The sequence below is a fragment of the Paraglaciecola sp. 25GB23A genome (assembly GCF_040012495.1).
In the GTDB taxonomy this organism is placed as follows: Bacteria; Pseudomonadota; Gammaproteobacteria; order Enterobacterales; family Alteromonadaceae; genus Paraglaciecola.
In genome coordinates this window covers 1-115,343 of record NZ_JBDYKM010000006.1, presented here as the reverse complement: position 1 = coordinate 115,343, position 115,343 = coordinate 1, and the positions used below count along the sequence as shown (strand labels likewise).

At 42.0% G+C, this 115,343-nt stretch carries 89 protein-coding genes, 5 tRNA genes and 1 pseudogene (1 of these 95 running past the window's edge); 46 read left to right on the top strand and 49 right to left on the bottom strand.

Annotated features, from left to right (window positions below):
- Window positions 1–307, bottom strand: partial view of a DUF3718 domain-containing protein gene (locus tag ABKW31_RS11850; RefSeq protein ID WP_348616575.1) — the 5' portion only. The gene continues 89 nt to the left of window position 1, outside the view; only the first 307 of its 396 coding nucleotides appear in the window; its start codon is at window positions 305–307; its stop codon lies off the left edge, out of view.
- Window positions 308–868: 561 nt separating this feature from the next.
- Here ABKW31_RS11850 and ABKW31_RS11845 point away from each other — a divergent pair.
- Window positions 869–1,567, top strand: coding sequence for a hypothetical protein (locus ABKW31_RS11845; protein WP_348616574.1), 699 nt, complete (start codon window positions 869–871; stop codon window positions 1,565–1,567).
- A 225-nt stretch (window positions 1,568–1,792) separates the two neighbouring features.
- Window positions 1,793–2,986, top strand: a complete 1,194-nt coding sequence (gene uxuA / locus ABKW31_RS11840) for a mannonate dehydratase (RefSeq protein ID WP_348616573.1) — start codon at window positions 1,793–1,795, stop codon at window positions 2,984–2,986.
- 32 nt (window positions 2,987–3,018) lie between these two features.
- Here uxuA and ABKW31_RS11835 read toward each other — a convergent pair whose 3' ends face one another.
- On the bottom strand, window positions 3,019–3,741 hold the full coding sequence (locus ABKW31_RS11835) for a FadR/GntR family transcriptional regulator (protein ID WP_348616571.1): 723 nt from the start codon (window positions 3,739–3,741) through the stop codon (window positions 3,019–3,021).
- 444 nt (window positions 3,742–4,185) lie between these two features.
- Between ABKW31_RS11835 and ABKW31_RS11830 the strand changes: the two genes are divergently transcribed.
- Window positions 4,186–5,523, top strand: coding sequence for a sorbosone dehydrogenase family protein (locus tag ABKW31_RS11830; protein ID WP_348616570.1), 1,338 nt, complete (start codon window positions 4,186–4,188; stop codon window positions 5,521–5,523).
- Between the two features lie 461 nt (window positions 5,524–5,984).
- Complete coding sequence (locus tag ABKW31_RS11825) at window positions 5,985–7,004, top strand: LacI family DNA-binding transcriptional regulator (protein WP_348616569.1); 1,020 nt, start codon at window positions 5,985–5,987, stop codon at window positions 7,002–7,004.
- 71 nt (window positions 7,005–7,075) lie between these two features.
- On the opposite strand, the gene ABKW31_RS11820 is transcribed toward ABKW31_RS11825, so the two are convergent.
- From ABKW31_RS11820 to ABKW31_RS11780, 9 genes are all read right to left on the bottom strand, one after another.
- Entirely contained in the window at window positions 7,076–8,161 is a 1,086-nt protein-coding gene (locus tag ABKW31_RS11820; protein ID WP_348616568.1) for a cellulase family glycosylhydrolase, read from the bottom strand.
- 9 nt (window positions 8,162–8,170) lie between these two features.
- On the bottom strand, window positions 8,171–10,636 hold the full coding sequence (locus ABKW31_RS11815; protein WP_348616567.1) for a glycosyl transferase: 2,466 nt from the start codon (window positions 10,634–10,636) through the stop codon (window positions 8,171–8,173).
- Entirely contained in the window at window positions 10,629–12,497 is a 1,869-nt protein-coding gene (locus ABKW31_RS11810; RefSeq protein ID WP_348616565.1) for a sodium:solute symporter family protein, read from the bottom strand. The genes ABKW31_RS11815 and ABKW31_RS11810 overlap by 8 nt, the downstream gene beginning before the upstream one ends.
- A 551-nt stretch (window positions 12,498–13,048) precedes the next feature.
- The gene (locus ABKW31_RS11805; RefSeq protein ID WP_348616564.1) at window positions 13,049–13,747 is read right to left on the bottom strand and encodes a DUF6445 family protein; all 699 of its coding nucleotides are present in this window, start codon (window positions 13,745–13,747) and stop codon (window positions 13,049–13,051) included.
- 24 nt (window positions 13,748–13,771) lie between these two features.
- Complete coding sequence (locus ABKW31_RS11800; protein WP_348616642.1) at window positions 13,772–15,262, bottom strand: tryptophan halogenase family protein; 1,491 nt, start codon at window positions 15,260–15,262, stop codon at window positions 13,772–13,774.
- 49 nt (window positions 15,263–15,311) lie between these two features.
- Window positions 15,312–16,346: a cupin-like domain-containing protein gene (locus ABKW31_RS11795; protein ID WP_348616563.1), complete on the bottom strand. Its 1,035-nt coding sequence runs from the start codon at window positions 16,344–16,346 to the stop codon at window positions 15,312–15,314.
- On the bottom strand, window positions 16,343–17,116 hold the full coding sequence (locus ABKW31_RS11790) for a SapC family protein (RefSeq protein ID WP_348616562.1): 774 nt from the start codon (window positions 17,114–17,116) through the stop codon (window positions 16,343–16,345). Before ABKW31_RS11790 ends, ABKW31_RS11795 begins: the two co-directional genes overlap by 4 nt.
- Before the next feature lie 178 nt (window positions 17,117–17,294).
- Window positions 17,295–20,342: a TonB-dependent receptor gene (locus ABKW31_RS11785; protein WP_348616560.1), complete on the bottom strand. Its 3,048-nt coding sequence runs from the start codon at window positions 20,340–20,342 to the stop codon at window positions 17,295–17,297.
- A 639-nt stretch (window positions 20,343–20,981) separates the two neighbouring features.
- A complete protein-coding gene (locus tag ABKW31_RS11780) occupies window positions 20,982–22,781 on the bottom strand; it encodes a PDZ domain-containing protein (RefSeq protein WP_348616559.1) in 1,800 nt (599 codons plus the stop codon).
- 50 nt (window positions 22,782–22,831) lie between these two features.
- On the opposite strand from ABKW31_RS11780, the gene ABKW31_RS11775 reads away from it, so the two are divergent.
- The 4 genes from ABKW31_RS11775 to ABKW31_RS11760 all read left to right on the top strand — a co-directional run bounded on the left by ABKW31_RS11775 (window position 22,832) and on the right by ABKW31_RS11760 (window position 26,262).
- A complete protein-coding gene (locus ABKW31_RS11775) occupies window positions 22,832–23,623 on the top strand; it encodes a flagellar brake protein (RefSeq protein ID WP_348616558.1) in 792 nt (263 codons plus the stop codon).
- 81 nt (window positions 23,624–23,704) lie between these two features.
- Window positions 23,705–24,166 (top strand): Mpo1-like protein, encoded by a 462-nt coding sequence (locus ABKW31_RS11770; protein WP_348616557.1) that lies wholly within the window; start codon window positions 23,705–23,707, stop codon window positions 24,164–24,166.
- A gap of 202 nt (window positions 24,167–24,368) precedes the next feature.
- Window positions 24,369–25,454 carry a histidine kinase gene (locus tag ABKW31_RS11765; RefSeq protein ID WP_348616556.1) on the top strand — a complete coding sequence of 362 codons (1,086 nt, stop codon included), beginning with the start codon at window positions 24,369–24,371 and terminating at the stop codon, window positions 25,452–25,454.
- The gene (locus tag ABKW31_RS11760; RefSeq protein WP_348616555.1) at window positions 25,444–26,262 is read left to right on the top strand and encodes a LytTR family DNA-binding domain-containing protein; all 819 of its coding nucleotides are present in this window, start codon (window positions 25,444–25,446) and stop codon (window positions 26,260–26,262) included. The genes ABKW31_RS11765 and ABKW31_RS11760 overlap by 11 nt, the downstream gene beginning before the upstream one ends.
- Here the strand turns inward: ABKW31_RS11760 and ABKW31_RS11755 are convergent.
- Both ABKW31_RS11755 and ABKW31_RS11750 read right to left on the bottom strand, forming a co-directional pair.
- Window positions 26,259–27,263: an ATP-dependent 6-phosphofructokinase gene (locus ABKW31_RS11755; protein WP_348616554.1), complete on the bottom strand. Its 1,005-nt coding sequence runs from the start codon at window positions 27,261–27,263 to the stop codon at window positions 26,259–26,261. The two genes, ABKW31_RS11760 and ABKW31_RS11755, sit on opposite strands and share 4 nt — an antisense overlap.
- Before the next feature lie 874 nt (window positions 27,264–28,137).
- Window positions 28,138–29,790, bottom strand: a complete 1,653-nt coding sequence (locus ABKW31_RS11750; protein WP_348616553.1) for a response regulator — start codon at window positions 29,788–29,790, stop codon at window positions 28,138–28,140.
- A 235-nt stretch (window positions 29,791–30,025) separates the two neighbouring features.
- On the opposite strand from ABKW31_RS11750, the gene ABKW31_RS11745 reads away from it, so the two are divergent.
- From ABKW31_RS11745 to ABKW31_RS11725, 5 genes are all read left to right on the top strand, one after another.
- Window positions 30,026–31,201 carry an FAD-dependent oxidoreductase gene (locus tag ABKW31_RS11745; RefSeq protein ID WP_348616551.1) on the top strand — a complete coding sequence of 392 codons (1,176 nt, stop codon included), beginning with the start codon at window positions 30,026–30,028 and terminating at the stop codon, window positions 31,199–31,201.
- A gap of 32 nt (window positions 31,202–31,233) precedes the next feature.
- Window positions 31,234–33,063 carry a DUF885 domain-containing protein gene (locus ABKW31_RS11740; RefSeq protein WP_348616550.1) on the top strand — a complete coding sequence of 610 codons (1,830 nt, stop codon included), beginning with the start codon at window positions 31,234–31,236 and terminating at the stop codon, window positions 33,061–33,063.
- 21 nt (window positions 33,064–33,084) lie between these two features.
- Window positions 33,085–33,261 carry a hypothetical protein gene (locus ABKW31_RS11735; RefSeq protein WP_348616549.1) on the top strand — a complete coding sequence of 59 codons (177 nt, stop codon included), beginning with the start codon at window positions 33,085–33,087 and terminating at the stop codon, window positions 33,259–33,261.
- Between the two features lie 116 nt (window positions 33,262–33,377).
- Window positions 33,378–34,394, top strand: coding sequence for a ribosome biogenesis GTPase YlqF (gene ylqF / locus ABKW31_RS11730; RefSeq protein WP_348616548.1), 1,017 nt, complete (start codon window positions 33,378–33,380; stop codon window positions 34,392–34,394).
- 263 nt (window positions 34,395–34,657) lie between these two features.
- Window positions 34,658–35,113, top strand: coding sequence for a DUF6491 family protein (locus tag ABKW31_RS11725; RefSeq protein ID WP_348616547.1), 456 nt, complete (start codon window positions 34,658–34,660; stop codon window positions 35,111–35,113).
- Window positions 35,114–35,301: 188 nt separating this feature from the next.
- On the opposite strand, the gene ABKW31_RS11720 is transcribed toward ABKW31_RS11725, so the two are convergent.
- Complete coding sequence (locus ABKW31_RS11720) at window positions 35,302–35,976, bottom strand: pseudouridine synthase (RefSeq protein WP_348616546.1); 675 nt, start codon at window positions 35,974–35,976, stop codon at window positions 35,302–35,304.
- Between the two features lie 422 nt (window positions 35,977–36,398).
- Between ABKW31_RS11720 and ABKW31_RS11715 the strand changes: the two genes are divergently transcribed.
- The 3 genes from ABKW31_RS11715 to ABKW31_RS11705 all read left to right on the top strand — a co-directional run bounded on the left by ABKW31_RS11715 (window position 36,399) and on the right by ABKW31_RS11705 (window position 44,062).
- The gene (locus ABKW31_RS11715; RefSeq protein ID WP_348616545.1) at window positions 36,399–39,230 is read left to right on the top strand and encodes a di-heme oxidoredictase family protein; all 2,832 of its coding nucleotides are present in this window, start codon (window positions 36,399–36,401) and stop codon (window positions 39,228–39,230) included.
- Window positions 39,231–39,563: 333 nt separating this feature from the next.
- The gene (locus ABKW31_RS11710) at window positions 39,564–40,925 is read left to right on the top strand and encodes an efflux RND transporter periplasmic adaptor subunit (RefSeq protein ID WP_348616544.1); all 1,362 of its coding nucleotides are present in this window, start codon (window positions 39,564–39,566) and stop codon (window positions 40,923–40,925) included.
- 11 nt (window positions 40,926–40,936) lie between these two features.
- A complete protein-coding gene (locus tag ABKW31_RS11705; RefSeq protein ID WP_348616543.1) occupies window positions 40,937–44,062 on the top strand; it encodes an efflux RND transporter permease subunit in 3,126 nt (1,041 codons plus the stop codon).
- Between the two features lie 387 nt (window positions 44,063–44,449).
- Here ABKW31_RS11705 and ABKW31_RS11700 read toward each other — a convergent pair whose 3' ends face one another.
- The 5 genes from ABKW31_RS11700 to ABKW31_RS11680 all read right to left on the bottom strand — a co-directional run bounded on the left by ABKW31_RS11700 (window position 44,450) and on the right by ABKW31_RS11680 (window position 46,409).
- The gene (locus tag ABKW31_RS11700; RefSeq protein ID WP_348616542.1) at window positions 44,450–45,856 is read right to left on the bottom strand and encodes a sodium:alanine symporter family protein; all 1,407 of its coding nucleotides are present in this window, start codon (window positions 45,854–45,856) and stop codon (window positions 44,450–44,452) included.
- 153 nt (window positions 45,857–46,009) lie between these two features.
- Window positions 46,010–46,084: transfer RNA gene (locus ABKW31_RS11695), tRNA-Gln, on the bottom strand.
- Between the two features lie 37 nt (window positions 46,085–46,121).
- A tRNA-Gln gene (locus ABKW31_RS11690) sits at window positions 46,122–46,196 on the bottom strand.
- A 6-nt stretch (window positions 46,197–46,202) separates the two neighbouring features.
- Window positions 46,203–46,287, bottom strand: a tRNA-Leu gene (locus tag ABKW31_RS11685).
- 45 nt (window positions 46,288–46,332) lie between these two features.
- Window positions 46,333–46,409: transfer RNA gene (locus tag ABKW31_RS11680), tRNA-Met, on the bottom strand.
- 296 nt (window positions 46,410–46,705) lie between these two features.
- Between ABKW31_RS11680 and ABKW31_RS11675 the strand changes: the two genes are divergently transcribed.
- Window positions 46,706–47,539: a transporter substrate-binding domain-containing protein gene (locus ABKW31_RS11675; protein WP_348616541.1), complete on the top strand. Its 834-nt coding sequence runs from the start codon at window positions 46,706–46,708 to the stop codon at window positions 47,537–47,539.
- Window positions 47,540–47,583: 44 nt separating this feature from the next.
- Here ABKW31_RS11675 and ychF read toward each other — a convergent pair whose 3' ends face one another.
- The 7 genes from ychF to lolB form a co-directional block, all read right to left on the bottom strand.
- Window positions 47,584–48,675, bottom strand: a complete 1,092-nt coding sequence (gene ychF, locus ABKW31_RS11670; RefSeq protein WP_348616539.1) for a redox-regulated ATPase YchF — start codon at window positions 48,673–48,675, stop codon at window positions 47,584–47,586.
- Window positions 48,676–48,748: 73 nt separating this feature from the next.
- Window positions 48,749–49,333 carry an aminoacyl-tRNA hydrolase gene (gene pth / locus ABKW31_RS11665; RefSeq protein ID WP_348616538.1) on the bottom strand — a complete coding sequence of 195 codons (585 nt, stop codon included), beginning with the start codon at window positions 49,331–49,333 and terminating at the stop codon, window positions 48,749–48,751.
- A gap of 5 nt (window positions 49,334–49,338) precedes the next feature.
- The gene (locus ABKW31_RS11660) at window positions 49,339–49,968 is read right to left on the bottom strand and encodes a 50S ribosomal protein L25/general stress protein Ctc (protein ID WP_348616537.1); all 630 of its coding nucleotides are present in this window, start codon (window positions 49,966–49,968) and stop codon (window positions 49,339–49,341) included.
- A gap of 265 nt (window positions 49,969–50,233) precedes the next feature.
- Window positions 50,234–51,181, bottom strand: coding sequence for a ribose-phosphate pyrophosphokinase (locus tag ABKW31_RS11655; protein ID WP_348616536.1), 948 nt, complete (start codon window positions 51,179–51,181; stop codon window positions 50,234–50,236).
- A 31-nt stretch (window positions 51,182–51,212) separates the two neighbouring features.
- A tRNA-Gln gene (locus ABKW31_RS11650) sits at window positions 51,213–51,287 on the bottom strand.
- A 38-nt stretch (window positions 51,288–51,325) separates the two neighbouring features.
- Window positions 51,326–52,231 carry a 4-(cytidine 5'-diphospho)-2-C-methyl-D-erythritol kinase gene (ispE, locus tag ABKW31_RS11645; protein ID WP_348616535.1) on the bottom strand — a complete coding sequence of 302 codons (906 nt, stop codon included), beginning with the start codon at window positions 52,229–52,231 and terminating at the stop codon, window positions 51,326–51,328.
- A complete protein-coding gene (gene lolB, locus ABKW31_RS11640) occupies window positions 52,216–52,770 on the bottom strand; it encodes a lipoprotein insertase outer membrane protein LolB (RefSeq protein ID WP_348616533.1) in 555 nt (184 codons plus the stop codon). The genes ispE and lolB overlap by 16 nt, the downstream gene beginning before the upstream one ends.
- Window positions 52,771–52,975: 205 nt before the next feature.
- On the opposite strand from lolB, the gene hemA reads away from it, so the two are divergent.
- The 6 genes from hemA (at window position 52,976) to ABKW31_RS11610 (ending at window position 59,321) form a co-directional block, all read left to right on the top strand.
- Window positions 52,976–54,235: a glutamyl-tRNA reductase gene (gene hemA, locus ABKW31_RS11635; protein ID WP_348616532.1), complete on the top strand. Its 1,260-nt coding sequence runs from the start codon at window positions 52,976–52,978 to the stop codon at window positions 54,233–54,235.
- Between the two features lie 83 nt (window positions 54,236–54,318).
- Window positions 54,319–55,404, top strand: a complete 1,086-nt coding sequence (gene prfA / locus ABKW31_RS11630) for a peptide chain release factor 1 (RefSeq protein ID WP_348616531.1) — start codon at window positions 54,319–54,321, stop codon at window positions 55,402–55,404.
- Window positions 55,397–56,284, top strand: coding sequence for a peptide chain release factor N(5)-glutamine methyltransferase (gene prmC / locus ABKW31_RS11625; protein WP_348616530.1), 888 nt, complete (start codon window positions 55,397–55,399; stop codon window positions 56,282–56,284). Before prfA ends, prmC begins: the two co-directional genes overlap by 8 nt.
- A 100-nt stretch (window positions 56,285–56,384) precedes the next feature.
- The gene (locus ABKW31_RS11620; RefSeq protein WP_348616528.1) at window positions 56,385–57,935 is read left to right on the top strand and encodes a DUF3369 domain-containing protein; all 1,551 of its coding nucleotides are present in this window, start codon (window positions 56,385–56,387) and stop codon (window positions 57,933–57,935) included.
- Window positions 57,936–58,026: 91 nt separating this feature from the next.
- On the top strand, window positions 58,027–58,404 hold the full coding sequence (locus ABKW31_RS11615; protein ID WP_348616527.1) for a SirB2 family protein: 378 nt from the start codon (window positions 58,027–58,029) through the stop codon (window positions 58,402–58,404).
- 98 nt (window positions 58,405–58,502) lie between these two features.
- Window positions 58,503–59,321 carry a tetratricopeptide repeat protein gene (locus tag ABKW31_RS11610; RefSeq protein ID WP_348616526.1) on the top strand — a complete coding sequence of 273 codons (819 nt, stop codon included), beginning with the start codon at window positions 58,503–58,505 and terminating at the stop codon, window positions 59,319–59,321.
- 2 nt (window positions 59,322–59,323) lie between these two features.
- Here ABKW31_RS11610 and bioA read toward each other — a convergent pair whose 3' ends face one another.
- The gene (gene bioA / locus ABKW31_RS11605) at window positions 59,324–60,601 is read right to left on the bottom strand and encodes an adenosylmethionine--8-amino-7-oxononanoate transaminase (protein WP_348616525.1); all 1,278 of its coding nucleotides are present in this window, start codon (window positions 60,599–60,601) and stop codon (window positions 59,324–59,326) included.
- Window positions 60,602–60,715: 114 nt separating this feature from the next.
- Between bioA and bioB the strand changes: the two genes are divergently transcribed.
- The 10 genes from bioB to ABKW31_RS11555 all read left to right on the top strand — a co-directional run bounded on the left by bioB (window position 60,716) and on the right by ABKW31_RS11555 (window position 70,655).
- Window positions 60,716–61,822 carry a biotin synthase BioB gene (gene bioB, locus ABKW31_RS11600; protein ID WP_348616524.1) on the top strand — a complete coding sequence of 369 codons (1,107 nt, stop codon included), beginning with the start codon at window positions 60,716–60,718 and terminating at the stop codon, window positions 61,820–61,822.
- Window positions 61,822–63,000 carry an 8-amino-7-oxononanoate synthase gene (gene bioF / locus ABKW31_RS11595; protein ID WP_348616523.1) on the top strand — a complete coding sequence of 393 codons (1,179 nt, stop codon included), beginning with the start codon at window positions 61,822–61,824 and terminating at the stop codon, window positions 62,998–63,000. The genes bioB and bioF overlap by 1 nt, the downstream gene beginning before the upstream one ends.
- Before the next feature lie 9 nt (window positions 63,001–63,009).
- Window positions 63,010–63,822, top strand: coding sequence for a methyltransferase domain-containing protein (locus ABKW31_RS11590; protein ID WP_348616522.1), 813 nt, complete (start codon window positions 63,010–63,012; stop codon window positions 63,820–63,822).
- A gap of 13 nt (window positions 63,823–63,835) precedes the next feature.
- Entirely contained in the window at window positions 63,836–64,561 is a 726-nt protein-coding gene (gene bioD, locus ABKW31_RS11585; RefSeq protein ID WP_348616521.1) for a dethiobiotin synthase, read from the top strand.
- A gap of 157 nt (window positions 64,562–64,718) precedes the next feature.
- Window positions 64,719–65,201: a low molecular weight protein-tyrosine-phosphatase gene (locus tag ABKW31_RS11580; protein WP_348616520.1), complete on the top strand. Its 483-nt coding sequence runs from the start codon at window positions 64,719–64,721 to the stop codon at window positions 65,199–65,201.
- A 40-nt stretch (window positions 65,202–65,241) separates the two neighbouring features.
- The gene (locus ABKW31_RS11575; protein WP_348616519.1) at window positions 65,242–66,174 is read left to right on the top strand and encodes an iron chelate uptake ABC transporter family permease subunit; all 933 of its coding nucleotides are present in this window, start codon (window positions 65,242–65,244) and stop codon (window positions 66,172–66,174) included.
- A 1-nt stretch (window position 66,175) separates the two neighbouring features.
- Entirely contained in the window at window positions 66,176–66,916 is a 741-nt protein-coding gene (locus tag ABKW31_RS11570; protein ID WP_348616518.1) for an ATP-binding cassette domain-containing protein, read from the top strand.
- A gap of 106 nt (window positions 66,917–67,022) precedes the next feature.
- A complete protein-coding gene (locus ABKW31_RS11565) occupies window positions 67,023–68,366 on the top strand; it encodes a 3-deoxy-7-phosphoheptulonate synthase class II (RefSeq protein WP_348616517.1) in 1,344 nt (447 codons plus the stop codon).
- A 108-nt stretch (window positions 68,367–68,474) separates the two neighbouring features.
- On the top strand, window positions 68,475–68,705 hold the full coding sequence (locus ABKW31_RS11560; RefSeq protein WP_348616516.1) for a FeoA family protein: 231 nt from the start codon (window positions 68,475–68,477) through the stop codon (window positions 68,703–68,705).
- 135 nt (window positions 68,706–68,840) lie between these two features.
- On the top strand, window positions 68,841–70,655 hold the full coding sequence (locus ABKW31_RS11555) for a ferrous iron transporter B (protein ID WP_348616515.1): 1,815 nt from the start codon (window positions 68,841–68,843) through the stop codon (window positions 70,653–70,655).
- 76 nt (window positions 70,656–70,731) lie between these two features.
- Here the strand turns inward: ABKW31_RS11555 and ABKW31_RS11550 are convergent, their stop codons facing one another.
- Entirely contained in the window at window positions 70,732–71,205 is a 474-nt protein-coding gene (locus ABKW31_RS11550; protein WP_348616514.1) for an NYN domain-containing protein, read from the bottom strand.
- A 392-nt stretch (window positions 71,206–71,597) separates the two neighbouring features.
- Between ABKW31_RS11550 and ABKW31_RS11545 the strand changes: the two genes are divergently transcribed.
- Complete coding sequence (locus ABKW31_RS11545; RefSeq protein ID WP_306022019.1) at window positions 71,598–71,771, top strand: hypothetical protein; 174 nt, start codon at window positions 71,598–71,600, stop codon at window positions 71,769–71,771.
- 72 nt (window positions 71,772–71,843) lie between these two features.
- Here ABKW31_RS11545 and ABKW31_RS11540 read toward each other — a convergent pair whose 3' ends face one another.
- From ABKW31_RS11540 to nadK, 5 genes are all read right to left on the bottom strand, one after another.
- Complete coding sequence (locus ABKW31_RS11540; protein ID WP_348616513.1) at window positions 71,844–73,427, bottom strand: ABC-F family ATPase; 1,584 nt, start codon at window positions 73,425–73,427, stop codon at window positions 71,844–71,846.
- Between the two features lie 157 nt (window positions 73,428–73,584).
- Entirely contained in the window at window positions 73,585–74,466 is an 882-nt protein-coding gene (locus ABKW31_RS11535) for a DUF2608 domain-containing protein (protein ID WP_348616512.1), read from the bottom strand.
- A gap of 327 nt (window positions 74,467–74,793) precedes the next feature.
- The gene (gene bamE, locus ABKW31_RS11530; protein WP_348616511.1) at window positions 74,794–75,150 is read right to left on the bottom strand and encodes an outer membrane protein assembly factor BamE; all 357 of its coding nucleotides are present in this window, start codon (window positions 75,148–75,150) and stop codon (window positions 74,794–74,796) included.
- A gap of 106 nt (window positions 75,151–75,256) precedes the next feature.
- On the bottom strand, window positions 75,257–76,930 hold the full coding sequence (recN, locus tag ABKW31_RS11525) for a DNA repair protein RecN (RefSeq protein WP_348616510.1): 1,674 nt from the start codon (window positions 76,928–76,930) through the stop codon (window positions 75,257–75,259).
- Between the two features lie 106 nt (window positions 76,931–77,036).
- On the bottom strand, window positions 77,037–77,912 hold the full coding sequence (nadK, locus tag ABKW31_RS11520) for an NAD(+) kinase (protein WP_348616509.1): 876 nt from the start codon (window positions 77,910–77,912) through the stop codon (window positions 77,037–77,039).
- A gap of 176 nt (window positions 77,913–78,088) precedes the next feature.
- Between nadK and nagZ the strand changes: the two genes are divergently transcribed.
- Window positions 78,089–79,123 carry a beta-N-acetylhexosaminidase gene (gene nagZ, locus ABKW31_RS11515; RefSeq protein WP_348616508.1) on the top strand — a complete coding sequence of 345 codons (1,035 nt, stop codon included), beginning with the start codon at window positions 78,089–78,091 and terminating at the stop codon, window positions 79,121–79,123.
- A gap of 152 nt (window positions 79,124–79,275) precedes the next feature.
- Window positions 79,276–79,602 carry a YunC family protein gene (locus tag ABKW31_RS11510; RefSeq protein ID WP_348616507.1) on the top strand — a complete coding sequence of 109 codons (327 nt, stop codon included), beginning with the start codon at window positions 79,276–79,278 and terminating at the stop codon, window positions 79,600–79,602.
- A gap of 33 nt (window positions 79,603–79,635) precedes the next feature.
- On the opposite strand, the gene ABKW31_RS11505 is transcribed toward ABKW31_RS11510, so the two are convergent.
- A complete protein-coding gene (locus ABKW31_RS11505) occupies window positions 79,636–80,622 on the bottom strand; it encodes a LysR family transcriptional regulator (protein WP_348616506.1) in 987 nt (328 codons plus the stop codon).
- Between the two features lie 368 nt (window positions 80,623–80,990).
- Between ABKW31_RS11505 and ABKW31_RS11500 the strand changes: the two genes are divergently transcribed.
- The 4 genes from ABKW31_RS11500 (at window position 80,991) to ABKW31_RS11485 (ending at window position 86,498) form a co-directional block, all read left to right on the top strand.
- The gene (locus ABKW31_RS11500) at window positions 80,991–82,580 is read left to right on the top strand and encodes an FAD-dependent oxidoreductase (RefSeq protein ID WP_348616505.1); all 1,590 of its coding nucleotides are present in this window, start codon (window positions 80,991–80,993) and stop codon (window positions 82,578–82,580) included.
- Entirely contained in the window at window positions 82,570–83,184 is a 615-nt protein-coding gene (locus ABKW31_RS11495) for a c-type cytochrome (protein WP_348616504.1), read from the top strand. Before ABKW31_RS11500 ends, ABKW31_RS11495 begins: the two co-directional genes overlap by 11 nt.
- 23 nt (window positions 83,185–83,207) lie before the next feature.
- Window positions 83,208–83,720 (top strand): RidA family protein, encoded by a 513-nt coding sequence (locus ABKW31_RS11490; protein ID WP_348616503.1) that lies wholly within the window; start codon window positions 83,208–83,210, stop codon window positions 83,718–83,720.
- Between the two features lie 105 nt (window positions 83,721–83,825).
- The gene (locus tag ABKW31_RS11485) at window positions 83,826–86,498 is read left to right on the top strand and encodes a TonB-dependent receptor (RefSeq protein WP_348616502.1); all 2,673 of its coding nucleotides are present in this window, start codon (window positions 83,826–83,828) and stop codon (window positions 86,496–86,498) included.
- A gap of 122 nt (window positions 86,499–86,620) precedes the next feature.
- Here the strand turns inward: ABKW31_RS11485 and ABKW31_RS11480 are convergent, their stop codons facing one another.
- From ABKW31_RS11480 to ABKW31_RS11465, 4 genes are all read right to left on the bottom strand, one after another.
- Window positions 86,621–87,151 carry a cob(I)yrinic acid a,c-diamide adenosyltransferase gene (locus tag ABKW31_RS11480; protein ID WP_348616501.1) on the bottom strand — a complete coding sequence of 177 codons (531 nt, stop codon included), beginning with the start codon at window positions 87,149–87,151 and terminating at the stop codon, window positions 86,621–86,623.
- Window positions 87,152–87,208: 57 nt separating this feature from the next.
- Complete coding sequence (locus ABKW31_RS11475; RefSeq protein WP_348616641.1) at window positions 87,209–88,672, bottom strand: CsiV family protein; 1,464 nt, start codon at window positions 88,670–88,672, stop codon at window positions 87,209–87,211.
- A gap of 74 nt (window positions 88,673–88,746) precedes the next feature.
- The gene (gene mfd / locus ABKW31_RS11470; RefSeq protein WP_348616500.1) at window positions 88,747–92,259 is read right to left on the bottom strand and encodes a transcription-repair coupling factor; all 3,513 of its coding nucleotides are present in this window, start codon (window positions 92,257–92,259) and stop codon (window positions 88,747–88,749) included.
- Window positions 92,259–92,858, bottom strand: coding sequence for a PilZ domain-containing protein (locus ABKW31_RS11465; RefSeq protein WP_348616499.1), 600 nt, complete (start codon window positions 92,856–92,858; stop codon window positions 92,259–92,261). Before ABKW31_RS11465 ends, mfd begins: the two co-directional genes overlap by 1 nt.
- A gap of 154 nt (window positions 92,859–93,012) precedes the next feature.
- Here ABKW31_RS11465 and ABKW31_RS11460 point away from each other — a divergent pair, with 154 nt between their 5' ends.
- On the top strand, window positions 93,013–94,224 hold the full coding sequence (locus ABKW31_RS11460) for a lipoprotein-releasing ABC transporter permease subunit (protein WP_348616498.1): 1,212 nt from the start codon (window positions 93,013–93,015) through the stop codon (window positions 94,222–94,224).
- 3 nt (window positions 94,225–94,227) lie between these two features.
- Here the strand turns inward: ABKW31_RS11460 and ABKW31_RS11455 are convergent, their stop codons facing one another.
- Window positions 94,228–95,901 (bottom strand): diguanylate cyclase, encoded by a 1,674-nt coding sequence (locus ABKW31_RS11455; RefSeq protein ID WP_348616497.1) that lies wholly within the window; start codon window positions 95,899–95,901, stop codon window positions 94,228–94,230.
- A gap of 227 nt (window positions 95,902–96,128) precedes the next feature.
- Here ABKW31_RS11455 and ABKW31_RS11450 point away from each other — a divergent pair, with 227 nt between their 5' ends.
- Window positions 96,129–96,689, top strand: coding sequence for a phosphoribosyltransferase family protein (locus ABKW31_RS11450; protein WP_348616496.1), 561 nt, complete (start codon window positions 96,129–96,131; stop codon window positions 96,687–96,689).
- Between the two features lie 69 nt (window positions 96,690–96,758).
- Window positions 96,759–97,139 carry an MmcQ/YjbR family DNA-binding protein gene (locus tag ABKW31_RS11445; protein ID WP_348616495.1) on the top strand — a complete coding sequence of 127 codons (381 nt, stop codon included), beginning with the start codon at window positions 96,759–96,761 and terminating at the stop codon, window positions 97,137–97,139.
- Between the two features lie 27 nt (window positions 97,140–97,166).
- Here ABKW31_RS11445 and ABKW31_RS11440 read toward each other — a convergent pair whose 3' ends face one another.
- The 9 genes from ABKW31_RS11440 to xthA form a co-directional block, all read right to left on the bottom strand.
- A complete protein-coding gene (locus ABKW31_RS11440; protein ID WP_348616494.1) occupies window positions 97,167–97,700 on the bottom strand; it encodes a CIA30 family protein in 534 nt (177 codons plus the stop codon).
- Entirely contained in the window at window positions 97,697–98,353 is a 657-nt protein-coding gene (locus tag ABKW31_RS11435; protein WP_348616493.1) for a flavin reductase, read from the bottom strand. Before ABKW31_RS11435 ends, ABKW31_RS11440 begins: the two co-directional genes overlap by 4 nt.
- Window positions 98,354–98,479: 126 nt before the next feature.
- Window positions 98,480–98,914 carry a hypothetical protein gene (locus ABKW31_RS11430; RefSeq protein WP_348616492.1) on the bottom strand — a complete coding sequence of 145 codons (435 nt, stop codon included), beginning with the start codon at window positions 98,912–98,914 and terminating at the stop codon, window positions 98,480–98,482.
- Window positions 98,915–99,002: 88 nt separating this feature from the next.
- Window positions 99,003–100,154, bottom strand: a complete 1,152-nt coding sequence (locus ABKW31_RS11425) for an ABC transporter permease (RefSeq protein ID WP_348616491.1) — start codon at window positions 100,152–100,154, stop codon at window positions 99,003–99,005.
- Window positions 100,151–101,083 carry an ABC transporter ATP-binding protein gene (locus ABKW31_RS11420; RefSeq protein WP_348616490.1) on the bottom strand — a complete coding sequence of 311 codons (933 nt, stop codon included), beginning with the start codon at window positions 101,081–101,083 and terminating at the stop codon, window positions 100,151–100,153. The genes ABKW31_RS11425 and ABKW31_RS11420 overlap by 4 nt, the downstream gene beginning before the upstream one ends.
- Window positions 101,083–102,060, bottom strand: a complete 978-nt coding sequence (locus ABKW31_RS11415; protein WP_348616489.1) for an HlyD family efflux transporter periplasmic adaptor subunit — start codon at window positions 102,058–102,060, stop codon at window positions 101,083–101,085. Before ABKW31_RS11415 ends, ABKW31_RS11420 begins: the two co-directional genes overlap by 1 nt.
- Window positions 102,047–102,694 (bottom strand): TetR/AcrR family transcriptional regulator, encoded by a 648-nt coding sequence (locus ABKW31_RS11410; RefSeq protein WP_348616488.1) that lies wholly within the window; start codon window positions 102,692–102,694, stop codon window positions 102,047–102,049. Before ABKW31_RS11410 ends, ABKW31_RS11415 begins: the two co-directional genes overlap by 14 nt.
- A 91-nt stretch (window positions 102,695–102,785) precedes the next feature.
- Window positions 102,786–103,442, bottom strand: coding sequence for an energy-coupling factor ABC transporter permease (locus ABKW31_RS11405; protein WP_348616487.1), 657 nt, complete (start codon window positions 103,440–103,442; stop codon window positions 102,786–102,788).
- A 2-nt stretch (window positions 103,443–103,444) separates the two neighbouring features.
- Window positions 103,445–104,260, bottom strand: coding sequence for an exodeoxyribonuclease III (gene xthA / locus ABKW31_RS11400; RefSeq protein WP_348616486.1), 816 nt, complete (start codon window positions 104,258–104,260; stop codon window positions 103,445–103,447).
- Window positions 104,261–104,474: 214 nt separating this feature from the next.
- On the opposite strand from xthA, the gene recC reads away from it, so the two are divergent.
- Genes recC through recD form a run of 3 tightly spaced genes read left to right on the top strand, consistent with a single transcriptional unit; the run spans window position 104,475 to window position 113,520 of the window.
- Window positions 104,475–107,924, top strand: a complete 3,450-nt coding sequence (gene recC, locus ABKW31_RS11395) for an exodeoxyribonuclease V subunit gamma (RefSeq protein WP_348616485.1) — start codon at window positions 104,475–104,477, stop codon at window positions 107,922–107,924.
- Entirely contained in the window at window positions 107,924–111,568 is a 3,645-nt protein-coding gene (gene recB / locus ABKW31_RS11390) for an exodeoxyribonuclease V subunit beta (RefSeq protein ID WP_348616484.1), read from the top strand. The genes recC and recB overlap by 1 nt, the downstream gene beginning before the upstream one ends.
- Window positions 111,562–113,520, top strand: a complete 1,959-nt coding sequence (recD, locus tag ABKW31_RS11385; protein WP_348616483.1) for an exodeoxyribonuclease V subunit alpha — start codon at window positions 111,562–111,564, stop codon at window positions 113,518–113,520. The genes recB and recD overlap by 7 nt, the downstream gene beginning before the upstream one ends.
- Window positions 113,521–114,079: 559 nt before the next feature.
- Here the strand turns inward: recD and ABKW31_RS11380 are convergent.
- Window positions 114,080–115,045, bottom strand: a pseudogene (locus tag ABKW31_RS11380) (integron integrase).
- Between the last annotated feature and the right edge of the window lie 298 nt (window positions 115,046–115,343).

Genomic DNA, 115,343 nt, shown 5'->3' with positions numbered 1-115,343 from the left:
CAGGTGAACTTAGGTCACCCTTAGGCATTTTTTTGACCATCAGAGTACCGGTTTCTATTGAGTCATTTAACATCGCTGTGCGGATTAGGCTCTCGCCACCACAAGAGATACCAGAGTAATAGTCTTGTAATTTCAAACGGTAGTCTGACTGCACCATTCTCATTTTTTTACGTAATTCGCCTTTATCGTCAGCTTTAACGATAGTGCAGATGTTTTGTAATGCTTCGTTGATATCAGCCTTGGCGTGTCCAGCAACAATGAAAGAAGCAGCGGCTAAAGCGATGGAAGTTTTAACGATTTTCAACATGGTCAATTCCTCTGTATTTAAAAGTAAGTTGGTTTAAAGTTGCAGCGTAAGGTGTGTTTTTGCTGCGTTTCGATGGAGCTATTAAAACCTAGGTAAATTGATTAAAAAACCCCCAAGCTGATACTTAGGTATCCGGAGTTATACCCAATAAGCTAATATGCTTCTTGGTGAATACCTTATTACGGTAAAGTTGCGTAAAGTTAAGGACTTACAACTTGTTAGCTTGAAAAAAAACTAAATTAACAGACATCTTTATTATCCATGTAGCTGATTGATGTGATTTATCCAACGTTTTATAGCAGGGAATCCTTTTGTTTGTGCTGCTAACCCAGCGACAATAAAAGCAATTGAACGAAGCCTACAAGTGTGGCTGTTAGCGCAATTACAATCCTCGCTTATTGCACAAATAGCCTATACAGACAATTTGCAACAATACTTATTTGGCGATACACCATGATCTTAGTGAGTACCGAATTTGGGCACAATGCTGCGTTTTATGGCACAGTAGGCTATGCCCAAAAAGAATATTGTTTAGAATTGGCTTAATAAGGAGGATCTAAGTTGCACCAAGCAGAGATAGAAGAGCACTATCAGCAGATGTGGCACCAAGCGTTGCCATTGATTAAGTCAAATCAAACTTTTCATGATCCGTATTTATGTGGCAAGTTAGATACACGTAAAGGTATTACTTTATTAGCGCGCATTAACGCACCAGTAAACAGCGTGATTTGTGAGTTTTTGCATGAGCTGCGCGCATTAGAGCCCGAGCAATATTATTATCCTAGTGGTGATTTACATGTGACCGTGATGTCAGTCCTGTCGTGTATCGAAGGCTATCAACTTTCAGTCTTAGATAAGCCGAAATATGTTGATTTGATTGGCTCTATTGTTAAAAACACCCCATGCTTTGGTGTTGAGTTTAATGGTATTACCTTAGCGGATAGCGGAGTATTGCTGCGTGGTTATGTTAACAATCATTCTTTAGAAAAATTACGCGATACACTACGCATTGATATCAAAAATTGCAACGCACCACACAGTATGGATAAACGTTACACCATAGTAACGGCTCACAGCACTGTAATGCGTTTTCGTGAAAAACTACAAAATCCATTACGTTTTGCTGATTATTTGGTCGATAACCAGCAGCGCTATTTTGGTCGAGTGGACGTTGCGCAACTCGAACTTGTCGTTAATGATTGGTATCAACGCCAAGCTAATACTGACTTACTTAGTGCTCCTCAATTGTCCGGCGACTAGCTGATATTATACTTTAACCACCCATCTTCCCAACATTATAGCTAAAAAGCGCTTTAGTTTTACTTTGTCTCAAATATATCAATAGGTAATGTGGCCTTACCAATTATATTGGGTTATTATTTCTACTGGGGTTCCGAGGCTAGATGTTTTACTCAAGTTTTGTCTTAAGCTACTGGACATTGATGTATACGAAATAGTTAATTAAAATATTACAAGGTAAAACTTATGATTGAAACATGGCGTTGGTTTGGTCCTAGTGATTCGATAAGTTTGCAGAAAATTCGCCAAGCAGGGGCGACTGGAATTGTCTCCTCCTTACATGAAGTGAAAACAGGTGAGATATGGACTGCAGAGGCTATAGTTGAGCGCAAAAAAGTCATTGAAGACGCGGGTCTAGAATGGACTGTAATTGAAAGTATTCCTCTGCATAATGATATAAAAACACGTACCGGTGATTATTTGCAACTGATTGAAAATTATAAAACGTCAATTAGAAATGCCGCAGCTTCAGGGGTATACACCATTTGTTATAATTTCATGCCTGTCGTGGATTGGACGCGCACTAATTTAATGTACAAGTTGCCCAATAATAGTCATGCATTACGTTTTGAAATGACAGACTTTGCTGCATATGACATGTTTATGCTTAAACGTGATGGGGCGGCTGAGAGCTATGCGCCAAAAGTAAAAGAAAAGGCCCAGCAACGTTTTGCATTAATGTCGGAATTGGAACGTGATGCCTTAGAAAAGAACATTATTGCCGGTTTACCCGGTGGGGAAGGCTCGTATACCCGAGACAGTATTCGTGCTGCAATTCAGCAGTTTATCGATATAGGTACGGAAGGATTTAGACAGAACCTGTTCTTATTTTTACAAGCGATTATTCCAGTTGCTGAAGAGGTTGGGGCGAAGATGTGTATTCACCCTGATGATCCACCCTTTTCATTATTTGGTCTGCCTCGAGTGGTATCAACGGCCTCCGATGCTCAAGCATTATTAGATGCGTGCCCGAGTCCTGCCAATGGCTTAACGATGTGCGCCGGCTCCTATGGTGCCAGAGGGGATAATAATTTAGTACAAATGGCCAAAGATTATGGACCAAAAATTTATTTTGTACACCTACGTAATGTCATTCGTGAGGCAGATGGTTCGTTTTTTGAGTCAGATCATTTAGCCGGCGATAACGACATGGTTGGTTTAGTTGAGGCCTTATTAACTGAAGAAAAACGTCGGAGTAAAGAGGCCAACGGGCAAGCATATTTAGCAATCCCCATGCGTCCGGATCATGGTCACTTGCTTGAGGACGAATTAGACAAGGCTGGGGTTAAACCTGGTTACAGCTATGTTGGTCGATTAAAGGGCTTGGCGGAATTACGTGGCGTTATTCATACTGTGGATAACTTTGTTAATCGTCAATGAATAAACGGCGGCTGTAACCAAAGGCCGCCCGACTATTTATTAAAGTGTGTGGCCGCATTGGTGGTGGCATTTTCAATATGAAGCTTCATTGCCGTGCGCGCCTTTTCCGGGTTACGTTGTTCTAAAGCCTGCAAAATTTTACGATGTTCATTAATAGATGGTTGCACTCCTTCTTCGCGAATTCGTTGTAAAAATGCGGTACTTAATTGGGATTCATTACGCAAATCCCACAACCACTCGACAACTGATGCAATGGCACTGTTTTGGCAAGCCTGAGCAATAATAGAATGGAATTTTTGGTCGGCTTTTTCGGAGGCATCGGGTCTTTTCTCTTCTTCTTCCATTTCTTCTACCGCCTCACGTAAAGCTTGAATTTGCTCATCAGTAATTCTGGCAGCCGCCAAGGCACACGCTTCAGATTCTATAATGTAGCGTATTTCTAATATTTCAAAGGGTCCTATACCTTTATCATTCAGTTCTGGTTCCGACTTAGCTGCTTGTTTAGTGACGTAAATGCCAGAGCCAGTGCGTATTTCAATTACACCTGACAACTCTAAGGCTATCATCGCTTCTCTGATCGTGGGTCGGCTTACCCCCAGTTTTTCCGCTAACTCGCGTTCTGAAGGAAAACGCTGGCCGGGTTGAATTGCACCTTCTTCAATAAGTCTGTTGAGTTGATCTGCCACCTTTAGATACAAACGATCACTTTTAATTATTTGCAGTTGCAGGCTTTTTAAATCATTTACTTGGGACATGGGCTCACTCAATCTTATTAAAAATCAGTTAGGGTGGTTAACGATGGTCAGACAGACATCATTTTTGGCCTTACATCATAGCCAAATTAATAAAGTCATTGAAGACTAATATCGACTAAATGCTAAATATTAAGCAATCGAGAAAATATCTTAACTCAGAGACAAGATGAAAGTCATTGGTTGACCTAGTGGCTAAGCCAATTTTTGTTTAAAAAGCACATAGTAGTAAGCGCTTCGGATTCAATCTATGAACAAGGCTTTTAATTTGGGGGATTTGCATTTATTAGCTTGTATGGATTTTGTGACAAGACTGAGTTACTCAAGGGTGTGCAATTATTAGTGTGGGTCTGACGTATCAGCGCTTTTGGCAATATTTACTTTTCAATACAGGGATATGATAACGTCTCGTGCATGCAATTTAATCTATGGTTTAATTAACTCATTATGAATAACCCAATTATTTACACTTTAACTTTGAGCGCTAAATTATACTTTTCTATAGTTATCGTTCTAGCTATGTCCGGCTGCGCTGAAAAAGCAACTATCTCTATCTCCCAAGGTAGTGGTGCAAATCCAATACTTCCAGCTCCGGTGCATGATCTTATTCCAACTGTAAATATCGCCCCTGCGATTGGCTGGCCAGACAAGTTAAAACCAACGGCCTCACTGGGGACGCAAGTTGAAGCCTTTGCGCGAGAACTCGCTCATCCTCGTTGGATTTATACTTTGCCTAATGGTGATGTGCTTGTCGCTGAAAGTAATTCGCCTGCACAGCCCGAAGATAAAGAAGGTTTAAAAAATTGGATTGCCGGACTCGTTATGAAAAGAGCCGGTGCAGGGGTGCCCTCGGCCAATCGAATTACATTATTACGCGATACAAATGGCGATGGCCTTGCCGATCTGCGTAGTATTTTTTTGGAAGGGCTTAACTCGCCTTTTGGAATGACATTAATTGGTAATACACTTTATGTTGCTAACACCGATGCCGTGTTGCGCTTTAAGTATCAAACTGGACAAACAAATATAAGCGAGCAGGGTAAAAAGTTAGTCGATTTACCAGCTGGGAAAATCAATCATCATTGGACCAAAAACATCATTGCCAGTTCAGACGGAAATACCTTGTATGTCACCATTGGTTCAAACAGCAATGTTGCAGAACGAGGTATGGAAGTAGAAGCAGGGCGCGCAGCTATTTGGCAAGTGGATGTCAATAGCGGCGAATATAAGGTATTTGCTAGCGGCCTGCGGAATCCCAATGGCATGGCTTGGGAGCCACAAACTGGGGCACTCTGGACGGTCGTTAATGAACGCGATGAATTAGGCAGTGATTTAGTGCCAGATTACCTCACCTCGGTTAAAGATGATGGGTTCTATGGCTGGCCGTATAGCTATTTTGGTCAACATGTCGATACTCGAGTTAGTCCCCAGAGGCCCGATTTAGTTGCACTGGCTATTTCACCCGATTATGCCTTGGGCGCACATACTGCGCCCCTCGGACTTGTTTATTCTGCCAACAACAGTTTGCCAGAACGCTTTGCCACTGGGATGTTTATCGGTCAGCATGGCTCATGGAATCGGCGACCACACAGCGGCTATAAGGTAATTTTTGTGCCTTTTGTAAACGGCAAAGCACAAGGGCAGGCGATAGATGTGTTAACGGGTTTTCTGAGTAAAGATGGCAAGGCCTATGGGCGTCCGGTCGGGCTTACATTGGACCTTAGTGGTGCTTTATTAGTTGCGGATGATGTGGGAAATACTATTTGGCGGGTGAGCGCTGAGTAATAGGACCACTGTTTTAACTAGTAAAAAAACGTTGAATAGTGTCTTAAAAAAATTCTGCAGCAAAGCATACAAAAAGTCTATGCAAGGCTGCAGTCATTTTTTGCCGATAAGTCAGTAAAGACACATTTTTATAGTGTCGCCTCTGTATTTTTACTGTTTTTATGCCTTATTTAAGCGCTCTTTTCAATCAAGGTGAGTGCTATACCATGGGACAAATGGTGACAAATTAAACTTATATTGGCGACAGAAAACGTTTTTCCTTAAAAAGCGTAGCGGCTTTACGTAATTGAGTAAATTGGGTTGTTTTACGCTTTTTAGCTTCTAGTCCCTGCAAATGTATAAAATAACAAAAATAGAACATTTCTATTAACAAAAAATCAATAAATTAGAGGCATTTAGTTAGCTGAAAACGATTTACATGTTAATCTATGATTTCGTTCATATTAGTAAGAGAATTATCTGTGGCAATTGTAGGTATAAAAGATATTGCAACTCTTGCAAAAGTATCTCCAGCAACGGTCTCTCGAGTACTTAGCTCGCCAGAATTGGTATCAAAAAAGACCTTAAATAAGGTCAAAAAGATTATTGATGAAATGGGTTATAGGCCTAACCGTATTGGTGCGAGTTTACGCACTCGAAAAAGCGGTAATATCATGGCTATTATTCCTGATATTACTAACCCAGTAAACGCGGGGATTATTCGAGCCATAGAACAAGGTGCGCAAAGCGCGGGGTATTCGATTTTATTAGGTGACACTCAAGGCTTGCTCGAACGTGAACGTCACTATGCTGACTTAGTTACCTCGGGTCAGGCTGATGGGATCTTATTATTTTGTTCACGGATGCCATTTAAAGTTGATTCAAATATGCCACTAGCCGGACAAATTCCGCCTATGGTGAACGCTAATGAGAGCATGGATAATGATGAAGTTGTGCAAGTTGCGGTAGATAACGTAGCGGCAGCAAAAACGGCAGTGAATTATTTGATTGGTGAGGGGCATAAGCGCATTGCCGCTATTACTGGCCCCAGTGATATTCCCAGTTCAAACGAGCGTTTACAAGGCTATTTTGATGCATTGCAAGAAGCAAGTATCGACATTGATTCTGATTTGCAAATGGCTGGTGATTATACCGTCGACTCAGGTATTAATTGTGCGGAACAACTGTTGTTGTTGCGCAAACGACCTACCGCTATTTTTTGTTTTAATGATGAGATGGCAATAGGGGTAATGAAACTATTGAAGAAACAAGGATTTTTAATTCCTGAAGATATTTCAGTAATGGGCTTTGATGATATTCATTATGCCGAATATGTCACACCAGCGTTGACAACGGTGCATCAGCCTCTTCATGAAATTGGTACCACTTGTATTAATTTACTGCTTGAGCAATTGCGCGGTAACTACGTTGTACCGGGTAAACAATTTCTACCTTTCGAATTGAAAGTGAGAGCCAGCACTGGGCCTGCTCCAACAGTATGATGTCAATCCACATTAATGATTCTAAGGTGGATTGACAAATCCTATCCGTTTAAACTCGGTGCGCCGCTTATTCATTTCGCCTTTTGCAATTGCTGTTTAAAAAAACGACCTTGTTCGGTAGGCGTAAACTGCCAGTCACTAATCATAGTGGGCGACCATTGGGGATCAAAGACCCAAGCGACCCAAGAAATCTCTCGTTGTTGCATAAACTCCATAATTTGTGGGCCATAACTGCCATCATTTATCACAGGTATATGTGCGCCATAACCATCAGCTCGTACCCAGCCTAATTCTGTAACGATGATGGGATAGTTTGCAGCAGCAAATCCCCAGTCACGTTGCCAGCGCTCAAAGTTTTGCTGTTTGCTGATAATCGAGATTGAGGTTTTCTGTGGATATGGGTGTGAAGCATAGGCAATACCAGAGCGCTCGATGGCTTGGGTTTTTAAGGGGCTAAGATCATAGGCCCAGTTAAAGCCTGCAACCAGAGGAATGACCTGAGTATCATATTCATAAATAATATCGATGAGTGCTTCGTTGATTCCCTTCCAAACCAGCCAGTCCGCTTTTCCGGCTTTACCACCCAGATCGGTGGGTTCATTAAATAGTTCATAGACGGCGAGGGTACTTACGCCTCGATATCGACCGGCTATTGTGCGCCAGAAGGCCTGCGTTTCTTCTAAACTGGTCAAATATATGGGGTCCTGGTAGACATTGTTTGGCAGATAACCAATAGAATGCCAATCAATAATCAAATACAAACCTAAGCTGTTGGCCCACACTATCGCTTGGTCAATATGAGCTAAATAATCCTTTTGGCCTCTTTCGCGCCAAGCCATTGGGTGAATGGGTAAACGAATGATATTCACCCCCCAGGCTTTTAATTCAGTAAAAATAGCTAAAGACCATTTATCTTGTTTGAGCAACTTATCAGGGTCAGCGATATTGACCCCTTTAAAGATGACTTGTTGGCCAGATTCGTCGATTAATTTGTTGCCTGCAACTCGTACAAAACTTTGTTGAACAAGCTTACTGTGATCAAACTGGAGAGTGCGTTTCTTTGCGTCTCCAGATTTATCAATAGGATCTGCACACGCCAAGTGAATTACTAATCCACCGGCACTAAACAGTTTAATGAGAGTATTGAATACTTTCATGTGCATTGTTTAAGCGATTATCTCAGCGACAATATGATGTTGACCCTGATAGCGGTTTGCCTCTATCAAATTACCGTCAACCTCATGGCCATCGATGGTTAATTTTATTTTTCCTTTACTCAGCCCATGCGGGTTATGGAGTTCAATATCATAACGCGCCCCTCTAAACTCTCTGGCAATGGTAACGTTTTGCCAAGAGGGCAGAATACAAGGGTCAATGATTAAACCCTCATAGTCAGGGCGTATACCTAATATATATTGGGTGGCAGCATAATAGTTCCATGCTGCGGTGCCCGTTAACCATGAGTTCTTGGCTTCACCAGGATTGGCTGAGTCCTTACCTGCAATCATTTGACTGTAAACATACGGTTCTGTTTTATGCAGTTGCTGAACGTCTTGCAAAAATGCCGGGGTAATTTTACTGTAATATTCAAAGGCTTTCTCACCACGACCTAACATCGCTTCAGCAATCGTTATCCAAGGATTATTGTGACAAAAAATACCGGCATTTTCTTTGTAACCCGGAGGATAAGAGCTTATTTCACCTAGATATTTGCTATAACGAGTAAAGGCCGGTTGATTCAACATGATGCCAAAGTCGGTAGTAAGATGTTTTTCCACAGATTGCATAGCCTGTAAAGGCTTGCCTTGTTCGGTCCCAATACCTGCCATGGCACAAAAACCCTGAGACTCAATAAAAATCTTCCCTTCACTGCACTCATGACTACCTACTTTATTGCCTTGTGCATCATAGGCCCGAATATACCATTCACCATCCCAACCTTGCTGCTCAACTGTTTGGCGCATTTGTTCAACATGAGCTTGGCTGGCAAGGGCAAGATCGGTTTTGCCAATGCGTTGGCAAATTTCCACAAAATCTTGACCGTAAAGCACAAATTGCCCAGCAATCATGACTGACTCTGCCACATCTGATGCGCCACGCTGAGTGGTTTGGAAGGACTCATTGGGGTCTTCAGAAAAACAATTAAGGTTGAGACAATCATTCCAATCAGCTCGACCAATTAAGGGTAAACCGTGGGGGCCAAGATTGTTGACGACATGATTAAACGCCCGCTCTAAATGGTCAAAGTGATTGTGAGTTGCCACTTCTTGGCCATCGTAAATAACCATCTCATCAAGAATACTGAAATCACCTGTCTCTTTAATATAGTTGGCAGTGGATAACACCATCCACATGGGATCATCGTTAAAATTGCCGCCGATATTCGCATTGCCTTTTTTGGTCAGGGGTTGATATTGATGATAGGCAGAGCCATCGGCTTTTTGAGTGGCGGACAAGTCTAGAATTCGCTCTTTGACTTTTTCTGGCACCATATGAGCGAAGCCAATAGTATCTTGGTTTGAATCGCGAAAACCCATGCCACGGCCGATGCCTGATTCGTAAAATGAGGCACTGCGTGACAGATTAAAGGTCACCATATTTTGGTATTGATTCCAAATATTTAGCGCGCGATTAAATCGTTTATCAGGCGAGTTAACCGTCATTTTATTCAACAATTTATGCCAGTAGTCGGCTAGTTTCTGTAGTTCAGTAGCGACTTTTTCGCTGCTGTCGAATTGCTTTTGTAAAAGCAATGCTGGGGCCTTATTAATAACATTAGGCGCTTGCCATTTGTGCTCAGCGTCTACTTCGCAATAACCTAACACAAATACTAATGTCTTGCTTTCACCCGCTCCTAGCTCAAATTTTATATGGTGCGAAGCGATAGGAGACCAGCCTCTTGCTACTGAGTTATGGGTAGATTTTTTTTCTATCGCAATGGGGCTGTCAAAACCACGATAGGGGCCTAAAAAGGTTTCACGATCGGTTTCAAAGCCGTCAATAGGGTGGTTAACTGAGTAAAAAGCGTAATGATTACGACGTTCACGGTATTCTGTTTTGTGATAAATCGCGCTGCCTTCAACCTCTACTTCGCCGGTTGATAAATTACGTTGAAAATTGGTGCCGTCATCTTCAGCGTTCCACAAACACCACTCGATAAAAGAAAATAAGTCGATTGTTTTAGCATTGTCATTATTATTAGTAATGGTTAAACGGTGTACTTCAGCTTTTGTATTTAAGGGAATAAAGCTGGTTAATTCAGTGGCAATATTATTTTTACTGGCGTGAAAACGACTATAGCCCATACCATGATGACAACGGTATTCATCCAATTCAGTATGCACAGGACGCCCTGTTGCTGACCATTGATGACCATCACAGTTCAAATAAAAATATCGACCACCATTATCTACGGGCACGCTGTTATAGCGATAGCGGGTTAAACGACGAAACTTGGGATCGCGATAAAAGCAATAACCACCTGCAGTGTTGGAAATTAAGCCATAAAAACCATCATTACCCAGATAATTGATCCAAGGGGTAGGGGTATAGGGACTGGTAATCACATATTCCAATTTTTGGTCATCGAAATAACCATATTGTTGTTCCGTACTTTTATCTTGTTTAAGCATTGCTAGTTGTCTCTTGTGGAAGCTTGTCGTACCAATTGCGTTTTAATATCCAAGCACAAATGATGAATATGCTGAGTGTCCAGAGGCTAGACCAGCCCTCTTTAATCACTACAAATATGGGTAGGGCAACTAAGCAGGTTTGCGCGATTACCCCAATGACGATATTAAACATGTCCCGCTTAAAATCTGCGTTCGCCGCAAAGTTAGGATCTTCGTCGATAACAGCTTGACGAATGGGACCCCAAAATCCCCAAGGGTTAACGTTTTTATAAAAGCGTTTAAGCAGTGCTTCGTCTTCTGCAGGAGTTAATAAACTGACGCCAATACACACAGCACCTGTGATCAGTAAAATTAAGGGAAATGCATAAAGAGCTACCATCTCTCGTGGTATATCAAAGGCTGAGTCGGGGATGAAAGCAATGACAATAAAACACACTAAACCGGCTAGCATACTGGTAAAATAGCCATAGCCATTTAAACGCCACCAGTGCCATTTCAATACATTAGCGATTGCATATCCAGCCCAGAGTCCTGAAACAAGCAGCTGCAAAATGCTATTAATACTCTCAATATAAAGACCAATAAAGGTGCTGAGCACTACGACCAAAATAGAGACGATATAGCTGGTATGAATTAATGTTTTGGTATTTGCTTTAGGATTGATATAGCGTTTATAAACATCGTTAACCAGATAGGCTGGTACAGCATTAACGGTAGAGGCAAAGGTAGACATAAAGGCCGCTATCAAACCTGCCAACACCAAACCCATGACGCCGATAGGTGCAAATTCTAAGATGGCACTGGGCAGAATGTTTTCAAAATCTATTTTACCGCCGGACATAAGATCCAACTTATCGTAATAAACTACAGCTAGTACGGTAAAGCCAGCAATCATAAAATAACGAATTGGCATTAAAATAACCGAAACAAACCCGCTCATTAACGCACCTTCGCGGGGCGATTTTGTTGCTAGAATTTTTTGCATGTCGTAGTTAGGCATAGGCCCAGCGGCACTTTTAAATATGCCGTTAAACAAAGTCATCATTACAAATATGCTAAATAGAGAAAAACCATCAGACAGGATTTTTTCATTCACTTCAGCAAATATGCCTTGCCAATTAATGTCCAAATTCCAACCAAAAAATGGATCCATCCAACCAGCCGGTACAGCAGCCTGCAGGGCCTCTGGTGAAACCTGCATCATGGCGACAATACCAATAAATAGTGCAGAGAAAGTCATGATGGAAAATTGCAGTACATCAGCCCATACAATACTCATCATGCCACCTAATATGACGTATAACGTGGCGATTGAAGTAAATACGATGCCATAAAAATGCGGTACGTAGGCTGGTGCAATCTCAAAGGGGATATAAGGAGAAACATTTTCCCACGGGATAAATATTTCGATAAATTTGCCAATACCCACAAAGCCATACGCCAGAAAACCAAGGGCACCAATAACCGCAAATGCAATGACAACCATATGGGATAATTTACCACTTCGGCCATCACCAAAACGCGTTCGCATCCATTCGGCGCCAGTTAGTACATTTGAACGACGCAACCACATTGATAAATACACCGCTAAAAATATCTGGTTAAATACAGGCCATAACCAGGGTATCCAGATACTTTTCATTCCATAAACAAAACACAATGTAACTAACCACATGGTGCCAGAAATATCGAACATACCTGAGGCATTGGATAAACCAAGTAAATACCAGGGTAATTTTTTACCACCTACAAAATAGTCATCCAGACTTTGCGCAGCACGTTTTTTTAAATAAAAACCGATTCCGATGATCGCCGCCAAATAAGCGATGATAATCATGAGGTCAAGTAAGGCTATCTTCATTGGTTTATTCCATGATTGTTCGATATTTCATCAATACCATATAGGCTGAAGGTCTTTGCTGACAAGCTTATTACCGAAGCTTTACGAGCATGGCTTATATTAAACGGTAATGACCTTACAACGACACTGACAAATTGTATGCTTGATAAAGTAAATGATAATGTAAACGTTTTCAATAGTAGTTCAGTTTAATTTGTTAATTATATGTAATTATTATTTGCGGGGTACATGACGGTTATTATTTAATATGAACTAATAATATTTATAAAATATTGTTGTATATTTATGAAATATATAGTTATTTGATATTTTTTTTTGCAAGATGAAATGTTGCTTAGGTTTGAGGCATATTAAAAAAATGAAATTATATGTAAAAAGATTATGAGTGCAAACGCGGGTTTGTTGGGTTGTCTTAAGTTTCTTTTTTTTCTATTTTTAGATGTTTTTTTGCAAACGTTTTCATTTTTTCGACGTTCATAATAATTTTTTTACTTGGGGCCCATCTTTTATGTATTTTTAACCACAGATACCCTCAGTAGGTAGGTTGATGACTAACGGCAATCAATAAAACTATTGATTGTCAGCCTGCCGCCAATTAGACCATTAACATTGAATAATTCATTTCTAATGGAGCCTGAGTGAAGTGAGTTACGTCTATAGATGATTAGACGATTAAACAAGCCCTGTTGTTCTGCTATTCGTTCATAGAGAGCCGTATCACCGTTAATATATCCATCGACTATTTTGGGCATATGGGGTCCATCATTTTCTGCTTCTAGTGATCTGAAATATTCTATTTTGCGCGATTCATCAATATATTCAAACCCGGTTTTGCGATGACGATAAAACGACGTGCCACCCAAGTCTTGTTTAAATAAATAATGCACTGCCGCTAAACCAAGTTTATTCAATGAATCAAAATGGGGAATTCGTTGTAAAAGTTTTAGTTGCTCTGGTGGCGTAGTTACCACGGAATATTGACACGCAGAGAAGGATAAGGCTGATGGCAAGTTAAATGTAGTAATCATTAAGTCTCGCAAGCTATTGAGAAAAAGCGTTTTATATTGAGAAGGTGCATCTGCGCAACTACCTGGATAAAATGCGCGTTGCTGGTTAAACGGCTGTTGTAAGGCTTGTTCAATCAACCAATTAGGTGAGTTAACAAAATCGTCAACCACTATTATGGGTGAACAATCTTCGCCATAGTTAAAATGTTGAATTTTAATATTATCATGTGTGGTTAAGTTCATTTTTCTCTCTGGCTTAAACCGTTTTCAACTTATTTGCGCTTTGCAATATTGACTAATGAAAAAGTCGTGATTAGGTACCTTAGCGGCTACTTCTAGTATTTTGGAACGAATGGATTGTAAATGAGCATTTAACTCTTGGTCTGACATGGTAGCAAACACTTTATGGTAACTTTTAGGCATAATGCCCTGACCCAGCATGACGTGAGTCCATGATTCTAATCTAAACAATTCATTGTCAGCCTGAAATGCAGCAGCATTGTCTTTAAACAGTTCGATACGATGAGCAAGCGATGCTGGAATGTCCATTTGACTGCAGTAGCGCCAGAAAGCGCTGTCGTTACGTTTTGTCACATGGTAGTGCAAGATAATAAAGTCACGAACATTCTCAATCTCATTTAAGGTTTGTTTATTGTATTCATCAATATGTGATGCGCTAATTCCGTCAAACGGAAATAATTTCATCAACCTGACAATGCCATTCATAAACAAATAAATGCTTGTTGATTCCAAAGGTTCAACAAAACCACTGGATAGACCAAGGGCAACACAATTTTTATTCCAGACTTTTTTTCGTCTTCCTGTGCGATACTTTAATACTCTAGGTTGGGTTATTGGTTTACCTTCGACGTTTTCAAGCAACAGTTTTTTAGCCTCATCATCCGACATGTATTTGCTACAAAAGACAAAACCATTGCCGGTTCGGTGTTGCAGTGGTATTTGCCATTGCCAGCCACTTTGATGGGCAATTGACCGTGTATAAGGTTTGGGCTCTCCAACAGATTCTGTTTGCACTGCGACAGCACTATCACAAGGTAGCCAATGAGACCAATCTTCATAACCCGTATGTAAGGTCTTCTCAATTAACAGCCCAGAAAAGCCGGTACAATCAATAAACAAATCCCCTTCAATCAGTTGTCCATCAGCCAGTTCAATGGACTTTATGTTGCCATTTTCATGTTGGTGTATGAATTCAATGCATCCTTCTACCCGTTTTACCCCTCTTTGTTCACTGAATTCCCGCAAAAAGTGAGCATAACGAGTGGCATCAAGATGGTAAGCGTAATTAATGACAGCATTTTTGGAGGTGGCAAATTTGTTCTGTTTAGCCACTTGGGTTTCAAAACTGTATTCACCAAACTCAGCATCAATCCCTTTGGATTTTCCATGCAGCCAAAAGTGTTGGAAATCCGCCAAAAAGCTGCTTTGTCCTGTCGTACCAAAAGGGTGAAAATATTTTTTATCTTTTTCCCCCCAGTTTTCAAACGAAATGCCAAGTTTAAAGGTTGCATTTGTTGCTCGCATGAACTCCTGTTCATCGACACCTAACATAGAATGGAACACGCGCATGGGAGGAATGGTCGCTTCGCCGACCCCAACAGTTCCAATAGTGTCAGATTCAACTAAAGTTACGTCAATTAGTTTACCTAGTTGTTTAGCTAAGGCTGCTGCGGCAACCCAACCAGCAGTGCCTCCTCCGGCGATAACGACTTTTTTTACTTTAGTACTTTGCAAAATGCTTCTCTCTTATTCAACTTCGCTATTTATATCTACATATTACTCGAGCTTAGCGGTTCAGTTTATTCAACAACATTGCACGTAATGCTCTCGCTTTTTGATGATCCAGTTCACCCAAAAAACCTTGCGCATGTTCAGGAAGATGGTGGGCTGCTTGCCCGCCATCACCAAAAATGTAGTAATCAAAAATATGTTTCCAAGCCTGTTTTTCATGAGCAGGTTTTTCACGTAAACTTAACATAGCGTGATACAGAACATTCATTGACGCACCAGAATATAATGGCGCTTCACTCCACCAATAATTAATTAATATGTTGAAGGGATTCAATCCTTCAACCTGATGCCACCACATACTTGGTAAGTACAAGGCATCACCTGCTTCTAGTTCGGCAATTTGTCCGCTCGCCAAAGCCTCAGGGAAATTAGGATAGGTATTTAAATCAGGGTTAGCAAAATCCACCATGCTCAAAGCTTGCCCGCCCGGTGTAATATCTAAAGGTCCCGGATATAAGTTCGCGATTTGATCGGGTGGAAATAAAGTAAATCGTCTTTTACCCACCACACAGCACGCTAAATTATCTGAGACATCATAGTGGCAACACGCCGTGGTGCGATTACCTATCCAAATACCGGCACGAACAGCCTCAACTGGAATATCACTGTGTGGTCGAGGAATATGAATATCATTTTCCGCTCTAAGTTCTGGGAAGTGGCTATCAATGAGGTTTGAGGCTATATACAGCGATGGAGGCAGTGAATCATTCAGGGTGGCTAAAATAAGATCCAAAAACTCATCAATTCGAGTTTGTTTGTTCTCATAATTTAAGCGGGTAACCTGTTCATCATAAAAAAAATGGCCTTTTAACGACGCGTCACCAAAATAGCCGAATGAGGGTTTGCCATTATAATGTTGTTTTAAATAGTCAATAGTCGACTGCGTAGATTGCAATCCGAGCTCGACTAACTTCCAATTATTCACTATTCCTTTGAGAATAACGGGCTCGTTAGCAGCAAATATCTCTTCAGGTATCTGACCTAATGGGCAGTTTTCTATAACCTTTGTTTGGGTTTTTATGGCTATCATCGTGTTTTGTGTTGAGAGTCCTTAGTTTGCACTTTAAAGGCTTTTTCTCTGCGGTTTTTAATTTCGATCAACTTTCTGATGTTTGTCATTGAAAAAATAACAGCAAAGGCTAATGGTAAAAATCCCGCTTTATTCAATTGCAGCAATTGATCAGCGCTTAATGCCTTTAGTTTGCTTTCATTAATGGTGTAATTACCGGTTAAACGGTGTTTCTGGCCATTATCTAATTCAAACTCAATATTTACCGGTTCAATCAAATCAAATTGTTTAAATGCAGCAAACATCACATCATTTACTTCCGATCCCTGATGAACAATATTTAGTATCTTCGATATATATTCTAAATATGCACTATTGCCTCCATGCTCTAAAAAAAGTGGCTGACCTTGCTGATCATTGACTCTCGGATGGTCTAGATCGATATGGACCACAGCTGATTGCTGATCTGGGTTGTCTTGCTGACGTTGAAAACCAATTAAAAAGGGTCCTCTGACGATATTGGCGGGAATATAACGCGCCGCCCATCCAGAATCAGTAATGGGATCTAAGAACAAATTTTCGTTTTGTTGTAAGCCTAACAGCGCTGTAGCATGAAATTTCTCAGTGTCTGGATTTTGCCGAAATAGGATAGGGTACTCTTTTTGTAATTCCATAAATTCAGTCGGATAAACCATAACACTAGCAATATTGTCACCAAATTTATCGGAAAACTGAGTGATAACGCGGGTATGTTGATGATTTATATTATTGAGCAAAACATGTTTAGTCATTGTTTGAGTACCGTAATATTGCTGCTGTAATAATTGTCATAATGTAAATTAACTTATTGTATAAGCTGCAATTATTTAACCATAATTGGCGAGTGATTAGAATGTATTGCAAACAAAAGCCGCTGGATCCAGCGGCTTTTAATTTACATCTTTTTGTATTAGTTAGATAACAACCATACTAGAATTTGTAACGTGCACCAACTTGGTAACGCGCACCTAAGTCATACATGTCCCACATCATCGCGTAGTTACGACCGTGTGAACGACTGTTTTCACCCGTTATGTTCAGACCTTCAAATGACACACTTAGATCTTCAGTCACATCGTAACTTACGTTCAAGTCAATTTGTGAATAAGCTTCGATATAACGAGGATTAGCAAAGCCACCTCTGCTTGTTTCATTTAAATATTCACCGCGCCAGTTATAAGAAATACGTGCTTGAATACCATCTTTTTCATACATACCAACTAGGTTAGCAGTATCGCTTAGCCCTACCAAAGCAAATTGTGACACGCTAGTACTACCTTGGTTATCAAAACCTACATCTCCGCGGACGAAAGTGTAGTTGGCTTGCACACCAAAACCAGTTTCACCAAAGAAGTGCTGTACAGCAAATTCTGCACCGTAAATCTTCGCTTCTCTACCGTTATTGGGTGTAGAGGTTCTAAAGGTAGTTAAAGGGTCGGTTGAATTAGATTCTATATCCCAGCCTGTACGGTTGGCTAAGTAGAAGTTTTGGTCGTCAGTACCCGTGTAATCATTGCCAAATTGTGCAATATAATCAGGGTCATTTTGCGCGTGTTCAAAGTAAACCAACATACCATATAGATTATCGTCGTTTAACGACAAACCACGATCCGCTAGTCCAGCTGCCGCTGCTTGAGCGCGAGGTCCACCAGTAGAGTCACGTATGCCGAGTAACTGGCGATCAACTTGCTGAGAACCGATAAAATTGATTACGTCTTTTTCAAATATACCTGCTGAAACGTAACTGTATGGGTTGTAGTACCACTCTAATGACAAGTCAAAGTTGGTCGATTCTAAGGGCAGCAAACCAGGGTTTGAGGCTGAAGCAGTAGGTTTAGCACCCAATAAGGTTGAGCCACCGCCCGAACCAAAACCAGAAGCAGATACGCCTAAACTACCTAAGCCTGCTCTGGCAATCGTTTTACTAAACGAGAAACGGCTGACCAGCTCGTCTGAAATCTTAAGGGTAAAATCCATGCTGGGTAATAAGTTATCGTAGCTGTTTTTGGCGCTGGCAAGCTCAGATGGTCTACTACCGTCTACGCGAATAGCAACGTCATTATTATCTTCCCATACTGTTTTATAAACGCTGGCTAATGAACTAGAGGTAACATCAGTGGTTTCATAACGCAGGCCAGCAAGAACATTAAAGTCCATTCCACCCAATTCACCGTCTACGGTAAGTTGGAAATATGCAGCTTGGGTTTCTTCTTTTACTATATTGTCAGCGGTTTGATTCATCGAGACCGGTAAAATATTTGCGTAACGCGGAATATTTTGTGCTGCTTCGTACATTTCTACTGCACTTGCATTAAAACCATAGCCGCCTGCACGTGGCGACCAATCATCAAATTCACCCTGAATATCAAAGGGTTGAACTATATCGCCAAACTCACCAGGGTAGCCAGAATTCCAGTTACCAAGCGCGATGTTCTCTGCCGCGAAATTGATAGACCGAGATTCCATATCACGTGTTTCAATACCGAAATCAAACTTACCATCGTCAAACTCATAGGTACCATCAATTTTGACTTGTTGTACGGTCGATTTTTGATCGGCTTGACGCAAATTGAACATGGATGAACTTACATCACCATTATCAACCATGCCGTTACCATTAGACTCATAACCTGCGTTACCTCCTTTGGTATCATCATAGGCGTTCAAATAAGTAGGGAACTCACCACCAAACCACCATTCTCTAGAGACAACGGTAGGATTGCCTAGTCCCATGCGCACAGAACCAGTACCATAAGGGCCAGTGCCGCGGCTGTGCATTTCTGAATCATGTGCATCAAATTTAACTGACAATTCATCATTTATTTGATATTTAAAGTTTACACCCAGTGAAGTTAAGGTATTTGTCTGGTCGCGGTCTTGCTGTTCATGACCTTCATCAATGCCATTTGGATAAGCTTCTTGAGCATATATCATGGTGGCAATAGTTGAATTATCAAATTCAACAGCTTGAATTTTGTCACCCTGTTGCATCCAGTTACCGGTTTGGCCTAAATGTTCTTGAATGTGGTTTTCAGCATAGGTGTAGTCTACTTCACCGGTGAAATTGTCAGTTGGAGCGAATTGAATCGTGAGTTGTGCATTATCCCGTGTACGCTGAGTATCGGTAAATTCATAACGCAAATCATAAAAGCGAGAATACAACTGGCCTTGATCCGGTGTATTAGTTACTACGGCATCGGGGTTATTCCAAGCTCTACTCGGGGCTGCAACATCATCCCAAGTGTATATACCCCAATCATTAACAGTGGCTCCCACAGAGCCTGAATCACGTTCTTGGTGACTGGCAGATAATGACACGCCCCAAGTTGAATCATCATTAGTGAAACTGAATATGCCTGATACTTCTGGCGTAATATCGTCACCCGCACGATTAGTGGTATCCATGGCTGCTTTTGCACCAACACTGGCAACAAAACCTTCACTGTTCAATGGTTTGGCAGTGATGATGTTGATAGTGGCACCAATACCACCCGTTGTAATTGCAGCTTTACCGGTTTTGTAGACTTCTACTGCCCTTACGCTCTCAGACGCTAGGTTGGAAAAATCAAATGCTCTTGAACCGCCGCCATCACCATTATAGGTTGATGCGGATGGCATTGTTCGGCCATTTAAGGTCACCATATTGCTTTCAGCGCCAAAACCACGCACGGTGACTTGAGAACCTTCACCGTTAGAGCGACTGATTGAAACACCAGTAATACGCTGCAGTGATTCAGCAAGGTTAGTATCGGGGAATTTACCTATATCTTCGGCAGAAATGGCGTCAACCACACCCATTGATTCGCGTTTGATTGATGTTGATGCTTGTAAACTGCCGCGAATACCGCGTACTTGAATAACTTCAGTTTCTTCTGAAGTTGCTTCTTGTGCCATTAATGGTGTCATCACTGACGCGCCGAGCATTAAACCTATGCTTTTGGCGAGTAGTGTTTTATTAAATCTATTATGTGTTTTCATAGTGTTCTGGCCTTTTGTGTTCCTGTTTAATGAATCAAAATACAATCGCTTACAAAACACATTAAAATCCAACGAATAAAATGCTGTAAACGTTTTCATAAAGTAAGGTGATGTTAACGAAGTGTCAACCTAAATTTGCGAATTTTATTAACAATACGTTAACGTTTTTTGTTGATGCTTGAATAATATTTATATTTTTAACTTTCATTTTTACGCTATGTAAAACCCGTAAATTCTGGGCGTGTGGATGTTTAAATGTAACTGCAACGTAGACTTCTTACCAATGAATGAAAGAAATATGTAAATGAAAAATAAAAATCATAATAAAAACGTTTTCATATTTTTATTAAAAAATATCAATAAATAATGCTTATATTGTGTGTTTAAGTGATGTATCCAAAGTGGGTGAGTCAGATAATTAAGGTAAATTATTACAGTCCTGATCAGTCCTGTTAATTTCAAATGCGGGTATTGTCTTACACCTATCTGATTTTGTTCAGTGTATAAGAATATAGCTATTCTGAGCTATGGTTATTTATAGCAATAGCTTAGGTTGATTAGGTTAACCAAGGCATGAGCACTTTGATTTGGCTTGGAGTAACCTCCAAGCCATGGTTTCGATTAAAACTGCAATATTAACTAGTTTAACCAAGCTCGCATTTTTTCTGGATTTTCAATACTCAGGTAAATCGTGTCATGTATGGCCGGACGCACCTCAAGTATTACTTGTATAAAACGTTTATCACGCAGAAGAGAAACAACGCAGGGTCTACTAAGATCTAAGCGGTCAAGCATGGTAAGTACGTTGGTCGCGCCTATCTGCCAACTATCGAGGGCAATAACAATATCACCCACTAAAATACCCGCGTCATAAGCACTGGATTGTTCAACTACTTGGCTTATTTCAATGCCGGTTTCTTTGGCTTTAAAACTCGCTCCAAAATCATGTTTTATACCTTTTTTCTCTGCTGTGCCGCCTTTATCGTTATTGTCTTTGCGGGTTCTGTAGTTAAGGCGAATACCAAATTCAGTGAGTAGTTCTGCGGTAGGTAAGTCTTGAGTACCATGCACGGCTGCAGCTAAAAATTCACTTAAATCTATATCAAATTGCTTAATTAAAATGTCATGAATGACAGTGGGGGGAGTTGGGGTATCGGTGCGACCGTAAGTTTCCCACAAATAGCGCATAACATTATCTAAAGAGTATTGATGGTGTGATTGTTGGCGTATCAACAAATCAAGACACATCGCAATGACAGCGCCTTTATTGTAATAACTGACAATATGATTGATGGCACTTTCATCTTGTTTATAAAACTTAGTCCACGCATCATAACTCGACGCCGCAACAGATTGTTTCAGTCGCCCCTTGTTACGTTCTAATCTGGTAAGATTTTGTCCCATCACCACTAAATAGTCTTCAATTGAGATGACCTTACTGCGCTGCAGCAATAAATCGTCGTAGTAACTGGTTATGCCTTCATAAATCCATAATTGTTCAGTATAGGTTTCAGTGGCTAAACTGCCTTGAACGAGTTCAATTGGCCTAATACGTTTGACATGCCAAGTATGAAAAAACTCATGGCTACACAGACTAAGAAAAGTTCGATAGGGTTCGCTTGGTATAGCTGGCTCATTAGCATGGGCGAGGTCATTACGAGCAAACATTAGTGCCGTTGATGCGCGGTGCTCTAAGCCGCCAAACGCGGCATCAGTTAATAAGGTGATAAATAAATATCGTTGAATCGGGGCAGGTGCCGCAAATAAGCTCAGATGCTGTTGACAGATTTGGGCTAAATCTTTCGTGATTCGTTGCATATCACTTTGATGTCCTCCGGCAAACACTAGTTCAAATTCAATTTCACCAGCGGCGAATAACTGCTTGTCAAACTGCCCAATTAGTACAGGGTGATCGATTAACTCCGCATAATTATCTGCCTGGTAAAGAGCACTTGCTTTATCAGTGTCGAGCTCAAACACCGGCATAGTGGTGGCAACATTGTCGGCTGTCAAGGTTGTATAATTACAATGGTTTAGACTGAGAGAGCAGGGGAGATCAGACTGACTCTCTACTTGTAAAAATATATTTGAGCCATTAAAAAAAGCATATTGTTCATTAATATAAGCACCTCTAACTGATAAGTCGTAGGCATAAACTTGATAAGTGACAATAATAATAGATTCACAGACGGGCAGATGCCATGTTTGTTTATCGCTCTTTGTTACGGGGATTATTTGCCCGCTATCTGTGTGTGCTTGCAGTTTAACAATATGTTTAGCGAAATCCCTGATCATATAACTGCCGGGTATCCATGCTGGCAAACTTAATGTTTGACCTATTTTAGATGGGGAATTAATCGTCAATACGACATCAATTAAATGCCCGGCTATTGAAGAAACGTTTAAGTCGTAGTGCACAGAATGGGGATGGTGAGTCAAAACAAAATTTCCTAAAATACGCAAATATTGGCCCCATGATCAGGTTAATCGTGTCTAACTTCAAGTATTGGGATGATTCTTATGTTGTTGTTTTTCGAAAGTTTAATTACCATTCAGCTAATAGTAACGGTGAAAATACAGTAGGAATACTCAAAAACATGGCGAATGTGCACGAACAACTCGGTTTAAGCAATGAAGATTTGCGTAAAATTCGTTCGATGCGTCCCGGTACTGCTATTGATTTGCAAATTACGTCTGTTAGTACAACTAAACGGGTTAGAAGCGAGTTTGTTGGTATGGATGGCACACGCTGCGTTATTATTCGTTTTCCTGACGAAAATAAATGGGGCAGTTTACGTGACTTTATTTTTACCGATAACAACCTTGTTGTGCGTTATATATTAGAGGATGAAACTGGCGAAATTATCGCATTTAAAGTGAAAGTGACGCTTATTTTAAGTAAACCTAGCCATTTAATTTTTACTACTTTTCCTTTGGCTATTCAAAGCCATGATCTCCGTTCAGAACCAAGGGCACAAACCCGTATGGCAGTGACGCTATGTGAAATAAAGGGGAGCCGAGAAATTTGCAGCTGTATCGTGCGTGATATTTCATTGAAAGGCTGTCGAATAAGTGTCGAACGTACGATAAAGCAAAGACCAGCGCTGAAACAAAATGTGCTGATGTCGTTTAAGGATGCTTTTGGCAATGAATTTTTATTAAGCGGGACCGTGATGAATGCAAAATCAGATGAAGTTGTTTTTTACTACGGTCTTAAGTTTGAATCATCGGAAGAAGAAGTCGGGCAATTGTTACAAAAAGTCATGCTGAGCACCGACTAAATTAAAATTAAGCACCAAAGCTATTGCTGCATTGTTGTCAAATTGTTAAATTGACGTTAATAACAATAATAAGAGGTTAACATGCGTCAAATCGAATTTCTGCTAAACGAATACGGCGAGAGCCACAAAAACAAAACCAATATTGTGATTCACGCGATTGCGGTTCCTGCTATTTATTTTGTGACACTCGGTTTACTTTGGTCATTACCTACCCCTAATTTTTTAGCCTACTTTGATATTACTTGGGCACATGTTTTTGTTATTCCTGCTTTGTATTATTATTTTAGATTGTCTGGCCCCATTGGTGCAGCAATGACTCTGCTATCAATATTGTCCTTTTTTGGTATCAAATTGCTTGAAACCTTGTCTACCCCAGTTTGGCAAGTTTGTTTAGGGATCTTTGTTGTTATGTGGATTCTACAATTTGTCGGTCATCATGTTGAAGGTAAAAAGCCAAGCTTTTTCAAAGATATAAAGTTCTTATTGATCGGTCCTGCATGGTGGTGGGGGCATTGGCTAAAACGCTTAAATATTAACTATTAACTATTTAAGTGAGTTTATTGCTTAAATTTATTGAGTAAATTTAAATGTAATTTGACTCGCGTTAAACACTTTTCTGTGGCTCAAATTCAGCTTACATAAGTCAATTCTGCGACCAAAGCCATCTTACGTCAGACCAAGACAAAGAATGCTGGTGAGTATTTTTGTATAATTTAAACAATTAGTTTACGTATCAAGGTTTACTGTGTATCAGTGGGAAAAATGGGTCGATAGTCGAGAACGTTTATTCTGGACATTACAAACGGCAGGTTGGTGTGGATTCGCCATTGTCTACTACATTGGTTCTTTTCTGGCAGAAATGCGCAGTATATGGCTATTTATTATCATCCTTAATGCCTACGCAGGTTGGTTGTTAACCATTCCATTGCGCTACTTATATCGCTGGGCGATGACCTTGAGTCCGATAAAGATGGTGGCCATTGTTATTACCAGTATGTATGTTATTGCATTGGCATGGGCAGTGGTAAAAAACTTTAATAACTGGACCATTTACAAAAAAGGTTATCAGCCTGAAGAATGGTATATGTATTTTTATAATACAGTTGATGCTTTGATTGTAATAGGGTGTTGGACAGGTGCCTATTTTGGTATTAAAAATTACCAAATGTTGCTTAAAGAAAAACAAAACGTCTTGAAAGCGTCCTCTATGGCACATCAAGCCCATATAAAGATGCTGCGTTATCAACTTAATCCTCATTTTCTATTTAATACTCTCAATGCGATTTCTACTTTAATTTTAATGAAAGAGAATAAAACAGCAGGTGCGATGGTGTCGCGCTTAAGCGATTTTTTGCGTTATTCATTGGACAAAGATCCCATCAAACGTGTGCCTCTAAAACAAGAAATTCAAGTGTTAGAGCTTTATTTGGAAATAGAAAAAGTGCGATTTGAGGATCGTTTACAGGTAAATTGGGATATACAAACCAAGGCAAGTACTGCCTTAGTGCCGAGTTTGATTTTACAACCTCTGATTGAAAACTCCATTAAATACGCTATTTCCAAACTGAATGAAGGAGGACAGATCGGGATATCGGCCAGCACCTTTGGCGACGATCTGATTTTAGAAGTGAGCGACAACGGGCCAATCTGTGATATGAGTGAAGGCGAATTATTTAGAACCAATGGCGTTGGACTGACAAATATTCGTGAAAGATTACAATCATTGTATAGCGATAACTTTTCTTTTGTGATTGCTCAAAATAATCCAAGTGGTATAAAAGTGACTATTCGCATACCCCATGAATTAAGTGAGCATTCTTTTGAAAATTAGCACCCTTATTGTCGATGATGAGCCATTAGCGCGCAAGGGCCTGAGTTTACGTTTGGCTGAATTTGACAATATTAAGCTTGTGGGCGAGTGTAAAAATGGGCTAGAAGCCGTCACACTAATTCCACAATTACGCCCAGACTTAGTATTTTTAGATATTCAAATGCCCGGCCTAAATGGCTTTCAAGTGATCCATAAACTTCAGGAATTAAATCAAACCATTCCAATTATTGTATTTGTTACTGCCTTTGATTCATATGCCATTAAAGCCTTCGATATTCATGCGCTAGACTATATTCTTAAGCCTCTTGATAACCAACGCCTTGCTTCGGCCATTGCGAAAGTAGAACACTATATTGGTTTGAAAAATGAAGAGGGGCAGAGCCAAAAGTTAGTGCGTTTGGTGGCAGATTTCACCGGCGAAGATTGCGAAGATATACTGCGTAAATTGGCCAGCGGTGAAAATATTGGCAATCACAGTTTCCCTGACATTTTAGCAATTAAAGATGGTTCTGAAATAACGCGCGTTAACATCAGTGAAATTCAATGGATTGATGCCGCTGGGGATTATATGTGTGTGCACACCACCGACCAAACTCATATTATGCGTAAAACAATGAAAGAGTTAGACCAACAACTCGATCCTCGAAAGTTTGTTCGGGTTCACCGTTCGGCCATCGTTAATATTAATTATGTACAAAAACTGATCAGTCACATCAGTGGTGAATACCACCTGATTTTGAATAATGGTAGCGAACTCAAAGTCAGTCGCAGTCATCGTGACAAAGTAAAAGACATGATTAAAATCTAAGCTTGAGTAATTTTACTAATATCAAAAAAGTCCTGTTGAATTTTAACTAAATAAGGATCAAGAGGTTTTCGCTGTTGCCACGTTAATTCGATAGGGTAAGCCACCACCTTGTTATTTTGTTCTCCTACCATAATTTGACTTTCTCCGGCCATGGCTTGTTCTACTGCATAAGCGCCGAGTTTAGTCGCTAGTATGCGATCCTGACTGACCGGTGATCCTCCCCTTTGTACATGGCCTAAAATAACCGGTCTGCATTCTAGATTGGTCTTCTCATGTAATACCTGCGCAAGATTGGTGACGCCACCGGGCCATAAATTTTCAGCCACAATGATAATAAAACTACTGTTGCCTCTTTTTTGCATTGAGGCATTTAAACGTAGCACAATATTATCTAATTCTACATTAAGGTCACCACATAGCTCCGGTACAAGAACGTGGTCCGAAGCCGAGGCCAAAGCTGCGCTTAGGCCAATAAAACCCGCATGCCTACCCATGACTTCGACTAAAAAGATGCGTTCAAAAGCATCAGCAGTATCTCGTACTTTATCAATCGACTCTAACGCGGTTTCGATGGCGGTAAAATAACCAATGGTCGCATCAGTGCCGAAGATATCATTGTCAATCGTTCCTGGTAGACCGATCACTTGACCTTGCCAATGGGCGCCTAAATGGCAAACTCCATGAAAGGAACCATCACCGCCAATGACTAATAATGCTTCAATACCTAAGGCATTTAAGTTTTTTGCTGCGAGTTTGGCCGAAACATCAGATTTGAAATTTAAGCAACGGGCACTGCGCAGTATGGTGCCACCACGTTGAATAATATTAGAGACGTTACTGGCTTTTAATACTTGGTATTCTTGCTCTAATAAACCATTATATCCGTGTTTGTAACCAATAACTTGGATGCCGAAATGTTCAGCAGTCAAGACTATCGCTCTGATGCAAGCATTCATGCCTGGCGCATCTCCACCAGAGGTCAAAACAGCAATTTTTTGCATAAAATATTTTTACCTACGTCGCTTTTGTCTACAGAAGAGTAGAATGCTTGCAGCGAGTAAACAAGATTATTTGTAGATAAATTAAACATTTACCCTCAGTTTTGTAAGGTATTAAGTGTCACACACCACGTCACCCTAGTTTATTCAACGTGACTGAGTGAACTTGTTTCTATTTAGTTGCTAGATGCAGGCAGTAAATGGGACCCATTAGGCATTGGTATCGCTTTGGTTTGTCTCTGACGACATTAGTTTTATGGGGTATATTGCCCATTTTTATTGATGTTAGGCGGAGTTCTATTATTTGGTGAACGTCTGAAAAAAATTGAAATTACAGATGCGCTGCTGATTTTTTTCGGACTTATGTTGTTTTTCAATGACCGCCTTAAAGACCTGTTTTTATCCTTAGATCAGTTTACTCTAGGGGTGATAATTGTGATTTTTGCCGCTACGTGTTGGGCTGCTTATACCCTCATGCAAGAACCTCTATTGCGGCTCTTAACTGCCAAATAATTAACCCTAATGATTTAAGTTCTAGCGGCTGTCATGTTATTGCCATTTGCCAATTTAACGCAGTTGCTTGATATGAGTAACTTGCGGCTTTTTACCCTAGTTTTTTGTTGTTTAAATACCATTGTTGCGTATGGGGCTTTACTGAGGCGATGTTTGTTTGGTAAGCGTCAAAAGTAAGTGCAGTCATTTCTTTATCTCCCTTATTCACCTTTATTAGTCTGTTTATCGCCGTACACTTGTTTCCTGAGCAGATTAGGGCGAGTGACCTTGATATGTGGGCTTATATCGGTGGTGGGGTAGTTATAATGGGCTCAGCGCTAACATCTATGGGTAGAGCCAATAAACTAAAAATTTAACAAGGGGCTTAATTCAGCTCTAAAAATGAGCTGAGCTCAACCGTCAATAAATCAAATTTTTGTTTATGTTTTTCAAGTAGATTGGTATTTTTTAGCTGCTCAAATATTTTTTTAGCAGAACGAAACAAGGTAGGCTCAGGCTTACTGGTTTTTTGCAATAAACGTAAACTACATTGCAAAAGGTTCAGGGTAATTCCTATATTAAACGGCACGGCAGTCTGTGCCTCGGTAAAGGCGCTATAAGCGCCTTCAAATTTTCCTTCTGAATACAAAGATATACCCATCTGGTTATATTTATTGTAGTGGGCCTTTTTACCTTCATTGCGCCTTTGTGCACTGGCCATCGACGCTTGGGTATTATCGTCAGAAGGTTTTGAATGACCTTTAAGTTGTTGAATTAATTCTTGCGCTTCCTCAAACTCGCCTAAATCAAGTAAACTTACAATGGAATCTGGCATTAAGGGAATAGGGTAACTTTCAAATTTTTCAATAATATTATTCTGTGCTTGGGTCAGAATTTGCTTTGAGTTAAACAATTTACCGTTTTGACTTTCAATCCTCGCTGTTATGATATTTTCGAAAATATCAAAATCAAAGTCGTCATCGCTTCTCGATATTGCTTCGTTATGACGGTAGCGTTTTAAGGTGTACAAGGCCTCTTGTTGAAACCGTCCCTTGGCTTTCTGATCGTCGAGGTGGTCAGCGACATCTAAATAGCTTCTAACATGGCCACATAGAAAAGCCAGATCACGATGTACAGATTTTTTAGAGCATTCCCAAATAGATTGGCTGTGGCCAATTATTTTTTCAAGATTGCCACTTTTTCTAGCAATGGCGCTTGCCTTTAAATGGCGAGAAACCGAAAAAGGGGACAAGCGCAGTGCATGGCTGATAGCCGCTTCAGCTTCGGCTAGGTTACCCAAGTGGTACCAACTTTGTGCCACAATATCGTGCGCTTCGACTAACAAGTTATTTTTTTGTATCGATTTTTTTGCAATATCGATGGCGAGTTTATAATTTTTCAGCAGCAGTTCAGTATGCGCCTTTGACACATTTAACCAAGTTTGGTGATGGCTTTTAGGGTAACTTTTTAACCAGGTTTGCGCCTCTGCGTATTGACCATTTTGCCAATATAGTTCGGCTAATAAGCGGCCAGTAGCTTCTTTATAACGGCTTTCTGTTGTCATGACTTGTTTGCACATATTTATGGCAGCAGGCAAGTTTTTGGTATAGGCATTTTTGTAAATAGGTGCCATGGCCTGGCGCCGCAGGTAGGCCTTTTCTAAGCGTTTTACCAACTGGGCTTGCGAAAAAGGTTTAACTACATATTCATCGGGCTGTTTTTCAATGCTACCCAAGACCATAGGACGCTGTGCATCGGCACTAATGATGACAAATACTGTTTCAGGTTTAAGCAGTAACTTTTCTCGCAGTTCCTCGAGTAATTCAAAGCCATTTTTTTTATTTGAACCCAGATGCAGATCACAAATTATAAAATCAAATTTTTCTTTACGACAGCTATTCAGGGCTGACTCCGAGGTACGTGCCGTGACAATAGTTAGGGCCCCAGCACTGCTCAAAACTCCTTTTAAAAGCGTTAAAAAGGGTCTTTGATCATCCACTATTAATATTTTTTGATGAGAAAAATTCAGTTTTTTCACTATAGTTTTAATTTTCGATATGACATCAGTCTAGTGTCACCGATAATTCATTATTCGTGTCAGTAAAGCAACAGGCAACAGGCTCACATCGTTAATTTTATTTACAAGTGAGGAGTGTTTTAACTTGAGTTTAGGGGAAAAAACAGTGGCAATAACAAATCCCCTTAAAATGGTGATTGTTTACCGACGTTTGACTGTTTAGACTAGAGTGAAATTGATTAGGTGGTGAAAACTTTTGTTTGATGTCTGCATTGTCGGTGGGGGAATGGTCGGCTCGGCTTGTGCTGTTGGTTTGGCCAAACTTGGCTTGTCGGTTGCGCTGATCGAGCGTTATAAACCTGCGGCTTATTCACCAGAGCAAGCTCCCGATTTGCGTGTTTCCGCTATTAGTTATAATTCAGAGCGTTATTTTCAAGAATTAGGTGTATGGTCGGATATTGAGCAAATGCGTCTGTGTCCCTATCGTCGTTTGTCAGTGTGGGAAAATCCCAAGGCGCGTACTGATTTTAACTGTAGGGATATTGGTGTAAGTCACTTAGGTCATATCGTTGAGAACCGCATAATTCAGTTGGCTTTACACAAAACATGCGCAAATCTGCCGAATATTCACTGTTTTTGGCAACAAGATATCAAGTCTATCCAACTGCATCCCGGCGTTAAAGTCGTACTGGCGAATGAACAAATAATTGAGGCTAAAATTATTGTTGGCGCTGATGGCGTTAATTCTCAGGTACGTTTATCGGCTAATATTGGCGTTCAAGGTTGGCAATATACTCAGCATGCCATGGGAGTTAATATTAAAATTGCAGGTCCGCAACAGGATATAACTTGGCAACAATTTACGGCGCAAGGGCCTTTAGCTTTTCTGCCGCTTTACGGACAGCATGCTGCGCTAGTATGGTACAACCATCCGAATGAAATTAACTACCTCAAAAGCCTATCCAAGGTACAACTGAAGCAGCAGATTATTGCGCACTTTCCGCCTGACTTAATGGATTTTGAGATAATAGATTTTGCCAGTTTTCCATTGACTAGGATGCATGCTAATCAATATGTTAAAAATAACGTGGTATTAGTTGGTGACGCTGCCCATAGCATTAATCCTTTGGCAGGGCAGGGCGTTAATTTGGGTTTTAAAGACGTTCAAGCCCTTGTTGAGGTATTTGCAAAACAGACTGAAAATATAAAAAATTGCTGCGAGCCAGAGCGGCAAAATTTTGCTTGGTTAATGGCATACGAAAAATGTAGAAAACGAGATAATTTGCTGATGATGAGTGTGATGGATTCACTCTATCTGGCTTTTGGAAATAATGTGGCTCCAATCAAACTATTCAGAAATATTGGTTTGGCATTGGCCAACCGAGCTGGGCCACTTAAAATCAAAGCGATGCAATATGCCATGGGTTTTTAATTCAATAACAATTAGTTAATAAAGAGAACAAAATGAAACTAAAATATACAGCTCCATTTGTACTATCGATTTTGTGCATGGCCTGCTCACCTAAATCAGATGAAACCTTGGCCAATCAACAATTAGTAGCCATGGTAGACAACACTACTGTGACATTTATCCAGCAACAACCTACCTTGTCTACAATGTTAGCCATTGATCCTAGCCAAGCGGGCGGAACCTATAACGATCGTTTGCCTGATTATTCAATTGCTAGCATGCAAAATTTGCAAAATGAAATGAAGTTTGGCGTTAATCAACTCAGTTCAATTGACTCTAAACTTTTAACTAAAACCAATATGCTGCAGCAAAAAGTAGTGACGGAAATTCTTAACTATTACGCTGGAGATGCCGCTTTTAGTGGGGGCTATATTGATACATGGGGCGGACATTTACCTTATATAATTAACCAAATATCCGGTCCCTTAATTGACGTGCCGAAACTCATGCAAGAGCAGCAAGCCATTAACACAATGCAAGATGCTAGAGACTACCTTGCACGTTTATCTAATTTTGATGGTTTTGTGGTTAACGTACTTAATAAATATGAGGATGATCAACGTCTTGGTATTGTCCTGCCGAAAAAATTACATCCTAAAACTCTGGGTTTTTTTGATGGATTCCTTGCTGCTGAGCCCAAGGATCATGCTTTAGTGACTAGCTTTGTGAAAAAACTGCAGGCCACTGAAATTGACCAAACAAGCCAAGAAAAAATGGTAACTAAGGCGATTGAATTAGTGAAAAATGTGGTTTATCCCGCTTATCAGCGTGCCAGAGGGGCAGTGTTAGCTAGTGCGGACACTGCGAAGTCGGATGATGGGATTTGGTCTCAACCCGACGGAGAAAATTTTTATTTGCACGCTATTAGATATCTGGGTGATTCTGCGCTTTCAGCAGACCAGATTCATGAACTAGGCCTTCAAGAAGTTGCGCGAATTAGTACTGAAATGGATACGATTTTAGTCGCAAATGGATATAGCGACGGAACGGTGGGTGAACGCATGGTGGCACTGGCACAACAGCCAGAGTTTTTGTACGAAGATTCAGATGAAGGTCGTCAAGCCTTATTAGATGACTTAAATATACAAGTGCAAGCCGTGATGGACAAAGCCCCCCTATATTTTAATACTATTCCAAGCCAAAATGTATTGGTCAAACGTATTCCAAAAACCTCAGAAGCAGGTGAAGCTGGCGGTTTCTATACACCCCCTTCATTAGATGGCAAGCGTGATGGTATTTATTGGATAAATCTACGCGACATGAGTGCGGTTCCTAAGTTTTCACTTAAAACCTTAACTTACCACGAAGCCGTGCCGGGACATCATTTTCAAATAGCCCTTAATATGGCGCAACAAGATATCGGTTTGTTGAGACAAAATGCGCCATTTAACGCTTATGTTGAAGGCTGGGCCTTGTATTCAGAGCTGGTTGCGACAGAGATGGGCATGTACGAAAACGATCCTTATGGTGATTTAGGCCGTCTACAAGCTGAGCTTTATCGTGCCGTGCGCCTAGTGGTTGACACAGGTTTACATCGTAAAAAGTGGACCCGTGAACAAGCTATTGAGTATTTCCATACGACCACTGGTACGTCAATGACCGACGTGGTTGCCGAAGTAGAGCGTTATATGGCGTGGCCAGGTCAGGCTTTGGGCTACAAACTGGGTATGTTACAGTTTGTCGAATTACGTGAACTTGCGGCTCAGGCTTTAGGCGCTAAGTTTGATATTAAAGCCTTTCATGATTTAGTGTTATTGCCCGGTGCCCGCCCCATGTCATTGGTAAGAGAGGATGTGATGGCCTGGATAGCTTCACAACAATAAGCAGCGAATTAGGGAGCATAGATGACTGTTGTCATTATATTAGGAGTACTGTTAGTAGCCTTATTGGTGGTAGTGCCATTACTCGAGCGCTCTAGTTTTAGAATGTCTGATACTCAAATGAATAAAATCGGTCGATGGGTATTACCACTCGTTATCGTACTTGCCTTAATACAATTAGTTAGGCATATGCTGAGCTAAACAGACATTAAATCTTTTGAAAAAAGGCACGAACAGAACTAATTCAGTTCGTGCCTTAACCTTCTATCAATTAATGCAGTACAATACGCCCAATTTTATAAGGTTAGGCGGTTTTAATGGCAGTTCATTGGTATCCCGGGCATATGCATAAGGCCCAAAAAGAAATAAAAGAAGCATTACCTCAAGTTGATCTCTTAATTGAAGTACTTGATGCACGTATTCCTTACTCCAGTGAAAATCCGGCTATAGCAGAAATGCGTGGTGATAAACCTTGTATCAAGGTAATGACCAAAACTGACCTTGCTGATCCTGACATGACCGCAAAATGGCAAGCATATTTTGAACAGGAAAGGGGCGTAAAGACCTTTGCTGCCAGTACGCAAGATCCGGCCAATATTAAACAACTGTTGACATTAGTTCGACAAATGTTGCCGGAAAAGGACGCCAGTATTAAGTCCATTCATACCATGATAGTGGGCATACCTAATGTAGGTAAATCAACTCTAATCAATATTCTAGCAGACCGAGTAATAGCCAAAACCGGTAATGAAGCCGCAGTAACCAAAAACCAACAACGTATTAGTTTGGGTAATGGTATTACCTTGTTTGATACCCCTGGAATTTTATGGCCGAAGTTAGAAAATCCGAACAGCGGCTACCGATTAGCAGCCTGTGGCTCAATTAAAGACACGGCCATGGAATATGATGATGTGGGCTTTTTTACCGCTGATTATCTGATTAAGGCCTATCCTGATTATCTGAAAGAGCGTTTTCAATTAAGCGAGATACCCAATACTGAAATTGAATTTTTAGAACTTGCTGCCGCACGCCGAGGGGCTTTAATGGCCGGTGGTAGGGTTAATTTGCATAAAATATGTGAAGTCTTGATCAACGAGTTCCGTTCAGCCAAGCTGGGTCGTATTAGCCTTGAGTCACCTGATATGGTGGCAGCAGAAGAAATATTGATGGCCGAGGCTATTGCCAAAAAAGCTGATGAAAAATTGCAGCGTAAAGAGAAATTTAAAACCGGCTCACTTACTCCAGACAAAAAAGATCGCAAAGAGAAACGTGAGCAAGACCGTCGTGAAATGTCTGCTAAAATGAAGGCAGATAATGCTAAAAAGAAAAGATAGCGACAAATTGCGAAAGCTGCATTGCGCCTAGATAGGGTCGCATTAACGGCCTATTACACATTCAGACTATGCAACTACAAGAACACTCAACAATTTTCACCATAAAAATGTTGAGTGGGTATTTAGACCAAAGTTAAGTTAACCAAAAGCGATTATAGATTAATTCAATTTGGTTAAAAATTTGCACAATCATTATTTTAGGTTTAGTCTTTTTTTCAATAAATTTAACGAACAAATTCCTAAAATTATTAGAGGGTTCAATAATGAAAACGCAAAAATTAATTATCTGTGTTGCATTAATACTCAGTAGTTGCATTGCTTTGGATACCAAGGTAAAGAATGATACAAGTAATGAAATTGCGCGTTTCGTGATCAACCAGGACTTGAAAGCCATAGAAACAATTTCGCCGTTTACTCTTGTTAGATTTATGGCTTTGGATAACCAGCATATTACGGTAATGGGGGTCAATAAAAAGAGTTTTCTTTTGACCTTGCCTGAAAGTTGTAAGGACCTCAGATTTGCTAAAAAAGTCAATCTTTATACTGCGGTAGATAATGTTGTTCAGGTCAAACTGGATAAAATTAGTCGCATTGGTGATGACTATTTTCCCTGCACCATTACGGGTATTTATCCTATTAGCCAAGTTCAGTTTGATGAGTTAGCTCGCCTTAATAGAGATAGTCGCAATGGCAATAATACTTATCCGCTTGTCCGCTAAGGTGTTTAGTTCGTATTGAACTTAAGGGTACCTGGTTAAACTCATAAATTACCTATTTTAGGCTGATACTCGATATTGTTTTTTCAGAAGCTTGCTTGCAACCATCAGTTAATAATTAAAGTTGTGACTTGCGGTTTATCTGCGGCCAAGCCGAAAAATATGTGAGACACATATTAATGCTGTTTGAATCAGAAGGGGCAAGGACAAGAAATTATCATCCTTTTTTGGCTTTGAGGGTGATCGAATTCAAGCCCAACGGCGTGCAGTAATAATCTCGGTGCTAAAGCTTGGGTTTCAGCTGTACCATATAGGTCGCAACCTAATATGGGGTGTCCGATAGCCTGGCTATGAATTCGAAGTTGGTGAGTTCTGCCCGTAGTGGGAGTAAATAAAACTCGCGTTCGGTTTGGGGAGGAGAATCGTTCTAGTACTTTATAATGACTTGTCGCGGATTGGCCATGCTCATTGCATACCTTTAGTCGCGGGAAATTTGATTTGTCTTTACTGATGGGTAATTCAATCGTGCTGCTATCTTCTAACACCTCACCAGCCAGCATACTTTCGTAGTGTTTAATCACCGTACGTGCTTGAAACTGTTTATTTAAGGCAGAATTTATCGCTTTGTTCATTGCCAATAGCATAATGCCGGAGGTACCGAAGTCTAGGCGATGAACAAGGCTTATGTTGGGATATTCTTTAATTAAACGATGATGTACGGAGTCTCTGTTTTGCGGGTTTTTACCCGACAGACTCAATAATCCGCTGGGTTTATTGATCAGCATAATATGTTCATCCTGAAAGAGCACCGTGATGCTGTCATGGCAAACGGGCGCGACAAAATTATCAATGATCAAAGGGTTCAAATAGCACCAAGGTGTTTATTTTCGAAGAGGTTAATGATAACACTTATTTTCTTTTTTGATCGCTAAGGCAGTGATTAAAAGCATCGTTCAATAACCAATAACTCCGTCGTTTTCGACATTTATATAGCCATCTACATTGTTATTTGTGTAAGCGCTTCCAGTCTTTATTGTTGATTATTTAATATTTCTCTCGATTGAGTAAGATGTCAAGGTAAGGCTTAATATTCAAAAGTATTGATTCAAATATGGGATTACATTTTATGATTTGTTAAATATATGTTGCTTTTGTTTGCAACTTAAATTAATTTTATTGAAAGCGCTTACATTTAATGTGGATTATCGCTTATGTGTTTTTAGGCAAAATATACCCGTCAAAGGGGCTTTACGCCGGGCATACTCAACCTTAATTAGGAAATTGTTCCATGCACAATATGCGAAAAATTCTACTTACTATTCCAATTATTTTTGTCTTAACTGCCTGTGGCGGAGGCGGCGGTGAGACTAGTTCTCCAAGCCCGGTACAACCAACATTGCCAGCAGATGCCGATAGTGATGGTGTATTGGATAATAACGATACTTGCCCAAATACACCCACGGGCACCACAGTTGATTCTGCGGGCTGTCCGGTGTCGCTAGATAGTGATAATGATGGAGTCACAGATAACGCAGATACTTGCCCAAATACCCCCGTCGGGACGCCAGTTGATTCTGCGGGGTGTCCGTTGCCACAAGACAACGACAGTGATGGTGTGGTTGATAACCTAGATGTCTGTCCTAATACTCCCGCTGGCACAACAGTCGACTCAGTCGGATGTCCAGTACCAGTTGATTCCGACAGTGATGGTGTAGTAGACGATTTTGATTTATGCCCCGGTACAGCTGCTCAAGCGCTGGTTGATGCTGATGGCTGCCCAGTGCAGCAAGAGCAAGACAAAATCGAAGTGACTGCTAATAACGGAAAACTGGTCGGTGGAACTGATTCTGATTTTTCAGGATATACCTTATACGTATTTGACAATGATTTGAGTGCGCCCTCACAAAGCACTTGTAATGCTAGTTGTGCGCAAAACTGGCCGCCCTTGTTAGTGACTGATTCACAGCCATCAGGGGTTAATGAACTTGGAATAATTGTGCGTGCAGATGGAACAAAGCAAGTTAGTTATCAGCAACGACCTTTGTATTTTTATGCGGGAGACAGCCAAGCAGGACAATTTAATGGCGATAGCATTGCAAATTGGCATTCTGTTGACTATTTAGGAACGGCTGCCATCAATACATTATTTGATGCTAGTACTGCGCTTGAACCTTTAGCGTCTTTTGTGCGTGAAGATGGTGTCGTGGTAACGCGTGTGGGTGACAGGGGCAGAGATAGGCACGCTAAAGATATTACGGTACAAGATCATTACGATCATTATCTAGCCCATTATTGGGAATATCGTACTGCGCGTATTCAGTTAGAAGATTTTGTACCAACCGGTGAAAGCCTCATCCGCGCTACATTTATTACTGAGTCAGAATTAGGTGCTAGAGAATTTCGTGTCTGGTTTTGGGGCCGCAATACGACTGGGCAGTTTCATTTCAATCCACAAAAAGATGAAGAAAAAGTCAGTCAGTTAGAAACAGGTGTTAAATATCTAGGTAAAGGTACCTGGGATAATAATTTTGAAAAGACCAGCGAAGATGGCCATCAGTTCATGTATCAGCTGGATATTGTCAATCAGTGGCAAAATGGTGGGCAATCTCAACCAGCTCTGCAAGTTGGCAAAAATATGGAATTTGAAGTTAGCCAATTCCTGCTCGCCCCTCCTGCTGGTGCAAGGCTCAATTACTACGGCACGTCTTTTGTCTATGTGATTGGACAACCCGGTGTTGTGCCATTTGAATGGCAACGGGGAGTGGAAAATGTAGGAGGATCAAATGATGGTACGCCCATTCCTCAGGCAGGTTTACTCGGTGGTAACACTACTCTTGGCTACAATTACAGCGAAGAGCCAGCCGGACGATTTATTCAAATGGCCACCAACTTAAGCCCCGGCAACGCCCAAAGTTTTGTGCAAGGGCGCCGTGTTCATCATACTAATTTTGAAGACGGAACCCATGATGAACGCTCTGATAATCCTGTTTGGACAGAGCAAAGGGGAAAAAATGGTGAGCACTATATTAATCATTCTTGTGCGGCTTGCCACGTCAGAAATGGTCGAGCTTTAGTCGCAGATGTAGGCGGCTCGTTAGATAAGTGGGTATTTAAAATTGGCAATGAACTTGGGCAAGCTGATCCTTTGCGTGGTCATGTTTTACAGCCAAGCCAAGCCGGTAATAGTGTATCTGAAGGATCAGTGACCTTAGGCGCGTGGACTGAATTATCAAACGGCTTACGCAAACCCAATTACATATTTAGCCAACAACGACCAGCACGCTTTTCAGCTCGGATAGCACCCCAATTAGTAGGACTAGGTTTACTGGAAGCTATCCCTGAATCGACTATTTTAGAATGGCAAGATGAAAATGATGCCGACGGTAATGGCATTTCTGGGCGTGCATCAGTGGTGAATGACGTTAAGACGGGCGAGGCTCGACTTGGGCGCTTTGGATATAAAGCGGCGACTTACAGTGTCGAACATCAAGTCGCATCCGCGCTAAATACTGATATTGGTGTTATGACAGAAATGTTGCCCGCGCCAGATTGTGGTGCGCAGCAAACTGACTGTGGTGATGAAGGCAGTGAACTAGATCAACAATATTTTGACGAACTGGTTAAATACAACAGTCTTTTGGGTGTTGGTGCCCGTCGCGATTATGCCGAAGAAAGCGGTATTGGTGTATTTAATAGTATCGGTTGCGGCAATTGTCATCGCCAAACCATGACAACAAGTGAATTTCATCCTTTAGCTGAATTGCGAAATCAGGTCATTCAACCCTTTACTGATTTGTTACTGCATGATCTAGGTCCAGGACTTGCCGATGATTTGGCTGAAGGCTCAGCAAGCGGTGCCGAATGGCGCACAGCACCTCTATGGGGGCTAGGACATACCGTAAATGTAATGATAGGCGATGATAAAGCAAATGACGAGATTTCATTAGCACAAAGCAATGATGACATTGATCGCGTCGGTTATCTGCATGACGGTCGGGCAAGAACTGTGGAAGAAGCAATCTTATGGCATGGTGGTGAAGCTCAGATCAGTAAAGAAGCCTTTGAAGACCTATCTGCAGCGCAAAAAGAGCAACTGTTAGCGTTTTTAAATAGCTTATAATTTGTGGTTTTATTGGCCACACTGATTGGGTTTGGCCGATAAAACTCGTTTTAGGCGAACAAGTTATTGATAACACTTCTCAAGCTAAGTAAACCATGTACTTCATTCGAAGCAATTACTTAGTCTAGTCATCTATAAAAGACCTACCAGCCATTGTCATATATTAATTCCTCCGACAGCCACTAAAATTGAATTAACTCATAAATAGTCTAAATTTAAACCGCCAACGTAGGAGGTGGGATAACTAACTTTCGGTTTATTGCGCTGTGAAATGAATGAGCGATTAACCCAATTTTTAAGCAAGCACCTTTACGCTATAAGTCGGAGAAAAAAATGACACGTCAGGATGATTCCCAAGAAGTCTATAATAAAAAAGTTCACTGGGTAGCACATAGTATAGTAACGATAATTATTATTGTTATTGCTGTGGGTTTGATGATGGCCATGTTCAGTAGTAAGCCCCAGGCTCGCAAGTGGGGAGGCGCCGAGTCTCCAAGCGTTGCGGTTGAAATAGCATCATTAGAACGACAAAACTATGAGGCTTGGATTGATTCATATGGCACAGTTGAATCTCTCACTCGTACTCAATTAGTTGCCGATGTGAGTGGGCGTGTAATCTCTGTTTCCCCCAACATTCGTGCCGGTGGAATATTTTCTCAAGGGGATATATTGGTAACACTTGATGATAGAAACTTTCATGTGGAAGTTGATATTGCGGCTTCTGCTGCAGCCGATGCACAAGTTCGTTACCTTCAGGAGGTAGCCCAGGCCGACCTTGCTGCCAGAGAATGGAATGTGCGCCCCGATGCCGGCGCCGCTCAATTACTTGCCTTGCGCAAACCACAAGTGGCAGCAGCAAAAGCCGCATTACAAGCAGCGAACGCGCGTTTAGATAAAGCTAAACTTGATTTAGAGCGTACTCAAATTAAAGCCCCCTTTGACGGTAAAGTACTCCAGCAGATGGTGGATGTGGGCCAAGTCGTCAATCCAAGCCAAGCCATTGCGGATATTTATGGTACTGACATAGTCGAAGTCAGACTTCCGGTAAAAATCGCTGACTTAGAACATTTGCTTGTACCTGAAGATAATGATTTTAACCAAGCGCGCCCCAAGGTTTTATTATTGGGTGAACTTGGTGCCCGCACTTATCAGTGGCAGGGTGAGATTGTTAGGAGTGAAGGCGCTTTTGACCCGGCCACAAGGATGCTTTATGTCGTCGCTCAGATTAATGAGCCATTCATTAACAATGAACAACGTCCTGCCATTCGTATTGGACAGTTTTTGCGAGCCAAGATTGAAGGCCGTAAACTCGAAGACGTATTTGTCATTCCAAGACGAGCGGTTTCGCAAGACTATATTGTTAGTGTTGCTGATGAGGGTATATTAAAAAAACGTAAAGTCAGACCACTGTGGACTGATGCAAAGTCGGTGGTTGTGGCCGCCACAGTATCCACTGAAAATGAATTTGCACTAGAACAAACCACATCAACGAATTCAAAGTTAGATGCATTGCGCTCAACTGACCGTTTAATTCTCACGCCCACAGCTAATCTCCCTGAAGGTACCAAAGTTAAGTCTCTCGAGGAGAGCACTGATAAACCGGCGGAGTCTGAAGTTCAGTTAGTAAAAGCGAAAAGACAGCAGATTGAATCTCAGACTGCTACCTCGCAAACATCTTCTGACACTGCGCAATAGGAGCCAGAATTATGATTGCTTGGTTTGCAAAAAATGACGTTGCCGCAAATATTTTATTTTTTATTGTTGTGATTTCTGGCTTATATGTGGCGTCCACGCAGATACCGGTTGACTTGTTTCCTGAATTTGAACAACGCCAAGTTCAGGTATCAATGACCTTGCCTGGTGCTTCACCACAAGAAGTAGAAGAGGGCATTACAATTAGAATCGAAGAAGCGATTCAAGACTTAGAGGGAATTCGTCAACTTACATCGCAAAGTCGTGAAGGAAGTGCTTCAGTTACCATCGAAGTAGAAGAGGGATATGACGTTAGAGAAACCCTTGACGATGTAAAAATTAGGGTTGATGCCATTAATAATTTCCCCGTCGATGCTGAAAATCTGCTTATTCAGGTTCCACAATGGCGCAGAGACGCCATCGGTGTTGTCTTATATGGTGATTATGATGCCATCACTCTGCGCAGGATGGCTGAAGGTATGCGCGATGAAATTGCCAATTTGCCTGAGGTGTCACAAGCTGAAGTGGGTAACACACTCCCCTTTGAGATTTCTATTGAGATCCCAGAGTGGTCTCTTCGAAAATTCGACATTACACTGGAACAAGTCGCTAATGTGATAGGACAAAATTCGCGAGATGTGTCAGCGGGCAATCTTAAAACTCAAGGAGGTGAAATTTTTATTCGTAGTCGTGGACAGGCCTACCGTGCAGCTGATTTTGCAGATATTCCAATTATTACCACTCAAGATGGCACCATGGTTAAACTCGGCGATATTGCGACCATTAAGGATGAATTTGAAGAAACCCCCTTACGCACCCGTTTTAACGGGGTACCGGCAGTAGAAATAGAGGTATTTCGTACCGGCGATGAAAGTATTATTGAAGTTACCGCAGCAGTTAAGCAATTCATTTTAGCAAAACAATCTCAGATCCCTCAAGGACTGAACCTCGATTACTGGCGTGACCGAAGTGAACCGATTAAAGCACGTTTGCAAACCCTCACGACCAGCGCATGGCAAGGTGCTTTATTAGTTATTGCCTTACTTGCACTGTTTTTACGACCTTCGGTAGCCTTCTGGGTTTGTCTGGGTATTCCGATGAGCTTTATGGGCGCCTTTCTATTTATGCCTTTTTTTAGTGTTAGCATAAATCTGATGAGCCTTTTTGCTTTTATTTTAGTTTTGGGCATAGTAGTCGATGATGCGATAGTAACCGGCGAGAATGTCTACTCACATTTACAGCGCGGCGAAGATCCACTTAACGCTGCGATTAAAGGCACTCAAGAAGTTGCGGTACCGGTTACGTTTGGCATACTGACTACGGCAGCAGCCTTTTTACCACTCGCCTTCCAAACGGGCCCTGCTAGTTGGTACTCTGCAATACCCTATGTGGTTATCCCTGTACTGTTATTTTCTTTGATTGAATCAAAATTTGTGTTACCTGCCCACCTAAAGCACGTAAAAGCGCGTGTATCTGATGATTCTTCTCGCCTGTCTAAGATACAACAAAAGATTGCACTGTCCTTAGAAGTGTTTGTCGAGCGTATATATCAACCTTTGTTAGCGCAAGCAATGCGCTGGCGATACGCTTTTTGGGTCGGCATGTTTGCTTGCTTGGCACTGGTAATTGGCTCAATTGCCAGTGGTCAGACAAAATTTGTATTTTTTCCTCGGGTACAAAGTGAGGTGGCCACGGCTACCTTAGTCATGCCTGCTGGCACTGCGTTTGAGAGCACAGACAGAATTGTGAGCGCGATGACGGAGCACGCCAAAGCGCTGAGGGAAAAGTACACTGATCCCGAAACAAATGAATCGGTTATCCGTAATATCTATTCAATAAGTGGGGGACGAAATTCAACCACTGGACGAGTCACCATTGATACGGTACCGCCAGAAAAACGAACCCTACAAGTCACCACTAGTGAAATAGTTAATGAATGGCGCCAACGAGTCGGTCAAGTGGCGGGGGCTGAGCAGCTCAACTACCGCGCTGAAATAGGCGGGTGGGGTGGTGCACCTATCAATATTGAGCTTAAAGGACACGATACCGAATCATTAGCAAACTTAGGCGAAGGACTAAAAGAGCAATTAGCTAATTATGCTGCGGTTTCAGACATTGAAGATTCGCTATCAGACGGAAAGGAAGAATTACAGCTTGAACTCAAACCAGAAGCCCGTTTATTGGGCTTAGACTTAAACCAAGTCGCAAGACAAGTTAGGCAAGCCGTTTTTGGCTTCGAAGTACAGCGAGTACAGCGTGGTCGCGAAGAAGTTCGAGTCATGGTTCGGTATCCATTAGAGGCCCGTCAATCTATCGAAACCCTAGAACAAATGATGATCCGCGTTGGCCCGAATCAAGAGGTACCTTTGTGGCAAGTTGCAGATGTCTATCCTGGCTTAAGTCCCGATACTATATTGCGTGTTGATCGACAACGCACATTATCGGTCAGCGCAGACTTCGATAAACAAGCCGGTGATCTTTCATTGGTACAAGAAGAAATAAGGCAGTGGTTGCAACAAAAAATTGTCGGATATCCCGGTATCAATTTTGAAATGGCAGGAGAAGCTCGAGACCAAAAAGAGTCTTCTGATGCACTTTTGGCGGGTGGAGTAGGACTTGCCATTTTGATCTATATTTTGTTAGCTATCCCGTTTAAGTCGTATTCACAACCGATTATTGTTATGTCAGTGATCCCCTTCGGCCTTGTCGGCGCCGTAATCGGACATTGGATCATGGGCATGGATTTGACCTTATTGAGTTTTATGGGGATGTTGGCACTTTCAGGAGTTGTGGTTAATGACTCTCTGGTATTAGTCGATTATACCAACCAAAAATGCAGAGCAGGTATGGCTCTCAAACAAGCCGTATTTGAATCAGGAGGACGACGGTTTCGGCCGGTCTTATTAACCTCATTAACCACCTTTGCCGGTCTAGTGCCTCTATTATTTGAAAAATCGACCCAAGCACAGTTTCTTATTCCAATGGCAATTAGCCTTGGCTTTGGTATTTTGTTTGCTACTTTGATCACCTTGTTTATAGTACCGGTAAACTACTTGATTTTAGAAGACATCAAACGCTACTTCAGGCGCTATGGAAAAGATATGCGTTCACTTTGGGCAAAAAACGCGAAGAGTTCCTGATCACTCTTCGGCTCTTTTAGCGGCCAGATTAAAGGCTAAGTTGTTTTGTGTGAGTGATAATCGCCCCGGTGCTGAAGGGGCTTTTATTATGTATTATCTTTGACCATCATTTTTTTGCTCGATGGCCTGTATAGCGTATAACAGCCAACTTACTAAGAGTAAATTTCGCTGATGTTATCGAGCTCTTTATTTTAGAATTGTGACCAATGGATTTGTCACACTCTGACCTTTAATAATAAGCAAAAGACTGGAGCCTTCTTATACTGCCATCTTTAACAAACACAAATCTCAGCAATAAGTGTCATTAAAAAATTAGTTTAAAGCAGTAAAAAGGGATGCTTTTTGGCATCCCACATGTAAAGTTTTTGTAATGACGTCTCTCGGAATCTAATCCCAAATCCCGTCTTCGCTTTTACCCTGAATTTCGCAGTCACCGGCTTTGTATTCCATCGATTTGCCTGCTTTGCGTTTTTTAAAATAATCCTGACTAATTGATACAATAGTGGGGGTCATCCAGACCAAGGCACTGATGTTTATGACTGTCATTAAACCTAGTGCCATATCTGCGGCAGCCCATACTTCTGGTAAATTGGCGCTTGCACCCCAATAAATCATGGCTAAATAGCCCGCAGTGTAGGCCGCCTTACCGACTTTATTGTCTAGTTTAAACATGTGTAGATTACTTTCACCATAGGCATAATTGGCCACCACTGAAGTAAAGGCAAATAAGGTAATGGCCGCGGCTACAAAATCAGCACCCCCCGAACCTAAATGTGATGTCATGGCACTTTGAGTCAACCTGATACCCTCCATGCCTTCGTTACTTGAGCCTCCTGCTAGAAGGATTACAATTGCGCTGCAAGTGCACAACACCATAGTGTCAATAAACACCCCCAGCATTTGTACATAACCTTGTGAAACTGGATGGTTTGGGTTTGGCGTTGCAGCGGCAGCAGCGTGTGGCACACTACCAGAACCGGCTTCATTAGAATAAAGTCCACGTTGCACGCCGTTTTTAAACGCAGCTCCCATGGCTCCAGCGCCTGCTTCTTGTAAGCCAAATGCGGAGTAAACGATATTAAGTAACATGTCGGGTACCAAATCGATATTCATTATCGTAATCACAATAGTGACACTTACATAAGTCACTGCCATAAAAGGTACTACCCATTCAGCGAATCGAGCGATAGCGCGCAAGCCACCGATAACGATCAAACCGGCTACAAAGATAATAGCTAAACCAGAATAATTAGTAGGGATGTCATAAGCATTGTTTAAGGCGTCGGTAATGGTATTGGCTTGCACAGCACTAAATATAAAGCCGTAACCCAAGAATAAACACAAAGAAAAGGCAATGGCCAACCAGCGTTTATTTAAGCCTTGTTGAATATAGTAAGCAGGGCCGCCACGATATTCGCCGTTTGCATCTTTGACTTTATACAGCTGCCCTAACACGCTTTCAGCAAATCCTGTGGCCATGCCAAGGATAGCTATTACCCACATCCAAAAAATGGCACCAGGGCCGCCTAAAGAGATCGCAACGGCCACACCGGCTAAGTTACCTGTGCCTACTCGGGCAGATAAACTGGTACACAATGCGCCAAACGAGCTAATGCCCGCTTTATCGCTTTTGGTGCTGCCTTTCATTATTGAAAACATGTGGCCAAAATGGCGTATTTGTACAAAACCTAAACGTGCAGTGAACCAAACGCCTGCTGCCAGCAACATGTAAATTAGTACCTGACCATTTCCCCATAACACGTTGTTGATGGCTGAGACGATTTCATTAATCAAAATAGAGTCCACAAGTAATTAAAATTCTGCTGGAAGTCTGCCGAACTATGTTAATTATGTCTAGGTAGAATTATGGATTTTATATGATGAGGGGCTAGAAACAAAAAAAGCCAGACAATGTCTGGCTTTTTTTGTGCATTTTACACTGTAAAATGGCAGGGGTAGATGGACTTGAACCACCGAATGGCGGGATCAAAACCCGCTGCCTTACCACTTGGCTATACCCCTAGAGTTGAATGACCAACAGTCAATCACTTTCAAAAATTGGCAGGGGTAGATGGACTTGAACCACCGAATGGCGGGATCAAAACCCGCTGCCTTACCACTTGGCTATACCCCTACATATTGGTGCGGAAGGAGAGACTCGAACTCTCACGCCGTGAAGCACTGGAACCTAAATCCAGCGTGTCTACCAATTCCACCACTCCCGCAAATTTGTTGCAACTAGGTAGTTGTTACAACCCAACTTTAAAAGTTGGTGGCTACAGCGGGATTCGAACCTGCGACCCCATCATTATGAGTGATGTGCTCTAACCAACTGAGCTATGTAGCCAACTATCTCACCCCGTTCCCGAAGTGGCGCGTATTATGCCATCTGATTTAAGGTCGTCAACCGTTTTTTTGGAAGATTGTAATTGATTGATTAGTTACTAATCAAACTTGCCAATTTTTCCTCTAAATTGCATTGTATTAGTGCCAATTACCCAGAATTGAGTCTCGATATGATATCAGTAAAGAATAAACTTTTTTAAGTTGAGTAAAGCAATACGTCTATCTCTTGGCTTTTAGGCGTTTTAGACCTATTCTCAAAAATTGGAATAGTTAATTTATGGAAACAAAATAATTTTAATGTCTATCTTTATTAATAAACGTGCAGCGGCCTTGATTTTACTTTGCTTGCTATTTATTAGTCAGGTTAGCATGGCCTGCAGTTTGAGTATTGGACTGTCGAGTGACTTTCCTCCTTATCATTCTAAAAATATCGGTAGAGACTGGGAAGGGATTACCGTCGATTTAGCGTTAATTTTGGCAGAAAAAGCGGGCTGTCGTCTTAAGATAATTGAACTTCCTTGGGCCAGATCAATAAAATTACTTGAGTCTGGCGATATACAATTGATCTCGCATTTCACCCATACTCTCGAAAGAGCAAAATACACGCAATTTTTAGGGCCACATCATATTGAGAAAGTCGCATTTATTGCTAATAGTAGTATCAGCCCAGCCGCAAATGTGCCTGCGTTATTGCCGCAATTTGACGGTAAAATAGGCATAACCAGAGGAGATAGATTTGGTCAACAATTCGATCAATTTGTATTAAATAATGAGCTGGTTAATACTAAGTTAGTTGATATTCGCAATAACCGCGACCGTGTTTCAATGCTGCTCATTGGCAGACTGGATGGTATTTTTTACGACGAAATGTCGGCCCAATATTTATTGGCCTCTAACCCCCGCTTAAATAATAAATACGCGATTAGATTTAGTCTGCAAGGGAGTCCGGTTTATTGGGGGGTGAGTTATCGTCATGTTTCAATTACGGTAAGACAGGCTCTCAATCAGGCTTGGCTGGCCATGCTTGAGCAAAATATGATTCAAGCCATTTACCAAAAGTATGGTTTGATGGTTGATATACAAACCTTAGCTGATTTTCCAGTACTCTTGCTCAATGAAAAAAAGGAATAGGCTTGCAAAAATAAGGCCTGCTATATTAGCAGGCCTTATGATGTTTAAACATTAAACAAAAAGTGCATCACATCGCCATCTTTGACGATATATTCCTTACCTTCTTTGCGGGCTTTTCCGGCATTTTTTGCCCCTTGTTCACCTTTATATTGTACGAAGTCTTCGTAGGCAATAGTTTCAGCGCGGATAAATCCTTTTTCAAAATCTGAGTGAATGACACCAGCTGTTTGTGGCGCGGTAGAGCCAGCAGGAAAGGTCCAAGCTCGCACTTCTTTGACGCCGGCAGTAAAATAGGTATGTAAAGCCAATAGTTCGTAACCGCAGCGAATAACCCGATTTAAACCAGGCTCTTCAAGGCCCATATCGGCCATGAATTCAGCACGCTCGTCGTCGTCTAAACTGCCAATTTCAGATTCCATTTCCGCACATACTGCCACGACTACCGCATTTTCTTTGGCTGCAATGGCACGTACTTGATCTAAAAATGGATTATTTTCAAAGCCATCATCACTAACATTAGCAATGTACATAGTGGGTTTGAGTGTGAGAAAGTTCATATAGCTAATGGCTTTAAGCTCTTCTTTATCCAGAGAAAATGAGCGTAGCAAATGACCTTCGTCTAAATGTGGTTTTATTTTTTCTAATACGCTTAATTCGTACTTCGCATCTTGATCGCCGCCTTTGGCCCGCTTTGAGACACGGTGTATGGCTTTTTCTGCCGTTTCAAGGTCAGCAAGGGCTAATTCAGTGTTGATAATATCGATATCGTCTTGTGGGTTAACTTTACCTGATACGTGCACGATATTGTCATTTTCAAAACAACGCACCACATGGCCGATGGCATCAGTTTCACGAATATTAGCTAAGAACTTATTACCTAAACCCTCACCTTTAGAGGCGCCTTCAACTAAGCCGGCAATATCTACAAATTCCATCGTAGTAGGGATAACCCGTTGAGGTTTAACAATTTCTGCTAACTTATCAAGACGCAAATCTGGAACAGGGACCACACCAGTATTAGGTTCAATGGTACAAAAAGGAAAGTTTGCTGCTTCGATTCCCGCTTTGGTTAACGCGTTAAATAAGGTTGATTTGCCTACGTTGGGAAGGCCAACTATGCCGCACTTAAAACCCATGTGAATATCCTCATTGTTCATTAATACGATTGCATGGTGGTGCAACAATCTTGTTGTATTGAAACGTGTTTAGTTAGTCAGCCTTGAATGCATGTAAGCGATTCATAGCCATTTTTAATTCGTCTTTGATTAGTATTTCAGTGCATCGCTGTGCTTCATCGATTGCAGCGTCAATTTGTTGCTGCTCAGTCAACGATGCTTTGCCTAATACATGGCCGGTTACCCGATTTCTATCACCCGGATGGCCAATGCCAATGCGTAGGCGCAAAAAATCTTTTTGATTAGCCAATTGGCTTACAATATCTTTTATGCCATTTTGACTCGAACTGCCACCTACTTTAAATTTTGCGACGCCTGGAGGAAGATCTAATTCATCAAAGGCAACGAGCAGGCTAGACAGAGGAATGCGATAAAAATTCGCCATGGCGGCAACCGCTTGTCCACTTTTGTTCATAAAAGTCGTGGGAATAAGCAGCTTTATCTCTTGGTTAGCGATCGTAATACGACCCGTGTAACCATAAAATTTATTTTCTAACTTGAGACTGCAGTTATAACTTTTAGCCAGTTGTTCAACAAACCAGGCACCTGCATTGTGACGAGTATTTTGATATTCGGGGCCCGGATTACCCAGGCCCACAATTAACTGAATATCAGTCAAGAAGATTAAGCCTCTGGAGCTTCTTCTTCAACAGCATCATCGGCCTTAGGACCTTTGGCTGTTTTAACACTTACAACTGCTAAGTCGTGTGATTCGCCTTTGTTTAACTCAACCAAAGTCACGCCTTTAGGCATTACTAAGTCAGTTAAATGTAAGGTTTGACCCAATTCAACATTGGTTAAATCAACTTCAATGAACTCAGGTAAATCAGCAGGTAAACAGCTTATTTCAACGTCAGCCATATTGTGTTCAGCGTGACCGCCTTGAAACTTGATAGCTTCACATTCTTTTTCGTTGATGAAGTGTAAAGGCACGTTTGTAGTAACGGGCTTCTTAGCATCAACACGTAAAAAGTCGATATGGTTAACGATTTGTCTAAACGCATGACGTTGCATATCTTTTACTAACACTTCAACACTTTCACCGGCGATGTTTAAGGTCAGCACGTGTGAATAAAATGCTTCAAACTCTTGAGCTTGAAATACTTTGTTATGAGTTAGGGTTAGAGAAACGGCTTTTTGGCCAGCTCCGTATAAAACAGCAGGTACTTTTCCAGCATGACGAAGGCGGCGGCTCGCACCTTTCCCTAGGTCGTTGCGGATTTCTGCGTCTAGTGTAAAAATTCCATCAGACATTGAGGTAACTCCAATTAAGTAAAAGTGTGTAGGTTCTTGCGACCAAAACCTACTATTAGTCCGTATTTAACCAGCAATTGTGGTTAAATGAGCGGATGCCCCTAAAAAAGGGCGGCGAATGTTACCATCGCTGTATCTTGCACACAAGCAAACGATGATTTAATAACAGCACAGATGCTATATTAATGTGTGACAGGCTTGAAATGAGTGTGAGAAATACTAATGCTCTTTACAGAGCGAAAGAACATTAGTTAGGAGGTATTATTTAATATTCAAACATCGCAGAAATTGATTCTTCGTTACTTACTCGACGAATCGCTTCTGCCAACATATTGGATAAAGTAAGCAGCTTCACTTTACCGACAGCTTTCATTTCTTCACTGAGGGGGATACTGTCAGTAACGACAATTTCATCAATCATTGAATCACGTAAGTTCTGTGCAGCATTGCCAGAGAAAATGGCATGTGTCGCATAGGCATAAACATTTTTAGCGCCATGGGCTTTTAAGGCTTCCGCCGCTTTAGCCAAGGTACCGCCAGTATCAATCATGTCATCCACAATAATACAGTCACGGTCTTGAACATCACCAATAATATGCATAACTTGCGCTACGTTTGCTTTTGGACGACGTTTGTCAATAATGGCTAGATCAGAGTCGTTCAATAGTTTGGCTACAGCACGGGCTCGCACAACACCACCAATATCAGGTGAAACAACAACCGGATTGTCCATTTTACGTTGGCGCATATGATCCAACAAAATAGGTGTACCGAAGGCATTATCAACAGGCACGTCAAAAAATCCTTGGATTTGTTCCGCGTGTAAATCAATGGTTAGTACTCGATCGACACCCACATTCGACAAAAAGTCAGCAACAACCTTAGCCGTAATGGGGACACGTGCCGAACGTACTCGACGATCCTGACGAGCGTAACCGAAATACGGAATGACTGCCGTTATACGACCAGCAGAAGCGCGTCGAAAGGCATCAATCATGACGATCAATTCCATAAGGTTATCATTGGTTGGCGCACAAGTTGATTGGATAATAAATACGTCTGCACCACGAACATTTTCATGGATTTCTACGCTTATCTCACCATCACTGAAACGTCCTACGCTAGCATGGCCTAACTTGGTATAAAGTCTATTGGCGACTTTTTGAGCAAGATCTGGAACGGCGTTTCCGGCGAAAATCTTCATATCGGGCACGATAAAATCCTCAGTGCATTACTTTTGAAGGTGGCTGGGGTAGATGGACTTGAACCACCGAATGGCGGGATCAAAACCCGCTGCCTTACCACTTGGCTATACCCCAATTAACTGAATAGTTACATTTTTCTTTATTTTCTACTACTAAGATAAAATTTGTTTGTCGGTTAAGGTCGTTAACAGTTTATGTAATGGAGACTGGTTAACACCAGTCGCAATAAAACTGACCGACCCTTGAGGTAACAAGTTTTGCACTCTTAATGCTTCAGATCGATCTTGAAACACCGCAAAAACGCAAGAGCCTGTCCCCGTCATTCTCGACGGCGCGTATTCTAACAACCAGCGTAATGTATTTGCAACATTCGGGTAGAGTTGACAGACCAATTGTTGGCAATCATTGTGAGTATTGTCGAAATGATAATCAAGTGGACTAATTTTAGGCGTATTTCTGGGGAGGTCCGGATGATTAAATATTTCTTTGGTAGATACATGACAATCAGGAAAGACCACAAGGTAGTTAGCTGGTTTAGTGCTCTTGGGTTCTAATTGCTCACCTACGCCTTCAGCAAAGGCAGTAAACCCATGCACAAAAATAGGAATATCTGCACCCAAACTCAAGCCTAGGGTGGCTAGTTCCCCCAGGGTGAGTTTGCCTTCCCACAAATAATTTAGCACGACTAAGGTGGTCGCTGCATTAGACGAACCGCCACCAATCCCGCCTCCCATGGGTAAGCGTTTGCGCAGAAAAATGTTACAGCCCAAGGATGATTCAATGCGAGTGGGGTCTTTTGTTAATATTTCTTTACGCAATAACCTCGCCGCTTGCACAATTAAATTATCGTCATGGGCAACACCATCTAATTCAGTGCATAGAGTAATTTGTTGTTGTTCTATTTCAAACGCCAGCTCATCTCCAAAATCAAGTAATTGAAACACACTTTGCAATTGATGGTAGCCGTTGGGATAGCGGCCATTAATATGCAAAAATAAGTTAAGTTTAGCCGGGCTAGGCCACCAAAAATCTGCACTAGACATCAGTTTGTTTCCCATGAGTTAATCTTGATAGTGACATCAACACTATTTTTTTTGTGGGTCAATTTTATTTTATGCGGTAACCAATAGTTTTCCACTGCTTGATAATCTGTAAAACGTAATATCCAGCCGCGGCAATTTATACAAGTGGGCTGTAATTCTGTGATCCAACCTTGTTCACTCAATACTACTTTATCAGATTTAAGGCTTTGTCCTTTTATCCATGTCGGTAATTGTTCAACCGGTATGGTCCATCCTGTCATTTGCCATATTAATTCACTGGCACTGGCACCATTGTAGGTTTCATCATCTGCTTTGAGACTTGCCCATTGAGGGTTGCCTTGCAAGGATAAAATAGAAGTACCTAATATAGTGCTAAGGGATAATTGATAGTCATCGCTGTTTTGTAACCACGATAGATTTGCACTTTGTTTTTGCTCTGGACTTCTAAAGCCAAACTTTCCTTTGATTTGCCACTGTTGCAATGCAGCCAATTTTTGCTGATGTTGCGCACTGTCTAATTCTACCTTCGTTGGGGGAGGGCTCGCACAACTCACCACGACTATACTTATTAAAAGGAGGGCAAAATATTTCAAACAAATAGGTAAACAACAAAAAATCCGAGTCACGAGTGAACTCTAGTTAATAATCAGTGTGACTATGGGAACATAAAACTGAGTTTACTTTCAATAGTTTTACCTTTTGCGTACAATGCGGTCCTCTGACTTTTTTAACCTATGTTGTAAGCAAAACTAACTCTGCATGACCTTAATTGCCTTTGGTATCAATCACAAAACTGCACCCGTTGAGTTGCGAGAAAAAATTGCATTTTCTCCCGATGCGATTGTTAGCGCCTTGGCGTCACTGACCGCAAGTACTGGGGCGCAAGAAGCAGTGATTGTTTCAACCTGCAACAGAACAGAAATTTATGCAAAGGTAGACAACAGCGATAAACAACGTTTAATTGCTTGGTTAGCTGATTTTCATGGGGTTGATGCCTCATTTTTAAGAGACAACAGCTATCATTATGAGCAGCAAGACGCAGTTGTTCATATTATGCGAGTGGCCAGCGGTTTAGACTCATTGATGCTAGGTGAGCCACAAATATTAGGCCAAGTAAAACAAGCTTATATTGATGCAAAAAATTCTGGGGTCATTCGCAGTAATTTTGAGCGCTTATTTCAACATACATTTTCGGTGGCCAAAAGAGTCCGCACTGAAACCGAGATTGGTGCTAATGCTATTTCTGTTGCTTATGCATCAGTGCAACTGGCAAAACACATTTTTTCGTCATTAACCAATAGTAGAGTATTACTGATTGGTGCCGGTGAGACCATAGAATTGGTCGCTAAACATTTGTCAGAACAAAATGTAAAGTCGCTGACTGTCGCCAATCGAACTTTAGCTCGAGCAGAGAGTATTGCTAAACCTTTAGGGGCAAGTGTACTGACATTGGCGCAAATACCGCAGCATCTTAAAGATGCTGATATTGTGATTAGTTCGACAGCCAGTCAATTGCCTATTTTAGGTAAGGGCTTGGTCGAGAGTGCTCTAAAAGAGCGCCGCTATAAACCGATGTTTTTAGTGGATTTAGCCGTGCCGCGAGATATAGAGCCAGAAGTTGGGCAGTTGGATGATGCTTATCTTTATACGGTTGATGATCTGCAACAAATAGTAGAGAAAAACCTTGCCAACCGTCATGATGCTGCCCAGCAAGCAGATGTTATGATTCAATATCAGGCGCAGCAGTACTTACAATGGAAACAAAGTCAGCAATCTATTGATGTATTGAAGACCTTCAGAGAGCAAAGTCGCGCGCAAAAGGAGCAATTAGTGGGTCGCGCTCTTAACCAGTTAGCTGATGGAAAAGACGCGTCCATGGTGCTGGTTGAATTGGCAAATAAATTAACTAATAGCCTTATTCACGCCCCGACTAAGGCCTTGAAAAAAGCAGCACATGAACAAGATGAAAACACCTTAGGAATTTTACAAGATGCCCTTGGGCTTGGATCCAATAAATAAAGCTTAGCCTAGCAGTCATCGACTGATTTAAGCTAAACAAATAGCACAATCGCCAGCCACATAGGCATGCAAACAGGAACAACATGAAAGTATCGGTACAACGCAAATTAGAAACTTTGGCTGAGCGCTTGGAAGAGGTTCAAGCTCTATTGAGTCAACCTTCGGTCACGTCAGATCAGGATAAATATCGCGCTCTAACCAAGGAGTATTCGCAGTTAGAAGACGTCGTTAAGTGTTTTCGTGAATTTCAAGTGGCGCAAAAAGATCTGCTTGCTGCGCAAGAAATGTTAGAAGAAAACGATCCTGAAATGCGTGAAATGGCTCAAGAAGAATATAAATCGTCTAAAAAACGTATAGAAGAGCTCACGCAAACCTTGCAGATACTGTTATTACCTAAAGATCCCAATGATGACAAAAACTGTTTCTTAGAAATAAGAGCGGGGGCAGGTGGCGACGAAGCCGCTATTTTTGCTGGTGACTTGTTTCGTATGTATTCCCGTTATGCTGAATCGCAGCGTTGGAAAGTCGAATTGGTCACCTGCAACGAAGGTGATCATGGCGGATATAAAGAAATGATCGTTAATGTCATGGGTGAAGGCGTCTACGGCATACTAAAATTTGAATCTGGCGGTCACCGTGTGCAACGAGTGCCGGAAACTGAGTCGCAAGGCCGTATTCATACCTCGGCCTGCACTGTGGTAGTAATGCCTGAAGTGCCTGAGTCTGAAGCCATTGAGATAAACAAAGCCGATTTGAAAATCGATACGTTTCGAGCCTCTGGTGCAGGTGGTCAGCACGTCAACAAAACAGATTCAGCCATTCGTATAAGCCATATTCCTAGTGGTTTAGTGGTTGAATGTCAGGACGAGCGCTCACAACATAAAAACCGCGCCAAGGCGATGGCAGTATTGCAGTCGCGTTTAAATCAATTGGAAGAGGAAAAACGCAAAGCGGAAGAAACATCAACACGACGTAGTTTAGTTGCCAGTGGTGATCGCTCTGAACGAATTCGCACCTACAATTTCCCACAAGGACGCGTTACGGATCATCGTATTAACCTGACCTTGTATCGATTGGATGAGATTATCGCCGGTGAGTTAGATGTGCTAATTGAACCGATTCGCCAAGAGCACCAAGCTGATTTGCTCGCTTCCTTGTCGGATGACTAAAGCCCCTTCCTTTGCGTGCGAAGATAATAGTATTGCCGCCCAACTCAATTGGGCGGCGAAATCGATTCAATCTGCTGACTCCTCTCATACTAGCTTTTTACTGGATGCCAAAATCCTGTTGAGCCATTGTTTAAATTGCACGACTACTTACCTGCATACTTGGCCAGAAAAGGCGCTGCTAGACAGTCAATTAATTCAATTTAGAGATTTAGTTGAACAACGGTGTATAGGCCATCCTGTTGCTCACCTGATTGGCTATCGAGATTTTTGGACTCTTCGATTACAGGTATCAAATGCCACTTTGATACCGCGCCCAGAGACTGAACTCTTGGTCGAGGCTGCCTTAGATCTTGATTTACCTAGTCAAACTAGTGTCCTAGATTTAGGTACAGGAACCGGTGCCATTGCTTTAGCTCTAGCCAGTGAAAAATCAAACTGGCAAGTTATGGGTGTTGATAAAAGTCCTGATGCTATTTTATTGGCGACCAACAATGCCATACTCAACCAACTTAATTGGGTGCAATTTAGGCAAAGTGATTGGTTTGCCAATATTGCTCAACAACAGTTTGATTTAATTGTGACAAATCCTCCTTATGTGGAGCAACACAGTCCTTATTTAACTCAGGGGGATGTCAGATTTGAACCAAGTAGTGCCTTAACTTCAGGTATGGATGGTTTAGACGATATTCGTTTTATTATTGTGCAGGCACGAGACTATTTGACTGATTCAGGTTGGTTGCTAATAGAACATGGTTTTGAGCAAGGTAGTGAAATAAGATTTTTATTTGAATCAAATGCTTACGTCGATATTCAAACAAAAGCAGACTTTAATGGTTTAGAACGAGTCACGATGGCAAAGAAAGCTGAAAATGACTTGTAGCGAGACAGAATTCGTTTTATTTTATTCAACTAATGTAAACGTATTGTTAGTCAATAGTTGTGGACAACAGGTCTTAGCATCAAAATTTGGGAAGTGATAAATGTCTGATGAAATATTGTTCGCAGAGGATATTGAAGAAGAAGTAAGCGAATTCCAAGGTACATGGAAGGTATTGATTGTTGATGATGAGCCAGAAATACATGCTGTAACTAAATTGGCTTTAAGTGATTTTGTTTTTCAAGACAAAAGACTGGAATTTATCAGTGCCTATAATGGTAAAGAAGCCAAACAGGTATTTTTAGACCACAGAGATATTGCCGTTGTGCTACTGGACGTGGTGATGGAAACTGACGATGCCGGCTTAAAAGTGGCGGAATTTGTGCGAAATGAAGCAATGAATAACTTCACTCGTATTATTTTGCGTACCGGTCAGCCTGGTCAGGCACCTGAACGTGATGTCATTATTAATTACGATATCAACGATTATAAATCCAAAACCGAGTTAACCTCACAAAAACTATTTACGGTCGTAATAGCTGCTTTACGTTCTTATCGCGACATTATGGTAATTGAAGAAAACCGCATCGGCTTAGAGAAAATTATCTCTGCCTCTGCAGACTTATTCAGTATTCATTCTCTGGAGCATTTTATTGAGGGAATTGTACAGCAACTTGCCTCACTGTTAGGTGGCAGTAAAGACTGTGCCTACCTAACTTCTGCTGTTGCGTGCCCACGACCTATCGAAAATGAAAACTCTAGCGAATTGTTTGTGTTTACCGGCAAGGGAGAGTATCACAATCGAGAAGGTGAGCGATTGGAAGACGTGCTATCAGGTAAGCAATTGCTGTCTTGTCAAAAGGCGCTAAAAGACAAAATCTTAGTCTATGAAGATGAATATCTGGTGGCGTATTGCAAAAGTAAGTCATTGCGCGGTTCTTTGCTCTATATGTCAGGTTTGCCGCGTAAACTAACCAAGATAGACAAACGTTTGGTGGAAATATTTGCGCAGAATGTGCAAATCGCTTTTGATAATGTGCTACTCCATAAAGATATTGAAGACACTCAACGAGAGGTTATTGAACGTATTGGTCAAGCTTTAGAGTTTCATTTTGGTGAAGGTATGCACATTACCCGTGTTGTGAAAATGTGTGAATTAATTGCCTTGAAAATTGGTTTGAGTGAGGAAGATGTAAAACTATTGTGTTCGGCAGTGCCATTACACGATATTGGGAAATTTAAGATTCCAGAGGTTATTTTATATAAGACCGACAAATTGAATGAGGTGGAGCGCAAGACTGTGCAAAATCATGCTGAATTTGGTTATTCATTGTTGAAAAATTCAAAACGGCCGTTAATAAAAACGGCTGCTTTAATCGCCAGAGATCATCATGAGTATTGGAATGGAAAAGGTTATCCGCGCGGTAAATCAGGCGAAGATATTCATATATTTTGCAGGATCACAGCTTTAGTAGATGCTTACGATGCCTTGCGTCACCGTCGTAACTATAAAGACGCTTGGCCTTTAGACAAGGTATTAGAAAATATCAGTCAGCAAAAAGGACAGCAATTTGATCCAATGTTGGTTGATGTTCTTGTGCAAAATATTGAGGAAATTGAGCTAATTATTGCTGACAATCCAGACCCAGAATAAAGACCATGAAGAAATATAAAGTCAGTTTACTTAAACCTTTATTGGCTTTGTATATTTTAAGACCACTCAAGAATAATGATGATTAATAATTATGTATGAAATGACTAAACATTTGCACTTAACCTTTATGCTGTTAAGTGTATTGCTGTTTCTTACCCGCTTTGTATTAACCTTAAACGCATCACCTATATTGCAAAAAAAAGCGTTGAAAATTGCTCCGCATATTATTGATACGTTGTGGATTATTACTGCTATCGGCCTCTGTTTGATGTTGCTGCAATACCCTTTTGTTAATCCTTGGGTGACAGAGAAATTATTGGCTTTTGTGATGTATTTCTTTATGGTGATTTTTACTCTGAAATTAGCCAAAACGCATCTTATGCGCTTAATTGGTGTGGTTGGTGCGTTAAGCTGGTTGGCCTATGCTGGAATGGTCGCTGTCACAAAACAGCCTTATTTAGTGGGCTAAATTAAACTTTTTGTCTTTTAATGTGCGGCTCAGTATCAAGAATATTCACTTAAGCCCGATAGTATGGTGTGGACACATATTATAGATTGGGAAAGATTTTGCAGGAATTAAAACGAAGTATCGCCAATCAAGATTGTTTTAGAGCGAGCTTGTTGTTAGCGCAATATTTCCATTCAACTATTCAGACTGTTTCTTTTTATGAGCAGCAACTTAACAACTGGGCGAAGCACGCTAAAGCTCAGCTTGATATTAGTCAGGCTGATTTAGCTAATTTAGATAAACTACTGCACTTTTTCTATGTCGAACTGGCGTTTAGCGTCGATGAGAAACAGTACTTTGCTAAACAATATAGTCTACTTGATAAGGTGCTTGAATATCGAACCGGTATACCCATTACCTTGGCCATTGTTTTTCGCGCTTTAGCTGAAAAATTGGGCTTTATTAGCCATGGAGTTAACTTCCCTGGACATTTTTTATTGAGTATTGAGCTGGCTAACCAAGACTTAATTTATCTTGATCCCAGCAATGGTAAAAAACTGTCTAAAGTCGATATTGAGCAACTATATTTCAATATTATTGGTGAGATTGAACAAGAAAAAATGCCACCCGAAGCGTTGTTTGGCGCAAATTGTGAAGAAATTATTGTGCGACTGCTGCATAACTTAAAAGCCAGTTACATCAATGCTCAACAATTTCCTTTAGCTCTAACGGCCGTTAACTTATTGGTGCAGCTTTGCCCAAATGATCCCTACGAGCGCCGTGATAGAGGTTTTTTACTGCATCAACTAGAATGTTCTCAAGTCGCTGTTGCTGATTATCGCTATTTTATTCAGCACTGTCCTAAAGACCCAGCAAGTGTGCTATTAGCGGCTCAAGTCAAACAACTAGTAGCCGAGCCACCTGCTATTTTTCACTAGGTTTACGCTAGGACTGAATATATAGCCTGAGTTAATTTAGTCAGTTGAGCGGGGCTAATTATGTAGGGTGGCATGATATAAATCAGTTTGCCAAAGGGACGTATCCATACGCCTTGGGCCACGAACTTCTTTTGCAATTGAGCGACATTGACTGCTTTTTTACATTCAACCACTCCAATAGCACCTAAAATACGCACATCAGCCACGCTAGACAAATTAAGACACGGGGCTAATTCTTGCTGTAATTGTTGCTCTATATCGGCGACTTGTTGTTGCCAGTGTCCTTGCTTCAATAAACGTAAACTTGCATTAGCTACAGCACAGGCCAGCGCATTGCCCATAAATGTTGGACCGTGCATAAATACCCCTGGCTCACCTTGACACACACCTTGTGCAACATCTTCTGTGCAAAGTGTTGCAGCGAGTGTCAGGTAGCCACCGGTCAAGGCTTTGCCTAAACACAGTATATCCGGGCTAATGTCAGCATGTTCACAGGCAAACAATTTACCAGTGCGGCCAAATCCAGTGGCAATTTCATCGCAAATAAGCAAAATATTATAATCGTCGCAAAGTTGACGACAGCGTTTAAGGTACTCAGGGTGATAAATGCGCATTCCACCGGCATTTTGCACAATAGGTTCGATAACTAATGCCGCTAATTCATGATGATGTTGTTCAATTAGATCCTGCAAAGGTTTGATATCATCTTCATTCCAGTGTTTGTCAAAACGAGTCTGGGGGGCAGGGGCAAATATTTGTTGATTGAGAGAATGGCTGAACAAACTGTGCATGCCATTAACAGGATCACACACCGACATCGCAGCAAAGGTATCGCCATGATAGCCAAAGCGAGGGGTAATAAACCTATGCTTAGCACCATTACCTTGGCAGACCCAATACTGCAGTGCCATTTTCATTGCGACTTCAACCGATACGGAGCCTGAGTCAGCTAAGAAAACACGGTTTAAACCTTGCGGTACTATCTCCAACAAGGTTCTACACAAATCAATGGCTGGTTGGTGGGTTAATCCACCAAACATAACGTGTGAGAATTGATTAACTTGAGTATTAATCGCTTCATTCAGCACAGGATGATTGTAACCATGAATGGCTGTCCACCAAGACGCCACGCCATCCACGAGTTTTTCTCCGCTGGCTAGTTCTATTTCAGCTCCTTGTGCACCTACTACTTGATAACAGGGCAGAGGATTAACGGCTGATGTGTAGGGGTGCCAAATATGTTGTTGATCAAATTGTAAATTATCTGAAGGTGTGTTCAAATTTTGCTCACATGTAAAGTTTTTTGGTGATATTTAGTTGACAACGTGTCGTTGCTACATAGACTAAGCGCGCTAGATAATTAAGTAAAGTTTGCTCTCACTAAAGGCACTAATATGATCCCATCTTCTGTTCAGGCTAATTCTAAATCTGATTGTTCAAGCTCATTACGTCATGATTGGACGGTTGATGAAGTCAACGCTTTGTTTTTGATGCCATTTAATGACTTATTGTTTGAGGCTCAAACCATTCATCGCCAATATTTTGATCCTAACCAAGTGCAAGTTAGCACTTTGTTATCGATTAAAACCGGTGCTTGTCCGGAGGATTGTAAATACTGCCCACAGAGTGCTCGTTATGACACCGGATTAGAAAAAGAACGTTTGATGGAAATAGAAAAAGTCATTCTGCGGGCTAAAGAAGCTAAACAAGCTGGATCAACACGTTTTTGTATGGGGGCAGCATGGCGTAACCCTAAAGAACGAGATATGCCCTATGTCACTGAGATGGTCAAAGAAGTGAAAAAGTTAGGCATGGAAACCTGTATGACCTTGGGTATGTTGACCCGTGATCAAGCGCTTGCTTTACAACAGGCGGGTTTGGATTATTACAATCATAATTTGGATACCTCACCAGAGTTTTATGGTGATGTTATTACTACTCGGACCTATCAAGATCGTTTGGATACCTTGTCTAACGTCAGAGCTGCGGGCATGAATGTATGTTCTGGTGGCATTGTAGGTATGGGCGAAAGTGCATCAGATCGCTCTGGTTTATTGGTACAATTGGCGAACTTAGATCATCATCCTGAAAGTGTGCCTATCAACATGCTTGTTAAGGTTAAGGGCACGCCTTTAGCTGACGTAGAAGACTTGGATAAGTTCGAGTTTATTCGCACCATTGCTATCGCTCGAATCATGATGCCGAAGTCATATGTACGTTTGTCAGCTGGACGTGAAGCCATGAACGAACAGATGCAAGCCTTGTGTTTTATGGCGGGCGCTAACTCCATTTTTTATGGATGTAAATTATTGACTACGTCTAATCCAGATACCCATGAAGATGTGATGTTATTTACAAAATTGGGGATCAATTCCGCACAAACACGTGAGTATTCCGATGAAGCCCACCAAGCCGCTTTATTAGATGAAATAAAACAAAATCAACAAGTCGAATTATTTTATGATGCGGCGCCTTCGTCTACTGTTGCCCCCGCTAATTAATGGCCTTTGATTTTATCGACGAGTCTTTACGAGCTCGCCACCGAGACGGTTTATGGCGTAAGCGTCATACTCTAGCGCCAGGCACGGGGCCTCTCATTGAGATTGATGCACGTCATTATTTGAATTTTTCAAGTAATGACTATTTAGGGTTAGGCGCTTCTCAGCTGGTTGCTCAAGCATGGGTAGATGGCTTGAGTGAATATGGCAGTGGCAGTGGGGCATCCCCCTTAGTGACTGGCTACACTCAAGCTCATCAAGCTCTTGAAAGCCACTTAGCTAAAGTATTGAATCGCGACAGAGTGCTGCTGTTTAATTCGGGCTTTGCTGCTAATCAAGCAATTTGTCAGGCTCTATTCCCTCATAATAAAGATACAACCAACAAGCTTATTGTGGCAGATAAGTTGATTCATGCCTCGTTTGTTGATGGCGCTCAATCCTGTTCGGCGAATTTTAAACGTTTTAAACATAACGATCGCCAACATTTGAGTCAAATACTCACCAGCAATCATTTATCAATTGATACCCTTATTGCGACCGAAAGTGTATTTAGTATGGACGGTGACCAAGCTCCGATAATAGACCTCGCCAATATTGCTCACCAACATGATGCCTGGTTAATGGTGGATGACGCCCATGGTTTTGGCATATTAGGTAAACAAGGCTTAGGAATTGTTGAGCAGCTTGAATTGAGCCAAAAGCAGGTTCAGGTATTGATGGCTACCTTTGGCAAAGCGATAGGTACAGCAGGTGCATTTGTAGCGGGTAGTGAACAACTGATTGATTATTTAATTAACTTTGCACGGCATTATATCTACAGCACTTCTATGCCAGCGGCCCAAGCTCATGCCACATTGGCCAGTATAAAGGCCAATCAAAATCCAAAACGGCGAGACCGATTACAGACCAGAATTGCGCAATTCAAGCAATTAGCTGCAGCCGCCAAAATTCCGTTATTTCCCTCTGATACGGCTATCCAACCGGTGTTCATAGGTAATCCACAACAGGCTGTGGCGTTAAGTGATAAATTGAAAAATCTGGGTATTTGGGTTTCGGCTATTCGTTATCCGACCGTGCCAAAAGGCACTGATAGATTACGAGTGACCTTAAGTGCAATGCACGAAGAGCAAGACCTTATTGCTTTAGTTGATGCTTTACAAATTGCCATTAGCCAAACTTGAATAAGCGTAATGACTAGTCCCCAATCCCAGCTTATCAAACAAAATAAACAACGCATTGCTCACCAATTTAGTCGAGCGGCTGGGCAATATGATGCAGTTGCTAAAGTACAATTAGATATAGCCTTAGATGCCCAAGCAATGTTGCCAGCGAATAGTTCTCTATTACTTGACATTGGTTGTGGTACGGGAAGGATCACTCAACGACTCGTAACACACAGTGAACAAGTGTTGGCAATGGATTTGGCTTTTGGCATGTTGCAACATGCCTCTATCACTACACAAAAATATCCCGAGCAGTCCATAAAATGGCTGCAAGGTGATGCTGAACAACTGCCAGTAAGAAGCCATTCGCTTGATACTATTTTTTCTTCAATGGCTTTACAATGGTGCCCCCACCCAGAACGGGTATTAAGTGAGTTATACAGAGTCTTAGTGCCTAAAGGGCAGGCAGTTCTAGCGATAATGACGGCGGGATCGTTTACTGAGCTCAGTCATAGTTGGGCTTATATTGATAAAAATCGCCATGTAAACGAATTTCATAGCAGTCAAACGTGGTTACAAGCAGCACTAAAAAATAACTTAAATGTGGATATTAAAACTCAGTGTTATCAAACTTGGCATCCTAATATTCGTCATTTATTGGCTTCAATCAAAGGGGTAGGGGCAAATATTTTGCTCGATACGCAACTGCGGCCAACTGCAAACTCTAGCTTAAATCGTCATATGTTAAGTGCACTCGAAGAAATTTATTTTTCTCAATACGGTGTAGATCAGCAATTGCCGTTGTCTTATCAGATAACGTTTTTGCGCTGCGTAAAATAAAAAGGAAAAAATCATGGGGCAATTAGTCGCAAGCAGTCGTGCTTACTTTATTACAGGTACTGATACCGAAGTAGGAAAAACGTTTTTTTCTGTGTCCTTATTAAATGCTTTTAATCAGCTTCAATTAAAAACAGCAGCCTATAAACCTATCGCTGCAGGTTGTGAAGTCAGTGAAAGCGGTTTAAAAAATGAAGATGCTCTTGCCTTACAGCAAGCCAGCAGTATTGATTTAGCTTACAGTGAGGTTAATCCTATTGCTTTGGCTGAACCCATAGCACCGCATTTGGCTGCACAACTTGCTTGGCAAAAAGGTGAGACTATCGATTTGTCACTCGAGCGGATTAAAAAGGGCTTTACCTTATTATTACAAAAACAGCCGGATGTATTGATCGTTGAGGGGGCAGGTGGATGGCGCTTACCATTAGGTAAAGATGAGCAGGGTCAACAGGCCTTTCTGTCTGACTTTGTCGCCAAGCAAAACCTAGCCGTTATTCTGGTGGTAGGGATGCGTTTAGGGTGTTTGAATCATGCTATGTTAACCGCTGATAGTATCCGTCAACATGGTTTAAAGTTAGTCGGTTGGGTTGCCAATACCCTTGATCCAGATATGCCATTTTTAACTGAAAATATTGAATCATTGAAAAGTTTATTGAATGCCCCGCTTATAGCTACATTACCGCGCCTCAACAATCCCCAAGAAGCGACCAGCTTTATCGATTTGTCATGTTTAGGAAGATAAACCGAGCATTATCAAATGAAAACGGTGGTTTGACCCTTGTAATGTGTTGTAAGGTAGCCATAGGTCGTTGTTGCGTTCTAACAAATGAGCAAAATTGGCCGATAACCAGGTACAAATACAATAAGATCTAGAAAATAGGACTATGGGAATTCTTGATATGGCAAATAGTGATACCTCAGTATTGTTTGTGTGTTTAGGTAATATTTGCCGTTCTCCAACTGCAGAAGCGGTATTTCGGGAAAAAATTAAAAATAGTCATTTCTCTGTTGATATCGATTCAGCGGGAACAATGGGTCATCATGCCGGTGTCACTCCCGATGAGCGAGCTAAAGCCGTTGGTGAAATGCGCGGTTATAACTTTAAAGGGATCAAGAGTCGTAGAGTTGTGTTTGAAGATTTTGAACGATTCGAATATATTCTTGCCATGGATAAAGAAAATTTGCGGCATTTACTGGAAATGTGCCCTGCAGAACACCAACATAAAGTGAGTTTGTTTATGCATTTTGCTGATTCTGATGTTGAGGAAGTGCCAGATCCATATTATGGCGGGAAACGAGGTTTTGAGTATGTGCTCGATTTAATCGAATTAGCCTGCGAAGGTCTATTAGTTAAATTAGCACCGCGATTTGAAGTCCGTTAATCATACTCAAAATAAGCATAAAATCTATTTAATCGGCATTATGCTTGTTTTGATTTTTAGTGGCTTATTGGTCTTATTTAGCGGTTTGCTTGACCCTCTGAATAATCAGATTGAACAGCAGATTCTCCTCCAATTACGTTTACCTCTAGTGCTAACTGCCTGTTTAGTTGGGGCGGCCTTGTCAGTCAGTTCCGCCAGTTTACAAGTTTTGTTGCACAATCCTTTAGCCGACCCTGGGATTATAGGTATTACCAGTGGCGCCAGTTTATGTGCGGCTTTGTTTTTGCTTATGGGTAGCGGACTTTCGCCGGATATTATTCAATATTTACTGCCCTTGAGCTGTTTTGTCGGGGCTATCTTGTCGACCGTCTTAATCTTTGTTGTGGCGCGACGTATGGCTGCGAACAATGCTTCGGTAATCTTGGCTGGTATAGCCATTTCAACGATTAGTGGGGCTATTATTGCCTGGTTACATTTTTTTTCTGATGCCCAATCAATGCGTAATCTCACCTTTTGGTTAATGGGTAGTTTGCATCAAACCGATTGGCCGATACTTTATTTTGCTACGCCTCTACTTGCGGTGCTTATTGGCTATTTAATCAAACAAGGAAGGATGCTGAATTGGTATTATTTTGGTGAAAACAGTGCACAGTTAGCTGGGCTCGATGTCAATAAATTTCAAAGTAGAATGTTATTGGTTTGTGCGATAAGTGTGGGAGCGGCAGTATCCTTGGCAGGCTCTATTGCCTTTGTTGGGTTGTTAGTGCCTCATTTGCTGCGTAATTTTTGTGGTCATGACAATCGATTTATATTGCCAGCATCAGCAATGTTAGGTGCCTGTTTGCTGTTATGGGTTGAGTTGTTTACCCGTGGATTTATGGCAATAAGCCTGCCGGTCTCTATGATTACCGCGACCTTAGGTGGTCCTATTTTTCTATACTCTGTGGCACGTTTGGGTGGGAGAAATAGTTGAAATGTTAAAGTTCAATCAAATTAGGGTTGCTGGACGTTTAAATGGAGCGAGTGGACAGGTTAACGGTGGCGAGTTTGTGCATGTGTTGGGCACCAATGGCTCCGGTAAATCGTCTTTGTTAAGTGCAATTGCTGGATTATTGCCGATTGAACAAGGGCAAGTCTGGCTTGAGCAAAAAAAACTGCAAGATTATAGTCTGCCACAGTTAGCGGCTTTGCGCTGCTTACAAGAGCAGCAGCAAAATAGCGCCTTTGCCTTGACTGTTGCCGAAGTGCTGTATTTTTTCAGCGAGGACAAAGGTTTGCCTGCTGAATTAGATGAGGCTCTTGAACTGCAACAATTTATGAGTAAGCCACTTAATCAATTATCGGGAGGCGAAGCCAGACGTGTGCATATTGCGCGCACCTTGTTACAAGTATGGCCAACTATCCAACAGGGGCGTGCGCTTGTTTTATTGGATGAGCCTAATCAAGGACTCGATTTTAAACATCAACATTTATTATTCAGATTATTACGTCGGTTATGCCATACAGGTAACGTGGTTATCGTTAACCATCATGATCTTAATTTATGCCAACAATACGCTGATAAGATTTGGCTGATGCAAGCAGGGCAGATTGTCATAAGCATAAGTTCATTAGAGCAAATTTCAAATCATGACTTAGCGGCGATATTTTCCTGCAGTATTCAATCTGCCGTTGATGCAACTGGCAATAAGATATTTCAAACTTATCTAGACTAGTACCTGTTTTTATTGCTTTAGTTTATCATTCACACTAACGTTTCATCCCCGTCGATTTTTCATTGATTAATCAAAAATTTTATTGAAAACCCAAAAAGGAAATATTGTGAGCCAGTGGCAACCCGATAGTTGGCGTGCAAAACCGATTTTGCAGCAACCTACATATGATGATAAACAGCAATTAAGTGCCGTAGAAAAAAAACTAAAGAGTTACCCACCTTTGGTGTTTGCCGCTGAAACTCGTCAATTGTTTAAACAATTAGGCAATGTAGCGGAGGGTAAAGGTTTCTTGCTGCAAGGTGGCGATTGCGCCGAGTCTTTTAACGAATTTAATGCACCTAAAATTCGCGATACCTTTAAAGTGATTTTACAGATGGCCATTGTATTGACCTTTGCGGGGCGCTGCCCAGTCACTAAAGTGGCACGCATGGCAGGTCAATATGCAAAACCTCGTTCAGGGGATTTTGAAACGATCGATGGTGTGTCTCTACCTAGCTATCGTGGCGATATCATAAATAGTTTTGAGTTTACCGAGGGAGCGCGTCGTCCCGATCCTCAGAGGATGGTAGAAGCCTATAATCAATCGGCAGCCACTCTTAACCTGTTGCGTGCGTTTGCACAAGGCGGCTTGGCTGACTTAAATGAAGTTAATCGCTGGAATATGGCATTTGTTGATAATAATCCATTAAAAGAACGTTATCAGGATATCGCTCAACGCATACAAGAGTCACTAGAGTTTATGGGGGTGATGGGCATCAACCCGACCAATACCCCAACCTTGCATGAAACGATGCTTTTTACCTCTCATGAGGCCTTGTTGCTGAATTATGAACAAGCTTTGACACGGGTGGATACACTAACGGGCAACTGGTACAACTGCTCAGCCCATATGTTATGGATTGGTGAACGTACTCGTCAACTTGATCATGCTCACCTTGAATTTTTCCGCGGCATACATAATCCAATTGGTGTAAAAGTAGGCCCTAGCATGGGGGAGGATGAATTAATTCAATTAATTGATGCCTTAAATCCAGAGAATACAGCAGGACGTTTGACCCTTATTACTCGCATGGGTGCCGACAATTTAGAGAAAAATCTACCTAGGTTATTGCGCCGCGTAAAACAAGAAGGGCGCAAAGTTGTGTGGAGCTCTGATCCTATGCATGGCAATACCATAAAAGCATCAAGTGGCTTTAAAACCCGTAATTTTGATGCTATTTTGCGCGAAATTCAGCAGTTTTTTGCTGCACATAAAGCCGAAGGAACACATGCTGGTGGTATTCACTTAGAAATGACAGGCCAACACGTTACTGAATGTACCGGTGGTGCTTATCAAATAAGTGATGATGATTTGGCACAAGCCTATAAAACCCAATGTGATCCAAGGTTAAACGCTGATCAAGTGCTTGAGATGGCATTTTTGGTTGCTGACCACTTACGTGTAAAATAAATAATCCGCTTTAAGGCCAAGAGTGCTGTCACTTTGATTGCACTCTTACCCTCTTTAATGTTATAAATGCGAATGGTTTGCATTTGTAGTACTTATTGAGGTGATTGTATGACTCTTTGGGAAATAAAAAATAAACAGTCAGCCATGATTGATGGTCTTGACCCCACTTTATTACCTGCGATTGACCAACGTTTAAATGAAATGGGCTTTGCAGCAGGGCAAGTAATTCAGTGTCTACGTCGCAGTCCTTTAAGAGGGCCTCTTGTCTTACAATTAGGTGATTGTGTCTATTCTTTAGAACAGAGCATTGCCAGTCGCATCAATATCAGAGCAGCTTAGCCGTAGATGAGGCGCGTGATGATAACGAATCATCACCAAAATAAATTTATTAAATGAAAAAAAATCCTTACATCATTTCTCTTAGTGTTGGTGCAGTAACAACATTGCACCTAGAAACACGTATTTAAGGCAGTTATGAAAAATATTATCTTGGTTGGTAAACCCAACTCAGGCAAGAGCTTATTATTCAATCAGTTAACTGGAATGCGCCAAAAAGTGGCAAATTTTCCCGGTGTAACGGTTGAGCTCAAAAGTGGCAAGTTTAATAATTATCAGTTGATTGATTTTCCTGGGACTTATTCGCTCAACAGTTTATCTCGCGACGAAGAACTTGCTATCGCCAAGTTACATGAAGCGATGCATAGTGACGAAACGGCCCTAATAATATGTAACTTAGATGCAACACGCTTAGAACGTAGTTTAGTGTTCGGACTCCAAGTAAGAGATCTCGCCTTGCAGCACAAAAAGGGAGTGATTTTTGCGCTTAATATGATTGATGAAGTGCAGCGCTTTGGTCATCATATCGATACTGAACAGTTGGCCAAAGATCTAGGGTGTGCAATTTATTCCTTATCGGCTAAAACCTTGATTGGTTTGCATGAATTCAAATTGGCCTTGATTGACGCCGCAGGTCGCCCTCAGGATTTTATCCCGCTCAAAACGGTTGATGCTGACCAACCTGTGCTCGAAATTAGCAGAAAACTCTCTCGTCAGTATGGTATTCAAGCTGATGTAGTACTCAAAAGACAAAATAAGATAGACAACTTTTTATTAAACAGTGTGTTTGGTGGTTTGATATTTTTAGTCATTATGTTTTTGTTGTTCCAAAGTATTTTCACTTGGGCTAGTCCGTTAATGGATGCGGTAGAAACCATAATTGCCGAGCTTGCGATCGTGGTGACCAGTATATTGCCTGATGGGGCTGTGAATGATTTTGTCACTGATGCCTTATTTGGCGGGGTTGGTTCATTTTTAGTTTTTGTACCACAAATTATGGTCTTAACCTTTGTGATTGGCCTACTGGAAGACACCGGTTATTTGGCGCGTGCCGCGTTAATATGCCACAAACCGCTAAGTTATTTTGGCTTGTCAGGCCGTAGTTTTATTCCTTATTTATCTGGTCATGCTTGCGCTATTCCGGCTATTTTTGCTGCCAGAACGATAGAGTCTCCACGTAAACGTTTAATTACGATGATGACCATCCCCTTAATGTCTTGTTCTGCCAGATTGCCGGTTTACGCCTTACTAATTGCGGTGTTAATTCCCGATACTGCATACCTAGGCGGTTTATTAAATTTGCAGGGAATAACCTTTTTCATTCTATATTTTATCGGTATCTTGACGGCGTTATTGGTGAGTACTTTATTAAATAAATTGACTGATATAGATAAAGAAAAAGCAGAAATGCCGTTTATTCTTGAGTTGCCTACTTATCGTTTACCTCATTGGAAACCCTTAATTCATCGTGTATTTACTAGTGCAAAACAATTTATCAGGCGAGCTGCGCCAGTGATTTTTATGGTATCAGTGGTGATTTGGTTTTTAGGTTATTTTCCGCAAAATGGCGAATTACAATCCTCATACCTTGCGATGTTAGGCCATTGGATTGAACCGATCTTTGCACCCCTTGGTTTGGATTGGCGTTATGGTGTGGCTATATTAGTATCTTTCTTAGCTAGAGAAGTCTTTGTTGGCGCATTAGGTACGCTGTTTGGTATTGAAAGTGCAGATGAGAATATTGCCGGACTGGCAGCTAACGTTGAACAGGATGGCTTAGCATTGGGTGCCGGTATAGGCTTAATGTTGTTTTATGTTGTTGCCCTTCAATGTGTTGCAACCGTTGCTACTATAAGAGGGGAGACGGGCAGTAGAAAAATAGCGTGGGGACTTTTTGTTGGCTACGGATTACTTGCCTATTGTTTGGCTTGGTTGGCCGCAACCTTTATTTAAAGCTTTGTGTATGCGCCTAATATGGCGCATCAGCGTTCAGCTGTTAAGGCCTATCAACGTGCCTAAAACAATGTGATTAGAGCAATAAACTTTCTTCAATCTTAACAAATTCGTCGGCAGCGTTTACCAAGGATGTTGCGGTCAATTGTGCCACCCCATAGACTACTGTTTTGCACTGGTACTTATGTTTAAGGGTTAATAGCAATAAATCAAAGTCACCATCCCCAGAAAGCAAAACTAAACAATCTATATCATTTGCTGCCTCTAGAGCATCAATGGTGATACCCACGTCCCAATCACCTTTTGCTGAGCCATCACTGCGTTGAATAAAAGGCTTCAGTTTTACATCAAATCCAATGTGTTTTAAGGCACTCTGAAACTTAGCCTGTTGCGCATCACCCTTATCTATTGCATAGGCATTGGCGATAACAATTTCACCACGTTGACTTAGTTGTTGCCAAAACTGACGATAATTAAATTGTTTGGCGAAGGCATCTCGCGTTGTGTAATAAATATTTTGTACATCCACCAAGACCGCAATTTTGAGCATGCTTGAGACACTGAGTAATTTTTAAGTGACAGGATGGTAACACGCAAGGTTTAGATACTTTAATTTATTGTTTTTTTCTAATATTACTTGCCAACAGAGACCATTACATATACTATCCGCTTGATTTGTTTATTCCTCTCACCAAATAAATCTTCAATGTATAGTCTCTCTGATCCGGTCGGCCAACATTAAAAAAATAACAAAGCTGAATTATTGTACGGCGAACTCGTGAGCGTGAAACTGGCGGTGTAACTTCCATGTGGCTCTCATCTAGATAAAACCTAATAGCGTTATCGTCAACACTATAGTGAAGCTTCTTTTTAGTTCTTGATGAACATTGTTTGTATTGATTAATGCAAGACAGTTGTTTATCTGCAAAATAGAGTTTTATTATGTCATTTACAACATATCACGGTACTGACATCCGTGTGGCTTGCCCAGTGCATGCTATATCTGTCAACAAACACAAAGTGGCTTTTGCTGACCAGTTCGGTCAAAAGTTGAATGTTTTTACCTCGACACAAGAGGCAAAAGCCTTTGTTTCATGGTTACTGACTATTCATTAAACGTCGTTTGACCTTTAGATAATAAAAAACCGGATTTAATCCGGTTTTTTATTATCTGCTATTGATACTTAATTAGGCTTGGCTAGCTAAATAACTTTCGTAATCACCCTTAAAGTCGATGACTTTAGTGGGGGTTATCTCAATAATACGGGTGGCAATTGAGGATACAAATTCACGGTCGTGACTGACAAAAATCAGGGTGCCAGCGTAGTTTTCTAAGGCTAAATTAAGTGATTCAATCGATTCCATATCTAAGTGGTTCGTGGGCTCATCCATAACGAGTATATTGGGTTTTTGTAGCATGAGTTTGCCAAATAACATGCGGCCTTGCTCACCACCTGAAATCACCTTAACTGATTTATTTATCTCGCTCTGGGAAAATAATAAACGACCCAGTGTGCCTCTAATAACTTGTTCGTCATCTCCTTCTTGTGCCCACTGATACATCCACTCGACCAAAGAAGAGTCTTTTGCAAAATCTTCTGCATGGTCCTGCGCATAATAACCTAGGTTAGCATTTTCAGACCATTTAACTTCGCCAGTGCTAGGTGCTACTTTAGACATCAAACAATTTAATAATGTAGTCTTACCTACACCGTTGGCGCCGATAACCGCCACTCTTTCTCCCACTTCCACCATAAGATTAAGATTTTTGAACAACTGCTCATCAAACTTTTTAGATAAATTGGTGACTTCCAAGGCTAAGCGATGCAACTTCTTAGTTTCTTCAAAGCGAATAAAGGGGTTTTGCCGACTGGAAGGCTTAACGTCATCTAGTTTGATCTTATCAATCTGTTTGGCGCGGCTGGTTGCTTGTTTTGACTTCGACGCATTAGCTGAGAAGCGGCTAACAAAGGTACGAAGTTCAGCAATCTGGGCTTTCTTCTTGGCGTTGTCGGCTAACAATCGCTCACGAGCTTGGGTTGAAGCCATCATGTATTCATCATAGTTACCCGCAAACAAACGGATCTCACCATAATCTAAATCAGCCATATGACTGCAAACTGAGTTTAAGAAATGTCGATCATGGGAAATAATGATCATGGTGCAATTACGTTCATTTAATACCGACTCTAACCAACGAATGGTATTAATATCCAAGTTATTGGTTGGTTCGTCTAACAACATGATGTCTGGATCAGAAAACAGAACTTGTGCAAGGAGTACGCGTAATTTCCAGCCTGGTGCTATTTCACTCATTAATCCGTAATGCTGCTCGACCGGAATACCCACCGCGATGAGTAATTCTCCTGCGCGGGCTTCTGCCGTATAACCATCCATTTCAGCAAACTCAGACTCTAGTTCAGCCACTCTTATACCATCTGCTTCGGTCATATCAGGGTTTGCGTAGATGCTGTCTCGTTCAGATTTGACCGTCCATAATTCGGTATGGCCCATTACCACCGCATCAATAACGCTGAATTGTTCGTAAGCAAATTGATCTTGTTTAAGCTTGCCAATACGCTCACCAGAATCGGTTGAAACATTGCCTGCAGAGGGCTCTAAATCACCGCCCAAAATTTTCATGAAGGTAGACTTACCGGAGCCATTTGCGCCAATTAAGCCGTAACTATTATTATTGCCAAATTTAACTGAGACATTTTCAAAAAGTGGCTTTTCGCCAAATTGCATAGTGATATTTGCAGTGCTGAGCAAGGTAGTAGTTCCAACGTTATTAAAATAGACAGTGGCTTAGCGCTGAATTAACCCATCAACGCTACCATAAAATTCGGCGCATATTATGCCACATAATTAGCCACCCTGCTAAACAATAGGGTCGCTTATTATATCAATCGAGGAAATGAGCAATAGATTAATTGCTACTTAAACAAACACCTTGTTGTCTGCTGGGGAAAATTGAAACGATTAATTGGCTTAAGGCTGACCATTGCTGCGCCATAAGGTCGGCCTGAGCTTGGGTCAACACCTTGCCATTTTGTGCAAGTCGCTGCTCTTCAATTCTAGTGTAGTGAAACAAAGTCATGTCTAAGCCAGAACCTACTTTATATTCTTCATATAGGTTATCGATATTCTTTTGTGAGTCGTCAACAAATATAATAGCGTCGTATTGTTGATCCATTGTCTCAAGCATATAGCTAAGCATCAGTCCCTTGTTCATACCTGAAGTCATCATTATTCCTTGCATATATGACATTTCTCTTGGGATAGAGCGACGTAAAATAGGGGCTTTTTGACCTTCCGGACTCAAGGCTGTTTTGCTCAGATCAATCCCTGCTCGGAGTAATTCTCTCTCGGTAGCAGAACGGTATTTGGGTGAGCGTGAGGTAAGTGCAAATACGGTTAAGCCCTGATCCTGCCAAGTACTGATGATTTGCGGCAATTCAGGTTCAGTTAACTGCATCGGGCCAAGTTCATATAACAAACTGATACTGTCTTCAAACAAACACGCTACTTTTTGATCTTCGCGTGGTTTAATCTCTAAGCTTCCTCGTTGCCACTGATACCAAATATCACCACCAAGATCGCTTTCACTGGTTAATAAAGTATTGTCGATATCAACCACAACCAGTACCTTATTGTGACCATATAGTTGGGTTTTTTGCTTTATCAAAGTGACCACATCATTAAATGAACTGGTCTCTTGGATCTTTATACTAACATCACTTGACTCAGGTAGGGCTACACAAGAACTGATGTTCAATAATAATAATAAAAGTAAACAGGATTGTTTCATCAGATGCTCTGTATCTTCTTTTAAATTAGTTATAAATGGTTATTTGGCATCAACAGCAGTGAATAGGGAACGTTATACATCACATCCTTATCAACGTATCGCAACGCATAGCTTGGATCCCAAGCGATAACCTTTGATTGACTCAAGCTAAATATGCAACACAATACATGCATGGTGCAAAATAATCGCTCGCTAGGTCATTTTCCTGAATTTCCACTCAAACAATAAAGGTAAAACAGCTGCATGGTGGAGTAAATTAGACGATAGAATAATAAGATTAAACGGCCAGTTTGCTGTTGTTAGACAACAAACTGGTGTCATACATCTCTATTGATCTAAGGGTGTATTAAAGTCTTCAGACAGTTCAAAATCACCAACGACCTGATTTACTTTATCATCAACAAAGGTAATGGTTAATTCTTTACGAAAATCTTCTCCACGTTTTTTCATACCTCTTTTCATTTGGTACAAGTAGTACCAAGTATCATGGTCAAAAGAATCTTCTACTACAGGTTTACCAAGTACATAGGTAACCTGTTCTTTTGTCATATCAATGCGTAATTTTTTGACATCTTTTTCATCTAAAAAATTACCTTGTGGAACATCAATACGAAAAATCCAATCAGCACAAGCTGACAACATCAATGTGGCGCATAACACCACCAATAAATTTCTGAACTTCATTATTATTTAGTATCTCGGCGTTTAAAAAATGACCTATCGGCGTCACCTATTTAAAATAAGCGACGCATCCTAACCCAGCCGAGTTCTAGCAATCAATGCTTAATTTCTAGGAATTGCTGATTTGTAGTAATTCTTTTGCATTAGCGATCGCTGACTCAGTTAGAGTGTCTCCTGCTAATAGACGTGCTAACTCGTCAATTCGTTCATTTTCTTCTAAACAAATCATGTGAGTTTCTGTGGTTTTTTCATCACTGAATTTAGTAACAAACATCTGATGGTGCGCTCTGGCAGCGACCTGAGGTAAATGAGTGACACAAATAACCTGTGTATGCTCGCCCAATTTTCGCAATAATTGACCAACAATTGATGCTGTAGCACCACTGATACCGCTGTCAACTTCATCAAATATCATTGTGGCAATTTGATTACTACCTGAGCCAATTACTTGAATGGCTAAGCCTATGCGTGATAATTCACCACCAGAAACCACTTTATCCAAATCATCCATCGCTTGACCTTTATTGGTTGATACTTTAAATCGAACCGAGTCCAAGCCTAATTTATGTGGGGTATTATCAGTGAGGTGTTGCACCTCGATCGCGAACTCCGCATCTTTCATATTCATTTTTTGAATATGTTGTTGTACTTGCTTAGCAAAACTGATCGCCGTCTTCTGTCGGGAGTCGCTGAGTTTTTTAGCTGCTAAATAGTAGGCTTGTTCACTTGTGCGTAAATGTACGGATAATTCATCCAATAAATCATCATCTTTCACTAATTCTTGATATTCAGCATTTAATTGTTGATGAAAGGCATATAAATTTTCTGCGGGAACCTGATGTTTTCTGGCTAAATCTAGCGCTTGTGAAAATCGAGCTTCGACGGTTTGCATTCTCATCGGATCAATTTCTAATTGATCCGTGTAGGCACGCAGTTCTTTGGCTGCTTCTTCAATTTGAATAGCGGCTTCGTTTAACATATTAACTATTGGGCTCAAACTTGAATCATGCTCTTGTAATTCAGCTAATCTGTCTAAACTATTTTGCACCGCTGACAAAGCATTGAACTCGTCCGCTTCGTACAATTGATGAAAACTGATTTGTGTTTGTTCCAATAAGGTTTGGCTATGGCTTAATTTTTTATGATCAATTTCTAATTCGGTAAACTCGCCTTCAGCTAAAGCAAATTCTTCTAATTCTTGAATTTGATAGGCTAGCAGTTGGCATCTGTCTGCGCGCTGCTGCTGGCCTTCTTGTAACTGTTGGAAGCGTTTTTGTTGTTCACGTAATTTTTGATAAGTCTGTGCGACGTTTTGCAATAAGTTTTGATGATCAGCCACACTATCGAGTAAATTGCGTTGATGCTCGCTTTTGAGGATCAGTTGATGGGCATGTTGACCATGAATACTGAGAAGATGAGAGCCTAAGTCCTTCAACTGCTGTAGGGATACTGGAATACCGTTTACAAAGGCCTTAGAGCGACCTTCAGCAGAAATAACTCGACGAATTAAACACTCTAAGTCGTCAGTCAACTCATTTTTTTCTAACCATGTTTGCGCCGATTTTAATTGCTTAATATCAAAAAAGGCACTGACCTCAGCCTTGTCGGCCCCGGTTCTGACCATGCCGACATCCGCTCGTTCACCTAAGCATAAACCAAGGGCATCGACTGAAATTGATTTACCGGCGCCTGTTTCACCGGTAACGGCAGTCATTCCGTTTGAAAAATCAACATCTAGGGATTTTACCACGGCAAAATTTCGAATGGACAAGTGAGTTAACATAATTCTCATAGGTGGTTATATGTACAGTACCTGTAAATATAACCATGTGTTTGTTCACTGTCCAGTATAAACAGAAAATATAGTTTGTTAACTTTTCTGCTGAGCCTTAGTAGAGCTTGGTACCCCAATTTAATTTGGTGCGTAAGACATTGAAATAATTGTAGTCTTTAGGGTGAACTAGCGTCAATCGATTCGGATTCTTGCGGATGATAACTTCATCCCCTGGCAGCACGGTAAGTACAATGTGACTATCACAACTGACTTGCAAGTTGTCGCGGTTCTCCGGCGATATTTTCATTTTAACTGTACTGTTAGCATCGACTACAATGGGACGGCTACTCAAAGTGTGGGGAAACATGGGCACTAAGGTTAATGCGTCAAGGTTGGGTGTGAGTATTGGACCACCGCCCGACAAGGAATAGGCAGTAGAGCCTGTAGGTGTCGCGACAATTAGGCCGTCTGAGCGTTGGCTATATACAAAGATATCATCGAGGTAAACTTCAAATTCCAACATGTGCGCCACTTTACCATGGTGCAAAACGACTTCATTGACAGCCGAATCTTTACTTTGAATTCTGCCATGTCTGAATACCTCGACTTCGAGCAAAAAACGCTGTTCTGTCACACAATCGCCGTTAAATATACTGTCTAACTGCTGCTCAAAATCCTCAGGATTAATATCGGTTAAAAACCCCAAGTTGCCACGGTTTATGCCTACTACCGAAACATTGTATTCTGCTAACACCCGTGCGGCACCGAGCATATTACCGTCACCACCAACGACTATGGCAAGATCGGCTTGTTTGCCAATCTCTTTAATGCTGGCTGACTCAAAGCCATTAGAGTCGAGTTTATTTGCCGTATTCTCTTCAACTAAAATGCGGCAACCACGTTTTTTAAGATAAACAATAAGTGCTTTAAAGCTGAGGTTTGCGCCTTGATGCGCTTGTTTGCCAATTAAGCCAACGGTTGCAAATTCCATAGTTCAACATCAAAAAATACCATTCGCTAGTATAAGCACGGCTGTCAGGTATTGTCATAAATTTATCTTAGCTCAGACCAAAAAAGTCATTACTTCGATTATTTAAGGATTCGATTGACTCACCAGCAGGGATGTTTTTATAGTGACTCCAGCGAATTTAACCAAAAGAAACAAAGATGGGTCCATTAATGATTGATGTGTCAGGCTACGAACTGACACATGAAGAAATTGAGATCTTAGATCATCCGCTGATTGGCGGATTGATTCTATTTACTCGGAATTTTTATGATCAAGCACAGCTTGCTGATCTCATTAAACATATAAGGCAATCGTCACGTAACGATATTATTATTGCCGTTGACCATGAAGGGGGCAGGGTACAGCGCTTTAGAAAAGGCTTTAGTCTGATCCCTGCCATGGGCAAGTTGTATCCAACACACAGGGATAAAGAGCCTGTTTCGCTAGCCCAAAGTGACCGTTGGACCGAACAATTTGGTTGGTTAATGGCGGCCGAGTTGTTGGCATTTGACATAGACATTAGCTTTGCTCCTGTGCTTGATATTAATGGTAATTCTCAGGTGATCGGTGATCGAAGTTTTCATCAACAACCTCAACAGATAGTGCGACTGGCCAGTCAATTTATTCGCGGTATGAACCGAGCTGGAATGAAAGCAACGGGTAAACATTTTCCGGGTCACGGTAATGTCAAAGAAGATTCCCATATTGCTATGCCTATTGATCGGCGTAGCCGCCAAGAAATTATGAATCTTGATATGCAAATTTTTAAAGAAATTAATCAGCAAGGTTTGTTAGCGGCCGTTATGCCTGCCCATGTTATTTATCCTGCCGTTGATGCACTACCTGCTGGCTTTTCGAAGCAATGGGTTGGTGAAATTCTGCGTAAGGAATTAGGCTTCGATGGGGTGGTGTTTTCAGATGACTTATCGATGCAAGGCGCAAAACAAATCGGAGATATCATTGATCGAGTGAAAGCGGCCTTGCAAGCGGGTTGTGATATGGCCTTAGTCTGCAATGATCCCCAAAGTGCCATGGCTGCGATTGACGGCTTACCGAGTAACTTAGCCGTAAGCCAACGGCCTGCATGCCTGAAAAAACGTCCTAGTTTTAATTTCAAACAATTACAACAATCTAATGACTATCAAAACGCCCAGCGCTGCCTCGACGAGTTCAATCTTTTGATGTCGAATTAAATAAAAGCCGATGTCAGGACTTAAAAAAGCCCTACAAGTTTTGCGACTGGCACTTTTCCTGCTTAAGGATGGTGGAAAACACGGATATTAAGGATTAATGAAGCGCCTTACTACCATCAAAATTAATCAAAGTCATGAAGGATTGAAGACATATGAAAGTTGTATCTTGGGTAAGTGCTTGTGTGTTGTTTGTATCAACGGTCAGTGCTGAAACCTTCAACTGGGGTGAATTAAAACGCGAACGAATTGATCTAAAATTGCCATTATTAACGGTTCAGGGCAGTAAAGGCATTTTGGCTTGTGGTTACATTAATGCAGCTACCTGTGAGAAAACCGGCGAAGCTTGTGCAATTGTAAGTGGCGTTAATAATCATGAAGATATGCTAGTAAAACCCATTGTTGCCCTATCTGCAGCAGCCAAAGAGCTCGGGATTGAACTGGGGATGACTGGAGCGCAAGCTCTCGCTATCATGCGTTAGTTTAAGCACAGAACAGCTTAATTAACTCGCTTGTTAGGCTTCTAATTGAAGCCTTTCAGGTCGAAAATACTTTTTGTCTAGCAAATTGCCACGCCACAGTTGTTGGGCGTGCATGTTGGCTGTGACTTCACGAATGAGTTCATACACCGCATTAACCGCGGCATTTTGGCACTTCTTTTCAGCAATTTGTAAAAACACATCCCGTTGCAACGACGGCTGTACAATATTAATGGCACGTATCTGATTGCTTGTTTCTAGGTGAAAAGCACCAGAAGAGGGCAGGACAACTAAGCCGAACCCCTGCGAGACATAGTGTAGTGTCGTCATTAATTGACCAAAGGCACTTTTCGGTTTGAGTTTGATACCACTCTTTTTAGCCTGATTACTGAGCAATTGATGCATAGCCTCTTGCGTTTCAGGCATAAAAATATCGTAGTGCTGCAGATCCTTAAAAGGTATAGAGCCATACAGTGCTAGTTCACTGTAAGCCGGATTTTTAGGATGGTTAGAAATATACAGATACAGATTTTCTCGAATCAGTGGAATCGAGCGTGGTGCTGCACTAAGTGCTGCGGGATTAAAGCTTAAGGCAATATCAATTTGCTCATCTATTAACCATTGTTCAACAGAATGCGATGGACCAATTTTAAAACTCAATTCTATGTTAGCAAAGCGATGTTCTAATTCGGTCAACAACTCTACCGAAAGAACATTGCAGCTAGTTTGGCTGATACCGACTACAACCTTGCCCTTACATTCCTGTTTACTGCCGGTTAAGTCAGCCTTTGCTGCGTTAATTTGGCTTAATATAATACGCGCATGTTGTTCGAAACAACGACCCGCTTCAGTTAATTCGACTCCGCGAAAGTCTCGTTCAAATAATTTTATTTTCAATTCATGTTCAAGATTTGCTAACTGTAGGCTGATGGCAGGTTGTGCAACATCCAGTTCTCTCGCCGCAGAAGTAATACTACCTTGTTCGGCGGTCGCTAAAAAATACTGCAACTGTTTGGTGTTCATTGCTTACCTAGTTTGAATGAGTTGGTCGTCTTCAATTAGTGTCACCATCAACCGCCATGTCTATATCGTAATCCCTACTTTTAACAACTTAAAAACACCTTAAATGATTAAGTAAAGCAATATGGATGCCACAAAACTAATTCAGCTAAATAAGATAAAAAAAGCATCAACAACGAAAGGCCAAAAAAGTCGATAAATCAAGTAAATAAGTCGGACGCAGCCGCTATTCAAATAGGGGTATACAAAAAATATAGAGCCCTACCACATTATATTGCGTTCTGTCTGGCAAGGACTGTCGCTAGCATAAGGTCATGATTTGCAGTGTCTTTTTATAATCAACCCAACATTAGGATGAAGTGTAAATACCTATGCTAAATATAACCCGTAGACAATTTCTCACATATGTCGGTGCTGCAGGAGGCTCCTCAGCCCTGCTTAAAGCCAACCTAGCCTTGGGGATGATGCCTGACGATTCTTACTCTGGTCCGGTCACAGTTAAGCCTGCAGCAAAAGACAGTCGGCCTACTGCACTTATTCTAGGCGCGGGTATTGCGGGTTTAGCTAGCGCGCTTGAATTAGAACGAGCTGGCTTTCAGGTGACTATTATTGAGGCGTCCCATCGGCCAGGTGGACGAAATTTAACCGTCCGCCACGGTGATAAAATTGATGAAATGGGCCAGCCGCAAATTTGTCAGTTTGATAAGGCAGAAAATTTATTTTTTAACTGTGGACCGGCACGAATTCCTGGTCATCATCGACGCCTACTGCACTATTGTAGAGCGTTGGGTGTGCCATTACAGATCAAAGCGAACAGTTGCAAGCTAGCTTATTTTCAAGATGATAAAGCCTTTGGTGGCAAGCCAATCAGGCAAATTGACTACCATGCTGACGTGCGCGGCTTGATGGCCGAGTTGCTGTGGAAATCAGCAGACTCTCAGCAATATGACCAACTCTTAAACGAAGAAGATGTTGCGAAGTTAATGAAATTTGCTCAGTTACATGGCGATTTAAGTGATGCAGGCAAATACCTAGGAACGGAGCGGGCAGGGTCTACTAGCGACCGGATGTTGGAGTTTCCCAAGCCTCATACCCCCATCGAATTAAAAGCCATGTTAGATAGCAGTTTTTGGTATGGCGGACTATTAGGCGCCGAACTGTATGACTGGTGCGAACCCTTAATGGAGCCTACGGGCGGCATGGATGGAGTCGTCAAAGGATTTTTGGGCCATTTAAAATCAAAACCTTTACTTAACGCTCAAGTGAAGAAGATCTATAACCAAGAAACAGGGGTTGAGGTTACTTACGAGCAAAACGGCAAATTTCACACGGTGCAAGCTGATTATTGCTTCAATAACATTCCAGCTTATTTTATGGCCGGCATAGAAAATAATTTCTCTGCCTTATATCAGTCTGGCCTTAACAGCATTAAACGAGGCCACTTATTTAAAATTGCCTACCAAATGAAAGAGCGCTTTTGGGAAAAAGAAGGGATCTACGGTGGTATATCTTACACCTCAGATCCAGTAGCCCAACTTTGGTATCCCTCACACGATATTCATGCGCCCAAAGGGATCCTACTTGGCGCTTACACCTGGGATCCAAAAGTCAGCGCTGCATTTGAAGCCATGACGCCAGCAGAGCGTTTAATCGCAGGCGCTAAGTCAGGTGAAAAAATCCATCCGGGTTACAGCAAATATATCGAAAACGGGATCAGCATTCCATGGGCGCGGATGAACCATCAAATGGGCTGTGGCATGCGAATGAGTCCAGACGATTTTGATAAGTATTACCCTCTTTTACAAAAGCCAGAAGGGCGGCATTTTATGATTGGTGACCAAATTAGCCATCATAGCGGCTGGCAAGAAGGCGCGTTGGCATCAAGTGAACAGGCGCTGCAACAACTTAATAAATTGCTCGGTGCAAAATTACAACATGGGGAGCTTAGCCATGTCAGTTAAGTCATTGATGTTATCAATTGCCATCGCCAGCACTGCATTTTTCGCTGTGGCTGAAGAGTCAGCAACCCCTAAAGGTCTTGAATATTGCACCGTTTGTCATGGCAGCCAATTGAAAGGCAATGCCAATATTGGTGCACCAAGATTGAGTGGCCTGCCGCAATGGTATATCGAGCGGCAATTACTCAATTTTAAGTCTGGATTGCGCGGCAGCCACGTTGAAGATTTACGAGGTGCAGAAATGCGTCCAATGGTGGTCAATTTAAGTGAGCAGGAACTTATCGCGATAGCCGCATGGGTGGCTAAAACTGAATCGGCCTTACCCTCACCATCGTTAAACGGCGACATTGCTGCCGGTAAGTCCCTATACCAAAGCTGTGCTGCTTGCCACGGTTCTAAAGGCGAAGGCAATCATATACTTGGTGCTCCTAAATTAACTGGCTTAGATGACTGGTATCTCGCCACGCAGCTCAACCATTTTCGTCTCAACTTAAGAGGTGACCATAAAGATGATTCCTACGGCCAACAAATGAAAGCAGGGAGTGTGGTTATCACATCAGAAGAAGATGCCGTCAACCTTGCAAGTTACATCACCCAACTAAATTAATTCATATTAGGAGAAGTTTATTTATGAAAAATAAAACGATAATTGCCACATCAGCTTTATTTGCGATGAGTGGTTTATTTAGCACAGTAACGATGGCTGATGTCACACGCCATGCATTGGCAAACAATAACCCATTCCCTATCTCTAGAGCCGTTGAAGTGTCACCCCAAACCACCTTGATTTTTCATAGTGGCATGGTGCCAGGACCTGTCAACCCGGAAGCGGAGCGTGGCAGCCGCGAATATTACGGCGACACTGAAACACAAGCTTTAAATGTATTTAAACGTTTCGAAGAATCCTTTAAAGAGCTCGGTGTGGGTTTTGGTGACGTCATCAAAATGCAAGTGTTTATGGTAGGTGATCCAAGCATGGAAGGAAAAATGGATTTTGCCGGATTTATGAAAGCCTACACCTTGTACTTTGGTACTGCAGAGCAACCGAATAAACCGGCTCGTTCAGCGTTTCAAATTGCCGGTCTAGCGGGCGGACCCAACATGCTTATTGAAATTGAAATGGTCATTGCGAAACCGAAGTGAGAACTGCGCATGACTGAGGGCTAGCCAGTGGTGCGTCAATAAAAAAATAAAACTAGCCAAAAACACATACTACCAAGCACATTATAAAAATTAGGGGAACACACTATGCTTAAGCAAAGTAAGCTCAATACAGCGATAAAAACCAGCTTAATGACGTGGGCACTAAGTACTGTTGTCCTGTCATCAGCTATGGCACAAGAAACACCTGATGCGGCCGCTGAAGCTGATTCATATGAAAAAGTCGTTATTACTGGGTCGCGTGGTGCGCCTCGCTCTCTTGCTGACTCTCCAGTTCCTGTGGATGTGTTAAGTGCAGATGATATGGCTGGGGTGCCATTTACTGATACCAACGATATTCTGAAAACATTGGTACCCTCTTATTCACTGCAACGTCAGCCTATTTCTGACGGTGCGTCGTTTATCAGACCTGCAACCTTGCGTGGTATGCCAACGGATAAAACCTTGGTCCTTGTTAACTCTAAACGTCGTCACCGCTCAGCCTTAGTGCAAATTGGTGGGTCTGGTACCCAAGGGCCCGATATTGCGACTATTCCCTCAGCTGCCCTAAAAGCGGTTGAGGTATTGCGTGACGGTGCAGCCGCTCAGTATGGTTCAGACGCTATTGCCGGCGTTATTAACTTTGTCCTAAAAGATAATGACGAGGGCGGCACTTTATCTGCAGAAACCGGGCAATATTATGAAGGTGACGGTGGACAAGTTACCGTTTCTGGTAATATTGGTTTCGCCCTTGGCGACAAAGGCTTTTTCAGCTTGTCGGGTGAGTACACTGACGTTGGTTCAACTTCACGCTCTGAGCAGTATTGTGAAAGTTGGGCGTGTATGGATTCTACTGATCCAAATTACTTAGGTGGTGGGTCTTTCGACAAGACACTATCAGGTTATTCTGATGAAACCTTTGCCGCTGGTTTAAGTGCCGCTAATCTAGGTGGTGAAGATGTTGTGCAACCTTGGGGCCAACCTAACTACTCTGGTGCTAAAGTGTTTTTTAACAGCGGTTATGAAATTAGCGATACCATGAAACTGTACGCCTTCGGTAACTATGCAAAAACAGAAGGTGATGGCAGTTTCTATTATCGTTACCCTGGCAACGGTACTATCGAAAATTTGCGTAAGCAAGATGGCTCTTTGTATAGCCCACTGGAAAAATTCCCAGGTGGTTTCACACCTCGCTTCTTTGGTGATATTACTGATATCTCAATTTTAGGTGGTATCGAAGGCGAATTTGCCAACGAAATAAGCTATGACTTCAGTGCTCGTTTTGGTTCTAACGAAATTGCATATACTCTTAAAAATACCGTCAACCCGTCAATGGGACCTGATTCACCTACCTCATTCCGCCCTGGCGATTTGATCAACGAAGAGACACAGCTCTCAGCTGATTTCACTAAATACTTCGATATGGGCCTTTATGCTGATGTATTAGTTGCCTTTGGTGCAACTTATATGAAAGAAAGTTATGAGCTTAAAGGTGGCGATCCTGATTCGTATTCACAAGGTCCTTATGCCTTACCGGATCCATGGGGATTTTGTGACGGAGATGCGGCTACTGCAGCTGGTTTAGCGGTTATTGGTAATGGTTCGACCTTGGATTGTTCGAATAGCGATGATCCGGTTTATCGAGCTGTAGGGGTTGGCTCTAATGGTTTTCCAGGTTATTCACCAGAGTTTTCAGGTAAATACGACCGTGACATGAAAGGTATTTATGTTGACGTGAGTTCAGATGTGACTGATGTATTATACTTACAAGGTGCAATGCGCTATGAGGATTATTCTGACTTTGGTTCTGAACTGGTAGGTAAAGTCGCCTTTAAATACACCCTAAACGATGATTTTAATTTGCGTGGGTCAATCGGAACCGGTTTCCGTGCGCCAACACCTGGTCAGCAAGGTACCACCAACGTATCGACTCGCTTGCCAAATGGTTTCCCGGTTGCAACGGGCTTGTTCCCAGCCATCAGCCCAGTGGGTCAGGCCTTAGGTGCAAATCCTTTAACGCCTGAAAAATCAATGAACTATACCTTAGGCATGACAGGTGCTATTGATGGTATCAATTTAACCCTCGACTTCTATCGAATTGAATTGACGGACCGTTTTTATGCAGTATCAACTCTTGATGTATCATCAACAGAGCCAACTGATCCTACCGCGTCGGGTTACGCTGACGCCTTGGCTGCATATAATAACTTCCTGAAGTTAGACGCAGCTGGTGTTGCTGGTGCTAATTCAATTGGTGGCGTTAATTACTTCCAAAATGCCTTCGATACGACTACGCAAGGCTTTGATTTTGTTGCAACCTACAGCTTAGGTGATACCTTACTGACTACTTCGTTGAACTATAACAATACCAAAATCGATTCAGACGCATCAGCTTTTTTAAATGCAGAAGACCAGTATGATCTGGAAAATGCAGTGCCAGATTGGCGTGGTGTGGTGTCGGCCAAACATGACTTTGATTTACTTAGCATCTTAGTTCGCGCCAATATCTATGGCTCTTATGAAAATGCGATTAATTCGGCCGCAACTACCATTCAAGAATATGGGTCCACGGTATTCTTTGATTTGGAAGCGAAGTACCAAGTCAGCGACGATTTAAGTATTTCCGCCGGTGCACGTAATATCTTTGATCAGTACCCTGACAGCGATGGTAATGGCGATAAAGCAAATAGAGATGATTGTTGTGGCGTCACCTATTGGTCTAGCAACATTGTTGATTGGCAAGGTGGTTACTATTACGCTCGCTTAAATTACACATTCTAAACCTAGTAAGGCCTTGCCTTAAAAATAAAAAGCCTGCCAAGTTGTGCTTGTCAGGCTTTTTTAATGGGTTTAAAACCCATTCTCGACAAAGTGAGCACTTATAAGAAAGTGCTCACTTTGTCCTAAACTTTAATATCCGACAGGCCAAGTTCATGATTAAGCGTGCGAGCGACTACAAATAAATAGTCAGACAGGCGGTTAATAAACTGCAAACATACCTCGGGTACTGGATGATGTTCCAGTAAGGCGACCAACTCTCGCTCTGCGCGACGAGCGACCGTACGACAGACATGGGCTTGTGATGCGGCAATACAGCCACCCGGTAGAATAAACGAGACTTGTTCAGGTAGGGTCAATTGTAACTGATCTATCTGTTGTTCAAGGTTCGCAACGTCTTGCTGACTCAATTTAGTGCTTGCTGAGACGGCAAAGCCTATTTGAAATAAGGCCTGTTGAATGGGCGCTAGTTGAGCCGCGATGCTAGACTGAGCATGAGCTTGCTCAATATAACTGCTGAGTAAACCCACATGGGCATTCAGTTCGTCAAGGGTACCGTAACATTCAAGTACCTGATCATCTTTATTCAGTCTGATCACCTTATCGGCATAAATTTGGGTTTGGCCTTTATCTCCGCCTTTGGTATAAATTTTCATGGTTCTCCTGCTTAAAATCTGGGACTCAATATCCACAGTAAAATGTTTACGTATTAATTAGTTAATTTCATCTACTTGTTGCGGTTCTTCAGGCCACTGATAACGAGAGATATACACAACCATGCCAAAAAGTGGATGGTCAAAATAATGTAGTTGTTTACTGATCACCCGTTTAAAATGTTTAACATTAATACTTTCTAATTTATTTGGCTGGGTATTATGTGCACCCAACACTATGGCTTCCTGTTGGTTCAATGCCGGATTTTGCATACTGGCGTCAAATACGGGTTGCCTATAATCGAAGCTACTATCAATATGCAAATAGGGAGTTCTGCCCACATTTTGTAAATACACTTTTAATTCACCGTCCAACTGCCAAATTTCACTGTCTTTGGTGTGTAAGGGGCTCAATGTATTTTGCCCATCCCTTGGTGATTTAGCGCTGACAAAAAAGGTATCGATGTCTAGCGGCTCATTGGCATCTCCAAGACTGGCGTATATCGCAGCAAATAATTCAGAATTGGCCAACTGGGCAACATTATATTGATTATCGGCTTGTTGCTGCGCATTAAATTGGACTCGTTCCGCTGCCGGTAAATACGGGCTTAAGCCTAACTCTTGTTTGTTGACTGATGTGGGCTTTAAGTGGCCATTAGTCGAAAAATTCATGCCGTAGTTTTGACCTGCAAATAAGCGCAGTGCTTGGGCTTTTTCTCGGCCAAACTTCACTTCCTGACGCCACCCAGCATACAGCATAGTGTTTAAGTCACGTTGTCGGTTGATAGCGGTAAACAGAGAGCGTAAATTCAATTCAGTTTGTGGCAGTAAAAACGCTTGGCCCTTACGCTCCCAGTCAATTCCATCAATTTTTACCGGTACACTTGTGATATTTTTTAGCGAGTCTTGCTTTTCTTGAGCTTCATCAAAGGGGTTAGTTAATAGAGCCAGTTGCTCACTATAAACGCAGGGCAGTTGTTTAGGTATTTGCCATTCTAGCCACTTTACCGAGATATCCTGAGGAACATAGTGAAATGCCATATCTTCCTGAGAGGGACGTGACGAGGCGTTTTGTTCACCAGTCCCAGACTGAGGACCAACTTGCTTGCTCATAGCAACACCTTGCTCAGCCGATGGTTTAGTTGCTTGTGGCGCCATTCCAGCCTTGTTGTTTGATTTTTGAGGCACCGTTAAACCTTGCTCTGTCGATCCATCCATCGTAGGTTCGGGTTTAACTTGTGGGGCAGGAAAGGCAAAATCTTGTTCAAACTGGCGCTGTTTTTCAGCCCGGCTCGAGGCTTGGCAAAACGACAGCCCTGCGCGCAAATAACTTAAATCAGGGCTTAAATAAGGGCTAAGCAGATCTAGGGCCTTGCTGGGTGTTGTATTGATAGTCTGATGAGCAAATTTTTCAGATAATTCATTGAAATTCGAATCCCGTTTGAAAATAATAACCTCAACATCAAACCACCATGTTTGTTCTTGCGCCATGAGCGAGGACGGACTGCTTCCTAACAGAAGCATCAAGCATAGTTTTTGGGCTGCGTGCCATCTCTTAAGAACAGAGGAAAGCGATGGAGTTGTATTTACTTCAGACATCAAGCGACTCTTAATTGTTGGCTAAATTGAGCAAGTATATCAGTGACTAACTTCAGTCTATCTGCGCCAGATTCAGTAGGCACGTTAAATTTCAATTTTTGCGCACCGTCTAGTTTATAGATGCGCGGCTGAGATTGAATCAAGCGAATGATAAAACTAGGATCAATTTTGGTTTGCGGCGAAAATTCCACTACGCCACCTGTCGCATATCCCTCTACTTTAGTGATGCCAATAACTTTGGCTTGCAGTTTTAAGTGGGCAATGGTTAACAGATTTTTAGCCGCTTCGGGTAATAAACCAAAGCGGTCTATTAATTCTATTTGTAATTCATTAATCGCTCGCTCATCTTTGCAGCCGGCTAACTTTTTGTACAAAGATAAGCGGGTATTCACGTCACCAATATAGTTATCTGGAAACAGCGCTGGAATACGCAAATCAATATCAGTCTGGCTTGATAGGGCGTAATCAAGAGACGGCTCACGGCCTTCTTTGAGGGCTTCCACTGCTTGCTCTAGCATTTCCATATACAGCGTAAAACCAATAGTGGATATTTGCCCGGATTGATCATCTCCCAACAGCTCACCCGCACCACGAATTTCTAAGTCGTGGGTTGCTAACGCAAACCCCGCGCCTAGGGTTTCCAAAGAAGATATGGCATCTAAACGTTTGGCCGCATCTTTGGTGATCCTTTTAGGGTGGGGCGTTAATAAATAAGCGTAAGCTTGATGATGTGAACGACCCACGCGTCCGCGAAGTTGATGTAATTGTGCTAAACCTAAATGATCGGCTCTGTCCATGACAATAGTATTGGCCGAGGGCACATCAATGCCTGTTTCGATTATGGTGGTACACAATAGTACGTTAGAGCGTTGGTGATAAAAGTCACTCATGACTTTTTCCAGCTCACGTTCGCGCATTTGGCCATGGCCAATAGCAATACGGGCTTCCGGTACAATTTCAGCAATTTCTTCAGCGACTTTTTCGATGGTATCAACTTCATTATGTAAGAAGTAGACTTGTCCTCCACGTAAAATTTCACGCATGATCGCTTCACGAATAATGTCATTATTACGTTGTTGCACAAAGGTTTTAATGGCTAAACGTTTAGCCGGTGGCGTAGCGATAATTGACAAGTCGCGCATGCCACTTAAGGCCATATTTAAGGTCCGCGGTATCGGCGTTGCTGTTAGCGTCAAGATATCTACATCAGCGCGCAGGGCTTTAAATTTCTCTTTCTGACGCACACCAAAACGGTGTTCTTCATCAATAATAACTAAACCTAGATCTTTGAATTTAATATCATCTTGCAATAGCTTGTGGGTGCCTACTACGATATCGACCTTACCTTCTTTAATCGCTTGCACTGTTTGTTTACTGTCTTTGGCACTGACAAAACGAGATAAAACTTCAATTCTAAAAGGCCAATTAACAAATCGGTCTTTAAAGTTCTCAAAATGCTGCTGAGCGAGCAGGGTAGTTGGCACTAGAATCGCCACTTGTTTGCCTTGGTTAGCCGCTAAAAATGCCGCTCGCATGGCCACTTCGGTTTTGCCAAAGCCAACATCACCACACACCAAACGATCCATGGCGTTAGTGGAGCCCATATCTTGAATAACTGCATTGATGGCTTTTTGTTGATCGAGAGTTTCTTCAAAGGGGAAGCTATCACTAAAGGCTTGATATTCGTCCCACGCAATTTTATACGCAAAGCCGGGTTTCGCTGCCCGTTGGGCATAAACATCGAGTAATTGAGCCGCCACATCACGCACTTTTTCGGCGGCTTTTTTCTTGGCCTTACTCCAAGTGTCATTACCTAAATGGTGTAAGGGTGCGTGTTCTAGATCACCACCACTGTAGCGACTAATTAAATGCAAGGATGCGACCGGTACATAAAGTTTGGCTTCTTTGGCGTATTGTATAGTCAGATATTCAGTCGTTATGCCGCCGGCATCGAGGGTTTGCAGCCCCAAATAACGACCCACTCCGTGATCAAGATGCACCACTGGTTGGCTAATGGCTAATTCGGCCAGATTACGAATGATGGCCGTTTCATCAGTTGCTTGGCGCTTATCGCGTAAACGACGTTGACTGATTTTATGACCAAGTAATTCAGTCTCGGTAATAAATACCACAGACTGCTTGCCTTCTTGCAAGATAAAGCTGTGTTCAATCGCACCAACGGTGATCCCCAGTGGGGCATTGTCCGTGATGAAATCGTCAAAATGTTTAAAATTACTCGGTTTAATATTGGCCTTGGCGAGAATTTCTAATAAACCTTCACGGCGCCCTGCAGATTCTGCGCTAAATAATACCCGCAGCTTTTGGCTCTTCCACTTTGCCATTCGGTCTTTTAAGTTAGTCCAAGGCTCTTTGAGTTGTGGATTGAGAGAAATATCACCAATAACACTGGTATTGAAATAATGCTGACCACTTTTTTTATCTTGTTCAGCAGTGGCTTTTGCACCTATTTGCTCGATACTGATGCGCGGCCACACTTTAAAGGCTGCGAATAACTCCTCTTGGCGCATAAATAGATCAGTTGGAGGCAGCAAAGGGCGGGCTAAATTATAGCGCAACTGCTCATAACGCTTGTGTGCGTCGGCCCAATAAAATTCACTGGCAGCACTTAAATCACCCAGCATTACCACTAGGGTATCTGCGTGTAAATAATCAAACAGGGTGGCGGTTTGTTTAAAAAATAAGGGTAAGTAGTATTCAATACCACCGGGCATCGAGTTTTTACCCACTTGATAATATATCGACTCTTTACTGTTGTTGGCGTCAAATTTTTCTAAATATTGCTGCCTAAATAATAGATTAGCATCTTTATCTGTGGGGAATTCACGGGCTGGAAGTAGCCGGATTTCTGGTACTTTATCACCAGAACGCTGGGTCTCAGGATCAAAGTAACGAATGCTATCCACTTCATTATCAAATAAATCAATACGATAAGGCTGACGACTGCCCATCGGATAAAGATCAATAATACTGCCACGAATAGAAAATTCACTGTGGCTCATGACCTGATTAACATGCAAATAGCCGGCGCGTTCTAAGCCCGAGCGAAATTGATTAATATCGAGAGTTTGCCCAGTTTTTAGCAGTAGCAAATATTTGCCAATATAATCCACCGGGGCCATACGCATCATTAAGGTATTGATGGGCACAATGAAAATGCAGCGTTCATTTTGGGTCAGTCGGTACAGGGTTTCGAGCCGCTGCGAGACGATGTCTTGATGAGGCGAAAAACTGTCGTAGGGTAAGGTTTCCCAGTCAGGAAAAAGCTGCACATCAATATCTGATTGCTGTAAAAAATAATCTAATTCTTTTTCTAACTTAATCGCCGTTGGCGTATCTGCAGTGATGAGCAGCAGTGGGCCACTAATTTGCTGAGCGGCATTAGCGATGGATAGCGCTAAACTACTGCCTTGCAGATTATGCCAATGAATAATATCATTTTTCTGTTTGAGTTTATTGGCCGGCAGAGGAGGGGTAAAAATACTTAAAGTCATTAATGTTGTTCGTTCTTTTGTTGCTTAAGTTTACGCAAATTTGCGGCTTGTAAATGCAGGCTAGCACGCACCAGTAAATCTTGATCTTCTTCGCGGATACAGCTGTAAATCAATGAAATATGATGGTTATCGTCGATCTGCTTGCAAGCTATCACCTCAGCAAAACAAAAAATCGCTGCGGATTCTTCAGGAATAAATATTTTTAACTCAACTTGTGAGCCTAGGTCGACGGCCTTAGGGCATTTTATTATTACCCCACCACCACCAAATTTCACACTGCTGTAATTTAGGCTTGGATCATCTTCGTGTTTTAAAATCATCGACATCATTAAGTCAATTTTACGACTTTGGTGGTTTAAAAATTCAACTAATTCGCTGGCATGATCTGACAAACCGCGCAAATGGCGCAGACTTTTATTATCGATTGCCGCCAGTTCACTGGCAATTTTAAAGGCGTAGGGCATATGCTGAGCTAAATTATCTGGTTCAGGTAAGACAAAACGACTCTCTAATACTCGCATATTGACGTGAAGATCATGAGTAATCATGAAAAACTCTTCAAATTGCTGATGTTTTTGCGCCAAGCTTAGATTTCGCATTTATTCTCCTATTAACAAAAGGTTAGGGACAAGCAATTGCTTTAGTCTCTTGTGGGAGTCAAAACAAGCACGTATTATTCATTAACATTGCCTCTATACCAACAGCAAACCACCAATTATGTTTTATTTTTTGATAATTCGAGTTTCAAACTGAATGTATTACCCATTATCAGCCTTTATAGGATTACGATACGCAAAAGCCGCCAAAGGTAGTCACTTTATTGCCTTTATTAATTTATTTTCAGTTATTGGCATTGCTCTTGGACTGATGGCCTTGCTTACTGTGTTAGCCGTTATGAATGGCTTTGAAGCAGAATTAAAACTGCGGAATTTAGGTATTACACCACATATTTTGGTGCATCACTCAGATAAGACATCAGTAGAGCAGCGGGATTATACATTAATCCCCGAAGTAAGCGCGCAAGCAGAACAAATAGACTACGAAGGACTTGTGCAATCGCCCTCAGCTTTACAAGGTGTGATGATCCAAGGGGTTGAACCACAGGTGATGAACCAACATTCTGTGATCGCGGATAATTTATTAGTGGGTAGTTTGAATAACTTAGTGGCAGGGCAATATGGGGTTGTCATCGGTCATGCTTTAGCACGCAAATTGAATTTAACTATTGGCGAAAAAACCCGATTGTTTGCTGCGAAAAATAGTTTTTTTGGTCCTTTTGGTCGGACTTATAACCAGCGCTTGTTCACCGTGGTGGGTATTTTTAATATGGCCTCAGCCCTCGATGATAAGGTGGTATTACTTAACATTGATGATGCTGCAAAGTTAATTCGTTCCACCACGCCAGACGTCAGTGAAACTCGCTTGTTCTTAAACGATGCCTTTAATTACCTGCCTATTGTGCAACAGCTCAATGCTGAAGGGCTCAAAACCACGGATTGGCGTACTCAACAGGGGGCATTATTCGACGCGGTTAAGATGGAAAAAAACATGATGTCATTGATGTTGTTACTGATTATTGCGGTAGCCGCCTTTAACATTGTTTCGGCCTTAGTCATGGTGGTGACTGAAAAACAAGGTGATATTGCCATACTACTCACCCAAGGAATGACACGCGCCAAGGTAATGCAAATATTTATTTTCAACGGTTTATACAATGGTGTTAAAGGCACCCTGTGGGGCTTATTCGGTGGATTATTATTGGTTTTTCAATTAAATAATATGATTGAGTTATTTAATTTACCTATTTATTTAGGACCCAATGGGCAGGGGTTACCGATTCAGCTGGAATGGCAACAGGTACTTATTTTAGTCTCTACGTCTTTTAGCTTGTGTTTTATGGCAAGTTTATACCCTGCCTATCGTGCGGTAAAAATTGAACCGGCACGAGCGTTAAAATACGAATAAACCTTAGCGCTCATTAGCCATCAGTACATTGTTGCGTCCTGAATTTTTTACCTTGTACAACGCCTGATCAGCGCGATGAACCAAGGCATCTTGGTTTTGGTCTATGTTAGCAATAATAGCCACGCCTATACTGACGGTAATAGCATGTTTGGTAGGAAAGGTATAATTTGCCACTGCCTGACAGATTTTTTTGGCCACACTTATCGCTGTTTCATCGGTATTGGGTAACAGAATTAAAAACTCTTCACCGCCAAAACGGGCGACCATATCTGTTTCACGAATGGACTCGGTGATCAGATTCGCCATCTTTTTTAGTACAATGTCACCTGTCGCATGGCCGTATTCGTCGTTTACCCGCTTAAAATGGTCAATATCTAAAATAATCACCGCAAACCGAACTGCACTGCGTTTATAGAGTAAAAACTCATGACGCAAGGCCTCTGCCATAGCGAGCCTATTGGCAATACCGGTTAAGGGATCACGACGGGCTAATTCTTTGAGTTCAATATTGGCGGTTTCTAAAGCGGCGGTACGTTCTATTACTTTTTGTTCGAGGGTTTTGTTAATATCTGCTAGGGCATTTTCTCGCATTAACAAGGTCGTTGTCATCGTTTGTAATGATTGAGCAAGGCTACTGATTTCAGTTAATTTGTTGTTTATGTTGAAATTAACAAGGATATTGCCTTGTTGAATTTGTTTAGCCGTATTGGCTAACGACTCAATCGGCAAACTGAATTTACTGGCCAATTTGTAGACCAGTGCCATGCTAAATAAGGCGGCAAAGAGGCTTAGCCACAGTACATTTTTTAATAAATCCCTAGCGCTTAATAAGGCTTTGTCTGTTGGTTGACGCACCACAACCTGCCAAAATAACTCTGTGTCTTTGATAGTCTTTACTGGAATTTGACTGCTCACATATTCAATGCCATCTTGCCAAATAATGGGGCGACTTTGGCCGTTAAGATGCAATGTTTGCGGTATGTTAATTTTGCCAATACTGCTAAATGGAAACAATACTTGACCTTCGCGGTCAGTGATAAAAACGTCTACCCCACGTTCTATGGCATTTTGTGGCATGGTGGAAGCCAGCACTTCGCTGATCCATGACCAATTTGCATGGGTTGCCACCACGCCCAATAACGTGCCGTCACTTTTAAATACTGGCGCAGAAAAATCAACAAACCTTAAAGGTTCCGTATTGTCAGCAACGGTTAGTTTGCTGGCCAATAATACGGCCTCATGTAAATCGCCGAGGTAAGTTTGTTTAAGCCCTTGGACAAACCAAGGGCGCTGACTTACATCAACTCCTTCTAAGCGCCCCTTGCCCGATGCAACGACAATGCCTTGAACACTGGCAAAACCAATCCAGGCATAATGAGAGTAGGAATCTTGCATCAGATTTATCGCGTCACGCACGGGTTGCAAATTAGTGTCTGCTGACTCAAATATCTGTCGTTTGCTCAGCAAAATAATCTCGCGTTGTCGTTCATTGAGTGTGGCAGCCAACATATTGGCAGTTGAGCGCGCGATATTATTTAATTCTTCACTACTGGCAGAGGTTAACTTTTGTGAGGCGACATGGTAGATGACACTGACAAAACCAATACCTAAAACGATCACCAATACGCCTATTAATAAGGTTAATCGGTAACGAAAATTATGGTACCACTGATGCATTGGCGTACTGATAAGTTGATAAAACGACGACAAAAAATACTTTGCACGCAAATAGGGTTTTTTTCAATAGATTAAGGATGATTACTCGGCTTGTTTCTGATGATTTTACTAGATTTATTGGCATTCAGTTCTCCAAGTGATCGACTTAGGTATATAATGCCTAGCTGTTAACAAGTTTGGTTCCTTTCTATCAAGGTTAGGAGCACACATTATTAAGGTTTGTGTACATGGAAAAAACGTTTATTACCGCCCAGCAATTGCTTGAAGATTCATTTCGTGTTGCTGCACAAGTATTTGATGATGGGTTTAGACCCACTTTTATTATCGGTATTTGGCGCGGTGGTGCACCGATTGGTATCGCGGTTCAAGAGTATTTCGATTTTAAAAAAGTAGTCACAGACCATATTGCTGTGCGTACCTCTTCTTATTACGGCATCGACCAACAATCTAAAACCATAAAAGTCCATGGTTTACATTATTTGATTGAAAATGCCAATGCCGATGATACTTTGCTTATTGTGGATGATGTATTTGATTCAGGTCGCAGTGTTGAGGCCTTAATCAAGCAAATTAAAAAATTGTCGCGCGCCAATATGCCCCATGATGTGCGCATTGCTACACCTTATTACAAACCTAAAAACAACAAAACCGATCTAGTCCCACATTATTATGTGCATACATCTGAAGAATGGTTAGTGTTTCCCCATGAAATCGATGGGCTGACTCCCGATGAGATACTTCATGGTAAAAAAGATTTGGTTAATGTTATGCACTTACTAAAACAGTAATCGTGGCTAATTAGAATCTATTGCTAGTCATGACAAGGGCAGGTAACTGCCCTAATTTTGAGGTTTGTAATGAAAAACATCAAACAATATTTGTTATCCAAGCCTTTTTCTACCGAATCATTTCCTTTTGGTGAAGGAGTGAGTGTATTTAAAGTCAACAATAAGTTGTTTGCTCTATTGTCTTTAGGCAAGCCCGATCAGCAGCAAGCAGATAAACCTGCTTATTGGTGGCTAAATCTAAAATGTGATCCGCAAGAGGCTGTGATGCTTCGGGATATATTCCCTGCTATTATTCCGGGATATCATATGAATAAACTACACTGGAATACGCTCATTCTTGACGGCTCTATTCCTGTGGGTGAAATTGAACGAATGATCGATAACTCGTTCAACTTAGTGGTTAGCAATTTACCTAAACAACAGCAAAGCGCAATTCAGTTGCATCTTTAGTCAATCTTAGCCGCGTGGGTTCAGCCATTACTTGCTTACCGAAATGTCGCTGATAATTAATTTGAAAGGACTGAGATTTTTGTCAGCAATCAGAAAACCCAATTGACTGACATCAGCAAATTGTAATCGCGGAGCATTACTTATTATCCGACCTCTGAAACTGGCGACAAAATCATTGGCGTTAAAATCGAATTGCTGCCATTTATTATTACCTTTGGTCTTAAATTCAACCTTATAAGCGATACCATCCATTCTATCAGAAGTACGTAGTCTAAATTGATACACTCTGCCGTCACCTTTGACCTTAAAAGAAATTTGTTGTTGTTCTCCCATTTCTCGCATCAGTTGGGCCCGAACGGAAGCGAAGCCGCCGTTATTGGCCAAAGATAATTGACCAGTAAAACTCATTTCATTTTGCTCAATGGTCATTTTACTGTTGGATATGCCGCCCATGACTGAGTCGTTGACGATATACCATCTAAGATCAGGGACTAAACTTTCGGCCATCACGGACTTAATCGAAAGCATGACAAGCCAGCCGCAAACTACAAATAATTTCACTTGTCACCTTCCTCTCCATCTAAACTCAAGTTTGTTAGGGGTTTTTCTGGCTTGGCGTAGGTCAAGCGCGCTAAACGTTGGCTCCTATGGTAGCTGTCTAAACCCGATACACTGACTGTTTCTAGTGATTCAATATCAATGTAGCCATCCTTACGAATAGCCTGGTGATCCACCATAATATCGGTGATTTCTCCGATGACTAATTCAGTACCGTTAATCGCCAAATGAATAACTTCGCGCAGCTCAAGGGCATATTTCAGTTTGCTTTGCCTCACAAAAGGAGCAATGCAGCCGTCGATATATTCTTCTTCTAATCCTACTGCAGTGAATTCAGACTTATCATGGGCATAACGAGCTGAAGTTTGGTGGGCTTGCTGCCAAAAGCCTGCAGATACGTGATTGATAGTGTAGCGTTTAGTTTGCTGGATATTTTCAAAGGTGTGTCTGGGTACTGAATGTGGGCGAATAATCAACCCCACAAGCGCTGGTGACGCTCCAATATGAAAAACAGAACTGATTATAGATAAATTAGTCACGCCTTTGTCGTTGATCGTTCCAACCAAGTTTGCGCTTTTAAAACCCGATAAACTGTTGATCAGTCTGGCGCGATATTGACTTTCATAGTCTGTAATTTGCTGTTGGTTTATATGCATTATCTGAGATTAACTCGTAAACGTATTGAATGTAACTAGGAAGTAAACCCTTAAACGATTAATTTGTATTAAGAGATCGCATCATATTTTTAAAAAGGCTTGCGACTATCACTCAAAGTATAGCGCTTATACTGGTGCTGAAGACTCAGTACTTTGGCAGAGGGTAAAACCGGATAAGTCCAGCCAAGAGATGGCGGATAACTCTTCAGTAAATATTTGCCGTTCAAAATCTTCACATCTCTCAATGATCATTTTATCCAAAGAATATCTTTTGGTCATGGATTGACAATAAATCTGTGCTGACTTTTTAAGTCCGTTATGAGTACACCAATCGACTAATTCTTGGATAATAGGCGTTATCTCAGGTACGCCTAGTTCCCAATCATCTAAATAAACTAAATGGCCCCAAGATTGGTGGCTGAGTGCATTTGCTGTGGATTTAAAATCTTGCGCATAATTTTGAGCACACTCCTTATTCCAGCTCCCAGCAAGTCTAGCAACGATTATATTGTTGCTGATTTTCAAACTATAAGTGCCATGTGGCGGAAAGTTAAAACTCATAAAACTTGCTGTTTTAGCCTAGTGTGAATTGATTATAAGGAAGCTGATAAAAAACACAATATGCTTTAGTGTAGATTATTAACCGCTATCAATCGAGAGTACGTTTATAGCGAGTCATGGCAATTAATCCTACCGCTAAAGTAAACGCGATAATAGCTAACAGTTCATACTGAATACTGCCCAAATCGGCACTTTTAAGCATGACGCCGCGCACGATCCGCAAAAAATGGGTGAGTGGTAAGACTTCACCTAGCCACTGGGCCCATTGGGGCATGCCGCGAAACGGAAACATAAAACCCGACAGTAATAAGGAAGGCAAAAAGAAAAAGAAGGTCAGTTGCATGGCTTGCATTTGTGATTTAGCCAAGGTGGAAAAGGTAAACCCTAAGGCAAGATTCGCCACAATAAACAAGGCCACCGCAGCCAGTAAAAGAGACAAAGAACCAGCAAAAGGTACGTCAAACAGATAACGAGCAGCAAGTAAGATAATACCAGTTTGTATCGCCCCAACGCCTACATAAGGCATGATTTTACCCAACATGACTTCGAGGGGTTTAGCAGGCATGGCCAATAAATTTTCAATGGTGCCTTGTTCTACTTCCCGGGTCATGGCCATACCGGTAATCATAACCATCGTCATGGTGATGATTACCCCAAGTAGGCCAGGTACAATATTATATTGGGTTAATCCTTGGGGGTTATAACGTCGGTGAATGACTAAATCTACAGGGGAAAGGCCGACGTTTAGTTCACTAACAGCGCCTTTTAACTCGTGTCTTAAGGCGGAGTCGATAATAGTTTGCGCGCGGCTAATCGCGTTAGAAGAGGCTGAAGGGTCTGAGGCATCAGCTTCAATCAACAACTGCGGCCTTTCGCCCCTAATTAGCTGGCGGGTAAAGCCACTGGGAATGGTAATAATAAACGACACATCACCTTGAGCCAGCAGGGCATCAGCTTGTGCATGATCTGCTAGGTGGTGAGTCAGATGATAATAGCCTGAATTTTGCAGCCCTTGTAAAATAGTGCGCACCACAGGGCTTTGCTCTTCAGTGACTACCGCCGTGGGCATCAGTTTAGGATCGGTGTTGATCGCATAGCCAAATAACATCAGCTGCATCATGGGCACACCCAACATCATGGCAAAGGTCATGCGATCGCGGCGCATTTGGATCAATTCTTTATTCGCAATAGCCAACAATCGGCTAATGCTTGACAAAAATGAACGGCTCAGTGAGCTCATTGATAACTCCGTTTGTCTTGACCTGCATTGTCCATTAAAGCAATAAAAACATCTTCTAAACTAGGCTCAACAGCTTGCCAATGGATATTGGGCGTATGGCTTTGGATAGCGCTTAACAAGGCACTCTGATCATAACCACTGACATGCAGCGCCGAGCCAAAATACGCGGCATGGGCGACCGCTGGCTGAGCGCGTAATGTTTCGGCCGCCAAACGCACGCCTTCGCCGATAGCCTTATAAGTGAATAACTTTGCGTTACTAATGATGTCTTGCACCGTGCCTTGGGTAATGAGTTGGCCATGGGCGAGATAAACAATTTTGTCACAACGCTCGGCTTCATCCATGTAATGGGTTGAAACTAATACGGTTAAACCACTGGCCGAGAGGTGATGGATTTCATCCCAGAAATCCCGTCTGGCTTGCGGATCAACCCCAGCAGTAGGCTCGTCGAGCAGCAATAACTTGGGATTATGCATGGTGACTGCCGCTAAGGCTAAACGCTGCTTCCACCCGCCGCTAAGCTGGCCAGCTAGTTGATTTTGACGATGTTGCAATTGCAGTTTTTCTAAGGTGTTATCCACTACCGTGCGCCGTTTAGGGAGTGCATATAAGCGTGCCACAAAATCGAGGTTTTCGCGGATGGTTAAGTCGTTCCAAAACGAAAACTTTTGTGTCATGTAGCCGGTTAATCGACGAATTTGTGGTGCTTGTTTGATAATATCAAAGCCCAAACAATGGCCACTGCCTTCATCTGTGCTAAGCAAGCCACATATCATGCGAATAGTCGTGGTTTTACCTGAACCATTGGGCCCTAAAAATCCCCACACTTGCCCCTTCGGTAATTGTATATCAACTCCATTAACGGCTATTTTGTTGCCGAAGCGTTTGACTAAGCCACGCACATCAACGGCTAATTCTTGCTTGGTCATTAGCGACTCACTTCAACTGGCAGTCCGGGCCTCAGGGATATGTTTGATGCTTCCTTGCTTGGTAGTCGCGCTTCGACTAAAAACATCAGTTTTTGGCGCGATTGTTGGTCAAAAATAACCGGTGGGGTAAATTCAGCTGAGCGGGCAATATGAAATATGCGCGCCTCAATTGTGGCGGCGACACCATCAGCATTTACCTTAACCTTATCTCCAACATTAAAATCACTTAAAGCGGCCTGTGGCACAAAAAAACGCACAATAAGAGCGTCAGCAGGCAAGACTGCTATGACCGGTTTCCCTGTGCTGACAAATTCGCCTTGACGATAAAATAGCTCTTCCACTTGCCCCGCAACATGGGAGATAACATGGCGTTGTGATAAAAGATACTGGGCCTGGTCTAGATTAGATTGCGCGGCTTTTTGGGCTGCAATTGCACTGTTGGTAAGCTCTTGCCTTACGCCTAATTTGGCCACCTTAATACTGGCTTGAATTGTATCCAGTTTAGCGACGCTACTTTTATAATCGGCATCAACTTGAGATGATTTAGAGGCAGGGGCTAAGCCTTGTTCGACTAAGGCGTTCCAGCGTTTTTTTTCTGAGGCGGCAAATTGCATGGCAACCATCGCTTGATTCTCTTGAGCGGCCAGTTCTGCTAGTTCTTCTGCTCTGGCACCACTGATGCCATTGCGCTCTAGAGCTTGAGCTTGTTCTAGCCGGGCTTTAGCTTCTTGTACTGCGGCGCTTTGCTGTTGATTGTCCAATGCAAACGCGAGTTGATTGATGTTAATTTGCTCGCCTGCTTGCCATGGCATGTCCTCTATCCATCCTGCTTGAGGGGCAGCAATATAGACTAATTCAGCTTCAACATAACCGGTAAATACAGTTTGTTGTGGATCGACATTACAGCCAACTAAGCTGCTAATACACAACAGTACTATACTCAATTTGTGCCCAGCCCATGTGTTATGACTTATCATTGTTTGTCTCCGAATTGGTGCTGAGTATTAGCAATAAATACTGTGTATGCAGCTTAAAGAGCGCGTCAAGGTTAAGCTGGCTTTTTTCATCTTCACTGACTTCAAATACCATGCGCCACACCACTGAAAAGATAATGGGTGCCACAATCAAACGTGCTGTCATGGGGATATCGCTGCACTGCCATTCTTTTGATTCAACCGAGCGAGTTATCAGGGTTTCGAGTAAATTAAACATGCGTTCAAGCATCTGTTCACGATAAAATTTTACCAGTTCAGGGAAGGCCTTACCGTCGGCAATAATCACTTTAACTAATTTAGGTAGGGGAGTATCACGAATAAGTCCCGCTATGTTTTGCATCAAGGTTTGCAGTGCCTCAGCGCCAGTTTTAGTCGCTAGGGCATGTTGGCTGGTTCGACTGATAGTAGGGATCGCGACTTCTTCAATAAGGGCTTTAAACAAGTCTTGTTTATTGGCGAAATATAAATACAGGGTGCCTTTACTCACTTGGGCGTGTTTAGCAATATCTTCCATGCGCGCTGCGCTGAAGCCCTTGTTGAAAAATTCATTGAGGGCAGCATGGAGCAGGCTATTTCGGCGCTGATCTTTGGCGTGGTCTGTTGTGGCTCTTTGCATATTAAATAGGATTACTTTAAATAACTGACTGGTCAGTCATTTAAAATAGTCCTATTTACAGGTAAAAACAAGTAAGTTTTTATGCAATCAATTAGTTTTTAGAATCAAGATAATGTTTGTCGTAGAAAGTGAAAACCCAATGAGGTTTGTAGATGATAAGTAGGGTAATGGTCATGCCATTAAACATCGCTTCTGGGAACATCAATAGAGTCGTGATCATCAAATAGTTATCTAGCAGGTGCTGCCAGGTGTAAATCCCATCAAAATAGTAATAGCCACTCATCAACAGCATTTTTAAGCCAATAGTCAGTGCGCCTGGGATAAACGCACACAGAAATATATAGACAAAGACATTTCTAGGCAGCTTGTGAAAGGTCAAACTATAAATGCCATAGGTTAAGCCTATGGGTGCCAAGCAACTCACTAAGAAATTAATGCCCAGCATCGAAATCTGTTCAACGCCCACCAAGGTTAAACTGAGTAAGGCCATTAGACTGGCCAACATCGCCCACCTAAAGCCCAACAGTAAGGGCAGAGCAGACAACCATAAAAAATGCACCTGTGGAGAGCCGGGAATACCCGTTTGAATAGCCCACAATAAGGTGAGACATACCGCACTGCCAAACACTAAATGTTGGCATTGTTTGTCCTTAACTAATTGCTCAAACGCCAGCTTTTTACCAATAAAAAAACCGGCAATGATACTAACAAATAGAGCCACACTTTGAATGTCACTAAAATAGGGCATAGTTATTCTTTGATCTGGTAAACGGCCCAGATGGGCGCGTGATCAGAGGGCTTTTCAATGCCTCTGAGTTCATAATCAACGTCAGCCTCTAACAGCTGCTCATGTAAAACGTGGGTGGCTAAAATAAGATCAATGCGCAAACCTCGGTTGTCATTAAAACCCTTGGAGCGATAGTCGAACCAACTGAATTTTTCCGTTTGCGCCGGATAAAGATGCCTAAAACCATCAACAAAACCCCAATCAATCAGAGTGTTTAACCACACTCTTTCTTCCGGTAAAAAACTACATTTACCGGTTTGTAACCAGCGTTTGCGATTAACTTCGCCGATACCGATATCCGCATCGGTATGAGATATATTAACATCACCCATCACGATAACTGCCTCATCGGCACTATGGTATTGATTGAGGTAGTGCATTAAGTCTTGATAGTACTTACGTTTGGCTGGATATTTAGTTTCATGATTTTGGTTTTCGCCTTGCGGAAAATAACCATTGAGCACGCGCACGCTTTTGCCGTTCGTTAGTGGGTAATCCACCATAATCATTCGACGCTGGGCATCTTCTTCGTCTGTTGGAAACCCGTATTGAACATTAATGGCTGGCTGCTTGCATAACATGGCAACACCATAATGGCCTTTTTGACCATGAAAATAAACGTGATAGCCCATGGCTTCAACATCAGCGATGGGAAATTGTGGGTTATCCACCTTTATCTCTTGTAAGCCAATAATATCCGGTTGGTGTTTATCGATAAGGGCCTGAAGTTGGTGTAAACGAGCTCGGATACCGTTGATATTAAAAGAAACTACTTTCATTGCCTGACCTAAGTGAAATTAACAAACAAACGCACAGAGCGTAAACTGTCGCTATGGTAGCAAATAGTCGCGTAGAGCTGAATTAAATTCATTGAGCAAATTTGTCTTAATCGCCACAGTCACTAGCAGAAAGGCAAAGAAAATTAGTATCAAAATCAGAGACTTTGATACACTACAAAAGATAATAAACAACAACAAAAGACCTGATAACCCTATGTTGCATCTCGTTCAGTCAAATAAAATGGAAATCCTGGCTGACAGTTTGATTGACTGTTTAAGTCAACAAGACAAACAAGGTGCCTCTGTGTTTGTTGCCGACACTATCCTCGTTCAAAGCCCCGGTATGTCGCAGTGGTTAAAAATTCAAATTGCTGAAAAACGCGGTATTGCCGCCAATATTGAGTTTCCGCTGCCCTCTAGTTTTATCTGGAATTTATACCGCCAGCATATTGATCATCTGCCAGAGCAATCAGCCTTCACCAAGCCGAATATGACTTGGAAGTTAATGAGTTTGCTGCCGAAGATGTTGCAGCAAGCTGAATTTAGTGCAATCGCCAGTTATTTAGATAAGGCACCACTGCTCAAGCAATATCAATTAGCCCATAAAATTGCCGACATTTATGACCAATATTTGGTGTATCGACCCGAGTGGATCTTAGGCTGGGAAACAACTTCGTCAGAGCGTGGGGCAGATCAACAACAAACGAGCAGTGATGCTGGTCCCGATGAGAGCTTGCATCCATGGCAAGGCATATTGTGGCGCGCCTTGTGTGAAATGAGTCAGGGCTTAGGTGAGTCGGTTTATCATCGGGCTAATTTGCATCAACAACTATTAACAAAACTGGCTGAGCAGACTAATAGCGCTGGAGTGGCAAAACCCTTGTATGTGTTTGGTTTATCCGCGATGCCGCAGCAACAGCTTGAAGTACTCGATGCCTTGGCGATAAACCGTGATGTATTTGTTTTCTGGTTTAACCCCAGTCAGCATTACTGGGGGGACATTGTTGATGGCAAAACCATGGCGCGGGCTAACTTACAACAGTTAATCAAAAACCAAGGGCAAAGCCAAGAGCCTGATTATTTGCAAGCGGGTAATCCACTGTTGGCCTCTTGGGGCAAATTGGGCCGTGATTATCAAGATATGTTGCTGATGTTTGATGTGCAGCAGCATGATTATTTTGTCGATACTGAGCCCCATACAATGCTGGAACATATGCAGGCTGAAATATATGAACTGCAATTTAGGCACAGCTTTGACAGTTTAAGCCCCACTGAATTATTGAGTAATGGCCAAGACTTTCCAAAAATAGAAATCGCCAGCAGCGATCGGTCGATTCAATTACACGCTTGCCATTCTCGGGTGCGCGAACTCGAAGTATTACACGATCAACTGCTGGATTGGCTTGCCCATAATCCAGATTGCCAACCTGGTGATGTGATTGTAATGATGCCTGATGTGGGCGTGTATGCCCCGTTTATCGAAGGGGTATTTGGCGCCGCACCGAGTCATCGCTACATTCCTTTTGGTATATCTGATCGCAATATGAGTGAAGAATCACCGCTATTAAACAGTTTTGTGCAGTTAATGAAACTTGAGCAAAGCCGCCTGACCTTAAGTGAGGTAATGACATGGCTGGCGGTACCTGCGGTATTGCGAAAATTTGCCATTAGTGAGCAAGAATACGCTTTGTTGCAACATTGGTTAGCTGATGCAGGTGTGCGTTGGGGCTGGGATGAGCAGGACAAAAGCCGCTGGGACTTACCAGAGCAAGGGCAAAACACCTGGTTGTTTGGTTTACAGCGACTACTGGCAGGTTACGCCATGGATGGTGGGCAACTGTTGGCTTATCAGCAACAGAGCATTTCGCCCTATGGGGATATTGAAGGTCAACAAGCGGTCGCCTTAGGTAAGTTTTATCTCTTTGCTCAGCAGTTATTAGTGGTTTTAGCCTATTGTCAGCAGCGCGCCAGTTTGGCCGACAAAGTGGCGGGGGCAATGGATATTATTGATGCGATATACGAAAGTGATGAAGCTGAGGGCATAGAGCTGAGTCAATTACGGGAAGTTCTTGAGCAAATAGCCAGTCATCAAAGCCAATGTGATAGCCCCATCGATCAAGGGGTATTTGTCGCCGAAGTGGAGCAACAGCTTAATGAAAAAGGCGTGGGTCAACGGTTTTTGGCCGGCTATGTGAACTTTTGTACCTTAATGCCGATGCGCAGTATTCCGTTTAAGATGGTGTGTTTACTGGGCATGAATGACGCAGATTATCCGCGCCAAACCGTGCCTGTCGGCTTTGATTTAATGCGCGTATCAAAAGCAAAACGTGGCGATCGCTCGCGGCGCTTAGACGATCGTTATTTATTTTTAGAAGCCTTATTGTCAGCGCGTGAAACACTCTATATTAGTTATCTTGGCACCAGTCAAAAAGACAATACTGCATTAAGCCCGTCGATTTTAGTCAGTGAACTGCTTGAATATTGTGAGCAGGGTTTTGCCTTGGTGGGCGAATTGACACTGGTGCCTGACATTACCTGTAAAAACCTGCGCGCACAAATGACGACTGAGCACAGTTTGCAGCCCTTTGCTGACGATTATTTTATGGGTAATCCAAGACTGCCTAGTTACAACGAACAAGCCTCACAAGTGGCCTTAACTCGCCAGCAAGTCATTGAAATTCATCGTTTTAACGAGCAAGCATTACCTGCTTTGTACAGCGTTGAACATGAGCGTTTATGTATTGACGGTATGCCAGTGGATATCAGCCTAGATGAACTAATTCAATTTTTTATTAATCCTGCCAAAGCATTTTTTATGCAACGCTGGCAATGTCGGTTTAGTGGCCTAGGTGATGAATTACTCGACCAAGAGCCCTTTAGTTTTGATGGATTAGATAAGTACCAACTTAACGACAGGTTAATGTCGGAGTTAATTCAAGAACAACAAAATGACAGTCTAAACAAAGGTGATATTTGTGCTTACTTTGCCCAGCAGTTGCGAGCCGAAGGCCTATTACCGGTGGGCTACTCGGGCCTCAATGCTTTGCAAACTATTATTAATAGCAGTCAAGGTTTAGCCCAAGCCATGGCAGACCACGCAGCGGGGCACAAAGCCCGATTGTTAGCTATTGACCTGAGCTTGAGTTGCCAGTATCAAAACCAAGTAGTGCAGCTGAATATTCAAGGGCAAGTTGAGCAGATTTATGGCAGCCAATTGATTTTGTGGCGCAGCGGTAAACTGCGCGCCAAAGACCGCTTACATACCTATTTAACCTGGCTGTGTATCTGCGCGCAAGACAGTGAGGCAGCCATGCAGCAAGCGGTGTTTATTGAGCTGGATGGCAAATCTGTAAAAAGTTGGCCCTTGGCCCACATCAAACAACACGATGCGCTGCAAACATTAGCCGAGCTGGTGGCCTTGTTTATCAAAGGCCAACAGCAATTATTACCCTTTTATCCAGAATCCGGCTGGCAGTGGATAAGCAGCGGGGACAAACAAAAAGTACTGGATACCTTTAGTGGTCAAGAGGGGGGCTTTAACTTTGCGGAAAATGCCGAGCCGCATATTTATCGAGTTTGCCCCGATCTTAATGCGGTTTTTAATGAATTCTGCCAATTAAGTGAGCAAATTCTATTGCCCATTCAACAGTTGAGTGACGTGTAATGCAGCCACTTAATACCCTAACGTTTCCCCTACATGGTGCCTCTTTGATTGAAGCGAGTGCCGGTACCGGTAAAACCTATACCATTGTTAATTTGTATTTGCGTCAGTTACTTGGCCATGAATGTCAGGCGCTAAATGTTGAGCAAATTTTAGTCGTGACCTTTACCAATGCCGCTACGGCTGAACTTAAGGAGCGTATTCGCCAGCGCTTGCAAAGCGCATATTTGGATTTCTATCGCGGCAGCAGCGACGATAGTTTTATTCAAACCTTGTATGAGCAAATTGACAACAAAGCATTAGCGACTCAACGCTTGGCCTTGGCCAGTAAACAAATGGACGAGGCTGCCATATTTACCATTCATGGTTTTTGCCAGCGGGCCTTAACTGAGCATGCCTTTGAAAGCGGTGCCATGTATGAACAACAATTTATTTTAGATGAAAGTGAATGGTTAAAACTGGCGGTGGCTGACTATTGGCGCACTTATATTGTGACGCAAACAGCCGAGGTGCAATCTGTATTATTAGACATTTGGTCTGAGCCCGCTAAGTTACTCAGCACCTTACAACCGTTGCTTAATCGTAAAGCCGCAGCGCAATCAAATGTTGAGCTAAGCCATGCCTTTAGTTTGCATCAACAATATAGCGGGCAAGTGGCCAAGACAAAACGCTGGTGGCTAGAAAATGACTTGGCCAGCAAACTGAATAAAGGCCAATTAAAAGCCAATGTGATAGCTGGCAAACCGGCTAATCTGGCGCTGATGCAAGCTTTTTGTCAAAGCACTGAGCTGCATCCCAAATTTATTAAAGAGGGCTGGTTGTTATACAGCCCCGCGGCCCTTGCAAAAGCGTTGAAAAAGAATGCCACGTTACCGGACGCAGACTTTAGTTGTTTTGAGCGCCTTGCTGAATTAGAGCAAACAATGCTCAACACCTTTAAGCAGGCTTTTTGCCAAGACGCACTGCTGCGAGTTGCGCAAAATCTTGCGAGCCACAAAAGTCGATTACAATTGATTTCGCCAGATGATCTATTAAGTCATCTTGGTCACGCACTGAGCTCACAGCTCAATACAGACACTCAATCGAATTTATTAGCAGGTGCCTTACGAACACGTTACCCCGCGGTATTGATTGATGAGTTTCAAGATACCGATCCACTGCAGTACGGTATTTTTCAACATATTTATGGCCACAACAACACAACGGCCGAGGCGCCATGTTGGATCATGATTGGCGACCCCAAACAGGCTATTTATGGTTTTCGTGGGGCCGACATTTTTACCTATGTGCAAGCTAAAAATCAGGTAGCTGCCCAGCAACAATTTACCCTCGATACTAATTGGCGCTCAACTCCTGAATTGATTGCTGCGGTAAATACCCTTTTCTTGAATAATCAACAGGCCGAAAAGGCTAAAAAGGCCTTGTCGTTTTACCCTGTTAAAGCGGGTAAACATGAAGCAGGTTTGTTTATTAATGGCGAGCCTTGCACCAGTCTAGACTTTTGGCACTTGTGCTCTGAAAATGATAGACCTATCGCCAAGGGCCAGGCTCAGCAGGCACTAGCGCAGCATTGCGCCCAGCAAATTGCTAAGGTGTTAAGCACTGATAGCCATGTAGCCACCAGACCCGTGGTGGCCGGTGACTGCTGCGTATTAGTGCGCAATCGCGGCGAAGCTCAACTGGTTAAATTAGCCTTGCAGGCACAAGGTATTGCCAGTGTGTTTTTAGCCCGCAAAAGTGTTTTTGCCAGCCAAACAGCGCTGGATTGTTACCGGCTATTGTGCGCCTTAAGTCAGCCCAGTGATGACAGACAAGTTAAAACGGCCTTGTTAACCGAGTTATTTGCCAACCAAGCCAATGAACTAGATGCGCTCTTTAATAACGACAACGAGTGGCAGAACATAATTGCTTTGTTCCACCAGTGGCATCAAGACTGGCAAAAGTTCGGCCTGATGATGGCCATGAATAAAGTCATTAACTATTTCAAAATTGAGCAAAAAGCGGTCAAGCACTTTGCCGATGGTTTACGCCGTGTCACGGATTTACGCCATGTACTGGAGCTATTACAACAGCGCAGCTTAGAAGTGCAGGGCCAAGGGCAGTTAATGCATTGGTTTAGTCAGTGTTTACAAGAGCCTGATCACTACGCTGATATTCAACAATTGCGCTTGGAAACCGATGCTAATTTGGTACAAATTTGTACCTTACATGCCTCTAAAGGTTTGCAATATCCCTTAGTATTTATCCCCTTTGGTAATAGCTATAAGTCAGCGCAGGCGGCGGTTTTTCATGCTGAGCAGGGCCAATTGTTAGTGGATTTTTTAGGCTCGGACCAAGCCATGGCGGTGGCAGAGCAAGAACGTTTAGAAGAAGATGTACGTTTATTGTATGTAGCACTAACGCGGGCTGAATATTACTGCGCTGTGGGTGTTTGGCATAATATTAGTGACGATAAACGCCGCCGCTCGGCATTTTTAGAAACAGCCCTTGGTGCTATTTTGATGCCAGCCGGTATCGATGTTAAAGATGACTTGATTGCTACCCAGTTGCTCAGTTTAAGTGAGCAAGCCGCGATTGCTTACCATGCTTTTAATGCCACCGATGAGCAAGACCAAGCCTATTTAGTGGCTGCGCCGGTGGACTCACTAGACAGCAGCCCGATAGTGGCTGATTTGGTGGCACTGCAATTGGCTAAACCCATTGAAAGACAATGGCGTTTAACCAGTTATTCAGCCATCAGCCAACAGCAATCTCACCTCGAAATACTCATACCCGGTTTGGATGAAGGGCGTGACCAACCTGACGAAGACGAGCTGCTGATGAACTCAGAGCAAAGCCATAGCGCTTTTACCTTTGAAAAAGGCGCAAATGCAGGCTCGTTTTTACATGGTGTGTTAGAAAATATTGATTTTAGTCAAGCCGAGACCTTGCCTGAGGCGATTGCCCAGCAAAGTATCAAGTTTGCCATTAATGAAGAGTGGCACGACCTGCTAAATACCTGGTTAAGTGATGTACTGAAGGCCAATATTGCCACCACCCTAAGTAGCGCAGAGTTGAGTTTAGCCCAGCTTGATGCCAGCCAAGTTAAGGTGGAAATGGAATTTTATATGCCCCTTAAGCAAGTACAAGTGGGCGCGTTTAATCAGCTTATTAACCATTTTATGCCCCATTCACAGCGCCAATATGAGTTTGCCCAACTTAATGGCATGCTTAAAGGTTTTATCGATTTAACCTTTAGTTTTGATGGTCAATTTTATGTTGCCGATTATAAATCAAACCATTTGGGCCATGATTATGCAGACTATCAACTTGCCTCGCTCGAACGCGCCATGCAAGAGCATGATTATCATCTGCAAGCCATCTTATATACCTTAGCCTTGCATCGGTGGTTAGGGCAGCAATTGCCACATTATAACTATCAGCAACATATGGGTGGCGCTTATTATTTATTTTTGCGTGGCATGCACAGTGAAAAACCAGCCAGTGGGGTTTACCATTATTTAGCGGATGAAACGTTTATTATGGCCTTAGATAGTTTATTTAATGGTGAGCCTCTGGCTGACTTTAGCCAAGCAAAAACGCCGCTAAAACCTGGCAAAGAACAGCACGGCAATGAGACAGAAAAAGGACAGCTTGATTTATGGTAGGCCAAGAATTTGAGCACATTACAAGCCATCAAACTGCGTTACTCGCATTATTAAACGAGTTGCAAAGCCAAGCCCTGATCCGCCCACTAGACAAAGCGTTCGCGCTGTTTATTGCCCAAGGTTTAGGTGAGGTACTACCCGCCCAATATATTAACTTGGGGCTATTAAGTGCTTATTTGAGTGTGAGCTTAGGCGCACAGCACAGCTGTATTGATTTACATCAATTGGATCAACCCTTTGCACCGGTTTTTTATTTTGCCGAACAAACAGAGTTACTAGCCTACCTACAAAACTGCCCCTTAGTTGAGGTGGTGAGCCTGCCTTTTACCATCGCAAAATTAAGCGCGAATAAACCCATTGTATTAGACGGTAACAGTCTATACCTGCAACGCTATTGGCTATATGAAGGCGAGTTGGCTAGTCAAATATTGCAGCGCGCAAAGCAACAAAAAGCGGTTGATGAACAAGGCTCCCGTGCATTATTGCAGCAGCTTTTTAGCCAAGATATAGGCACCGATATTGATTGGCAACAGGTCGCGGTGTGTATTGCAGCGAGGCAGATGATCAGTTTTATTACGGGGGGCCCAGGCACCGGTAAAACTACCACAGTGACTAAATTACTGGCCTTATTGCAAGGTTTGGCGCGACAACAAGGCAAGGTATTATCGATTAAGTTAGTGGCCCCCACAGGAAAAGCAGCGGCACGGTTAACCGAATCTATTGCCGCCGCCAAACAAAAATTACCTGAACAACTGCAGCAAGACTTGCCAGAACAATGCCAAACCATACACCGTTTATTAGGCGCGAGACCGCTAAGCCCCTATTTTAAAGCCAATGCCGTTAAACCCTTACACCTAGACGTATTAGTGGTCGACGAAGCCTCGATGGTGGACTTACCCTTAATGAGTAAACTCTTTGCTGCCTTGCCCAATAAAGCACAGGTTATTTTACTGGGTGATAAAGATCAGCTCGCCTCGGTAGAGGCCGGTAGTGTGCTCTCTGATATTTGCGCTGCTGGGCTTGGCGCCGACAGGCACACCGGCTTAAATCGCTACAGCCTTAAGATGCAACAACAATTACAGCAAAGCTTAGGGCTTAGTGAAGACCATGTGCAGGCAAACCACAATATCGCGAGTAAAATCCAAGATAATTTGGTGATGTTACAAAAAAGTCATCGATTTAGCGCGCAAAGCGGCATTGGACAACTGGCTCACACAATTAACCAAGGCGCGATACAGCCGAGTATTAGGTTGCTAAAAGAAGCCAAAATGGCCGATATCAAGTGGTTAGAGCCAAAAGCAACGTTTGCTCAGGCCATGGTAGAAGAACAACTGCACAGCCTAGTGCTTAACCTTATGCCTATTTTTCGCGATTATTTTACCGCTATCAAACAAGGGGATTTAACGCGGGCATTTGCTTGCCTGGCCCGCCAGCAAGTATTGTGCGCGCAACGCAGTGGACCTTGGGGAGTGATGCAACTGAATAAACTTGTTCAGCAAGAACTCCATGCCCAAGGACTGCTTAATAACAGCGCCGATTTTTATGCCGGGCGACCAGTGATATTGACCCGTAATGATCACAACCTCAAATTGTTCAACGGCGATATTGGTATCGTCATGGCAGATCCTAACAACCCCACACTAACTAAAGTATGGTTCAACATGGCTGATGGCAAATTATGCGGCTTTTTACCCAATCGCATTCCGCCTCACGATACGCTATACGCCATGACTATTCACAAGAGTCAAGGCTCTGAATTTGAACAAGTCCATTTATGTTTACCACTAATTAACCAACACTCAAAGGGCAGGGGCCTTAGCCGCGAACTGTTATATACTGGCCTAACCCGAGCCAAACAACAATTCACCCTCTATGCTCAGCAACAAGCTTTGCAGATTTGTCTTAAACAACAATGTGTCAGGGGCAGCGGATTAGCTCAAAGGTTAAAATAGCTGGGGGTAAATAGTGCTTAGATACTAGAAACTAGGGACTAGATTCGAGATACTAGATGCGAGCAAAAGCAAAAGCAAAAGCTATTTTCACCACAGAGGGCACAGAGGACGAGACGTTTAGGGAGGAAAAAATAAACTGGAATATTGGGTAGGAGCACATGTTAGACGCTGCGAATAATCCTCCATATGTTGACCAACAAATAATGCTGGCAAATTCACCATTTATGGTTGATTTTTGCGACACTAATCGCATCCGTTACGGACGACACCGCTTAACGGCAGCTCCTGCAAGATTGCTTAGATAATTAGCTGTTAATTTTTGTGTTAGCACTTCAATAGTCATTTTTTTAGTATCAATATTTTTGCCTTGCCTTTCTCTGTGAGCGCGGCCTCTGTGTCGAGCAGCGCTCTGTGGTGAAACGTCTTTTTATTGTAAAAATTCATCATCAACCAATAGCTTTTGCGCACAAGCCTGAACTATCTTCTGCTTAAGCATTATTGTCCGCAAGCCAGTGTTATTAAGAACCGTAGGTATGACGACTCTCGACTAATGAGGTGTCTATAAACGGGAAAATGGACTCACCACACTATTACCTCCACGCTGTAAAATATGTGTGTAAATCTGCGTTGTACGTAAATCGGCATGGCCTAGCTGGTCTTGCACGGTGCGAATATCAGCACCAGATTGAAGTAGGTGGGTAGCAAACGAATGACGTAAAGTGTGAGGTGTTACTGTCTTGCCAATTTGCGCCTTTTTAGCCGCAAAACGAATGGCCTTTTGGATTGCTGACTCATCGATGTGATGACGCCGTAAGGACTGATCTTCAGGATCTTTTGATAATTGACGCGAGGCAAATAAATATTGCCATTCTAACGAACGATTGGCGTTTTTATATTTGAGTCGCAGACGGTGGGGTAAATACACACCAGAGTAATCGGGGTTAATTAAATCCGCGTTCAAATATTGTTGCACGAGGGTAACCTGTTACCGCAGCCCAGGGATGAGTTCATCAGCAAGGGTAACGACACGATGTTTGCCCCCTTTGCCATACCAAATTCGAATGGATTTATAATCAAAATCAATATCTTTCACTCTCAGTCTCACACACTCCATTAAGCGCAACCCGCTGGCATAAAGGATGGAAACAGGCAGTTTCTGTTGAGCGTTAGTGACCGCCAATAAGCGCCGCATTTCATCGGTGGTTAACACGACAGGCAGTTTCTGTTGCCTTGTACTTTTAACAAAGTTGAGTTTTACATTTAATGGTTGACGAATGATATCTCTATACAAAAACACCAAAGCATTTAACGCTGAAGCTTGTGTTGCAGCTGCAACATCAAGCTCTAATACTAAATGAGACAGGAAAGCTTCAACTTCCGTGTCGTGCATCAAATTAGGGTGTTTTTTCTGATGGAAATGAATGTAACTGCCGATCCATTTTAAATAACTTTCGATAGTTCGTTTAGCATAACGCAGCTTGAACATTTCATCTTTTATCATGTTTAAAAATATCGATTTGGCCATCTTAGTTTCCTTACTTTATAACTGGTTATTTATACAGCTATAGTAAAACTTCCGCATAACAGCAAGATCTTGGAACTTTTCCGTCTTTCCCCAGAACTACTTTTTTATAAAGGCAATAAATTTAACCTGTACAGTACCTTATAAGCTGTGTTAAAAAAGACTCATGGAAAAAGGCGGAATAATGCCGTGTTTAAACACGGAACTTTTCCGGATATTAATATTGTTGAACTAAGCCGCTGCGCGGAGCCTGCGTTTTTCCTGATGATGTTCCACACTTCTGAGTGGGTAATGTTGCCCA

Bases quoted from the DNA above. Each gene is read 5' to 3' on its own strand.
- uxuA (WP_348616573.1), top strand. From the start codon at position 1,793: ATGATTGAAACATGGCGTTGGTTTGGTCCTAGTGATTCGATAAGTTTG.
- ABKW31_RS11835 (WP_348616571.1), bottom strand. From the start codon at position 3,741: ATGTCCCAAGTAAATGATTTAAAAAGCCTGCAACTGCAAATAATTAAA.
- ABKW31_RS11830 (WP_348616570.1), top strand. From the start codon at position 4,186: ATGAATAACCCAATTATTTACACTTTAACTTTGAGCGCTAAATTATAC.
- ABKW31_RS11820 (WP_348616568.1), bottom strand. From the start codon at position 8,161: ATGAAAGTATTCAATACTCTCATTAAACTGTTTAGTGCCGGTGGATTA.
- ABKW31_RS11815 (WP_348616567.1), bottom strand. From the start codon at position 10,636: ATGCTTAAACAAGATAAAAGTACGGAACAACAATATGGTTATTTCGAT.
- ABKW31_RS11810 (WP_348616565.1), bottom strand. From the start codon at position 12,497: ATGAAGATAGCCTTACTTGACCTCATGATTATCATCGCTTATTTGGCG.
- ABKW31_RS11805 (WP_348616564.1), bottom strand. From the start codon at position 13,747: ATGAACTTAACCACACATGATAATATTAAAATTCAACATTTTAACTAT.
- ABKW31_RS11795 (WP_348616563.1), bottom strand. From the start codon at position 16,346: ATGATAGCCATAAAAACCCAAACAAAGGTTATAGAAAACTGCCCATTA.
- ABKW31_RS11790 (WP_348616562.1), bottom strand. From the start codon at position 17,116: ATGACTAAACATGTTTTGCTCAATAATATAAATCATCAACATACCCGC.
- ABKW31_RS11785 (WP_348616560.1), bottom strand. From the start codon at position 20,342: ATGAAAACACATAATAGATTTAATAAAACACTACTCGCCAAAAGCATA.
- ABKW31_RS11770 (WP_348616557.1), top strand. From the start codon at position 23,705: ATGCGTCAAATCGAATTTCTGCTAAACGAATACGGCGAGAGCCACAAA.
- ABKW31_RS11755 (WP_348616554.1), bottom strand. From the start codon at position 27,263: ATGCAAAAAATTGCTGTTTTGACCTCTGGTGGAGATGCGCCAGGCATG.
- ABKW31_RS11740 (WP_348616550.1), top strand. From the start codon at position 31,234: ATGAAACTAAAATATACAGCTCCATTTGTACTATCGATTTTGTGCATG.
- ABKW31_RS11735 (WP_348616549.1), top strand. From the start codon at position 33,085: ATGACTGTTGTCATTATATTAGGAGTACTGTTAGTAGCCTTATTGGTG.
- ylqF (WP_348616548.1), top strand. From the start codon at position 33,378: ATGGCAGTTCATTGGTATCCCGGGCATATGCATAAGGCCCAAAAAGAA.
- ABKW31_RS11725 (WP_348616547.1), top strand. From the start codon at position 34,658: ATGAAAACGCAAAAATTAATTATCTGTGTTGCATTAATACTCAGTAGT.
- ABKW31_RS11715 (WP_348616545.1), top strand. From the start codon at position 36,399: ATGCACAATATGCGAAAAATTCTACTTACTATTCCAATTATTTTTGTC.
- ABKW31_RS11710 (WP_348616544.1), top strand. From the start codon at position 39,564: ATGACACGTCAGGATGATTCCCAAGAAGTCTATAATAAAAAAGTTCAC.
- ABKW31_RS11705 (WP_348616543.1), top strand. From the start codon at position 40,937: ATGATTGCTTGGTTTGCAAAAAATGACGTTGCCGCAAATATTTTATTT.
- ABKW31_RS11675 (WP_348616541.1), top strand. From the start codon at position 46,706: ATGTCTATCTTTATTAATAAACGTGCAGCGGCCTTGATTTTACTTTGC.
- ychF (WP_348616539.1), bottom strand. From the start codon at position 48,675: ATGGGTTTTAAGTGCGGCATAGTTGGCCTTCCCAACGTAGGCAAATCA.
- ABKW31_RS11660 (WP_348616537.1), bottom strand. From the start codon at position 49,968: ATGTCTGATGGAATTTTTACACTAGACGCAGAAATCCGCAACGACCTA.
- ispE (WP_348616535.1), bottom strand. From the start codon at position 52,231: ATGGGAAACAAACTGATGTCTAGTGCAGATTTTTGGTGGCCTAGCCCG.
- hemA (WP_348616532.1), top strand. From the start codon at position 52,976: ATGACCTTAATTGCCTTTGGTATCAATCACAAAACTGCACCCGTTGAG.
- prfA (WP_348616531.1), top strand. From the start codon at position 54,319: ATGAAAGTATCGGTACAACGCAAATTAGAAACTTTGGCTGAGCGCTTG.
- prmC (WP_348616530.1), top strand. From the start codon at position 55,397: ATGACTAAAGCCCCTTCCTTTGCGTGCGAAGATAATAGTATTGCCGCC.
- ABKW31_RS11620 (WP_348616528.1), top strand. From the start codon at position 56,385: ATGTCTGATGAAATATTGTTCGCAGAGGATATTGAAGAAGAAGTAAGC.
- ABKW31_RS11615 (WP_348616527.1), top strand. From the start codon at position 58,027: ATGTATGAAATGACTAAACATTTGCACTTAACCTTTATGCTGTTAAGT.
- bioB (WP_348616524.1), top strand. From the start codon at position 60,716: ATGATCCCATCTTCTGTTCAGGCTAATTCTAAATCTGATTGTTCAAGC.
- bioF (WP_348616523.1), top strand. From the start codon at position 61,822: ATGGCCTTTGATTTTATCGACGAGTCTTTACGAGCTCGCCACCGAGAC.
- ABKW31_RS11590 (WP_348616522.1), top strand. From the start codon at position 63,010: ATGACTAGTCCCCAATCCCAGCTTATCAAACAAAATAAACAACGCATT.
- bioD (WP_348616521.1), top strand. From the start codon at position 63,836: ATGGGGCAATTAGTCGCAAGCAGTCGTGCTTACTTTATTACAGGTACT.
- ABKW31_RS11580 (WP_348616520.1), top strand. From the start codon at position 64,719: ATGGCAAATAGTGATACCTCAGTATTGTTTGTGTGTTTAGGTAATATT.
- ABKW31_RS11575 (WP_348616519.1), top strand. From the start codon at position 65,242: ATGCTTGTTTTGATTTTTAGTGGCTTATTGGTCTTATTTAGCGGTTTG.
- ABKW31_RS11570 (WP_348616518.1), top strand. From the start codon at position 66,176: ATGTTAAAGTTCAATCAAATTAGGGTTGCTGGACGTTTAAATGGAGCG.
- ABKW31_RS11560 (WP_348616516.1), top strand. From the start codon at position 68,475: ATGACTCTTTGGGAAATAAAAAATAAACAGTCAGCCATGATTGATGGT.
- ABKW31_RS11555 (WP_348616515.1), top strand. From the start codon at position 68,841: ATGAAAAATATTATCTTGGTTGGTAAACCCAACTCAGGCAAGAGCTTA.
- ABKW31_RS11550 (WP_348616514.1), bottom strand. From the start codon at position 71,205: ATGCTCAAAATTGCGGTCTTGGTGGATGTACAAAATATTTATTACACA.
- ABKW31_RS11545 (WP_306022019.1), top strand. From the start codon at position 71,598: ATGTCATTTACAACATATCACGGTACTGACATCCGTGTGGCTTGCCCA.
- ABKW31_RS11535 (WP_348616512.1), bottom strand. From the start codon at position 74,466: ATGAAACAATCCTGTTTACTTTTATTATTATTATTGAACATCAGTTCT.
- bamE (WP_348616511.1), bottom strand. From the start codon at position 75,150: ATGAAGTTCAGAAATTTATTGGTGGTGTTATGCGCCACATTGATGTTG.
- recN (WP_348616510.1), bottom strand. From the start codon at position 76,930: ATGTTAACTCACTTGTCCATTCGAAATTTTGCCGTGGTAAAATCCCTA.
- nadK (WP_348616509.1), bottom strand. From the start codon at position 77,912: ATGGAATTTGCAACCGTTGGCTTAATTGGCAAACAAGCGCATCAAGGC.
- nagZ (WP_348616508.1), top strand. From the start codon at position 78,089: ATGGGTCCATTAATGATTGATGTGTCAGGCTACGAACTGACACATGAA.
- ABKW31_RS11510 (WP_348616507.1), top strand. From the start codon at position 79,276: ATGAAAGTTGTATCTTGGGTAAGTGCTTGTGTGTTGTTTGTATCAACG.
- ABKW31_RS11505 (WP_348616506.1), bottom strand. From the start codon at position 80,622: ATGAACACCAAACAGTTGCAGTATTTTTTAGCGACCGCCGAACAAGGT.
- ABKW31_RS11500 (WP_348616505.1), top strand. From the start codon at position 80,991: ATGCTAAATATAACCCGTAGACAATTTCTCACATATGTCGGTGCTGCA.
- ABKW31_RS11495 (WP_348616504.1), top strand. From the start codon at position 82,570: ATGTCAGTTAAGTCATTGATGTTATCAATTGCCATCGCCAGCACTGCA.
- ABKW31_RS11490 (WP_348616503.1), top strand. From the start codon at position 83,208: ATGAAAAATAAAACGATAATTGCCACATCAGCTTTATTTGCGATGAGT.
- ABKW31_RS11485 (WP_348616502.1), top strand. From the start codon at position 83,826: ATGCTTAAGCAAAGTAAGCTCAATACAGCGATAAAAACCAGCTTAATG.
- ABKW31_RS11480 (WP_348616501.1), bottom strand. From the start codon at position 87,151: ATGAAAATTTATACCAAAGGCGGAGATAAAGGCCAAACCCAAATTTAT.
- ABKW31_RS11475 (WP_348616641.1), bottom strand. From the start codon at position 88,672: ATGCTTCTGTTAGGAAGCAGTCCGTCCTCGCTCATGGCGCAAGAACAA.
- mfd (WP_348616500.1), bottom strand. From the start codon at position 92,259: ATGACTTTAAGTATTTTTACCCCTCCTCTGCCGGCCAATAAACTCAAA.
- ABKW31_RS11465 (WP_348616499.1), bottom strand. From the start codon at position 92,858: ATGCGAAATCTAAGCTTGGCGCAAAAACATCAGCAATTTGAAGAGTTT.
- ABKW31_RS11460 (WP_348616498.1), top strand. From the start codon at position 93,013: ATGTATTACCCATTATCAGCCTTTATAGGATTACGATACGCAAAAGCC.
- ABKW31_RS11455 (WP_348616497.1), bottom strand. From the start codon at position 95,901: ATGCATCAGTGGTACCATAATTTTCGTTACCGATTAACCTTATTAATA.
- ABKW31_RS11450 (WP_348616496.1), top strand. From the start codon at position 96,129: ATGGAAAAAACGTTTATTACCGCCCAGCAATTGCTTGAAGATTCATTT.
- ABKW31_RS11445 (WP_348616495.1), top strand. From the start codon at position 96,759: ATGAAAAACATCAAACAATATTTGTTATCCAAGCCTTTTTCTACCGAA.
- ABKW31_RS11435 (WP_348616493.1), bottom strand. From the start codon at position 98,353: ATGCATATAAACCAACAGCAAATTACAGACTATGAAAGTCAATATCGC.
- ABKW31_RS11430 (WP_348616492.1), bottom strand. From the start codon at position 98,914: ATGAGTTTTAACTTTCCGCCACATGGCACTTATAGTTTGAAAATCAGC.
- ABKW31_RS11425 (WP_348616491.1), bottom strand. From the start codon at position 100,154: ATGAGCTCACTGAGCCGTTCATTTTTGTCAAGCATTAGCCGATTGTTG.
- ABKW31_RS11420 (WP_348616490.1), bottom strand. From the start codon at position 101,083: ATGACCAAGCAAGAATTAGCCGTTGATGTGCGTGGCTTAGTCAAACGC.
- ABKW31_RS11415 (WP_348616489.1), bottom strand. From the start codon at position 102,060: ATGATAAGTCATAACACATGGGCTGGGCACAAATTGAGTATAGTACTG.
- ABKW31_RS11410 (WP_348616488.1), bottom strand. From the start codon at position 102,694: ATGCAAAGAGCCACAACAGACCACGCCAAAGATCAGCGCCGAAATAGC.
- ABKW31_RS11405 (WP_348616487.1), bottom strand. From the start codon at position 103,442: ATGCCCTATTTTAGTGACATTCAAAGTGTGGCTCTATTTGTTAGTATC.
- xthA (WP_348616486.1), bottom strand. From the start codon at position 104,260: ATGAAAGTAGTTTCTTTTAATATCAACGGTATCCGAGCTCGTTTACAC.
- recC (WP_348616485.1), top strand. From the start codon at position 104,475: ATGTTGCATCTCGTTCAGTCAAATAAAATGGAAATCCTGGCTGACAGT.
- recB (WP_348616484.1), top strand. From the start codon at position 107,924: ATGCAGCCACTTAATACCCTAACGTTTCCCCTACATGGTGCCTCTTTG.
- recD (WP_348616483.1), top strand. From the start codon at position 111,562: ATGGTAGGCCAAGAATTTGAGCACATTACAAGCCATCAAACTGCGTTA.